This window comes from Brevibacillus sp. FIR094 (genome assembly GCF_050477165.1).
Taxonomy (GTDB): domain Bacteria; phylum Bacillota; class Bacilli; order Brevibacillales; family Brevibacillaceae; genus Brevibacillus.
The window spans coordinates 55,984-166,003 of the sequence record NZ_JBEAES010000014.1 but is presented as its reverse complement, the minus strand read 5'-3'; the positions used below and the strand labels follow the sequence as shown (position 1 = coordinate 166,003).

General features: G+C 47.0%; 118 protein-coding genes, 1 riboswitch and 3 other annotated features. Of the genes, 54 read left to right on the top strand and 64 right to left on the bottom strand.

The features are described 5' to 3' along the window. Positions 1-86: 86 nt before the first annotated feature. Positions 87-2,054, bottom strand: a complete 1,968-nt coding sequence (locus ACQ5DJ_RS15015; protein WP_429843167.1) for a methyl-accepting chemotaxis protein — start codon at positions 2,052-2,054, stop codon at positions 87-89. Between the two features lie 530 nt (positions 2,055-2,584). On the opposite strand from ACQ5DJ_RS15015, the gene ACQ5DJ_RS15010 reads away from it, so the two are divergent. The 3 genes from ACQ5DJ_RS15010 (at position 2,585) to ACQ5DJ_RS15000 (ending at position 3,934) form a co-directional block, all read left to right on the top strand. Then, positions 2,585-2,737: a hypothetical protein gene (locus ACQ5DJ_RS15010; protein WP_017250143.1), complete on the top strand. Its 153-nt coding sequence runs from the start codon at positions 2,585-2,587 to the stop codon at positions 2,735-2,737. Positions 2,738-2,879: 142 nt separating this feature from the next. Further along, positions 2,880-3,038, top strand: coding sequence for a hypothetical protein (locus ACQ5DJ_RS15005; protein WP_007729792.1), 159 nt, complete (start codon positions 2,880-2,882; stop codon positions 3,036-3,038). 119 nt (positions 3,039-3,157) lie between these two features. Continuing rightward, on the top strand, positions 3,158-3,934 hold the full coding sequence (locus tag ACQ5DJ_RS15000) for a Cof-type HAD-IIB family hydrolase (protein WP_429843166.1): 777 nt from the start codon (positions 3,158-3,160) through the stop codon (positions 3,932-3,934). 39 nt (positions 3,935-3,973) lie between these two features. On the opposite strand, the gene mutY is transcribed toward ACQ5DJ_RS15000, so the two are convergent. Next, positions 3,974-5,080 carry an A/G-specific adenine glycosylase gene (gene mutY, locus ACQ5DJ_RS14995; RefSeq protein ID WP_429843165.1) on the bottom strand — a complete coding sequence of 369 codons (1,107 nt, stop codon included), beginning with the start codon at positions 5,078-5,080 and terminating at the stop codon, positions 3,974-3,976. A 21-nt stretch (positions 5,081-5,101) separates the two neighbouring features. Beyond that, complete coding sequence (locus tag ACQ5DJ_RS14990) at positions 5,102-5,392, bottom strand: hypothetical protein (RefSeq protein ID WP_429843164.1); 291 nt, start codon at positions 5,390-5,392, stop codon at positions 5,102-5,104. A 159-nt stretch (positions 5,393-5,551) separates the two neighbouring features. On the opposite strand from ACQ5DJ_RS14990, the gene ACQ5DJ_RS14985 reads away from it, so the two are divergent. Both ACQ5DJ_RS14985 and ACQ5DJ_RS14980 read left to right on the top strand, forming a co-directional pair. After that, a complete protein-coding gene (locus ACQ5DJ_RS14985) occupies positions 5,552-6,541 on the top strand; it encodes a metal-dependent hydrolase (protein WP_429843163.1) in 990 nt (329 codons plus the stop codon). A gap of 143 nt (positions 6,542-6,684) precedes the next feature. Beyond that, positions 6,685-7,230, top strand: coding sequence for a pyridoxamine 5'-phosphate oxidase family protein (locus tag ACQ5DJ_RS14980; protein WP_429843162.1), 546 nt, complete (start codon positions 6,685-6,687; stop codon positions 7,228-7,230). Between the two features lie 60 nt (positions 7,231-7,290). Here ACQ5DJ_RS14980 and ACQ5DJ_RS14975 read toward each other — a convergent pair whose 3' ends face one another. From ACQ5DJ_RS14975 to ACQ5DJ_RS14960, 4 genes are all read right to left on the bottom strand, one after another. Next, positions 7,291-7,734 carry a carboxymuconolactone decarboxylase family protein gene (locus ACQ5DJ_RS14975; RefSeq protein ID WP_429843173.1) on the bottom strand — a complete coding sequence of 148 codons (444 nt, stop codon included), beginning with the start codon at positions 7,732-7,734 and terminating at the stop codon, positions 7,291-7,293. A 72-nt stretch (positions 7,735-7,806) separates the two neighbouring features. Then, on the bottom strand, positions 7,807-8,697 hold the full coding sequence (sigJ, locus tag ACQ5DJ_RS14970; protein WP_429843161.1) for an RNA polymerase sigma factor SigJ: 891 nt from the start codon (positions 8,695-8,697) through the stop codon (positions 7,807-7,809). After that, on the bottom strand, positions 8,697-9,491 hold the full coding sequence (locus ACQ5DJ_RS14965) for a dioxygenase family protein (protein ID WP_429843160.1): 795 nt from the start codon (positions 9,489-9,491) through the stop codon (positions 8,697-8,699). The genes sigJ and ACQ5DJ_RS14965 overlap by 1 nt, the downstream gene beginning before the upstream one ends. 172 nt (positions 9,492-9,663) lie before the next feature. Further along, positions 9,664-10,272, bottom strand: a complete 609-nt coding sequence (locus ACQ5DJ_RS14960) for a superoxide dismutase (protein ID WP_390303282.1) — start codon at positions 10,270-10,272, stop codon at positions 9,664-9,666. A 191-nt stretch (positions 10,273-10,463) separates the two neighbouring features. Here ACQ5DJ_RS14960 and ACQ5DJ_RS14955 point away from each other — a divergent pair, with 191 nt between their 5' ends. Then, a complete protein-coding gene (locus ACQ5DJ_RS14955; RefSeq protein ID WP_429843159.1) occupies positions 10,464-11,234 on the top strand; it encodes a sulfite exporter TauE/SafE family protein in 771 nt (256 codons plus the stop codon). A gap of 515 nt (positions 11,235-11,749) precedes the next feature. On the opposite strand, the gene ACQ5DJ_RS14950 is transcribed toward ACQ5DJ_RS14955, so the two are convergent. Further along, positions 11,750-13,294: a 2-isopropylmalate synthase gene (locus tag ACQ5DJ_RS14950; RefSeq protein ID WP_429843158.1), complete on the bottom strand. Its 1,545-nt coding sequence runs from the start codon at positions 13,292-13,294 to the stop codon at positions 11,750-11,752. 63 nt (positions 13,295-13,357) lie between these two features. Continuing rightward, positions 13,358-13,593: a binding site (T-box leader), on the bottom strand. 40 nt (positions 13,594-13,633) lie between these two features. After that, positions 13,634-13,902, bottom strand: a binding site (T-box leader). Positions 13,903-13,983: 81 nt separating this feature from the next. After that, positions 13,984-15,354: an MFS transporter gene (locus ACQ5DJ_RS14945; protein ID WP_429843157.1), complete on the bottom strand. Its 1,371-nt coding sequence runs from the start codon at positions 15,352-15,354 to the stop codon at positions 13,984-13,986. 149 nt (positions 15,355-15,503) lie between these two features. Here ACQ5DJ_RS14945 and ACQ5DJ_RS14940 point away from each other — a divergent pair, with 149 nt between their 5' ends. Continuing rightward, positions 15,504-16,385: a LysR family transcriptional regulator gene (locus ACQ5DJ_RS14940; protein ID WP_429843156.1), complete on the top strand. Its 882-nt coding sequence runs from the start codon at positions 15,504-15,506 to the stop codon at positions 16,383-16,385. Positions 16,386-16,435: 50 nt separating this feature from the next. Here ACQ5DJ_RS14940 and ACQ5DJ_RS14935 read toward each other — a convergent pair whose 3' ends face one another. Both ACQ5DJ_RS14935 and ACQ5DJ_RS14930 read right to left on the bottom strand, forming a co-directional pair. Next, on the bottom strand, positions 16,436-16,615 hold the full coding sequence (locus tag ACQ5DJ_RS14935; protein ID WP_012684743.1) for a hypothetical protein: 180 nt from the start codon (positions 16,613-16,615) through the stop codon (positions 16,436-16,438). Between the two features lie 21 nt (positions 16,616-16,636). Continuing rightward, a complete protein-coding gene (locus ACQ5DJ_RS14930) occupies positions 16,637-16,867 on the bottom strand; it encodes a YneF family protein (protein WP_012684742.1) in 231 nt (76 codons plus the stop codon). Positions 16,868-17,028: 161 nt separating this feature from the next. Between ACQ5DJ_RS14930 and ACQ5DJ_RS14925 the strand changes: the two genes are divergently transcribed. Beyond that, entirely contained in the window at positions 17,029-17,808 is a 780-nt protein-coding gene (locus ACQ5DJ_RS14925; RefSeq protein WP_429843155.1) for an N-acetylmuramoyl-L-alanine amidase family protein, read from the top strand. A gap of 14 nt (positions 17,809-17,822) precedes the next feature. Here ACQ5DJ_RS14925 and ACQ5DJ_RS14920 read toward each other — a convergent pair whose 3' ends face one another. The 7 genes from ACQ5DJ_RS14920 to ACQ5DJ_RS14890 form a co-directional block, all read right to left on the bottom strand. Then, entirely contained in the window at positions 17,823-18,647 is an 825-nt protein-coding gene (locus ACQ5DJ_RS14920; protein ID WP_429843154.1) for a metallophosphoesterase, read from the bottom strand. A gap of 174 nt (positions 18,648-18,821) precedes the next feature. Further along, positions 18,822-19,451, bottom strand: a complete 630-nt coding sequence (locus ACQ5DJ_RS14915) for a response regulator (RefSeq protein WP_007721557.1) — start codon at positions 19,449-19,451, stop codon at positions 18,822-18,824. Between the two features lie 7 nt (positions 19,452-19,458). Next, positions 19,459-20,607: a HAMP domain-containing sensor histidine kinase gene (locus ACQ5DJ_RS14910; protein WP_429843153.1), complete on the bottom strand. Its 1,149-nt coding sequence runs from the start codon at positions 20,605-20,607 to the stop codon at positions 19,459-19,461. A gap of 13 nt (positions 20,608-20,620) precedes the next feature. Continuing rightward, positions 20,621-21,511 (bottom strand): cell wall-active antibiotics response protein LiaF, encoded by an 891-nt coding sequence (liaF, locus tag ACQ5DJ_RS14905; RefSeq protein WP_429843152.1) that lies wholly within the window; start codon positions 21,509-21,511, stop codon positions 20,621-20,623. A 14-nt stretch (positions 21,512-21,525) separates the two neighbouring features. Beyond that, positions 21,526-22,104 (bottom strand): class I SAM-dependent methyltransferase, encoded by a 579-nt coding sequence (locus ACQ5DJ_RS14900; protein WP_429843151.1) that lies wholly within the window; start codon positions 22,102-22,104, stop codon positions 21,526-21,528. Between the two features lie 94 nt (positions 22,105-22,198). After that, a complete protein-coding gene (locus tag ACQ5DJ_RS14895) occupies positions 22,199-22,894 on the bottom strand; it encodes a PspA/IM30 family protein (protein WP_429843150.1) in 696 nt (231 codons plus the stop codon). Between the two features lie 63 nt (positions 22,895-22,957). After that, positions 22,958-23,362: a LiaF transmembrane domain-containing protein gene (locus ACQ5DJ_RS14890; protein ID WP_429843149.1), complete on the bottom strand. Its 405-nt coding sequence runs from the start codon at positions 23,360-23,362 to the stop codon at positions 22,958-22,960. A gap of 319 nt (positions 23,363-23,681) precedes the next feature. Next, positions 23,682-23,821: riboswitch (cyclic di-AMP (ydaO/yuaA leader) on the top strand. Between the two features lie 4 nt (positions 23,822-23,825). On the opposite strand from ACQ5DJ_RS14890, the gene ACQ5DJ_RS14885 reads away from it, so the two are divergent. The 3 genes from ACQ5DJ_RS14885 (at position 23,826) to ACQ5DJ_RS14875 (ending at position 26,669) form a co-directional block, all read left to right on the top strand. After that, positions 23,826-24,347: a C40 family peptidase gene (locus ACQ5DJ_RS14885; protein ID WP_429843148.1), complete on the top strand. Its 522-nt coding sequence runs from the start codon at positions 23,826-23,828 to the stop codon at positions 24,345-24,347. A gap of 216 nt (positions 24,348-24,563) precedes the next feature. Next, on the top strand, positions 24,564-25,283 hold the full coding sequence (locus tag ACQ5DJ_RS14880; RefSeq protein ID WP_007721564.1) for a response regulator transcription factor: 720 nt from the start codon (positions 24,564-24,566) through the stop codon (positions 25,281-25,283). Further along, entirely contained in the window at positions 25,284-26,669 is a 1,386-nt protein-coding gene (locus ACQ5DJ_RS14875) for a sensor histidine kinase (RefSeq protein ID WP_429843147.1), read from the top strand. Between the two features lie 190 nt (positions 26,670-26,859). Here the strand turns inward: ACQ5DJ_RS14875 and ACQ5DJ_RS14870 are convergent, their stop codons facing one another. The 3 genes from ACQ5DJ_RS14870 to ACQ5DJ_RS14860 all read right to left on the bottom strand — a co-directional run bounded on the left by ACQ5DJ_RS14870 (position 26,860) and on the right by ACQ5DJ_RS14860 (position 29,541). Beyond that, positions 26,860-28,200, bottom strand: coding sequence for a cytochrome P450 (locus tag ACQ5DJ_RS14870; protein WP_429843146.1), 1,341 nt, complete (start codon positions 28,198-28,200; stop codon positions 26,860-26,862). Between the two features lie 110 nt (positions 28,201-28,310). After that, positions 28,311-28,874 carry a biotin transporter BioY gene (locus tag ACQ5DJ_RS14865; RefSeq protein ID WP_392430498.1) on the bottom strand — a complete coding sequence of 188 codons (564 nt, stop codon included), beginning with the start codon at positions 28,872-28,874 and terminating at the stop codon, positions 28,311-28,313. Positions 28,875-28,968: 94 nt separating this feature from the next. After that, a complete protein-coding gene (locus ACQ5DJ_RS14860; protein WP_429843145.1) occupies positions 28,969-29,541 on the bottom strand; it encodes a hypothetical protein in 573 nt (190 codons plus the stop codon). 96 nt (positions 29,542-29,637) lie between these two features. On the opposite strand from ACQ5DJ_RS14860, the gene ACQ5DJ_RS14855 reads away from it, so the two are divergent. Then, the gene (locus ACQ5DJ_RS14855; RefSeq protein WP_238543286.1) at positions 29,638-30,003 is read left to right on the top strand and encodes a hypothetical protein; all 366 of its coding nucleotides are present in this window, start codon (positions 29,638-29,640) and stop codon (positions 30,001-30,003) included. Between the two features lie 117 nt (positions 30,004-30,120). Here ACQ5DJ_RS14855 and yhfH read toward each other — a convergent pair whose 3' ends face one another. The 3 genes from yhfH to ACQ5DJ_RS14840 form a co-directional block, all read right to left on the bottom strand. Then, a complete protein-coding gene (gene yhfH / locus ACQ5DJ_RS14850; RefSeq protein ID WP_012684726.1) occupies positions 30,121-30,282 on the bottom strand; it encodes a protein YhfH in 162 nt (53 codons plus the stop codon). Positions 30,283-30,463: 181 nt separating this feature from the next. Then, a complete protein-coding gene (gene ilvA, locus ACQ5DJ_RS14845; RefSeq protein ID WP_429843144.1) occupies positions 30,464-31,711 on the bottom strand; it encodes a threonine ammonia-lyase IlvA in 1,248 nt (415 codons plus the stop codon). Positions 31,712-31,813: 102 nt separating this feature from the next. Continuing rightward, positions 31,814-32,073 (bottom strand) — a binding site (T-box leader). A 151-nt stretch (positions 32,074-32,224) separates the two neighbouring features. Beyond that, positions 32,225-32,566 (bottom strand): hypothetical protein, encoded by a 342-nt coding sequence (locus ACQ5DJ_RS14840; protein WP_144617552.1) that lies wholly within the window; start codon positions 32,564-32,566, stop codon positions 32,225-32,227. 179 nt (positions 32,567-32,745) lie between these two features. Here ACQ5DJ_RS14840 and rlmD point away from each other — a divergent pair, with 179 nt between their 5' ends. After that, positions 32,746-34,128 (top strand): 23S rRNA (uracil(1939)-C(5))-methyltransferase RlmD, encoded by a 1,383-nt coding sequence (gene rlmD / locus ACQ5DJ_RS14835; protein ID WP_429843143.1) that lies wholly within the window; start codon positions 32,746-32,748, stop codon positions 34,126-34,128. A 67-nt stretch (positions 34,129-34,195) separates the two neighbouring features. Here rlmD and ACQ5DJ_RS14830 read toward each other — a convergent pair whose 3' ends face one another. Continuing rightward, positions 34,196-34,777 (bottom strand): type 1 glutamine amidotransferase family protein, encoded by a 582-nt coding sequence (locus ACQ5DJ_RS14830; RefSeq protein ID WP_429843142.1) that lies wholly within the window; start codon positions 34,775-34,777, stop codon positions 34,196-34,198. Positions 34,778-35,057: 280 nt separating this feature from the next. Here ACQ5DJ_RS14830 and ACQ5DJ_RS14825 point away from each other — a divergent pair, with 280 nt between their 5' ends. The 8 genes from ACQ5DJ_RS14825 to ACQ5DJ_RS14790 all read left to right on the top strand — a co-directional run bounded on the left by ACQ5DJ_RS14825 (position 35,058) and on the right by ACQ5DJ_RS14790 (position 42,830). Continuing rightward, positions 35,058-35,765, top strand: coding sequence for a DNA alkylation repair protein (locus ACQ5DJ_RS14825; protein ID WP_429843141.1), 708 nt, complete (start codon positions 35,058-35,060; stop codon positions 35,763-35,765). Positions 35,766-36,034: 269 nt separating this feature from the next. Then, the gene (locus ACQ5DJ_RS14820) at positions 36,035-36,739 is read left to right on the top strand and encodes an ABC transporter ATP-binding protein (RefSeq protein ID WP_429843140.1); all 705 of its coding nucleotides are present in this window, start codon (positions 36,035-36,037) and stop codon (positions 36,737-36,739) included. A 2-nt stretch (positions 36,740-36,741) separates the two neighbouring features. Beyond that, positions 36,742-39,066 carry an ABC transporter permease gene (locus tag ACQ5DJ_RS14815; RefSeq protein ID WP_429843172.1) on the top strand — a complete coding sequence of 775 codons (2,325 nt, stop codon included), beginning with the start codon at positions 36,742-36,744 and terminating at the stop codon, positions 39,064-39,066. Between the two features lie 126 nt (positions 39,067-39,192). Beyond that, positions 39,193-39,585, top strand: coding sequence for a DUF1259 domain-containing protein (locus ACQ5DJ_RS14810; protein WP_429843139.1), 393 nt, complete (start codon positions 39,193-39,195; stop codon positions 39,583-39,585). 148 nt (positions 39,586-39,733) lie between these two features. After that, a complete protein-coding gene (locus tag ACQ5DJ_RS14805) occupies positions 39,734-40,534 on the top strand; it encodes a TatD family hydrolase (RefSeq protein WP_429843138.1) in 801 nt (266 codons plus the stop codon). A gap of 177 nt (positions 40,535-40,711) precedes the next feature. Continuing rightward, the gene (locus ACQ5DJ_RS14800) at positions 40,712-41,032 is read left to right on the top strand and encodes a HAMP domain-containing protein (protein WP_429843137.1); all 321 of its coding nucleotides are present in this window, start codon (positions 40,712-40,714) and stop codon (positions 41,030-41,032) included. 204 nt (positions 41,033-41,236) lie between these two features. Next, on the top strand, positions 41,237-41,770 hold the full coding sequence (locus ACQ5DJ_RS14795) for an RNA polymerase sigma factor (RefSeq protein ID WP_429843136.1): 534 nt from the start codon (positions 41,237-41,239) through the stop codon (positions 41,768-41,770). Beyond that, complete coding sequence (locus ACQ5DJ_RS14790; RefSeq protein WP_429843135.1) at positions 41,754-42,830, top strand: hypothetical protein; 1,077 nt, start codon at positions 41,754-41,756, stop codon at positions 42,828-42,830. The genes ACQ5DJ_RS14795 and ACQ5DJ_RS14790 overlap by 17 nt, the downstream gene beginning before the upstream one ends. A 193-nt stretch (positions 42,831-43,023) precedes the next feature. Here ACQ5DJ_RS14790 and ACQ5DJ_RS14785 read toward each other — a convergent pair whose 3' ends face one another. Further along, positions 43,024-43,767, bottom strand: a complete 744-nt coding sequence (locus ACQ5DJ_RS14785; protein ID WP_429843134.1) for a suppressor of fused domain protein — start codon at positions 43,765-43,767, stop codon at positions 43,024-43,026. 590 nt (positions 43,768-44,357) lie between these two features. On the opposite strand from ACQ5DJ_RS14785, the gene ACQ5DJ_RS14780 reads away from it, so the two are divergent. Both ACQ5DJ_RS14780 and ACQ5DJ_RS14775 read left to right on the top strand, forming a co-directional pair. Further along, positions 44,358-45,149 carry an aminoglycoside adenylyltransferase domain-containing protein gene (locus ACQ5DJ_RS14780; protein ID WP_429843133.1) on the top strand — a complete coding sequence of 264 codons (792 nt, stop codon included), beginning with the start codon at positions 44,358-44,360 and terminating at the stop codon, positions 45,147-45,149. A 114-nt stretch (positions 45,150-45,263) separates the two neighbouring features. After that, positions 45,264-45,827: a hypothetical protein gene (locus ACQ5DJ_RS14775; protein WP_429843171.1), complete on the top strand. Its 564-nt coding sequence runs from the start codon at positions 45,264-45,266 to the stop codon at positions 45,825-45,827. A gap of 40 nt (positions 45,828-45,867) precedes the next feature. On the opposite strand, the gene ACQ5DJ_RS14770 is transcribed toward ACQ5DJ_RS14775, so the two are convergent. After that, a complete protein-coding gene (locus tag ACQ5DJ_RS14770) occupies positions 45,868-46,824 on the bottom strand; it encodes a helix-turn-helix transcriptional regulator (protein ID WP_429843132.1) in 957 nt (318 codons plus the stop codon). Between the two features lie 115 nt (positions 46,825-46,939). On the opposite strand from ACQ5DJ_RS14770, the gene ACQ5DJ_RS14765 reads away from it, so the two are divergent. After that, positions 46,940-47,878, top strand: a complete 939-nt coding sequence (locus tag ACQ5DJ_RS14765) for a Gfo/Idh/MocA family protein (RefSeq protein WP_429843131.1) — start codon at positions 46,940-46,942, stop codon at positions 47,876-47,878. Between the two features lie 49 nt (positions 47,879-47,927). Here the strand turns inward: ACQ5DJ_RS14765 and ACQ5DJ_RS14760 are convergent, their stop codons facing one another. The 6 genes from ACQ5DJ_RS14760 to ACQ5DJ_RS14735 all read right to left on the bottom strand — a co-directional run bounded on the left by ACQ5DJ_RS14760 (position 47,928) and on the right by ACQ5DJ_RS14735 (position 54,399). Continuing rightward, positions 47,928-48,653 (bottom strand): DsbA family oxidoreductase, encoded by a 726-nt coding sequence (locus ACQ5DJ_RS14760; protein WP_429843130.1) that lies wholly within the window; start codon positions 48,651-48,653, stop codon positions 47,928-47,930. A gap of 134 nt (positions 48,654-48,787) precedes the next feature. Further along, on the bottom strand, positions 48,788-49,429 hold the full coding sequence (locus ACQ5DJ_RS14755) for an ABC transporter ATP-binding protein (RefSeq protein ID WP_429843129.1): 642 nt from the start codon (positions 49,427-49,429) through the stop codon (positions 48,788-48,790). Further along, entirely contained in the window at positions 49,426-51,081 is a 1,656-nt protein-coding gene (locus tag ACQ5DJ_RS14750) for an ABC transporter permease (protein ID WP_429843128.1), read from the bottom strand. Before ACQ5DJ_RS14750 ends, ACQ5DJ_RS14755 begins: the two co-directional genes overlap by 4 nt. Positions 51,082-51,083: 2 nt before the next feature. Continuing rightward, on the bottom strand, positions 51,084-52,172 hold the full coding sequence (locus tag ACQ5DJ_RS14745; RefSeq protein ID WP_429843127.1) for a Fe(3+) ABC transporter substrate-binding protein: 1,089 nt from the start codon (positions 52,170-52,172) through the stop codon (positions 51,084-51,086). A gap of 149 nt (positions 52,173-52,321) precedes the next feature. Beyond that, positions 52,322-53,725 (bottom strand): sensor histidine kinase, encoded by a 1,404-nt coding sequence (locus tag ACQ5DJ_RS14740; RefSeq protein WP_429843126.1) that lies wholly within the window; start codon positions 53,723-53,725, stop codon positions 52,322-52,324. Then, on the bottom strand, positions 53,722-54,399 hold the full coding sequence (locus tag ACQ5DJ_RS14735) for a response regulator transcription factor (RefSeq protein WP_429843125.1): 678 nt from the start codon (positions 54,397-54,399) through the stop codon (positions 53,722-53,724). Before ACQ5DJ_RS14735 ends, ACQ5DJ_RS14740 begins: the two co-directional genes overlap by 4 nt. A gap of 155 nt (positions 54,400-54,554) precedes the next feature. On the opposite strand from ACQ5DJ_RS14735, the gene ACQ5DJ_RS14730 reads away from it, so the two are divergent. Next, on the top strand, positions 54,555-55,091 hold the full coding sequence (locus ACQ5DJ_RS14730) for a superoxide dismutase family protein (RefSeq protein WP_429843124.1): 537 nt from the start codon (positions 54,555-54,557) through the stop codon (positions 55,089-55,091). Positions 55,092-55,154: 63 nt separating this feature from the next. On the opposite strand, the gene ACQ5DJ_RS14725 is transcribed toward ACQ5DJ_RS14730, so the two are convergent. Together ACQ5DJ_RS14725 and ACQ5DJ_RS14720 are read right to left on the bottom strand one after the other, a co-directional pair. Further along, on the bottom strand, positions 55,155-56,000 hold the full coding sequence (locus ACQ5DJ_RS14725; protein WP_429843123.1) for a 1,4-dihydroxy-6-naphthoate synthase: 846 nt from the start codon (positions 55,998-56,000) through the stop codon (positions 55,155-55,157). After that, positions 55,997-56,659, bottom strand: coding sequence for a futalosine hydrolase (locus ACQ5DJ_RS14720; RefSeq protein WP_429843122.1), 663 nt, complete (start codon positions 56,657-56,659; stop codon positions 55,997-55,999). The genes ACQ5DJ_RS14725 and ACQ5DJ_RS14720 overlap by 4 nt, the downstream gene beginning before the upstream one ends. 149 nt (positions 56,660-56,808) lie before the next feature. Between ACQ5DJ_RS14720 and ACQ5DJ_RS14715 the strand changes: the two genes are divergently transcribed. Continuing rightward, on the top strand, positions 56,809-57,594 hold the full coding sequence (locus ACQ5DJ_RS14715; protein ID WP_429843121.1) for a class I SAM-dependent methyltransferase: 786 nt from the start codon (positions 56,809-56,811) through the stop codon (positions 57,592-57,594). Between the two features lie 53 nt (positions 57,595-57,647). On the opposite strand, the gene ACQ5DJ_RS14710 is transcribed toward ACQ5DJ_RS14715, so the two are convergent. Next, positions 57,648-58,010: a VOC family protein gene (locus tag ACQ5DJ_RS14710; RefSeq protein ID WP_088910840.1), complete on the bottom strand. Its 363-nt coding sequence runs from the start codon at positions 58,008-58,010 to the stop codon at positions 57,648-57,650. Between the two features lie 205 nt (positions 58,011-58,215). Between ACQ5DJ_RS14710 and ACQ5DJ_RS14705 the strand changes: the two genes are divergently transcribed. From ACQ5DJ_RS14705 to eutH, 3 genes are all read left to right on the top strand, one after another. Continuing rightward, positions 58,216-58,815 carry a nitroreductase family protein gene (locus tag ACQ5DJ_RS14705; RefSeq protein WP_429843120.1) on the top strand — a complete coding sequence of 200 codons (600 nt, stop codon included), beginning with the start codon at positions 58,216-58,218 and terminating at the stop codon, positions 58,813-58,815. 251 nt (positions 58,816-59,066) lie between these two features. After that, positions 59,067-59,267 (top strand): cold-shock protein, encoded by a 201-nt coding sequence (locus tag ACQ5DJ_RS14700; protein WP_007725380.1) that lies wholly within the window; start codon positions 59,067-59,069, stop codon positions 59,265-59,267. A 374-nt stretch (positions 59,268-59,641) separates the two neighbouring features. After that, a complete protein-coding gene (eutH, locus tag ACQ5DJ_RS14695) occupies positions 59,642-60,916 on the top strand; it encodes an ethanolamine utilization protein EutH (protein WP_429843119.1) in 1,275 nt (424 codons plus the stop codon). A gap of 40 nt (positions 60,917-60,956) precedes the next feature. Here the strand turns inward: eutH and ACQ5DJ_RS14690 are convergent, their stop codons facing one another. The 3 genes from ACQ5DJ_RS14690 to ACQ5DJ_RS14680 form a co-directional block, all read right to left on the bottom strand. Next, positions 60,957-61,601 carry a DUF2625 domain-containing protein gene (locus tag ACQ5DJ_RS14690; RefSeq protein ID WP_429843118.1) on the bottom strand — a complete coding sequence of 215 codons (645 nt, stop codon included), beginning with the start codon at positions 61,599-61,601 and terminating at the stop codon, positions 60,957-60,959. 19 nt (positions 61,602-61,620) lie between these two features. Continuing rightward, positions 61,621-61,947 carry a YnfA family protein gene (locus ACQ5DJ_RS14685; protein WP_106833682.1) on the bottom strand — a complete coding sequence of 109 codons (327 nt, stop codon included), beginning with the start codon at positions 61,945-61,947 and terminating at the stop codon, positions 61,621-61,623. Positions 61,948-62,072: 125 nt separating this feature from the next. Next, positions 62,073-62,558: an SRPBCC family protein gene (locus ACQ5DJ_RS14680; protein ID WP_429843117.1), complete on the bottom strand. Its 486-nt coding sequence runs from the start codon at positions 62,556-62,558 to the stop codon at positions 62,073-62,075. Between the two features lie 241 nt (positions 62,559-62,799). Between ACQ5DJ_RS14680 and ACQ5DJ_RS14675 the strand changes: the two genes are divergently transcribed. Both ACQ5DJ_RS14675 and ACQ5DJ_RS14670 read left to right on the top strand, forming a co-directional pair. Beyond that, on the top strand, positions 62,800-63,681 hold the full coding sequence (locus tag ACQ5DJ_RS14675; protein WP_429843116.1) for a YitT family protein: 882 nt from the start codon (positions 62,800-62,802) through the stop codon (positions 63,679-63,681). A gap of 160 nt (positions 63,682-63,841) precedes the next feature. After that, on the top strand, positions 63,842-64,336 hold the full coding sequence (locus tag ACQ5DJ_RS14670) for a GNAT family N-acetyltransferase (RefSeq protein ID WP_429843115.1): 495 nt from the start codon (positions 63,842-63,844) through the stop codon (positions 64,334-64,336). Between the two features lie 56 nt (positions 64,337-64,392). Here ACQ5DJ_RS14670 and ACQ5DJ_RS14665 read toward each other — a convergent pair whose 3' ends face one another. Then, complete coding sequence (locus ACQ5DJ_RS14665) at positions 64,393-66,132, bottom strand: sensor histidine kinase (protein ID WP_429843114.1); 1,740 nt, start codon at positions 66,130-66,132, stop codon at positions 64,393-64,395. Further along, positions 66,129-66,845, bottom strand: coding sequence for a response regulator transcription factor (locus ACQ5DJ_RS14660; protein WP_429843113.1), 717 nt, complete (start codon positions 66,843-66,845; stop codon positions 66,129-66,131). Before ACQ5DJ_RS14660 ends, ACQ5DJ_RS14665 begins: the two co-directional genes overlap by 4 nt. Positions 66,846-66,953: 108 nt before the next feature. Between ACQ5DJ_RS14660 and ACQ5DJ_RS14655 the strand changes: the two genes are divergently transcribed. Together ACQ5DJ_RS14655 and ACQ5DJ_RS14650 are read left to right on the top strand one after the other, a co-directional pair. Beyond that, positions 66,954-67,667: an ABC transporter permease gene (locus ACQ5DJ_RS14655; RefSeq protein ID WP_429843112.1), complete on the top strand. Its 714-nt coding sequence runs from the start codon at positions 66,954-66,956 to the stop codon at positions 67,665-67,667. Then, positions 67,667-68,587: an ATP-binding cassette domain-containing protein gene (locus ACQ5DJ_RS14650; protein ID WP_429843111.1), complete on the top strand. Its 921-nt coding sequence runs from the start codon at positions 67,667-67,669 to the stop codon at positions 68,585-68,587. The genes ACQ5DJ_RS14655 and ACQ5DJ_RS14650 overlap by 1 nt, the downstream gene beginning before the upstream one ends. Positions 68,588-68,904: 317 nt before the next feature. Here the strand turns inward: ACQ5DJ_RS14650 and ACQ5DJ_RS14645 are convergent, their stop codons facing one another. Further along, positions 68,905-69,609, bottom strand: coding sequence for an HAD family hydrolase (locus ACQ5DJ_RS14645; protein WP_429843110.1), 705 nt, complete (start codon positions 69,607-69,609; stop codon positions 68,905-68,907). A 99-nt stretch (positions 69,610-69,708) separates the two neighbouring features. Between ACQ5DJ_RS14645 and ACQ5DJ_RS14640 the strand changes: the two genes are divergently transcribed. Next, positions 69,709-70,005: a hypothetical protein gene (locus ACQ5DJ_RS14640; protein WP_429843109.1), complete on the top strand. Its 297-nt coding sequence runs from the start codon at positions 69,709-69,711 to the stop codon at positions 70,003-70,005. Positions 70,006-70,010: 5 nt separating this feature from the next. Here ACQ5DJ_RS14640 and ACQ5DJ_RS14635 read toward each other — a convergent pair whose 3' ends face one another. After that, positions 70,011-70,421, bottom strand: a complete 411-nt coding sequence (locus ACQ5DJ_RS14635) for an acyl-CoA thioesterase (protein WP_429843108.1) — start codon at positions 70,419-70,421, stop codon at positions 70,011-70,013. Positions 70,422-70,561: 140 nt separating this feature from the next. On the opposite strand from ACQ5DJ_RS14635, the gene ACQ5DJ_RS14630 reads away from it, so the two are divergent. The 3 genes from ACQ5DJ_RS14630 (at position 70,562) to ACQ5DJ_RS14620 (ending at position 72,638) form a co-directional block, all read left to right on the top strand. Continuing rightward, a complete protein-coding gene (locus tag ACQ5DJ_RS14630) occupies positions 70,562-71,017 on the top strand; it encodes a DinB family protein (RefSeq protein ID WP_429843107.1) in 456 nt (151 codons plus the stop codon). After that, a complete protein-coding gene (locus tag ACQ5DJ_RS14625; protein WP_429843106.1) occupies positions 71,014-71,532 on the top strand; it encodes a GNAT family N-acetyltransferase in 519 nt (172 codons plus the stop codon). Before ACQ5DJ_RS14630 ends, ACQ5DJ_RS14625 begins: the two co-directional genes overlap by 4 nt. A 146-nt stretch (positions 71,533-71,678) precedes the next feature. Continuing rightward, entirely contained in the window at positions 71,679-72,638 is a 960-nt protein-coding gene (locus tag ACQ5DJ_RS14620; RefSeq protein WP_429843105.1) for a DMT family transporter, read from the top strand. A 65-nt stretch (positions 72,639-72,703) separates the two neighbouring features. On the opposite strand, the gene ACQ5DJ_RS14615 is transcribed toward ACQ5DJ_RS14620, so the two are convergent. The 7 genes from ACQ5DJ_RS14615 to ACQ5DJ_RS14585 form a co-directional block, all read right to left on the bottom strand. Beyond that, a complete protein-coding gene (locus ACQ5DJ_RS14615) occupies positions 72,704-73,723 on the bottom strand; it encodes a S66 family peptidase (RefSeq protein ID WP_429843104.1) in 1,020 nt (339 codons plus the stop codon). Between the two features lie 145 nt (positions 73,724-73,868). Continuing rightward, complete coding sequence (locus ACQ5DJ_RS14610; protein WP_429843103.1) at positions 73,869-74,219, bottom strand: hypothetical protein; 351 nt, start codon at positions 74,217-74,219, stop codon at positions 73,869-73,871. A 155-nt stretch (positions 74,220-74,374) separates the two neighbouring features. Next, positions 74,375-75,811 (bottom strand): ATP-binding protein, encoded by a 1,437-nt coding sequence (locus ACQ5DJ_RS14605; RefSeq protein ID WP_429843102.1) that lies wholly within the window; start codon positions 75,809-75,811, stop codon positions 74,375-74,377. Continuing rightward, positions 75,811-76,509, bottom strand: a complete 699-nt coding sequence (locus ACQ5DJ_RS14600) for a response regulator transcription factor (RefSeq protein WP_429843101.1) — start codon at positions 76,507-76,509, stop codon at positions 75,811-75,813. Before ACQ5DJ_RS14600 ends, ACQ5DJ_RS14605 begins: the two co-directional genes overlap by 1 nt. A 195-nt stretch (positions 76,510-76,704) precedes the next feature. Next, complete coding sequence (gene brnQ / locus ACQ5DJ_RS14595; protein WP_429843100.1) at positions 76,705-78,039, bottom strand: branched-chain amino acid transport system II carrier protein; 1,335 nt, start codon at positions 78,037-78,039, stop codon at positions 76,705-76,707. Positions 78,040-78,158: 119 nt separating this feature from the next. Further along, positions 78,159-79,088: a DNA-3-methyladenine glycosylase family protein gene (locus tag ACQ5DJ_RS14590; RefSeq protein ID WP_429843099.1), complete on the bottom strand. Its 930-nt coding sequence runs from the start codon at positions 79,086-79,088 to the stop codon at positions 78,159-78,161. 74 nt (positions 79,089-79,162) lie between these two features. Then, positions 79,163-80,083, bottom strand: a complete 921-nt coding sequence (locus ACQ5DJ_RS14585; protein ID WP_429811897.1) for a proline dehydrogenase family protein — start codon at positions 80,081-80,083, stop codon at positions 79,163-79,165. Positions 80,084-80,283: 200 nt separating this feature from the next. Here ACQ5DJ_RS14585 and ACQ5DJ_RS14580 point away from each other — a divergent pair, with 200 nt between their 5' ends. The 3 genes from ACQ5DJ_RS14580 to ACQ5DJ_RS14570 are packed head-to-tail and all read left to right on the top strand — an operon-like array spanning position 80,284 to position 84,461. Next, complete coding sequence (locus ACQ5DJ_RS14580) at positions 80,284-82,014, top strand: sigma-54 interaction domain-containing protein (protein WP_429843098.1); 1,731 nt, start codon at positions 80,284-80,286, stop codon at positions 82,012-82,014. After that, positions 82,005-83,147 (top strand): winged helix-turn-helix domain-containing protein, encoded by a 1,143-nt coding sequence (locus ACQ5DJ_RS14575; protein WP_429843097.1) that lies wholly within the window; start codon positions 82,005-82,007, stop codon positions 83,145-83,147. The genes ACQ5DJ_RS14580 and ACQ5DJ_RS14575 overlap by 10 nt, the downstream gene beginning before the upstream one ends. Before the next feature lie 57 nt (positions 83,148-83,204). Then, positions 83,205-84,461 (top strand): MFS transporter, encoded by a 1,257-nt coding sequence (locus ACQ5DJ_RS14570; RefSeq protein ID WP_429843096.1) that lies wholly within the window; start codon positions 83,205-83,207, stop codon positions 84,459-84,461. Here ACQ5DJ_RS14570 and ACQ5DJ_RS14565 read toward each other — a convergent pair. Both ACQ5DJ_RS14565 and ACQ5DJ_RS14560 read right to left on the bottom strand, forming a co-directional pair. Further along, positions 84,433-85,551, bottom strand: a complete 1,119-nt coding sequence (locus ACQ5DJ_RS14565) for a PQQ-dependent sugar dehydrogenase (protein WP_429843095.1) — start codon at positions 85,549-85,551, stop codon at positions 84,433-84,435. The two genes, ACQ5DJ_RS14570 and ACQ5DJ_RS14565, sit on opposite strands and share 29 nt — an antisense overlap. Positions 85,552-85,956: 405 nt before the next feature. Next, complete coding sequence (locus ACQ5DJ_RS14560) at positions 85,957-86,577, bottom strand: PilZ domain-containing protein (protein WP_429843094.1); 621 nt, start codon at positions 86,575-86,577, stop codon at positions 85,957-85,959. A gap of 119 nt (positions 86,578-86,696) precedes the next feature. Here ACQ5DJ_RS14560 and ACQ5DJ_RS14555 point away from each other — a divergent pair, with 119 nt between their 5' ends. Next, on the top strand, positions 86,697-86,870 hold the full coding sequence (locus ACQ5DJ_RS14555; protein ID WP_007722723.1) for a YlaF family protein: 174 nt from the start codon (positions 86,697-86,699) through the stop codon (positions 86,868-86,870). An 11-nt stretch (positions 86,871-86,881) separates the two neighbouring features. On the opposite strand, the gene ACQ5DJ_RS14550 is transcribed toward ACQ5DJ_RS14555, so the two are convergent. The 3 genes from ACQ5DJ_RS14550 to ACQ5DJ_RS14540 form a co-directional block, all read right to left on the bottom strand. After that, positions 86,882-87,937 (bottom strand): tetraprenyl-beta-curcumene synthase family protein, encoded by a 1,056-nt coding sequence (locus ACQ5DJ_RS14550; protein WP_429843093.1) that lies wholly within the window; start codon positions 87,935-87,937, stop codon positions 86,882-86,884. Between the two features lie 121 nt (positions 87,938-88,058). Next, complete coding sequence (locus ACQ5DJ_RS14545; protein ID WP_429843092.1) at positions 88,059-88,997, bottom strand: response regulator; 939 nt, start codon at positions 88,995-88,997, stop codon at positions 88,059-88,061. Between the two features lie 4 nt (positions 88,998-89,001). Beyond that, positions 89,002-90,285: an ATP-binding protein gene (locus ACQ5DJ_RS14540; protein WP_429843091.1), complete on the bottom strand. Its 1,284-nt coding sequence runs from the start codon at positions 90,283-90,285 to the stop codon at positions 89,002-89,004. 166 nt (positions 90,286-90,451) lie between these two features. On the opposite strand from ACQ5DJ_RS14540, the gene ACQ5DJ_RS14535 reads away from it, so the two are divergent. From ACQ5DJ_RS14535 to ACQ5DJ_RS14525, 3 genes are read left to right on the top strand one after another with little or no spacing between them, the layout of a single operon-like run. Next, the gene (locus tag ACQ5DJ_RS14535) at positions 90,452-91,438 is read left to right on the top strand and encodes a TAXI family TRAP transporter solute-binding subunit (RefSeq protein WP_429843090.1); all 987 of its coding nucleotides are present in this window, start codon (positions 90,452-90,454) and stop codon (positions 91,436-91,438) included. 6 nt (positions 91,439-91,444) lie between these two features. Next, positions 91,445-91,978, top strand: a complete 534-nt coding sequence (locus tag ACQ5DJ_RS14530; protein WP_429843089.1) for a DUF1850 domain-containing protein — start codon at positions 91,445-91,447, stop codon at positions 91,976-91,978. Further along, a complete protein-coding gene (locus ACQ5DJ_RS14525) occupies positions 91,979-93,925 on the top strand; it encodes a TRAP transporter permease (protein WP_429843088.1) in 1,947 nt (648 codons plus the stop codon). It abuts the gene before it with no gap. A gap of 77 nt (positions 93,926-94,002) precedes the next feature. Here ACQ5DJ_RS14525 and ACQ5DJ_RS14520 read toward each other — a convergent pair whose 3' ends face one another. Beyond that, positions 94,003-94,923, bottom strand: a complete 921-nt coding sequence (locus ACQ5DJ_RS14520) for a CvfB family protein (protein ID WP_429843087.1) — start codon at positions 94,921-94,923, stop codon at positions 94,003-94,005. Positions 94,924-95,113: 190 nt separating this feature from the next. On the opposite strand from ACQ5DJ_RS14520, the gene ACQ5DJ_RS14515 reads away from it, so the two are divergent. Beyond that, the gene (locus ACQ5DJ_RS14515; protein ID WP_429843086.1) at positions 95,114-95,893 is read left to right on the top strand and encodes an undecaprenyl-diphosphate phosphatase; all 780 of its coding nucleotides are present in this window, start codon (positions 95,114-95,116) and stop codon (positions 95,891-95,893) included. 33 nt (positions 95,894-95,926) lie between these two features. On the opposite strand, the gene ACQ5DJ_RS14510 is transcribed toward ACQ5DJ_RS14515, so the two are convergent. Further along, positions 95,927-96,133, bottom strand: a complete 207-nt coding sequence (locus ACQ5DJ_RS14510) for a hypothetical protein (RefSeq protein ID WP_017250027.1) — start codon at positions 96,131-96,133, stop codon at positions 95,927-95,929. Between the two features lie 64 nt (positions 96,134-96,197). Next, positions 96,198-96,557, bottom strand: a complete 360-nt coding sequence (locus ACQ5DJ_RS14505) for a toprim domain-containing protein (RefSeq protein ID WP_429843085.1) — start codon at positions 96,555-96,557, stop codon at positions 96,198-96,200. A gap of 136 nt (positions 96,558-96,693) precedes the next feature. Between ACQ5DJ_RS14505 and ACQ5DJ_RS14500 the strand changes: the two genes are divergently transcribed. From ACQ5DJ_RS14500 to ACQ5DJ_RS14485, 4 genes are all read left to right on the top strand, one after another. Beyond that, a complete protein-coding gene (locus tag ACQ5DJ_RS14500) occupies positions 96,694-96,852 on the top strand; it encodes a hypothetical protein (protein WP_186380463.1) in 159 nt (52 codons plus the stop codon). Positions 96,853-96,905: 53 nt separating this feature from the next. Further along, complete coding sequence (locus ACQ5DJ_RS14495; RefSeq protein ID WP_429843084.1) at positions 96,906-97,196, top strand: ArsR/SmtB family transcription factor; 291 nt, start codon at positions 96,906-96,908, stop codon at positions 97,194-97,196. Positions 97,197-97,272: 76 nt separating this feature from the next. Next, positions 97,273-98,457 (top strand): MFS transporter, encoded by a 1,185-nt coding sequence (locus ACQ5DJ_RS14490; RefSeq protein ID WP_429843083.1) that lies wholly within the window; start codon positions 97,273-97,275, stop codon positions 98,455-98,457. An 80-nt stretch (positions 98,458-98,537) separates the two neighbouring features. Next, the gene (locus tag ACQ5DJ_RS14485) at positions 98,538-99,785 is read left to right on the top strand and encodes an MFS transporter (protein WP_429843082.1); all 1,248 of its coding nucleotides are present in this window, start codon (positions 98,538-98,540) and stop codon (positions 99,783-99,785) included. A gap of 68 nt (positions 99,786-99,853) precedes the next feature. Here ACQ5DJ_RS14485 and ACQ5DJ_RS14480 read toward each other — a convergent pair whose 3' ends face one another. Both ACQ5DJ_RS14480 and ACQ5DJ_RS14475 read right to left on the bottom strand, forming a co-directional pair. Beyond that, positions 99,854-100,993 (bottom strand): agmatine deiminase family protein, encoded by a 1,140-nt coding sequence (locus ACQ5DJ_RS14480; protein ID WP_429843081.1) that lies wholly within the window; start codon positions 100,991-100,993, stop codon positions 99,854-99,856. A 76-nt stretch (positions 100,994-101,069) separates the two neighbouring features. Next, a complete protein-coding gene (locus ACQ5DJ_RS14475) occupies positions 101,070-101,897 on the bottom strand; it encodes a MerR family transcriptional regulator (RefSeq protein WP_429843080.1) in 828 nt (275 codons plus the stop codon). A 215-nt stretch (positions 101,898-102,112) separates the two neighbouring features. Here ACQ5DJ_RS14475 and ACQ5DJ_RS14470 point away from each other — a divergent pair, with 215 nt between their 5' ends. The 5 genes from ACQ5DJ_RS14470 to ACQ5DJ_RS14450 all read left to right on the top strand — a co-directional run bounded on the left by ACQ5DJ_RS14470 (position 102,113) and on the right by ACQ5DJ_RS14450 (position 107,259). Next, the gene (locus ACQ5DJ_RS14470; RefSeq protein WP_429843079.1) at positions 102,113-103,447 is read left to right on the top strand and encodes an ammonium transporter; all 1,335 of its coding nucleotides are present in this window, start codon (positions 102,113-102,115) and stop codon (positions 103,445-103,447) included. Further along, positions 103,341-104,510 (top strand): DUF294 nucleotidyltransferase-like domain-containing protein, encoded by a 1,170-nt coding sequence (locus ACQ5DJ_RS14465; RefSeq protein WP_429843078.1) that lies wholly within the window; start codon positions 103,341-103,343, stop codon positions 104,508-104,510. Before ACQ5DJ_RS14470 ends, ACQ5DJ_RS14465 begins: the two co-directional genes overlap by 107 nt. An 11-nt stretch (positions 104,511-104,521) precedes the next feature. Further along, positions 104,522-105,229 carry an exonuclease domain-containing protein gene (locus ACQ5DJ_RS14460; RefSeq protein ID WP_429843077.1) on the top strand — a complete coding sequence of 236 codons (708 nt, stop codon included), beginning with the start codon at positions 104,522-104,524 and terminating at the stop codon, positions 105,227-105,229. 54 nt (positions 105,230-105,283) lie between these two features. Beyond that, positions 105,284-105,775, top strand: coding sequence for an N-acetyltransferase family protein (locus tag ACQ5DJ_RS14455; protein WP_429843076.1), 492 nt, complete (start codon positions 105,284-105,286; stop codon positions 105,773-105,775). Between the two features lie 230 nt (positions 105,776-106,005). Next, positions 106,006-107,259, top strand: coding sequence for an MDR family MFS transporter (locus ACQ5DJ_RS14450; RefSeq protein WP_429843075.1), 1,254 nt, complete (start codon positions 106,006-106,008; stop codon positions 107,257-107,259). A gap of 68 nt (positions 107,260-107,327) precedes the next feature. Here the strand turns inward: ACQ5DJ_RS14450 and ACQ5DJ_RS14445 are convergent, their stop codons facing one another. Genes ACQ5DJ_RS14445 through ACQ5DJ_RS14430 form a run of 4 tightly spaced genes read right to left on the bottom strand, consistent with a single transcriptional unit; the run spans position 107,328 to position 109,933 of the window. Beyond that, positions 107,328-107,891: a hypothetical protein gene (locus ACQ5DJ_RS14445; protein WP_429843074.1), complete on the bottom strand. Its 564-nt coding sequence runs from the start codon at positions 107,889-107,891 to the stop codon at positions 107,328-107,330. Next, positions 107,888-108,376: a YbaK/EbsC family protein gene (locus ACQ5DJ_RS14440; protein ID WP_429843073.1), complete on the bottom strand. Its 489-nt coding sequence runs from the start codon at positions 108,374-108,376 to the stop codon at positions 107,888-107,890. Before ACQ5DJ_RS14440 ends, ACQ5DJ_RS14445 begins: the two co-directional genes overlap by 4 nt. Further along, positions 108,373-109,110, bottom strand: a complete 738-nt coding sequence (locus ACQ5DJ_RS14435; RefSeq protein ID WP_429843072.1) for an MOSC domain-containing protein — start codon at positions 109,108-109,110, stop codon at positions 108,373-108,375. Before ACQ5DJ_RS14435 ends, ACQ5DJ_RS14440 begins: the two co-directional genes overlap by 4 nt. A gap of 25 nt (positions 109,111-109,135) precedes the next feature. Next, positions 109,136-109,933: an NAD kinase gene (locus tag ACQ5DJ_RS14430; RefSeq protein ID WP_429843071.1), complete on the bottom strand. Its 798-nt coding sequence runs from the start codon at positions 109,931-109,933 to the stop codon at positions 109,136-109,138. Positions 109,934-110,020: the final 87 nt, after the last annotated feature.

Below are 110,020 nucleotides of genomic sequence, written 5' to 3'. Positions count from 1 at the left end.
TGGTCGCATTCTCTTGAAGGTGTTTTGATTTGTCTTACGTTATGGGGTCAGTCCCCGTGTATGTAAACACGGCGCCGGGCTTATTTTTAGATACGGAATTTGCCGATCTGGTTTTGCAATTCCTCCGCGAGGTGTTCGAGAGAAACGGCTGAGGAAGCGATCTCTTCCATAGAGGCTAGCTGCTCCTGGGCAGCTGCGGATACACTTTGTGTTCCATCAGATGCTTGCAGTGTCACTTCGGAAATATGACCAATGATCTCAACCACTTGCTGTGCCCTTGTGGAGAAATCACGCGTTGCTTCAGATACCTGACCGATTTTCTCTGCCACTTCATTGACGGCTGATTGAATTTGTTCGAAGGACTGGCCAGCTTCGTTCACTTTTTCAATACCTTCCGTTACTTCACGCTTGCTCTGATCCATAACAATCACAGCATGGTTTGTCTCCGCTTGGATCGCGGTGATCAGCTGACTAATTTGTTGTGCCGAGCTTGCGGATTGCTCTGCCAGCTTGCGTACCTCATCAGCCACCACAGCAAAGCCTCGTCCATACTCCCCTGCTCGAGCCGCTTCGATTGCCGCATTTAGTGCGAGCAGGTTGGTTTGATTTGCGATGGCAGTAATCACATCCACGATGTTTCCGATTTCTTGGGAACGCGTCCCCAGATTATCCACGACTTTTGCCAGACCGTGAATCGATTCGCTGGATGCGTTCATTTGCAGGACAGCTGATTGAATGGCTTTGTTTCCACTCACTGCCAAGTCCGACGATTCCTGGGCTACGCTGAAGACATTTTGTGTATGCTCTACAATCTGACCGATTCTTGCCGACATTTGTTCGACGGCTGCGTTCCCCTCCTGCGTATGGGAGACTTGCTGCTCGGTTCCCTCCGCCATTTCTTGCATGGTCTCTGCGATCTGTTCTGTCGCTTTGCTTGTCTGATCTGCACTTGCAGCGAGCTGCTCTGCTGAAGAAGCCAGCTGCTGAACAGAATCATTCACAGAATGGAGCAAGGAACGGAGAGATTCCGCCATATGATTGAAGGCTTTGCCCAACGTACCCAGCTCATCGTCACTTCGTATATCTACTTGTTGTGTCACATCACCTTGACTCATTTTTTCCGCTGCTTCTGTCAACATGCGCAATGGACGTAGTAAGGAGCGCAAAATCAGGTAAATGACTCCACCAGCTACCACCAGCGCAGCAATGATAATCACGAGCATCGTGTAAAAAATCGGATTTGCTGCTTCTGCTGCTTCACTTTCATACATCACGCCGACAAGCTTCCACCCCGTATTTTTATTCGTAGTAAACACAGCTTGAACGGGATTTCCTTCATGCTGAAATTGTAAACGACCTGACTCTCCTGCATAAACAGTATCCGTCCAAGACTCTGCAACCTCATCGCCAGACTCTCCATTTGGATTGACTAGCATTTTTCGGTTTTTATCCAAAATCGCCATAAATCCTTGGGTACCGATTTTCGCTTGCTTGACCGTCGCGTCCAGCGCTTTCAGTTGAATATCAATTCCCAGAACACCGGATTTATCTGGCAAAGACATCGCTATTCCCAACACAACTTTTCCGGTTATGGCATCAATGTATGGGTCCACAATGACGCTTTTTCCTAGTTGCTTCATTGCCGCTATGTACCAATCCCTCTTTCGCGGGTCGTATCCCTCCGGAAGCTTCGAGTCAGTCGCAGTCAACATGCCACCATTTTCGTCCCCGATATACGCTTCACTCACTTCTGGGTTCATTGCGAGAAAACGTTGCAACTGCTTTTGGGTTTCCATTTTGGTCTCTTCTAAGATGTCATGGCGTACAATATCAGAAGCAATCCATTCCACATTCCTCGATTGCTCCAGCAGTGTGTGATTCAAAAGCTCATCTATCAACCGAACATTTTCAGAGGCAGTCGTTAGCAATTCATCTGACAACTCTGCCTTGGCACTCTGATAAGAGAGCAACCCGAGCAAAAGCATGGGGATCACTAATATGGTGGAAAATGTAGCGATTAGCTTAGATTTTACAGTAAGTCTGGGTGTTTTCATTCGCTAGCATCACCTTTCTGCGTGTCATAATTGTCCTATATTGATACCCGCTATATGTCTCATTGTAAACCTACATTCGCCCACTATTTTGCACATTCGTTTATTATTTATTATTTTTTATTATATTCAGAATATACTTTCTTCTATAAATAGGTAAAAAATCGCTTTACAACAAGAAAAAAATGCCATATTCTAAGAGTACGTTCCACACACTACTACTACGGAAAGAAAGGAGGCAGCACCATGATGATGATAGCAATGAATCCAAATCCAGCTCTTATTTATCGTCTTGTGGATGTTCCAACTAAATATAGCAGCGCCTCCTGGGTCGACGAATTCCAGTAGTATTCGTACTCTTCAACATTTCCATTTCGTCTATTACCGACCACAGGCGTTGTTGCTTGTGGTCTTTCTATGCCCTTCAACACGGCATGTCCGTTTGTTGATGCCAGAAGACCGCAGGCTTTCGCCCGTGGTCTTTTTCTTTCTCAACAATTAACATTTTTAACCTTGAAAGGGGGTGATTGGTAATGGTACTGAACTTTTTGCTTTTCACAGTCAAGATTGAACGCAATAAGGAACAAGCGGAGACACTTTTCGCAGAATCTGCTCGCTGTCGCTATCTCGAAGAACGCGCCGAAGAACATGCTTTTCAAGCAGCACAATTTGTGAGCCGCATTTAATGGACGAAACACGACGACTTGACTACAGGAGGGATTTTAGTATGAAAAACAAACAACGGCGTCAGATGATGAGGTTTACGGGAGTCAAAGCGATAGATGGTAGCTGACTGCACCAAATTAACGGGATGGGAGGGATACACTCATGTACATTCCAATGATTTTCTTCACAATCATTATTGAGAAACGGAAATTGACACCGAAGCAAATTGAAGCAAAATACATGCAACAACAAGCGCTGAAACGCATCGAAGAACAAAAGCATCAGATCGTCACACAATTTCCAGAGTTTTTGATTCGCTAAAAAGAAACGGTTTTACAAAGATCATGTCTGCGGGGGCATGATCTTTTTATTTTCCACTGCTCTTCCCCTCTCTCGAAGCTTTATAATGGATTCAAAAGAGAACAGTGGGGAGTGAAATCATGGAGTATCAAATCGTCTTTTTAGACATTGATGGAACACTCGTCAACGAAGAGAAAATCATACCACCGGATACTCTCGAAGCCATTCAAGAGCTGCAAAGAAACAAAATCGAGGTCGTCTTAGCAACAGGCAGAGCTCATTATTATTTTGACGAGCTTGCCCAGCAGTGCGGCATCGACTCGTATGTCAGCTGCAATGGCGCATATGTCGTCTATCAAGGAAAAACCATTTACGATCGCCCCATCCCGACCAAAACACTCGATCAATTGCAGCAGATCGCGGCCCAGCACGACCATCCCATCGTGTTTCAAGGCAGGACGGCGGGCTTTTCTACTCATAAGCAGCATCCTTATTTGGATTGGACCTTTCAGCAATTGAAGCTCGATTCCCCCGATCACAATGCGAACTTCGCCCATTCTGAAAATGTTTATCAAGCGCTGTTGTTTACACCAGATGCACACGAACAGCAGTACAGAGAAGAGATTCCCGCTCTCTCGTTTATACGCTGGCATGAGTATAGTATGGATGTTTTTGCGAAAGGCGGTTCAAAAGCCCTCGGTATTGAAGCTCTCCTCTCACATATCGGGCTTGCGCCAAGCAAAGCAGTTGCTTTTGGAGACGGTCTGAATGATAAAGAAATGCTCTCTTATGTCGGGATGGGAATCGCGATGGGCAATGCGCATGAAGCTTTGTTGCCGTATGCCAATTATGTAACGCGCCACGTTGATGATGGTGGAATATCTCACGGCTTGCGTCACATCGGTCTGATGAAATAAATAAGCTGCCGAGAAATGCTCGACAGCTTTGCCTAATCGTTATTTTTGTCCCAACAGCTCGCGAATTTTTTGATGCGCCATCGGGATGGTGTAAGCATCTAATTCCTCCCAAGCTGCGTATCTTGCATGAGCGGGGAGCTCTTCCCCTTCGATCCAGTCACAGGACCATACTTGCATGTTCCACTGCAAATGGGAGAAGACGTGCTGAACCGTACCTAGCGGCTGGATGACTTCTACATCGATTCCGAATCGTTCACGCAAACCAACTGCAAGTGCCTCCTGCTTGGCAGCATCACTTTCCTGTTCGGTTTCAACAGTAGGGAATTCCCACATGCCGGCGAGAAGCCCTTGATCGGGACGCTTGTTCATCAATACTTTGCCGTCGCGAATGATAATGCCTACTTGCAGATCAACAGGACGTGGAGGTTTGGCTTTGCCTTTGACCGGCAGTTCTTCTGCCACTCCCTCCTGACGCGCCATACAGTAGTCAAACACCGGACAGGTCAAGCATTGCGGAGTGCGCGGCACACAGACCATCGCTCCCAGCTCCATTAAAGCCTGATTGAAATCTCCCGCTCTCCCCGCTGGAATGACCTGGCGTACGAGATGCTCAATTTTGATTCTCGTGGCAGGCTTCGCGATGTCGTCAGTTAAATACAGCAGGCGTGAAAAGACACGCATAACATTTCCATCCACAGCCGGCTCTGCCTTTTCATAGGCAATGCTAAGAATGGCACCTGCTGTATAAGGCCCCACACCTTTTAGTGTAGCGATTTCTTCTGGTGTATCCGGCACAACTCCTCCATAGCGAACCGTTACCTCGCGGGCTGCGGCTTGAAGATTGCGCGCGCGGGAGTAATAACCGAGTCCTTCCCACGCTTTTAAGACATCTTCCTCGGGTGCTTTCGCTAATTCACTCACCGTCGGAAATTTTTCCATGAAATTCGCATAATAAGGTTTAACAGTCTCTACGCGTGTTTGCTGGAGCATGATCTCCGATACCCAGATTCGATATGGGTCTTTGTTGATCCGCCAAGGCAAATCCCGCTTTTGTGAGTCGTACCAGGCCAGCAAATCCTGGGCAAAGCCAAACACATGAAATTGTTCAGGAAGGGTATATTTCAAGCTTTCTTTTTTTCTTGCCATTTCCGTTTATTCTACTCCTTTTCATCCCAGTTCCGCGGGACGAAATGCCCACACATGCAGTTTCGCAGCTCCGCCGGAAATACAGTCGCAAAAGTCTTGATCTGCCAATCGGTTTGCCTTGATTTCTTCGTATACGTGAACAGTCTCGACCTCAAACGTTTCGACAAACAGACCGGGCTGATCCAAGCCCTCCATTGAGCGATACTGACGTGCACCCATCGCTTCCATTCGCTCAGACATCGAGGTGAGCAATCGCAGAGCGTGACTCCGTTTTTCAGTATCCAGCTTGTATTCAATGAAAACCGTTAGCATGCGACATGTTCCTCCTTTAACGAATCAACGCTTTCATCATACCCTTCCCACCTCGTGCGAACAAGCACACAAATATTTTCAGATCGGGCGGGAATTAACCGTAGGCAAACGCTATAATAAACAATAAAAGTGGAAGGAAGGGAGGAAGACAACGATTCCATGGATACAGCCACACATTTTGCCATGGGCTTTGGATTGGCCGGGCTCGCCTATCTTGATCCTGTCGTAGCTTCTACTCCGTCACTTGCAGTGGCCGTCATGATTGGTACGGTCATTGGCTCGCAGGCACCTGATTTGGATGGCTTAGTCCGCCTTCGTGGTACCGCTGCCTACATTCGCAACCACCGAGGCGTTTCTCACTCGGTTCCCGCTTTATTTCTCTGGACTGGAGCCATTTTCGTTCTCATCCAGGCCATAATGCCACAGCCCCATTGGTTGCATTTGCTCGGCTGGATATTCCTGGCCGTCTGTTTACACGTATTCGTTGACTTGTTCAATTCCTATGGCACAAAGGGCCTGTACCCTTTTCGCGACAAATGGGTGGCTCTTAACGCCATTTTCATTTTCGATCCGTTCATTTTCGCTGCTCATCTCGTCGGCTTTATGCTATGGGCGGCAGGTGCGCATCCAGGACACGTCTTTTTATGGATATACGTGATCATTGCCGGATACTACTACTGGCGTTGTCAGGCGCAAAGACGAACGACCGAGCTGGTTCGTCAGCGAATCGGCAAAGCTGGTACCTTTACCATCATCCCTACTCTTTCCTGGACATATTGGACCTTCGTCGCCAAAACAGACCAGCATTGGTATGTAGGTGAAGTCATTTCGGGGGACGTCGTCATCTTGGACACCTTCTCCATTAAACCGGAAAATGAGCGGATTGTGGCAGCCAAGAAAAGCTACAAAGTCCAATCCTTCCTCGCCTTTACCCATCATGTGCATGTAGAAACAAAGGAGCGCTCCTTTGGCTATGAGGTCAAATGGATTGATCTGCGCTACCGCTCCCGTTTTCAAGGGAAAAGTCATTACATGTTCGTCGCCGTGGTCTACCTCAATTTTGATCTGACCATCCGCGATTCCTTCGTCGGTTGGATCCACCACGGAGAAGAACAGCTTACCAAAAAATTAGATTCAAAACGCTCGTAATCGACGAGACTACCGCCCCTTCCAGTAGAGGGCGGTTATTTTTTTGTCATCTGACCCGTTCATTTTTACCAAAATTGCACCTGTTCTCCTAGTCAAATACCCATTACGATCAAATTAACAACGACAAGACTGGGGGACTCGACATGATACCAATTCGTTATTCCAAGCGTACCATTACTGATCAGGAACAAATTGACCAGTTTTTGAAAGTAGCAAAGGTCGGCCATCTCGGCTTGTCCAATGAAATCGAGCCGTACATCCTGCCTATGAATTTTGCTTGGTGGAATGGCTGTATTTATTTTCACGGCGCGGATTCTGGCAGAAAAATCGAGATGATTAACGGCAACAACCGTGTATGTTTCAGTGTTTGCGAGGAGTACGGCACAATCGCCTCACCTGTGCCTGCCCATATCGATACGGCTTACATGAGTGTGTTTATTGCTGGGACAATTGAGCGTGTTTCTGAACCTGAGGAGATGCGCGATGCGATGCAATCCATGATCGACAAGTACGTACCCGGCTACTATTCAGAACCTTTGCCTTTGCAGCATGTCATCAAATATCGTTCTTCGCTGGGCAGTACGACCGCCATCTTCCGGATTACGCCTACCGTGCTGACCGTCAAAGGCAATCCACTTTCCGAAGAGCAGCAGTTCTATCCAGGCAGAAAAGTCGAGATGGATGTATAGCAACGAAAAAAGACACGCTCCTTTTCCTAAGAGCGTGTCTTTTTCTTGACTGATCCTTACTTATTTATACGGAGCACTCATTCCTGTCGAAATCGCGATTCGGTTCCAGCTGTTGATCGTATTGATTGCCATAATCAAGGCAACGTACTGGTTCTCGTCAAAATGCTCGCGGACCTGCTGATAAAGCTCTTCTGAAACACCGTTAGCCGTAATCACAGTGACAGCTTCTGTCAGAGCAAGGACGGCCCGCTCTGCCTCTGTGTAAACCGCAGATTCTCTCCATAGGCTGAGTAAATAAATGCGTTGCTCTGTTTCACCGAGTTTGCGTGCATCCTGCGTATGCATATCCATGCAAAAAGCGCAGCCGTTGATTTGGGAAGCACGAATTTTGATCAGCTCAATCAGTTTTTTGTCCAAGCCGCTCTCATTCACGAAATTTTCCAGCTTGAGCATGGTTTGAAGCGCCTCAGGATTTGCTGCACGATGATTGAATCTAGCTTGCATCATTCATCTGTCCTCTCCACTCGAATTTGTTTTCAACCTCATAGACGAGTGAAGCGTCCTTCTTGTGACGAATCATCCATTTTCTTTTTGCAAATGGGCAAGCTTATCTGGATTGACCATCATGTACAAGCGTGCAATGCGATTTTCTTCTTCATTCATTGTGATCTGGATGATTATTTTTAGCTGACCTTCGGAGTAGACGGCAATTCCATCTTGGCCATTGATTGAACGAATCTGCATGGTAGCATGAGAAGCCCACCTCGGCCATACCCCCATCCAGAAGGCAGTAATCCGCTCGTCTGAGAAGATGGGATGAATAGCCGCACGGACTTTCCCGCCACCATCGCTGACAAACACAGCATCTTTTGTCAAAAGCCCGATCAACGACATCGCATCTGACTTGGAGATGGCCTGTATCAGCTGTTCTACCAAGCTCGAAGTCCGATTCGACTGAGGGACGAGCGCCTGATTTCCTGCTTCAGCCAGCTTTTTTCTCGCAAGGCTAAACTTCTTACGGCAATTTACTTCGGTCATTTCGAGCATCGCAGCAATTTCGCTGTATTCGTAGTCGAGAGCCGTTCGGAGCACAAAAACGGCACGTAGCGTCGACGGTAGATTCTCCAATAGAACAAGCAAGCCATACGAGACTGCTTCTTCGGCAATCACTGTTTGCAGGGGATCATTGGTTTCCGAAGCGTCCAGCATCGGCTCCGGCAACCATTCCCCTACATACTGCTCCCGCTTCCAACGGGCTGATTTTAATAAGTCCAGACAACGATTGGTCACAGCTTTGCACAGATAGCTTTTTACATGGTGAATGTCTTGGATGTCGGTACCTGCCAACGCAAGAAATGTATCCTGAACAATGTCCTCCGCTTCCGTTACCGAGCCAGTCATCCGGTACGCAAGGGAAAACAGTAATGATTTATACTCCCGATAAACATCCTCCATGCGCTCTGTCATTATTTCGTATCACCAAACTGCCAAAGGGTGTGACTGAGACTTCCATAACGCATACTCATATGCAGGCGCTTCGCTGTACGTTCATCGTCAGCAGCTCCCATGACGTACACAAGCGGAACAAAATGCTCAGTTCCATACGCGGGAACAGCTTTTTCAGCATGTGGAGCAAGCTCACGGTAGTTGGCGAGATCCTCGACATTCCACTCAGTCAATGTTGTTTGCAGCCAGTCTTCGAATTGTCCTGCCCACTCAAAGGTATTACTATCGGACTCTCTCAGGTTCATATAGGAAAAATTATGGACGGTTCCGCCACTGCCGAGGATCAGAACGTCTTTTTCGCGGAGTGGACTGAGTGCTTTGCCGATCTGATATTGCTCCGTCACGGTCAGATTCGGATTAACTGATAAGGCAACAACAGGAATATCTGCATCCGGATACATATGGCGCAGAATGACCCAATGTCCATGATCAAGTCCGCGTGTCGTGTTGAGAGCAACTGGCACGCCCGCTTCCTGAAGAAGGCGGACTGTTTCCTCCGCTATTTCTCGCTCCCCTTTTGCTGGATACTCAATCTCGTACAACTCCTGCGGGAATCCGCCAAAATCGTGAATCGTCGGGAAGATATCCATCGTTCCCACCATTTGCTCAAAAGCTTCCCAGTGAGCCGAAAACATGACGATCGCTCGTGGCTTACGCGGGAGCAGACTAGGCAATTGGTTCAGTGCTTCTGTATAGGCATTGTTTTCTATCGCAAGTAACGGGGCACCATGTGCAATGAAAAAAGACGGCATCATTTGCGTACACTCTCCTCTATACTTTTTAAACTTAGTTACTTTTAGTAAGTATTATATCTCATAATCATCATGGTTACAAGTGTATCCAGAATCGATGCCGTTTCTTTTCTCTGAACAAAAAAGGCTTGCCGCTCTTAAAGAACGACAAGCCTTTTGACAGGTAAAGTTACAATTATTTCGCTGCTGCGAAACGTTTGCTAACTTCATCCCAGTTTACAACGTTCCAGAACGCGCCGATGTAGTCAGGGCGTTTGTTTTGGTAGTTCAGGTAGTAAGCATGCTCCCAGACGTCCAGACCAAGGATAGGTTTTTTACCTTCCATGATTGGGCTGTCTTGGTTAGGAGTAGAGCTGATTGCTACTTTTCCGCCTTCTGCAGTCAGCCAAGCCCATCCGGAACCGAAACGAGTAGTAGCTGCTTTTGCGAATTCTGCTTTGAAGTTGTCAAAGCTTCCGAAAGCCGCGTTGATTGCGTCAGCCAGTTCACCAGTTGGTGCGCCGCCGCCATTCGGGCTCATGATTTCCCAGAACAGTGTGTGGTTAGCATGGCCTCCACCGTTGTTGCGAACAGCAGTACGGATGGACTCAGGCAGAGCATCCAGATTGCTGATCAGCTCTTCAATGCTTTTACCTTGCAGGTCAGCGTGTGCTTCCAGAGCTGCATTCAGGTTGTTAACATAAGTAGCATGGTGGCGTCCGTGATGGATCTCCATGGTTTGCGCGTCGATATGTGGTTCCAAAGCGTTGTGTGCATAAGGCAATGCAGGAAGTTGATGTGCCATTGTAACATTCCTCCTCAAATTATGTAGGTCAAGCTTACGCCTTCATTATACTGTAAGCCAAACAGTTTTTCAACAAATCGGTATGCAAAGTATATTAATCTATTTATTATTTCAAAGATTTCCATCTTGAAAACAAAAACGAGCGTGCTAGACTTGGAGTATTACAATCGAAGAGAATCAGGTGATATCTAGTGGAAATGGACTTATCAACGATCGTACTTCTTGCCGTCTTTGGATTCATTGCAGCATTCATCGACAGTACTGTTGGTGGAGGCGGACTCATCTCCCTCCCCGCCCTGCTCGGTCTAGGAATGCCACCGTACCTTGCACTTGGCACGAACAAATTGGCTGGCACGATTTCATCAGCCACCAGTTCTTACACCTTTATCAAGAACGGTAAATTTGACAAAAAGCTCATGCTGATCTTATTTCCCGTCTCCCTGATCGGCGCCTATTTCGGAGCGAAAACAGTTCTGTTCGTTCCCCAGGAGTTTTTGAAGTTCCTTGTCGTTATCATGATGGCACTCATTTTCGTTTACACCCTATTCAACAAACGTTTCGGTCAAGATTCCAACTACAAAGGGCTGACCAAATTTACGCTCGGCATCGGGATTCCTTTTACCTTTTTAATCGGATTTTACGATGGATTTTTCGGGCCCGGAACCGGTTCGTTCTTTGTTTTTCTAATGGTGCTTTTGTTTGGCTACGATTTTGTGATTGCAGCCGGCAATGGCCGAATTTTGAATTTGGCCAGTAACATTTCTGCGCTTTTTGTCTTCACACTGGAGGGCAAGGTCGTCTTCATGACTGGTCTCATCATGGGAATCGCGATGCTGTTGGGCGCTAACCTTGGTGCCAAAATGGCCATCAAAACGGGAGTACGTTATGTTCGTCCGTTGTTCTTGGTCGTATCCATTACCTTGATTGTGAAGATGGTATATGAGTTGATTTTTACTGCTTGATTTAAATAGACCCTCTTGTACGTTACTGTATTGGTGGGGAGGAAACAGGAGAAAACGCTCAGCTTCTAGGGCCACCCGCTGAGGGATTCACTGCCCGACTCCATGCAAAAAGCGAAACCGCGTCCAAAGTAGTCCATTCAGGAAGTTTTTCAGAGGTGGACGCTTACGACCGTGTTTCGCTTTTTTCATTCCGTCTCGGTCGGTGTCCCTAAGATCTTCGCTTATTTTTCCTGTTTCCTCTGCGAGCTTTCCGTACTTAACTGGGTTTTAAAGAACTTTAAAAGAACGAAGAGTATCATCAGTCACGACAGAGAAGAATATTTCCAGACGTAGCGACTTGTGGAGTCCTACCGAGCGGAGAAGGGATTAGCGGGCAGCCTTTGCCCCCAGCAGGACGGAGCCTGGAGCCTAGACTGGAAATATTCTTCTCTCCACTACAGCCACAAGCACTTAAAGAGTCAGCCTGCAAACATCTACAGGCTGACTCTTTTATGTTTGGTGCAACAAATAGATTTCTAGTTAGCCCCGGCTGTTACAACTTTGGCCTGATGATCACGCACCGCCTGATTGCTCGCCGCCATAAAAGCCTGCGCGACCGCCATCAGTACATCTCGATGCTCGGCAACTCCTTTAAAATGACTTCCGTTAGCGCTGACCGTCACAATCGCTTCGCCTGTCGCATGTTCCCCTGATGACAATGAATACAGCTCCATGTCCGTAAACTCCACGTCGAACGGCAGTGCCTGCTTGATGCCTGCCACCAATGCCTCGACAGGTCCTTCTCCGGTACCAGAGTATGCTTGTTCGTCTCCTGTCACATTGTTCGTAATGGTGCAGGAAGCCATACGACTTCCGGATGTGCCGGTGAGCACTTGCGCATTTACCAATGTGAACGGCTCCAGTACAGCGTTCACGGTATGTCCTACCAGCTCAAGCAACTGATGATCCTGGACAACTTTTTGCTTGTCAGCCAGCTCTTTAAATTGGACGTACAGTGTCTCCATCTGTTCGTCGGTCATCTGTATTCCGAACTCGTTTACGCGGTGCTTGATCGCATGGCGGCCGGAGTGTTTTCCGAGAATGATCATGTTGCGAGGTACGCCCAAGCTCTCCGGGTCCATGATTTCGTATGTGCTGCGCTCTTTTAAGAGACCGTCCTGATGAATTCCCGCTTCGTGCTGAAAAGCATTGCGACCGACAATTGGTTTGTTGAAAGCAATTGGGAAGCTCATGGCACGGCTCACCTTTTGTGAAGTGGTGTAAATGTGCTCTGGTCTGATGCCAGTCTCGGCATCTAGTGCTTCTTTGCGGGTCTCAATTGCCATCACCAGCTCTTCCAAAGAGCAGTTCCCTGCTCGCTCACCGACCCCGTTGACCGTTACTTCGACTTGGGTGACCCCAGCACGAATCGCAGCCAAACTGTTTGCAACCGCGAGTCCCAGGTCATTGTGGCAATGTGCACTGAACTCTACCTTGTCGCTGCCACGGACATTTTTCATGACACGAGTGAACATGGCACCGTACTCTTCCGGAAGCGCATATCCGACCGTATCCGGGATGTTGATAATAGTTGCCCCTTCTTCAATTGCCGCCTCGATCATCTCAAACAGAAACTCATCTCCCGTACGGGTCGCATCCATTGGCGAAAATTCAATCCGGTCTACGAACTGTTTGCCGTACGCAATCATCTCACGGGCGATCTTAATCACCTGCTCTCTCGACTTGCGGAGTTGGAAGTCCAGATGAATGCTGGAGGATGACAGGAACATGTGGAGTCTACGACGCTCTGCCGCTTGTGTAGCCCGAACAGCTGCATCGATGTCCTCTTTCACTGCACGAGCAAAGCCACAGATTTCTACACCGTGCACCTCTTGCGAAATACGTTGCACCGCCATGAAGTCACCAGGACTGGAGATCGGGAAGCCCGGTTCAATGACATCCACGCCGAGGTCTGCCAAATGCTTCGCTATCACGATTTTTTGCTCAGGAGAAAGAGACGCTCCTGGTGCTTGCTCTCCATCACGCAGTGTCGTATCGAAAATATGAATTCGTTTTGCCATGGGTATTGCCTCCTCAATTTTTTTAGTTATTTTCCCAATAAAAAAAGCCCATCGTCTCCATATACAAGAGACGACAGGCTTTTGGCTGCCGCGGTACCACTCTCGTTGATCCCCTCTTTTTTTCAAAAGAGAATCCACCTCGCTGTCCCGATGACGTGGGACGATCCGTCAAGGTCTACTGTATGTGTTCAACCTTGCCGCTCCCGGGTGAGATTCGAGCATTTCCTGACTGCGTCGCACCTACCCGCAGCTCTCTGGACAAGAAATTCGCTTTACTAGCTCCCGTTCTTCGCGTTTGCTCTATGTCGTTGTTAAATCAAAAAGGCCTGCCGTCTCTATCGAAGAGACGACAGACCTTGTCTATCGCGGTACCACTCTCGTTGACTCCCGCTATTCGCCAGAAGTCCACCTCGTGTACTGATCCCAGTCGATCAGCACAACCCGATCACGGAGGTTATCCGTCAGAACTTACTGCTCGATGCAGCGCTACATCTTGTTCAGTCCTGCCGCTCCCGGGCGAGCTTCACTGGCTTCTCTGACTGCGTTGCACCATCCCGCAGCTCTCTAAACAGATCAGACCACTTACTGTTCCCGTTCTTCGCGTTATTGTTATTATTGTTTGAAATTCTATTCGGTTTATATCTGGTTGTCAATGGAGTCTAGCAATAAAAATAATTTTATTAACCGAATCAATGGAGTTCTCTCACCGAGCAGCTGCGACCGAACTGTCTGTAATAAAGGCAAGCAAGACCCAGTATCACGAGCACTAAAGCGGAGTAAATATTGCTATAGACGGACGCTCCTGGATAGCTATTGAGCAAATTCCAGCTCACAGAAGCGCCTCCATCAATCGTCTTGCCGAACAAGGTAGCTGCCAGTGCACCTGCAATAAAGTTCAGCATTGCCAACAATCCCATACCGACGCCAATCTGTTCTTTTGGTAGCGACTGCGAGATTGCGTTTGACATCGAAATCATCATAAACGATAGTCCGACATTGCCAAAAATCAGAAAAACGGCAATGAGAAGCGGAGATACTCCCGCAAAGGAAGAGAAGAGGACAAAGCTGCTCAAAAGTAGCGCAGACGCTGTGTAAAATAAATACGAATTCCCTTTCTTATCTGCAAGAATTCCAGCCTTTTTCCCAAAGAACGCGGTCACAATTGCTCCCGGTACCATGACAAAGCCAATGAGCCCCGGTGCCAAATGATTCACATTGGCCAATAACTGTGGACTAAGGAAAGCGAACGAATAGCCACTCCCTATCATCAAAAAGGCAATCACCAGCCCGAGTGAATAGCGTTTGCTCCGAAATAAGCCAGGACGAACAAAAGGTTCTGCGGTTGTCTGAATTCTTACCAAGAACAGAAGGAATGAGAGGATGCAGCCCAGTGCAAGCAACAAGCTCTGATTCGTAATAGCCAGTAGAAGCAACGCAATCGTGATTGCAAGAAGCCCACCGCCGATCCAGTCCATTTTGACGGCTTCCCGTTCCTCCTCCTCCAAATACTTCCGGAAAAAAGGCACGGCAAAAAGTGTGAACAACGGCATGCAGAACAGCCATCTCCAATCGAGCAGACTGACCAGCAAAGAGGAAAGAACGGGACCTAATGCGCTACCGATCGCCATCCCGGTCATTGAGATCCCTAGAGCTCTCCCCCTACTCTCTGGGGGAAAATATCGCACCGGAATAATGGAAGACGTCGCCGGAACAACTGCAGCTCCTGCTGCCTGCACAATTCTCCCGAAAAGTACCGTGCCATAGTTATGGGCGAAAAATCCGATAAGGGAGCCGATGGCAAACAAAATCAGTCCGAATGTAAGCAAATGTTTGAGCTTGTAGGAATCGGCTAGCTTTCCGTACATCACGGTTCCAACCGCATAGATTAACAAAAAGGCAGACGTCACCCAGCTTACTTGGCTAAAAGATAAATGAAATTCTTCCCTGATTTGCGGTAACACGATATTGAACATCGTAGCACTCATCACCGTAATCATGAGGGTAAACACGAGTACGCGAAGAACTTTTTCAGCAGATTGTTGTTGTGGTTCAGTTTGCATATTGGAAAGACACCTCTCGTTATCACCGATTTCTTCCCGGGAAGGTGATTGTTTGACTTGCTAGCTGTAGTTTATAATGATTTTAAAATAAACGAAAATATATCTTTTGATATGAAGTTGATATACCTGAGTATATGGAGTTGAATCGAATGGAATTGTTGCAATTGCACTATTTCCGGACAGTGGCCAAGTGGCAGTATATGACGAAAGCCGCCCAAGAGCTGCGGATTGCCCAGCCTGCTCTCAGCAAGACTATTGCTCGGTTGGAAGAGAATGTCGGTGTTCCGTTATTTGACCGCGAGCGAGGACGTATACGGCTGAATACATTTGGGAAGGCATATCTGGAGCGTGTAGATAAAGCGCTGAATTTGTTGGAGGAAGGTCAAAAAGTCGTATCGGATCTGGCTGGAATGGAACATGGTCGTATTCATCTGGCAACGTCGACCTTGGACTTGTTATCAGAACCATTGGGCAAGTTTCTCGCCCTCCATCCTGATGTACACTTCCAGATCACGCAAGCCAGCATCGAAGAAATGGCAACCCTCCTGGAGTCAGGCGAAGTGGATATTTGCTTCACGCATTTGCCGATCAAGGTGCCGGATATTTTGACTACACCCGTACTGAAAGAAGATATTCATGTAGCTGTCCCTCGCACCCATCACTTAGCCAAGCAAAACAGTATTCGACTAAGTGAGCTGGCTGAAGAGTCATTTATCGGCTACAGGGAGGACTTTCCCATTCAAATGCTGTACGATCAGTTCTTTCAAAAAGCAGGGATTACCCCCAAATTCGCTTGTCGGGTAGATGATCCCAGCTCTATCCAAAAGCTGGTCCGCGCAGGTCTTGGCATCGCCCTCTATGGCTGTATCAGTCGAGAGGAAGACCCTCACCTTGTCATGGTTCCGATCGAAAACCCGATCTGCCAGCGACATTTTCAAATGATTCGGCACGAAAAAAGATATCTCTCCCTGGCAGCACGCAAATTCTGTGATTTTATCGTCCAGTATTTTGCTGAGTCTCTTGAAAAATAAGCGCCCTTCCCAACAGAAAAAAGCCTGGCATCATTCGCCAGGCTCCTCCCCTACTCTTGCTTTCTTTTTTTCATACGTAAAATAATGCCGTCAATGAGCAGTCCGATCCCCGCTCCGTAAAAAGGGGCTGCAAACCGAGTTCCTTCAGCAAGCGGCAGGTCTTTCAAATACACGATAAACACTCCGACAATAAAACCGATCATCGTGTAGCGCAGCCGGGTCGCCCCCATCAAACGACACTCCCTTTCACGCTACTTCCCGAATTTATTTGGCATTTTCATGTTTTTCATCGTACGACTCATTTGTTTGAGCTGCTTTTGGTTGAGATTCATCCCCATTGAACGGGCCATGGCTTGAAGCTGCTTGTCGTCCATTTGCATGTTGGACATTTGTTTTTTCAATAAATAAGTCCCTCCATAAAACCCACCAGCGAGACCGATTAACAATGTAACAATTGGAATTACCCAGTTGTACCAAGCCATCAATACATTACCATCCTCTATACGTAATTATGAACTCTTTTATTGTACCATAGTTGAGCTATCTTCTGTAAATTGTGATTAGAAAACTTGGAAAATGAGAACACTGCCCTCAACAATATCTTCGTCTCACGCATATTCTAATAGCAAGAGGTGAAACAACTATGACTCCAATTGTAATTCTGGACGCTGGACACGGTGGCAGCGATCCAGGTGGAGGAAACAACACGCAGTTTACCGAGAAAGATATGAATTTGCAAATATCGCTCTATCAATATAATCGCTTTTTGGCTCTAAATATTCCTGTCGCTATCACACGGACAACCGATGTGACTCTAACAAGTGAGGCTCGTACTGAGCTGGTTCGAAACAGCGGTGCTCGCTACTGCATCTCGAATCACATTAACTCAGGTGGCGGCCGAGGCTCCGAGGTCATTTACTCGATTTACGGCTCCCCAACCTTTCCCCAATTGATCCAGGATGCCCTGGCAGCAGAAGGGATGCCGAATCGACGCATTTTTACGCGGACACTGCCAGATAATCCGCGGCTCGATTACTACTTCATGCACCGGGAGACTGGCAGCGTGGAGACGGTTATCGTCGAGTATGGCTTTGCTGACAATGCCCTGGACGCCAATAAACTGCAACAGGATTGGCGAGATCTCGCGGAAGGGGTAGTCCGAGCATTTTGCACGTACGCTAAACTTCCCTACCAGCCCCCTACGACTCCTACTTCTACTCCAAAACCTACTACAGCACCGACCCTTGCTCCCACCAATTCTCCAGGAAACGGAGGAGCCGACTGGAAGCAGGAAGCCGTCAACTGGCTGTATGATCAAGGCTTATTAACCGACGAACAATGGCGTAAACAGCCTGACCAACCTCTACCGCTCTGGGCACAGGCTGTCATCCTAAAGCGTTTATTCGAAAAGCTCAAAACGTAACGTAACATCTCCGTTTAATCGTCTGCCTTAAAACGGGTCAACGGCGTATCCGTTAAGCCCGAATAATTTCTTTTTGCTGGCACATTCACCAATTCGTCCTCTGGGTAGCGGTAGGCGGTTAACATTCCGCCGAACACACATCCTTGGTCGATGTTGATGGTGCCATTTTTTCTTTTTGGTTCTGGATGCGGATCATGTCCCCATACGATTATGGGCGAAGTCACTTTTCGTTCTTTTGCCCATTCTCTGCGGATCGGGCGCCCATCTGGTCCCGTTCCTGCCACATCGCCATATCGGCAAAACGTGTAGACCGTAGGCGAATCCATCCCTATGTAATCATCACGAATCCCCGCATGAACGGCGACCGCTACTATTTTTTCATTCCGTTTGATGATCATGTGCGAAGGAGAAGAAAATAGCAATCTGCGACTCTGCTCTCGCAGCAAGGAGGCCTTCTTCGGTCCGTATTCTTGCTGATACAGCCGAATCTCCTCTTCTACCTTTTCATCTCCGTGAGCCAATGTCACTGGTCTGCCATCCAGCCAACGGGCTACTTTCCAACCGTGGTTACTATCCACCATCTCAGCCAGACCTGCCGTGACATGATGGTGAAAAAACTGCAGCATTTTGATTGAGTAAGGTCCACGACTCGTGATATCACCGAGGGAAAGGAGCTTTCGGCCGTGGGGATGGCGATAGGTACCGTCTGGGGTTTGTTCATATCCCAAGCGTTTGAGCAATTCTATAAATTCGTCGTAACAGCCGTGAACATCGCCAACGATATCCACACCATTGTCAGCCAAAAGCACCTTGGAGCGTGTTTGAGGTTTGTGCCTCATAGCCCGTCCCTCCTTTCCGTAATCTCTCATTCGTTACTTACTATCTTTACCACATCTACGAAAAAAACTCACGGTTTGTATACAAGAAAACTGTTTAAACAAGTAAACGCGCGAAAGAGCCCCTGTTTACTGAGGAGCTTTTTGGCGCGTTTACCTATACATGATGCTATGTGATTAGCCTAAGCTATGCGTATGCACGTAAATGGCCGCTTGCGTGCGATCCTCCACATTCAGCTTGGCAAGAATGTTGCTCACATGAGTCTTGACCGTCTTGATCCCGATAATCAGCTCATCTGCAATCTCCTGGTTGGACTTGCCCTGACCGATCAGCTTCAAAACCTCCAACTCACGCGGGGTCAGTTGCTCATGGGGATGGGACTCTTGACCGTGACGGAAACGGGCCATGATTTTTCCTGCTACCCTCGATTCCAAAACGGGCTCACCCGCTGCAGCAGAGCGGATTGCCTTTGCAATCTCGGCTGCACGCGAAGTCTTCAGCAAGTAGCTGAACGCCCCTGCTTCAATGACCGGATATACCTTTTCGTCATCAATAAAGCTAGTCAAGACGATAACCTTACTGGATGGGCAGCTTTCACGAATACGCCGAGTCGCTTCCACACCGCCGATGCCTTCCATAACCAAATCCATCAAAACGACATCCGGGCGCAGCTCTTGCGTCATCCGCACCCCTTCTTCTCCACTGCCGGCCTCTGCTACGACTTCAATATCGTCCTCTGTAGACAAATAAGCAGCCAGACCCATCCGAACCATTTCGTGATCATCTACCAGTAGTACCCGAATCACCGAGCATTCACCCTTCCCGTTCCGTCTGTGACATTATAGGAATACGGACCTCAATTTGCGTCCCCTTCCCAATTGCCGAGTAAATCTCCATGGAGCCTCCGACCTCTGCTACGCGCTCTTGCATGCTGCGCAAACCGTATGACGTCATTTTCTCCCCATCCGGATCAAAACCAACACCATCATCCGATACTCGCAGGCGAACCTGCTCTTGCAGCGTAAACAGCTTCACTGTAATCTGGGTAGCTCTAGCATGCCGCAATGTATTGGACAAGGACTCCTGCAAAATACGAAACAAATGATCCTCAATTCCACTCGGCAAGCCTTCGACGTCTTCGATCTCCCAAGACAGCTGCATGGTATTTTTACGCGTCAGCTCATCTAAAAGTTCCAGAATGGCTTCCTTCAATGACTTGTTTTGTAACGTAGCCGGACGAAGATGCAAGAGCAATGCCCTCATCTCCGCTTGTGCAGCTGCTGCCATCTCTTCGACCAATTCAATCTGTTGTGCTGCACGTTGCGGATTTTTTTCTACAAGCCGTTTCATCGCCGCAGTCGTCATGGCGATGGCGAACAGCTGCTGACTGACTGCATCATGCAGTTCTCTCGCCAATCTCTGTCGCTCCTCTGTTACCGCTGCATGCTTCAATTGCTCTGCGAGAGCCGCATTGTGGTTCGACAGCCGCTGCAAAGATGCCACTTGCTCTTCCCATTGTGAAGCCAAGCGATTGATCTGCCATCCTAATTCGCCGACTTCATCGACGCCCAATTCAGGAACCCGATACGACAGCATCCCACGCCCAAGCTTCATGGCAGCTTCCCACAGTACACTGAGTCTCTTTTTCAACAAATTGCCGATGATATAGGAAATGATCAATGCCACTAAGACACCTGCAGGCAAAGAGACTACAAAAGCAGCAAGCTGAATCAAGCCCTCTGGATCAGCAGGCAGATTGATACCTATATATTCTTGAAGCCACCACACGAAGTTGCGGTCGCTAATCATTTCGTTGTACCACCGATGAATCCCGGGATGATCTTTCCATAAAAAGTATAGCCAAAAGAAGCAAATAAACGCGGCAGTAACTGCACTGACGGCCAGTAACATGCCATAGCGCACGTATTGCCACTGAATACTTGCCAATCGCTGTCGACGCATCCGCCAGTACCTCCTAGATGTACTTGACTTTTATATCGCCGACAAGCAGCGAGATATGCAAGTTTACTTTTTGCAACGCTTCATCATACTGATCTGAACGAATCTTAACGCTGCGATTGATACCTCCCTGACGGTGGCTTAGCACCTCCAGGTCACCTATACTCAACCCTGCCGTTACCGATACAGGAAGATCGACAGGTACATAAATTGTCACATCGCCTACCCAGCCCTCTACGACAAGAACCGCCTCATCCCGCATCAACACTGCCCGGGAAAGATCAATCACAACATCTCCGATTCCATGCCAGACATGTAAGTGATTCAATTCAAAACGCCCCGAGGTCAGGTGATAATCTCCAATCAGAGAACTGCGGGAATCTTTTGGCAACGTGTCGTCAGGTGATGAAGACATTCTTTCGTGATGTGGAATTTTGCCACCAACATGCTTCCATTTATTCCAGCTGTCTAGCCAAGGACGTTCCTCTGTTGAAACCTTCACGTCACTCGTAACACTCGCATCACTTGTCAAAATCGTCTCCGCAGCAGATGGGGTCCCCATATCGCCCACTGGTTGATTCATACGGTGATCTCGTCTGCTGTTCTTGCCCCGAATCAACTGAAACCCAAAATAAATAAACACGATTGGCACTGCAATCTGGAACAAATCATCAACCCCGACACCAAACCACATATCCATCGCGATGATGGTCCCCAGGGAGAATAGAATCCCTCCGCCAATTCGATTTTTCTGCCCCCACAAACGAAGGCCGAAATAAATAAGCACCATCGGCCACAAATCAAACAGACCGAACGAAATGATACCCAAACTGTCTAACAAAAGACCGATTCCCGTAAAAATAATCAGGATACCAGCCAACATTTTGTGCAAACGGGACAGTTTCACAAAAGTCTCCTCTCTCACGCCCCATGCTGATCGTTTTCACTTTGACCATTACGACATGTATAGATGAATGCAGGCGGAATGTTCAACAGGGTAAAGTCGATCTTGACCCAGGGAAAACGACCCTGCAACTCAGCTTGGAGTTGTAGCGAATATTGGAATGTAATAAATAGGCCCCCTGGCTTCAGTACAGATTGAACTTCGTCCAGAATTGCTGCCCGCAGCTCTAGTGGAAAATTGGCGAATGGCAGACCTGAGATAATGACATCTGCACCTGCAAGATTCTGCTCCTCCAAGTAAGACCTAAGTTTAGTCGCTTCCTCCCTGATAGGAAGATCGGGAAAACGTGATTGAAGCATAGAGCGAAAATGGGAATCTCGTTCCACAAGCACGTAATGTGTGCCGGGACGCAAGCGCTGATAGATCGTTTGGGTAAATGCCCCTGTGCCAGGTCCCAGCTCCAGGATCACATCGGTTGAAGCCCAATCGACGCTTTTCAACATTTGCTCACATAAAAAACGAGAGCTGGGGATGATACTACCGACGCGTCCAGGCTCAGCGATAAACCGCCGCAAAAAGACCAAGAAGTCCTGCAAGAATCGTACCTCCTAGGGGAAAAGCAGCCTGATGTACACAGGCTGCCGAATTGACACAATCTATTCTACACCTAGTCCCCCAGTTCCTGTCGAATTAGGATTGTACTGGTTTGGCTACCGGTGTTTTTACTTCATTAATGGATGCTTTGATGCTGGCAAGTTCTGCATCGAGATCATCCTTTTCCAGTTCAGTCAAAGCGTTCTCCCAAGCACGGTTCGTTTCGCGCCATTGTCCACTCATTTGCGCTTCTGCTTCCATGCGCATCACTTTTTCTTCCATGCGGGCGAAGCCACGGCCTGCAGACTGATTGCCGATACCGACAACTGCTTGATTGACTTGCTTTTGTGTACGAGCTACTTGTGCACGCGCCATCAGTGTGAACCTTTTCGCACGCATTTTATAGAACTCTTCCTTCAGCTCAGCCAGCTTCTCACGCATTTGCGAAGCTGCCTCGGATGCTGACAGGTAGAGACCTTCATATTCCGCTGCACGGCCTTCGTACTGCTTCTTGTCAGCGAGTGCTCGACGAGCCAATTCGTCTTCTCCCTCACTCAAGGCGAGCTTGACTTGACGATCGCGTTTTTCGATCAGAGCATTGGCTTCGTCCAATTGCTGACGGAATTTCTTTTCCAGTGCAACCTGACGGGCAACCGCTACTTCAACTTGTCCGATTTCTACTTCCATGTCACGCATATATTGATTCAGCATTACTACCGGATCTTCCATCGAATCCAATGCATCATTCACCGAAGCTACTGTCAGGTCACGCAAACGTTTAAAGATACTCATTATTTTTTCCTCCTCATCATATCACATCATATTGTTCATCCAAAAGACTCTTGCGACGTAGTGTTATTGTGGGCGTCTTCTTACGTTTCTCTCCCAAGTGTCCAGCGTATCTTCCTTTAATACTTTTTGGGCCCATTCACGCTCCCATGTAGGTGGAGCTTGCTTAGGTTCTTGACTGGGACGCAGTAAGCGATATCCCAGATAGATTACCCCAATGGCCAGAAGCGCGTGAAACAGTAGGTCAAGCTTGCCAATCAACATCAGGAACCCGAATAGGAAGACTAGGATTCCCCAAAAGCGTGAACCGGTTTGTCCCATAATCTTTTTGGCACCGTATATCATGATCACACCGGGAATGATGAACCCGAGCAAATCTCCGATATCGATACCCACCAGATCTAGAAGAACCAATCCACCGACTAGCAGCAGAACCAGCCCGAGTAGAACTTTGCCAGACCGTTCGCTCATTACTCGCTTACCTCCATTCGTTTTGCATGTGGTGCTTGTGGAACGTTATGCCCTTATTGTAGCCCTCGGTATAGGCTTCCCATAACGGGCGTGCGGTTGGTTTTTCCCTCCGTCCTTGGACGGAGACAATTTCCTGCCCTAATCGGACGAGCTGTCGCGCAACGCAGAACAAGCCTGCGCTGAAATACAACTTGCTCTGTCGAACGAAAACGTTACAGCATTTGACGGTATTTTTGTGACGAATATGTGAACGAATAGATGAAAAAGAAGGAAAAAAAGGACTGGCGTAGAATCTTCGTAAGAGTGCGTGTAAAAAAACATCGAAAAATAGCCGAATTCCGCTTGGCGGAAACGGGGGAACCACGTTTTTGGGGTGAATGGTTGCTACTCCTAGCAGCCTAGGGCGTCCTTTCGACCGAACCCTTCAGCTAACCTCGTAGGCTCACGAAGGGAGCAGTTTCTTTTGCGCAAGGTGGTTTTATCTTTATTTATGGCTGGAATGCTTGCTATGGGGGCAGGCGCTGCACAGGCTGCTGAGGAGAATTCTCTCAATGAAGTAGTCAGCGACTTGTACGGTACCCCTTACAAATCTTCCGGCTCGTCCAAAAAGGGCTTTGACTGCTCCGGTTTCACGCGCTACGTATTTGATGCGTTAGGTGTAGACCTGCCTCACAATTCTGCTTCCCAGTACGAATTAGGTACAGAGGTAGCCAGAAAAGATTTGCAGCCAGGAGATCTCGTATTCTTCAATACGAACGGTCGCAGCATTTCTCATGTGGGTATCTACATTGGAGACGGCACATTCGTGCACTCGGAATCTGGTCGTGGAGTCGTCAACACCAAGTTGAGCGATCCATACTACTGGAGCAAGCGTTATGTAGGCGCTAAGCGTCTCAGCGTTCCTGTTCTAGCAAAAGCAGAAACTCCGAAAAAGGAAAAAGCGGTGCAAGCTGCATCGTTGCCGGAAAAACCAGCTCAAAAATAGTCGTTCGGCAAAATAATAAAAAGCCAGGGACACAATGTCTCTGGCTTTTTCTGACGAAATTTAGTACCTGGTCTAAAGAGGTACCCTTACCTATTAGAACAACTTAATAACTTACGGGGGTTTCTTCCCCTGATCAGCTCAAAGCATGTTATGATAGACAAGACCCATTCTTTGAATGGTATTCCTTATTAATAGAAGTAACTGGGGGTTGTTCCGGTGAAAGATCACATTTTAATTGTCGATGACAATCTGGAGATTATTGAACTGCTAGAAGACATTTTGGAGAACGAGGGCTTCACCGTTTCCTCCGCAGAGAGCGGAGAAGATGCTCTCTCCCTGCTCAGCCAAGGAGAGCGACCAAATCTGATCCTTTTGGATATTATGATGCCCAACATGAGTGGCTACGAGCTCTGCTCTCAGATTCGCCGTGAGTGGGATTTGCCTATACTGTTTCTCAGTGCAAAAGGAAAAGCGGTAGATAAGGTAGTCGGCTTCGAAATCGGCGCAGACGATTACATCACGAAGCCTTTTGATACAGAAGAACTGCTCGCTCGCATTCGTGCCCACCTGCGTCGCTATGAGCGCATTCGCAAGCATACGGAAGAGCAGCCTGAGAAGGAAACAGCCTCTTCACCAATTACCGTTTTGAAATTCAAGGACCTAGAAATTCATAAAGAAACGTATTCCGTTTATGTATGTAATCAAAAGATTGAGCTCTCTACAAAAGAATTTCAACTGCTTACATTCCTCGCAGAAAATGCGGGAATCGTCTTTACACGAGAGCAAATTTATGACCGTGTCTGGGGATATGGTTATGGCTCGCTCAATACAGTGACCGTCCATATCAAAAACCTCCGTGAAAAGCTGGAAACAGAGCGTCAGTTCATTAAAACACAATGGGGGACAGGCTACGTATTTATCGGGGAGAAGCTTTAAATGAGCTTACGTAATAAAATTTTTCTCTCCTTCATTGCCTTGATTACACTCAACATCTTGTTGTTTAAATTTGTTTTTCAAGACATTATTGTCGCTCAACTCAAAAATGATCGGCATAATCAGTACCAGGCTGAGAAGGAAGCCGCAGAGAAGGTCATGCTCAATCAACTGCTTCTCGTCAGTAATTTCAAGGACCCAATCGAACGTTTGGAGCTTGAGAAGCAGTTGCCAGACGACGTGATGTACCGCATGCTCGTGAAGGATGCCAATGGAAATACCATCTACAGCAAAACATCACGCGCCTATAATTTGAAAATGCCTTCTCCCTCCTCATCAAACCGTGGCGATTCTTCCAAGCAAAGTGACCTCAAAGTAGTAGCTGAGTACCATTTTCAGCAGGAGCCACCGCGTACAGGGGAGATCGTTGTTTATTTCTACACAGATGATTACGACATGATGGCTACGACAGGGGTTTCCATGATGCTTTGGTTTATTTACGGAAGCATTAGTCTGGTGGGATTGGTTCTGCTCGCTTTGTTCGTTCGCTGGATATTACGGCCCGTAAACGAATTATCGCGCGTCACCCAAGAAATCCAGGAAGGGAAACGGCTTGTGACATTTACGTACCGCTCGCATGATGAGTTTGGACAACTCTTTCGATATTTCGGGGAAATGGTTGATGAGCTTCGCTTAGCGGAAGAAAGACAGGCCGAAATGATTGCTTCGATCGCCCACGATTTCCGCACACCTCTCACCACGATCAAAGGGTATGCCTCATATATCGGCTCCGGTCGTGTGACGGATATGACCAAAATACAGAAACAGATGAGCAAAATCGAGCTAAAAACGACGGACTTGGAAAAACTGCTAGATGAGTTGCAGGACTTCACCACCCAAAGCTCCGAAGTCCGACTCAACATAAATCGTATTCATGTCAGAAGCTTCTTGAGAGGAATCATTGAGGACTATTTGCCGAGGATCAAAGAAGCAGGCCTCACCTTTCAATGGAAGCTGCGTATCTCCAATGAACTACACATTGAAGCGGATGAGACCAAGCTGCGACGTGTCATGGAAAACTTGTTGAACAACGCCATTCACTACAACAAACCGGATGGCTCCATTTACCTTACATGTGATCAGCGAGAAGGACATGTCCTTTTTACTGTGATCGACAAAGGAGAAGGAATCGCCTCTGAAGACTTGCCAAAGATTTTCACCAAGTTTTATCGAGCGGAAAAATCACGAAATCGCAACAGTGGCGGGACAGGCTTAGGCTTGACGATTTGTAAGAGCATCGTCCGGCTTCACGGCGGAGATTTGATGGTAAACAGTGAACTGGGAATGGGAAGCAGTTTCTCCTTCACCATCCCCTTCTTCCACGGGTAGCTTTTACAAGCTACCCTTTCTTTATATAGATTTATTTTCAGTTAATTATTTCTTTATATTTTACTAGTAAAATATTTTTAGTAAGCATGTTGCTTTCAGTGATAAATAACCCCCAGTTCGGTATCTGACACAATCGGCGAAACCGTAGTGCTAAGATGCCTCTTTTTTTGTCCTCTATTTCCATTTTTTTCTATCTCTTTTCCAAACGCATCGGCAATCCGTTCTTTGGACGCAAGGTGACCAACGGCTCGGGTTCCACTTCCTGATTCGATTCAGCCAGTCGTAATCGATATCGCTGTGCGATGGTTGCCAATAGCAAAGCTGCCTCCATCAAAGCAAAGTTGTTCCCGATACAAACACGTGGCCCACCGCCAAATGGGAAATAAGCATAAGCTGGATTTCTTTTTAAGAGGTCGCTGTCAAAACGCTCTGGAATAAATTGATCAGGCTGCTCATAATAGCGTGGGTTACGGTGCATGACATATTGGCTCATCATCAGTGTTTCGCCTGGCTTGTACGTATGACCGCCGATCTCAACCTCTTCTACTACTTCCCGATTAATCGTCCAGGCTGCGGGATAGAGCCTCAGCGTTTCCTGTACAATGAGATTCGTATACTTCAGCTGGGGAAGGTCCTCGACTGTCGGCAGCTTTTCACACAGCACCGTTGACAGCTCGTCATGCAGTTTTTTCTCCACCTCGGGATAAGTAGCTAGCAAATAGAAAATCCACGACATGGTATTTGCAGTCGTCTCATGACCAGCTACAAAAATAGTCATGACCTCGTCGCGCACCTGCTCATCTGTCATTCCTTGCCCATCATCTTCATCACGCGCAGCCAAAAGCATCCCCAACAAGTCCTTGTGCTCTTCTCCTTCGCTATTACGACGAGCTTCGATCAAGGAGTAGATCGTTTTGTCCAGCAGCTCACTCGACTCCAGGAACTCCCGGTTGCTTTTAGTTGGTACGGACAAAGGAATGTCGATAAAAGAGGAGCCTTTATTGGCCACGTATTTCAAACCGACATCGATGGCATGTCCAATTTGATCGGCACCTTCCTTGACGGTTTTGCCAAACATAGTCTCCGTAATGATCGCAAGGGTTACTTTCATCATGTCCGCATGAATATCGCGCAGCTCCCCGGTTTTCCAATCCGACATGAGATCAACTGCTTGCCGGACCATCACCTCTCCGTAGCTGGCGATACGTTCTCGATGAAAAGCTGGCTGCATAAGCCGCCGTTGTCGCAGATGCTTTTTTCCTTCACTGGTGAGAATCCCATCCCCTACGACAGGTCGTGCCGACTGCAACGCTTTCCCTTTTCGAAAATGCGCCTGCTTGCTGACCAAAACCTCTTTGATGTGATCCGGATTCGTTAACAGGTAAACATGGCGGGAAGGACCGAAGCGAAAATGGACGACCTCTCCATGCTCTTCTACAGCTTCACGGATGAACTGAAGCGGCGATCGGCGAAATGCCATCAAGTTCCCTGAGATCGGAAGACCTTTTGGGCCGGTGATCGTGATATTCATGCGTCTCCTCCTTTTTACATGCAAAATCCTACCGATAGTATCCGGCACGATAAGGAGATTATGCGAAAAAAAGCCACCCGAACTTCGGATGGCTTACAAAATCATTTTGTTTATCGTGTAACAGGTTGATCTGTGCGCAACAGACGAGAAGCAATCAGTCGCTCGCGTACCTTGATGCCAATCAGCGAAGCCAGAACTGCTTTGACAACCCCTACAATGAGGAAAGGCGTTGCACCAAATGCGACCGCTTTATCCCATGGAATGTCCATGACGTATTTGAGTTGTACTGTACCAAAAGCCAGTGTGACAAACATGCCTATGATATTGGCGATGATGGCGTTTTTCAGGTTGAATCTCGTTTTCTCCAAGTAGAGTCCGGTCACATAAGCGGTTGCAATAAACCCAAATATGTACCCGCCGGATTTGCCTACCAATATTTGCAATCCGCCTTTTGCCTCGCTGAATACAGGCAATCCGACTGCACCGAGCAAAACGTAAATAACCAAAGCCATTGTCCCGTATCGTCTTCCCAAAATAGTCGCTGTCAGCCCTACTGCCAACGTCTGCGCAGTAATTGGAATCAACGGCAAGGGAATAGTCACCTGCGACAATACCGCTGTCATTGCGGCAAAGATGGCAGAGAGCAACAGCCATCTCAAGCGTTCGTTTCTCATGCGTAATAGCCTCCGTTTTGTTAACTAAAAATGTTATAAGGTTAACAAAATAATAATACGCATCTGCTCTTTTGTAAATCCCCGTTCTGTCCGCTTATCTTTTTGCTTGTTGATCCATGTTTAGCTGCAGCTTTTGAAGGGACTGAACCGTATAATCAATTAATTCGTTTAGGTCATCGATATTGCCTTCATCAATTTTCCGATGAAAGTCTAGCGTCACCTGGTTGGTTATTTGCTTCGGTGGCCAATCGATTCGATGCTCCTCTAGTTTAGCCGATACTTTCTGTGTAATATACGGACGCTGCCCCCAGATGTCATTGAGAATCGATGTGATTTCTCTCGCTTCTCCGGGCACATCTCTGTAATTTTCCATCTGCAAGTAAAAATGGATGCAAATCGTACATCCGATATGATCTGTCAACGGCTGTTCTAGCTGCTCGGCTGCAATATCAGCTAACTGGGTACGAAGCTGCATCTCAGCACGGACAGCTGCGGTATGATCAGGTTGATCAGCCAGCTTGAACTGGATCTGAAACAGTCGATGGAATGTAGCCATATCCATGACATCCGAACGGTTCGTAATCGTAATTGCCCCTTCGAAGTCCCTGTCGTATACCGCACCTTCCAACACAACCCTGATATTATCAAAAACAAGCGGATGAAACATCTCGCGCCCTCCTTATCCCAAGCAATCGGGCCCTTTCTATTTACAGTATATAGCATGCCTGCTTTCTACTTGTTTTGCAAGCAGACCGACTTCCCCATGGCGGCGCCTTCAGGAGAGTGGTACCATGAGAGTGATCCAACCTTTGAGGTGACAGCCATGTTTTTAATCGGAATTCTAATCGTTGTTGCAATCCTTGGTGAAATTATTCATCGTTTGAATCCATGGAAAAAGCCGGAGCCGGCCTATGAGGATCTCGTCGCCCAAATCAAACAGACAGACTGGTACCAAGAGTTGTCTCGTGATCAGGCGTGTCGTTACGTTTTGGACAACGATCCGCATGTCCAAGCCTACTATGCGAGTACGTATGAAGCCAAACGTCTCCTTACACAGGAAGGCTTTCAATTGGGGCTGATTGATTACGTCAAGCAGGAAGCTGCAAAGCACGCCGATAAACCGCGCTGACATGCGAAAAAGCCGTTGTCATGGAACAGCGGCTTTTTCTTTGAATCAAAAAACAGGTATACCTGCCATGGCTCATGCCCTGTGGTACACCTGTTTTATCCAGTATTCATGTTCGACTTAGCGTTTTTGATGATAGTACTTGTAAGCGTCAAAGGATGCTTGCTCTTGACATGGTGCGCATTCTGTTGCATACGATTCAGCTTGCTCGTGGATCATCTGGCCGCAAGCAGCACAGCATTTTGCTTCGAGATTGCGAAAGAAAGAAGTGATCGGCGTCATGATTAAAACCCCCCGTGTGTTATTATCTGTATTGTATTACAACAGCATCTGTTTTATAAAAGATTGTTATAATACATTACGCCGATTTATCTTTCTCTCTCGCTCATTCTCTCTTCATTGCTCCTTTTTTCGCTGTATTCATACATTTTTGTAAATTCCGCATCTGTTGTAACACAAGGACCTAAATCAGCAGATTGAACAAATACGGATCATGTGTAATCTCTACATAGCGGATACCATGCTGCTTCATCCGACTGACTAACGGGTGATAGTCATCTTTGCATTTCATTTCAATCCCAACCAGCGCTGGACCATTTTCTTTGTTGTTCTTTTTTGTATACTCAAAGCGTGTGATATCATCGTGAGGACCCAGTACTTTTTCCATAAACTCTCGTAAGGCTCCGGCCCGCTGTGGGAAATTGATAACAAAATAGTGCTTCAATCCCTCATGCAGCAGGGAGCGTTCCTTGATCTCTTGCATCCGGTCAATGTCGTTGTTTCCACCGCTGATGACACACACTACGTTTTTCCCAGCGATTTGATCCCGGTAGTAATCGAGAGCCGCAATCGACAGGGCACCTGCAGGTTCTACAACGATGGCATTGCTGTTATACAACTCCAAAATGGTTGTGCACACCTTGCCTTCTGGCACCAGCACGATGTCATCCAGCAGCTCCTGACAAATACTCATCGTTAGCTGCCCCACTTGCTTGACGGCAGCACCATCGACGAACTTGTCAATTTCATCTAAGGTGACAACATCTTTTTGCTCCAGAGCAGCTTGCATCGAAGCTGCTCCTGCTGGCTCCACACCGATGATCTGTGTATTCGGGCTGATGCCTTTAACGTACGTTCCCACACCCGCTGCCAATCCACCTCCACCGATACTCATAAAGACGAAATCAGCTGGTTCTTCCATGTCATTCATAATCTCCAGACCGACCGTTCCTTGTCCCGCTACCACCAATGGATCGTCAAACGGATGGACAAAGGTTCGATCTTCCTGAATGCAATACTTCATCGCCTCTGCGAAGGAATCATCGAAGGTGTCACCGATCAATACAACTTCTACATAGGAACCACCAAACAGCTTGACCTGCGATATTTTTTGACGTGGGGTAGTCGCTGGCATAAAGATCGTGCCCTTGATTTGCAAATGGTTACATGAGTAGGCTACACCCTGCGCATGATTGCCCGCACTTGCACAAACGACACCACGCTCTCGTTCCATTGTCGAAAGATTCCGCATAAAATGATAAGCACCGCGAATTTTGAAGGAACGAACGATCTGCAAGTCTTCTCTTTTCAAATACACGTTGCAGCCGTAGCGCTCAGACAAAACTTTGTTTTTTTGCAAGGGCGTCTTCTCCACCACGTCTTTCAATGCATGATTGGCTACTACGATGTCTTCCACTCTGACCGTATGCATATATATGTTCCTCCTAAGTACCTTCTCTATTGTGGTAGGGACCAGACCACCAAATCAAAAAGCCCCCGCCCCAAACCAGCAACGCACAATTTGCGCACGGCTGGCTGAGGCGAGGGCATCGCGGTACCACTCAGCATCTCTGTCTTCCTCACGAAAAACAGACTTAGGAAGTTCACTATGAAACTCCCGTCCGATAACGAGGACGAATTCGTTGTCCTATACTCACTGGCTAGACAAGCTGATTTTCCAGGACAATGCTCCAAGGTGATTTTCAAAACAGGCTGGCGGCCATTCTTTCAGCACGGGGAACGGCTCTCTGCACGCTGCTTATTGTTTCTACTCTTCCTTTTCAACGCTCATACATACGAACTATTCGAATTAGTTAAACATTCTACGCCGAAACCCACAAGTTGTCAATCTTCTTGTTATTTGACAGGAAAACCACGACAAAAAAACGGGTTCCTTTCGAGCTATTGCACTCACAACGGTACCCGTTTTTCTATTGGCTACATCCTATACTGCTTCGTAAATCGCTTCGTAACGCTTGCCGATTTCTTCATCAGTCAAACCAGCTTCACGCAGACGGCCGATCAGTGCATTTGCCCAAATCTCAGTGCGCTGCGCCATTTTTGCGTATTTTTTCGCTTCCTTGGTTTTGCGCTTGGAACGATCTTCACCGTTCGACTTGAGGTTGTCGAGGATGAACAGCATGTGCATGGTATCTTCCTCGTTCAACGTTTCCCAGCTATCGTTTAGAAACGCAGTTACCTTTTTGTAGTAGCCATCAAACTCGTCAAAAGAAATCTCAGTATCCATGTTGAGATATTCTTTCATTTTTTCAAATAGATCTTGCATCTAGCGTCACAACTCCCTCATTATTCTCCGCACTATTATAACAAAAACAAAGCTAGACAGGAAGTTGCCATTATCTGTGATGCTTTGAGAAGCACTCTAGACCTTCTTGCATACATGCAACGTCTCTCGTAATGCTCTATAATAGGGAAATACTGAATTGCTTGAGGAGAACGGAACAGATGACAATGCATAAAAAAGAACAAGACGCCAGCATCCGTGTCGGCCAGCAAATGACGCTCACAATCAAGAGCTTGGGCATTAATGGCGAAGGGATCGGCTATTTTAAAAGAAAAATCGTTTTCGTAGAGGGTGCTCTCCCTGGCGAGGTCGTCCATGCAGAGGTGACCGAGGCAAGAGAAAAATACGCGACCGCGCGTCTTTTACGAGTCGTTGAAAAATCAGCATCTCGTACAAAGCCCCCCTGTCCAGTCTATGCGGAGTGTGGCGGATGCAGCTTGCAGCACATGGACTATGCCGCACAGCTCGCGAGCAAGCAGGAAATTGTCATCGAGTCACTGCGCAAGTACGCTCGAATGAATCAGCCACCAGTCTCCCCTACGATTGGTATGGACAACCCGTGGTCGTATCGAAATAAAGCACAGTTTCAGGTGGGCAAGGAAAATGGCAAGCTCATCGCTGGACTGTATCAAACAGGTAGCCACAAACTCGTCAATTTGGAAGGCTGTCAGGTGCAGCATGAAGCGACAACGAAAATCGTCCAAACAGCGAAACAAATCATCGAAGAGCTCGGAATTCCGATCTACGACGAGAAAAAACGGACGGGCGTCATTCGCACGATCGTCGCTCGTGTCGCTTTTGCTACGGGTGAAACGCAATTAACACTAGTAACGGCCACCCCAGAAATCCCACGGGTGAAGGAGCTACTTTTGGAGCTCCGTACGAGACTGCCTGAACTGGTAGGAATCGCGCAAAACGTAAACACGCAAAAAACGTCACTCGTTTTTGGTGACAAGACAGTATCCTTATGGGGCAGGGCTTCCATTGCTGAAAAGTTGGGTGAGCTTTCCTTCGACTTGTCTGCTCGTGCCTTCTTCCAATTAAATCCCGAACAGACGCAAAAGCTGTACAATCAGGTCAAAACGGCTGCTGGACTGACCGGAAAAGAGCTTGTCCTCGATTTGTATTGTGGTACAGGGACGATTGGCTTGTGGCTCGCTCCTTATGCCCGCGAGGTACGTGGGATCGAGCTGATTCCCGAGGCTGTCGAGGATGCCAATCGCAATGCAGAGCGTAACCAAGCGTCGAATGCCAGCTTTCACGTGGGTCGTGCCGAGGTCTTGATGCCGAAATGGGCCAAACAAGGGACTCGACCAGATGTCGTCGTAGTCGACCCGCCGCGGACTGGGCTGGATGATGCGCTGATTCGTTCCTTGCTGGATGTGCAGCCGAAGAAGATTGTGTATGTGTCTTGTAATCCTTCTACGCTGGCGAAGGATGTTGGGAAGCTGATGCAGCGTTATGAATTGAAGAGTGTGCAGCCGGTGGATATGTTTCCGCATACGGCGCATGTGGAGAGTGTGACGTTGCTTCAACTTAAATGAGTATCTGAATAAAATAGGAAAGCACCCAAGCATGTATGCTTTCGTGCTTTCCTATCAACCCAAACTATTAGGAGGGAAAATAGCCCTTTTTAAATAATTCGTACCATTGATTCAATTCTTCGCCTTCTAATACGCCCAATCTCTCCAAAATATGTCTTGAAAACTCCAATGCACCGCTTCCATTCGCAGTGATGAGATTCTCGTCACGGATTGACTGACCGTCTACATAATGTTGATCTCCTCTGTAGTTCGGAGCTCCTTCCTTCAAATAAGATAATGTATTGCCTGTATGTCTATGATTGTCCAAAAACCCGTGATTCCCTAGAAAAGTCGTAGCATCACAGATGGCAGCGACAGGAATATCCTTGCTCACACAATACTCAACCACTACTTTTGCTTGCTGATTCTTTTCTTCTCTCCATCCCGTTCCGCCAGGTATGATTAACATGGCGATATCCACATTCGGATCGAATTCGCTTACGCTATAATCGGGAAGGACCGTTAAACCACCCATCGAAACTTTCGGTTCCTGATCAATGGCGATTGTCTTTACCCGATATCCTGTTCCTGGCTTGTTTACCTCAGAACTGACGTAACTTGCCTCCCAATCAGCAAAACCATCCGTAATAAAAATGAACACTTCCTTCAAAGTGATTCCCTCCTTGTCATGTTTTGTACAAATGAATTGTAAAACAACTTCACTGACAGTTATGGTCAGGAAAGAATGGTTGAGAGTAATTGGCGAAAATGAGCAAGCATGCCTTAACAGTTCGTCACAGATAAATATGTTCCTGTTCTGAAGTAAAGTAATCCAATATGAAAAAACTCGAGTTCCTTTGCGAGAGAAAACAACGAAAGAATAACATGAGTCATGGATTGGTTGGTTATAATCTTAAGGGAAAACCCGCCAATGAAAGAAGTGATATACGATGGATTTAGAAACGGTCATGCAAGAGCTGGAAGCTCTCGGCAAGGAACGAACCAAGAAAATTTATCTATCCAATGGTGCTCACGAACCACTTTTTGGCGTGGCTACAGGCGCTATGAAGCCCATGGCGAGAAAAATCAAGATCAATCAACCCTTGGCTGAGCAGCTTTACGCTACCCGGAACTACGACGCCATGTACTTTGCCGGTGTGATCGCAGACCCAAAGGCAATGAACAAAGCGGATTTTGATTGGTGGATGGATTCAGCTTATTTTTATATGCTGTCCGATTATGTGGTTGCAGTAACCCTATCTGAAGCAGATATTGCCCAAGAAGTTGCCGATCACTGGATCACAAGCGGCGAAGAGCTCAGAATGTCTGCGGGCTGGAGTTGTTACTGCTGGCTTTTGGGTAATCGCCCAGATCGTGAATTTTCCGAAAGCAAAATTGCCAATATGCTAGAAACTGTGAAAAATACGATTCACGATTCTCCCGAACGAACAAAATACGCTATGAATCATTTTATTTACACGGTGGGGACTTCCTATTTACCCCTCCACGAAAAGGCGATCGAAATCGCAAAGACAGTAGGTCCGGTAGAAGTCCAAAAAAACAAAGCAAAAAGCAAGTTCCTAAACGCTTTCGAACATATTCAAAAGGCAGTAAGCAAAGGTCAGCTTGGCTTCAAACGGAAACATGTGCGGTGTTAATCTCGTTGGATTAGGAATGACTCAAACGGAGTAGCCTTTTAGAGGTTGCTCCGTTTGATTTTTTTGCGAGCAAGCCGAAGCCCTTCTATTTGTAATAGTAGGGGAATGTGAAGGCGATACTGGTCGTGTAGAGGCTTTTTTCTTACAAGCGAGATCAAACTCCTTCTCGAGACCGATATCAAAATACATCGACTGCGGGATGTAACTACTCCCTATTGGTATATTATGGTATCTAAGTCTCGAAAATACGGTACGAGGAGATGTATTCAGTGAAGACGTTAATCGAATTCAAAAAAGTAACGAAAGAATACAAAATCGGAGAAGTGCCAATCAGGGCACTGAATGGTGTTGATTTTTCCATTGCAGAAGGAGAATTCGTCGTTATTTTGGGTGCAAGTGGCGCTGGTAAAAGTACGATTTTGAATTTGCTTGGCGGAATGGATACGGCTTCCTCCGGTCAAGTATTTGTTGGCGATCAAGAAATCACCAGGTTCAACGAAAAGAAATTAACGCAATACCGCGGTGAGAAAGTTGGCTTTGTCTTTCAATTCTATAACTTAATTCCGAATTTAAACGCTCTCGAAAATGTTGAGTTTGCCACGGAAGTATGTAAAAACCATCTGGATGCGAAAGAGATTTTATATAAGGTCGGATTACAAAATCGTATGAAAAACTTCCCTTCTCAGCTCTCTGGTGGTGAACAACAAAGAGTTGCAATCGCGAGAGCTGTTGCCAAAAATCCTTTGCTTTTACTATGTGACGAACCAACCGGAGCTTTGGATTATGTGACAGGTAAGTCCGTCTTAAAGCTTCTCCAGGATTTGAACAAAGAAACGAAAAAGTGCGTCGTATTGGTCACACATAATTCCGCCATTGCTCCTATGGCTGACAAAATTATTAAGGTAAAAAGCGGAATGATTGAAAGCGTTACCATGAATCGTGAAAAGCAAAGTGTGGAAGGAATTGAGTGGTGATCATGAAATTATTTTTAAAATTAATAAGGGATATCAAACAATCGATCGGGCAATTTATCGCCTTTGTTTTGGTTATCGCCGTAGGAGCCTTTTTCTATGGGGGGCTAGTAACTTATAGCAATAATCTTAGTGCTTATACAGAAGGTTATTTTCAAGAACATAACTTAAGCGACCTACATGTATTTTACAAGCAAATTTCCAAAAATGATGTCGCTGTTTTAAGTGAAATAGAAGGCATTAAAAAAATGGAAGGACGTTATACCTTTGATGCCACGCAAGCCTTTGAAGGTGAGAAAGCTTCTTTGAAAATTCATTCCATCCCTGTCAAAAACGAAATAAACACGATTGCTATGATTGAGGGCAGAATCCCGTCAAAAAAGAATGAGATAGTAGTAGATTCTCGTTATGCGAAAGCACATCTTTTTCAAGTCGGTGATGAAATCCGTATTCGTGCGAATGAAAGAAATCTTACCTTTACCATTAGCGGCTTGGGTGAGAATGTCGAACATGCAAAAAAGAACGAAATACAAGACCATAAAACCTACGGAGTCGCTTATATTGCCGAAGAGACAATCTCTGAAATCTTAGGTGGCACCTCCTATAATGAAATCATGATCGATGCTACAGAAGGTTACGATATTGATAAATTAGGTCAATCCATTGAAGCACAATCCAAACACCTTACGTATGTAAACCAAGTAAGTAAAGAACGGACTTTCAGCTATTCGAAAATAAATGAAACGATCCATAATAATAAATTGATGAGTATGGTCATCCCTTTCGTTCTCTTTTTGATTGTAGCGATTATCCTGTTTCTTACCATGTCGAGAATGATTGATTCTCAAAGAAACCAAGTAGGGATTATGAAGGCTTTAGGTGTCAAAAACAGAAACATCATGCTTCATTACATGGGATACCCTGTGCTGGCAGGTATCATAGGTTCAATCATAGGTTGTGCTATTGCCGCTCTCGTATTTATTCCATTCGTAACTGCATCGAGTGCAAGAGCCTACTCTCTGCCTGGCATTACATACTCCCTTTCTTTTTATTCTTTCATTCCTCCCATTATTTTCTCCAGTGCTTTTGGAATCCTAGCGTGTTACCTGAGTGGTAGAACCATATTAAAAGAACGTGCAGCTCATGCTATGCGTCCTAAACCGCCAAAGAAGATGAAATCGCTATTAATAGAAAGAATTCCGGGTATTTGGAGTCATCTTTCTTATAGCTACAAACTCATTTTGAGAAATATTTTCCTAAATAAACAAAAAGCCTTAGCGAGCTCAATTGGTGTTGTTGTAAGCACGGTCTTATTAATAACGGCTTTTGGCACTCAATCTGCCTTGCAACAAGTAGCTAGCCAAATCGAAGATGTTTATATGTATGATTTACGAGTAGATTATGCGATGGAAACATCTACGGATACGATAAAGCTCCCCTCCGGTATAAAAAATCGTTATTACTTATCCACCTTTCCTGTTGAATTTATAAAAGGTGATGAAAAAGATAATGCCACTCTCATTGTTACTGAGAAAGAAAACTCTCTCATTCATTTCTTTGACGAAAATGATAAACGGATCACTTTAGAAAATAATGGTGTGCTCGTACCAAAATCTTACGCAGACAAATATCATATTTCACCAGGAGATATCATCCATCTAACTTTCAAAGCACCAGAGCTTAAAAACAAATCTGTAGAGATGAAAGTTTTACATATATCTACGCAGTATTCGAATCCTTCGTTTTATATCACACCAGACTATTTAGAGAGCTTTGGCATAGACTACAATCCAACCTCGCTTTTCGTTCAAGCAAATAGCTCTGTAAATCTTAATAGTGTTCGTAACTTCTTTGAACAAGATCCTCATGTAGAAAGCATCTCAGATAGAAATGATCTAAAGAAAACCGCTGAGTATATTTTGAAACAAAACAATTTTGTCTTTATCATGTTTATTGTTTGCGCCGTCATCCTCTCTTTTGGCGCGATATACACTATCTCTTCTATCAACATATATGAAAGGAATCGCGAGCTTGCAACCCTTAAGGTATTAGGCTATCAAAAACATAAAATAAACAGACTTATCTTTTTTGAAAACATGATACTCACTACATTTGCGATCCTTGTAGCTATACCGATAAGTGGTTACGTTTATTCCATGATTGTCAAAGCACTGTCTAGTACCCATCAACAAATCCCGGATCAATTAAATATTCCTATCCTGTTCGTTTCTGTTATTCTTGCCTACTTGCTTACGATTCTGTCCAGCTTGCTACTTCGGAGAAAAGTAACCAACATAGATATGATTGAATCATTAAAAGGAGTAGACTAAAACCTTGGAAAGGCTAAGTGTTTGCGTACAAACCAACGCCAGAGGAAGAAGCACAATGGGCCACCATCCGTTTCCATCCCTTACCTGTCTACATAGGATAAACAAAAACCTGGGAGGAAACGAGGAATGCCCAAAAAAGTCTCGCTTTGTGAGCAGTTCTCCAGAATTATCAGGGGGCAATCTGGCTTTGCTGGGGGAAAATGTGTCTCGACCATTAATCGAAATCAAGTAAAAGCGACCATTTTGGGAAAAAGATTTCGTGTAACGTCTTCTTTTTCATTCGAATCCTTCAATCAAAAAACGGGTAAAGCCCTTTGTTTAGGGAGAGCCGCATTCCTACAGAAAGAGGTCAATCCGTTCATTACAGCCATTCGGAATCAAGGCATAAAAGTCTCGTCTATCCATAATGAATGGTTATTTGATCGTCCCCGCTTGATATATGTAAATATTGAAGCAGTTGATAGACCTCTTGCTTTCGCAAGAAAAGTAAGGCGAGCATTAGATGCCATTCCTTCATGAGAATAGGAAGAAACGAGTCCTCTCTGTCACCGCAGGGAGGATTTTTTCGTCTATAGAACATAACAACTCGATCCGCTATAATGAAAAAAACCAAAAATAGGTATTATAGTGAAATTTAGTTCGTACTCACACCTCTTACTAGAAAGGATTGATTCTCTTGGATACACAGATCATCGATATAGGCGTAAACCTGATGCACCGCTCCTTTCACCAGGATCGCGATGAGGTCGTTGCCAGAGCAGAGAAACAAGGAATTTACCCATTAATTTTGACAGGGACAAGCTTGAGAAACAGTATGGATGCCTCTCGATATGCGAGTCGCTCCAAAGGAAAGCTATACGCTACGGCAGGTATTCATCCTCACGATGCCAAAAGCTGTGATGAATCCACAATCAAGAAATTAAGAGAACTGGCTTCTCTTCCCCATGTGGTAGCAATTGGAGAGTGCGGGTTGGATTATAACCGTGACTTCTCCCCTCGTGATATTCAAAGAAAGTGGTTCATTGAACAAATTTCCCTAGCTACAGAACTTCAACTGCCGTTGTTTTTGCATGAACGCGATGCTCATCTTGATTTTGTCTCGATTTTGAAAGAGCATCGTCAAAATATCAATCGTGCGGTTGTACACTGTTTTACTGGAACCTCCAAGGAATTGGATACTTATTTAGAATTGGACTTTCATATCGGGATTACGGGATGGATTTGTGATGAACGGCGTGGGAAACATCTTCGGGAGCTTGTCAAAAAGATTCCCTTGAATCGTTTGATGATTGAAACGGACGCGCCATTTTTAACCCCTCGTGATTTGAAAGAAAAGCCTGTGGATGGTCGGAATGAGCCAATGTATTTGAGACATATATTGCACGCGGTCGCACAATGTATGGGGTTGAGCCCAGAGGAAGTGGCCAGCGCTACTACCAAGACTGCGAAAGAATTTTTTCATGTATAGGTAGTTTTCACAAGAGGGACTCGTGCCCTCTTTTTCATTTTGTGACAAGGCAATGAATATAGAGCATTTCACAAAAACGTCGCTGTCCTCGTTTCAGGAAAGCTGCCTGCTCCCTATGATGTATATACAATGGTGTAGCTATACGAGATAACAGATGGGATTGCTGCCTGGAAGCAAATGAAAAACATGCTGTTTTTCGCTGGCTTGATGGTATCTGTTTTGTTTGCTTTTGGTCTTCACTTATTGCTCTATCAATTATTTAAGCCACTCTCACAGATATCACTAACATCCCGTCAAATCGCGGCTGGTGCATATGATACCCGTCTTCCCGTGTCTGGACAAGACGAGCTGACCGAAATGGCGGAAAGCTTTAATCACATGGCAAAGGAAATTCAGAGTCAAATCCAGCAGTTAGCGACAGCCGCTCAGCAGAAACAGCAGTTTATCGACAACTTTGCATCTGGATCATGGACAAAAAGTAATTATGGTCGAAGATAATGGAAAAGGAATTTCGGCAGAACTGAGCTTTTCCTCTGAACCGGGGAAAGGGACCATAGCCAAACTGCTATTCCCCGCCTACTAGATCTATACGAGAGAACAACGACACCTGACTGATCTTCCGGGGTGTCTCATTTTTTTCATGAAAGTGAAAGATTGTCAGCAGCTTTTCCGTCTATACAGTGACAAGGAGGTGTAACACCAGTGGAGGATCATACTGGCGCACGAATCGAGCAATGGTTTCACTCATACAGCCAGGATGTATATCGATTTCTCGTCTATTACACGGGACGAACCGATATCGACGATCTTGTTCAAGAGACCTTTATTCGTGCCCTCAAAGCCATACACGACACAGAGGTTGAGAATCCCAAAACGTGGCTGTTTGCCATAGCACGAAACGTAGCCATAGATGAAAGGCGCAAAACAAAGCTAATCAGCTGGTTGCCGGATATCTTCTTGCAGCATCTCGTATCGCACGACAAAACACCGGAAGAGTCGCTTATGTTAAGTGAAAACAAGCGTCTGCTCTATGAAATGATCAATCAGTTAAAGTCTTCTTATCGGGACGTGTTGATACTCAGAGGGATCAAGGGATTATCAAGCAAGGAGACTGCGGAGGTTTTGGGATGGAGCGAAGCCAAGGTCAATCTCACAATGCATCGAGCGATAAAGTCGATTCAAAACAAACGAAATGTTTCGATTGCGGAGGTGATGAACGATGCCATCACGAGATGAGCAGGTCGTTCTGGAAGAATTGAATCAATTCCCTGAGCAAATCCTTTCCCGAGAACGAAGCCAAGCAATATTAGAGGGGGTGCGAGAAGAAGGAGGTAGACTTCAAAAAGTGAACAAACGAAAAATGTACTATGGATGGATGGCAAAAGGGCTAATCACCTGCGGCCTGTTGCTCGGTTTTTTCTGGATGAAACCATTTTCTACCCCGGCAGAATCAACGAGCAGTGCAGCCTTGACTCCTGAAGAACAAACGTATTTTGCGGCTGCTCAAAAAGCCGTACAAGAAGCGAGTGGCATTCAGAAGACCTTCCCATTTGGGGAGATCGAGAAAGACAATGAATCCTATATGGTACAGACAAAGAATAAAGAAGCCAGAGAAGCCCTCGTAACTTTTAAGCCTGGTACCACAGAGGTTCTTACCGTCTTTGCGCGGTTTGCGATCAACGAATTACCCAAGCCCTATCATCAATATGTAGAGACTGCACAAGAAGCATTTAAGGATACGAAACAACAGGTTACCTTCCAAAAAACCAATTTTTTCAAGAGCAAGAAGGAAGCGTATTTTTCCTTTTGGACAGAAGATAGACAGAACGTCAAAGTCGATTTCCTAACAAATAAAGTGACTGGTTTCACATTGTATTACAACCTAGAAGACGTCGATCAAAAGATCATCTCTATCGCGCAAACAGCCTTGATGCGTTTATCCAATGAAAAAAATCTTTCCTTTACCAACGCCCAAAAACGTTCAGACGAAAGTGAAGATAAATGGTTGCTCATTAATGAACAAAAGAAATATGAAGTAATGATCGGAGCAAAAACAGGTCAAGTGTATCTTGTGAACCATGTAACAAATAACTATAAGATCAAAGCACTGAATGAAGTTATTCCCGTAACTAAGCCGCTTATTCAAGACATTTTTGGCATAGACATCTCTGGGTATACGGCTTACGGCGGCCGGGACTGGGGCGGCTACATTTTGAGAAGTCCGGGGAAACCAAGTTTCTCCATTCAGCTTGCCAATGTGGATATTGGCAATATTTATCGAATTGAAATCGAATAAGGGGCAACGGGTTCTATATTCGTATATGGAACCCGTTTTCCTTCTCCATCTCCATCGTACTATTGTTATTCAGGTCTTTTGCTGTTGCCACTCGAAAATGAATCATCGTTTGCCTCCAATCGAATCAATTATTAGATTATTCTAACATCTTACAAGAAAACCCCTTTAGCTAAAGGGGGGGAATTCATCTATTTTACTTGCACGTATTTATTCGATTCGGATTCAAAATCAGCGCATCATCTTCCAGCTCAAACAATTTATCCAACAGTGCATCCATGCCATGCTCCAATTTATATTCCATCTCTTCTTTATACAACGGAATCAAGAAATAGGCATGAACCTTGTTCCCATCCTTGGTGGGAATGACGCTGATCTCTTCGGATAGCTGAAACAGAAGGACTCCATTTAAGCCCGTGCCATCTGCATACGGTTCATAGTCCTCATAATTCGGTATCGTATGTCCGTATCCCAACCACGTATTGTACTGGTGAGGAAAACGAGCCATTTGTTTCATCAGCCTGATCGGCCAGTAGTTGTTTTCATCCTGTAGCGATTCTTGTGTCAACTCCCAGGAAGCCGGCAAAAATATCATCATTTCTGCTCGATCGAAATTCTCTTCCATCTGCTCCTGTATTTCATCCGGGATCGTCATCGGTAAATCACTCATCCCAGTCGTATACAGAACCCAAAATGGTTCTTCTTCTGTAGGACTCATCACATTCACATCAATATGTATCATATCGGAAATAATTTCGTGAAAAACACTGCTTTCTCTTCCCGCAAAAACCGTTTCAAAGTGGGCAACAATTTCTTCTACATATTCCATGGGAGCTGGGGGTTCATAATCAGCTTGTTCGTTATATGTGTAAATTGTGGTGCCGTCCTTTGACTTTTCTCCGTTGTTCGTACCACCGAATAGCTTCTTGAAAAAATTCATCGCAAATCCTCACCTTCTCATCATTTAGACGCTGGTTCCTCTCTATTGTATCGGCATGAGATACACCCAACATTTACCTTATCTTTGTAACTCTTGCAAGAGAATTTCGAATCAACTTACACAAAAAAAGAGGGGCACCTCTCTAGCGCTCCTCCCATGTCCTTCTTATTTCAGCACAATATAATACCTAATCTCTTCTTTATCTACCTCGAATCCAACCGATTTGTATAGAGACAAAGCAGATTCATTCGTCGTTTCCAGGTTGATAATTGACTCACAGTCATACCCCTTTCAAAGTCGGGGAATATCACGGGTTGGCGGGCTACTTACGCGAGTTCCCCATCAAAAATTTGCCCTTTGTTAGCATTTGTCCAATCACAATAAACGCCTTCCTTAACAATTGTGACCATCTGAATTATCATATCGTGCACCTTCTCGGCTATCAACGATTTTCCCATCAGGCAGGAATTCATCTTGCGAGAAAATCAAAAACCAAGTAAACTTTACCTCATTTACTGGAGGTATGAAAATTATGGAAATGATCAATTTCACAGGTGACTTCGAAAAAGTTGGGGAGAAGGAGTTTCTTTATGGACACGAGAATCCCGGAAAGTGTTAGACCTTTCTTACACGACTATACGCAACGACTCATGGCAGAACTGCCTGATGTCATCTGCGGTGTCTATTTGTATGGCTCGATTGCTCTGTCAGGCTTCGAGGAAAATAACAGCGATATTGATTTTGTAACGCTCTTGCATAGAGGGTTAACGAATGCAGAAATCGAAACGCTCAAGAACATCCATCATACTCTCCATAACGCCAACCCACTCGCTAAAAGAATGGACGGCATGTATATCAAGCTGGATGACATCGGAAAAACCAATCTATCCTTGGAGCCTTATCCTTACGTTGACAGTGGGACATTCAAATCATCCGGCCACTATGATGTCAATCATGTGACGTGGTGGATCCTCAAGCATCAGGGCATTACCGTTATGGGGGAAAGTGTTGAAGTATTACACATCCCTACCCAATGGTTTGATGTCGGGGAAACGATGAAATACAATGTACATGATTATTGGTCACCAAAAGGAAAAAGTATGGTGAAATTCATGATCGATGAGTGGGTAGAATTCGCCGTTTTCACCTTATGCCGAATCTATTACTCCCTCATCCATGAGAATATTATTCCGAAGAGAAAAGCCGTAGAACAGGCTCTGCAAGAACTCCCAAATGAATGGCATCTTTTACTGAAAGAATCCTTGCGAATACGCTACCAACCAAACGAACCATCTTTATTTTCGAACAGATTCAAGCGGGCAAAGGAAACCCAGCGATTTATTCGCTATATTTGCGAGCTGTCGACTAGTAAGACGGAATAATACCCTAATGGATCATCCCAAAACACCACCTTGGACCAAAGAAAGCGTACAGCGAGCCGAAGCTCTACGGCAAAGCCGCTTTACATAAGGAAGGAGATTTGCTTTGTGAAGATCATGGAGCATTTGCACCTCGATCATTTTAGACAAATGGAACAACTCGAGCTTCAATACTATGATGCTGAATTTATTACACCTTATGAAGAGAGCTACAATTGGTATTTGTTTCGTCCCGATTCGGTCGTTGCGATTGAAGAGAATGGGCACATCATCGCTTTTATGAACCTGCTTCCCGTCAAGCCGCATATCTACCAGCAAATTGCGCAAGGGACGTTTAAAGACAGCCTGATGACGACTGCGGATATCGAAGATTTAACTACTTCTCCCGCGCAAGTCTATTATTTTCTGTCCTGTGTCGTTGTCGATCAATCTTATCGGAAAAGCCCTGCCTTACGCATGATGCTGCATCATTATCTCGATGTACTAGCTCATGTTGAGCAAAGTGGCTGCCGCATCCAATCGATCATCATGGACAATATCACAGAAGCAGGTAATCGGTTCGCTCAGCGCCTTTGCATGAAGCATGTCTGTATAAGCGACCACGACTCTCATATACATGCCTCGGACTATGAAAGCTTCAAACAGCATGTGCATGTGAGTTACCCCATGCTTTCCCGCTAAAGGCTTCGCATCGACTTGATGCGAAGCCTTTTCGCGTATGCTACGTATAAAGTGCCATCATTTCTCGCAGTCTCTCTTTTGCAAAAGCTCTTAATTCCGCTGGCTCTACTACCTCCATATGTCCGATCATATCCAAAATATCGCGACATGCTCTTTCATAACTATACAAATTAATCGTCAATTGCTCGTACTCTCCCTGCTGCTCAGCGGAAATCACCTCCAGCTTCTCTCGCATGGCCAGCTTTTCAGCATGCAATCTGATCACTACAGGAAAATATTCGACTTCACGACAAGCCTGCTTGAACGCCGCCTCCTGATTCGTCCAATAACCTGCCAACGAAAAGCTCTCCGGAATCTCGAATGCCTCCTCCCTTACATGAACAGAAGGAATCCGCTCGCACTTGAATGTTCGAACCGCCTGCGCATTTTCGCAGTAAGCAACGAGATACCACTCCGTTTTTTTCACGACGAGACCATAGGGACATACCGTACGTGATGAGCTACTCCCATCCATTTTGCGGTAGGCAATGACGACTTTGCTTGATCGCCAAACTGCTGTCCGCAAAACCTCCTGATGCGGTATGACTACTCTCTCTTCCCACCACAGCGTCTCATCGAAATAGAAACGCTTCTTCGCTTTCTCGATATCCGGCCGATAAGTCTGCGGCAATGTCTTTTCCAATTTGAGCAAAGCGGACCTTAATCGGTGTCCAGTCTCGGTATCCTGCCCGACATGAATCCCCATCCCGGTCAAATACAAGTGCACGACATCATCGACGTACAGCTGTTTCAGATTGACCGTATATCCTTCCATCAAATAAATTCCACCGCTAGGTCCCGAAGTTGCCGCGATCGGAATCCCTGCCTGGGACAGTGCGTCAATATCCCGATAAATCGAGCGAACAGACGTCTCCAGTGCTATAGCGAGTTCTTTTGCTTTCATTTTTCCTCTTGATTCGATCAGCAGCAAGATCGCAATCAATCGATGCAGTCTCATCTCCAGCCTCCACGAAAAAACGACCACTCTATTTTTCAACGCGGTCAAATTGATGACACGATGCTGTCAACAATACAAAGATATCATAGAGCTATCATTATGGGAGGGATGCAAGATGAATATCGCAGTATTAGGAACCGGATTTGGTGCGTACCATGCGCATCTGCTGAAAAAAATGAATGGTATAGATAGATTGGTAGTATTCGGTCGAAATGAATCCAAGCTACAAAAGCTACAGGAAGAGCTGAATGTGGAGATTACGAAGCATATGGACGAGATCATGCGAGATCCTACTATCGATGTCGTGGATATTTGCTTGCCTTCGCAGCTGCATCGGCAATTCGCAGTAGAAGCTCTCGAAAACGGAAAGCAAGTATTCTGCGAAACACCGGTTTGCTATACGCTAGACGATGCACAAGCCATGAAACACGCAAGGGACCGATCGGGGAAAATGCTGTTGGTGAATCAGTTTATCAAATTTGACCCGGCGTACGCCTACCTTCGCAGCGCTCAGACAGAGAACAAGTACGGACAGCTCCTCTCCCTCTCGCTCAAACGAGAAACAGCTCCTTTATGGGGGGATCTAGGCTTGTCCTCCATTACAACCAATCTGATGATCCACGAGCTGGACTTCGTCACGTGGCTGTTCGGTCGCAATGCCAGTATGAGCGCATGGGGGACAGAATCATCGGATAAAAAACAGTCCATCGTCCACTCGCACTTTCATTACCCTGATGCCCATGCTGAAATAGTCTCCTCCTCGCAGATGCCGACCTCGTACCCATTCACTGTCGGTTACGAGGCGTACTTTGAGAAGGCAAAGCTCGTCTTTCAGGAAGCTGACAACCAAGGTAAGACGGAATCTTTCTTAGTAGAATACACGTCCTCAGGCAAGAATGAGCTCGTTCTCGAACCCTTCAATCCGTATGAAAAAAGCTTGCGTCATGCCATTCAATGCTTTACGAACCATACAAAATCGATTATCGATGTTGATCATGCAATTGTGTCTTTGGAGCTCGCGCTTGCACTACAGAAACAGCTTGCACGCCAGTAAAGAAAAAAACCGACTCCTTATTAGGAATCGGTTTTAGCCTAACTAAACCTTATATTTTGCAGGAGCCATCTGCGCAATTGTCGCCAGATTGCTCGTCTTTTTTCTCGTCATTCTGCACGAATTTCAGAGCAGGAGCGGCGCTTTCTTCTTCCCATACCTGGTTCAATGCGCCTAAAAAGACTTCTCCTGGCTGCGCGCCAGAAACGGCATATTTGTTATTAATGACAAAGAACGGTACACCTGTGACACCCAAATCGTTGCCTCTTTGTTTGTCCTCTTGTACTTGCTCTCTGTATTCGTCTCCCGCCAGCATGGCGAGCGTCGCTTCCTTGTCCAAGCCTACCTCAGAAGCAAGCTGTGCCAGCACCTCGTGGTCACCGAGATGGAGCGATTCCGTAAAGTACGCCTTCAGCATTCGCTCCTTCATTTCCTTCATTTTTCCATGGGCATGCGCAAAGTGCGTCAAGCGATGCGCATCGAATGTATTGGTCGGAATCATCGTGTCAAAATGATAGTCGAGACCGACGCCTTTTGCCATTTGGGTTACTTGGTCATTCATCCCCTTGGCTTGTTCGAGCGGAATGCTATACTTGGCTGCCAGTACTTCATGCATGTCCATATCAGTATCGCGTTCCATCTGCGGGTCGAGCTGGAAGCTGCGATATACGACCTCTACTTGATCCTTATTCGGAAATTGAGACAGCGCTCCTTCCAGACGGCGCTTTCCGATATAGCAAAACGGGCAGGCAAAATCAGACCAGATTTCAATTTTCATGTTCCATCCTCCTCTATTTGAACGGTGCTGACCAAAGACGGCAGACCGCACACTACAAAATTCGTCGTATGCACATTATACAACAACGTACGGTACGACTATGCACTTTGGAGGCTGAAAGCTGCACTTTGCCCTTAGCGAGTCATTCGAATGATGCGATCACATATTGTTTCCGCATCTGCTTTGTCATGCGTGACCAGGATCGAAGTCATCTTGGCAGCTCGGAGCATTCGCTTCAAGTCATCGCGTATTTTCGTTTTCAGCTCGGCATCCAGATTACTGAACGGCTCATCCATCAACAAGATAGCCGGTCTAGGTGCCAGTGCACGCGCAAATGCGACACGCTGCTGCTGCCCACCACTCAGCTCATGCGGATATCGCTTGCCGTAGCCTTCGAGCTGTATGAGCGCCAACATCTCTTGCAAACGAACCAGACGCTCTGCTTTGGATAAGCGATGCAGACCGAACAAGATGTTTTGCTCGACAGTTAAATGAGGAAACAGCGCATAATCCTGAAAAATCATACCGATCCCGCGTTGCTCTGGTTCCACAAACTGCCCCTGATCGACCAACACTTTCTCATCGATCTGGATACGTCCGCTCTTGGGCGACTCCAGTCCGGCTATCAATCGAAGCAATGTACTTTTTCCGCAACCGCTATTCCCGAGCAGCCCGACAACTTCCCCCTGCTCCATCTGCAAGGAAAAATCCCGGATGACGCTGCCGTTCCCGCTTGCATAACCAAACGTCAGGTTTTTCACTTCAAAAAAAGTCATTTTGCCTGTCTCTCTCCTAACCAGTGATAGAAAATAACGGAGACGATCCCCACCGCAATAATACAGAGCGACGGAATCGCGGCCTGATGAATTTGTTCATCGCTTGCATATTGGTACGCCTTTGTTGCCAGCGTCTCGAAGTTATAGGGACGAAGGAGCAAGGTAAGCGGCAATTCCTTCACGATTTCCATGAACACCAAGATAAAACCAGTGAGCACAGCCCCTTTGATTAGTGGCAAATCCACCTTGAAAAAGGTTCGTGTCATACTCATTCCGAGCATACGTGACGCTTCTGAATAGCGGTTTCCCGTCTTCTCAAACCCTGCCTCGACTGCATTGAATCCAACTGCAAGAAAGCGGATGATGTAGGCAAACGTCAGCATGAACAAGGACATGCTGAGTACCAGCTTGTTTGCGCCCAAGCCCAACCAGCTATAGAAGGAACTCAGTTCTTTATCTACAGACATCACCACCGCCATCACACCGATGGACAAGACTGCGCCCGGAATGGAATAGCCCATGGAAATCAAGCGCGTCAATGCCACAGCGAATATCGAGCCTCGGGAGAATCGGATGACATTCGCTACGATTACCGCAAGCAGCATCAAGATGGTGATGGAGATACAGGAGATGAACAGCGTATTGCTCAAGAGCTTCCAGAAGGTCTCGTTCAACACTTCCCCATACGTCCACGTCGCCCAGACACTCAACTGCACAACAGGGATCACAAATGAAAACGAAACAATAACCAATCCGAAGATGATGGCAGCGTACATCGGGATTCCGCGCAATTTTCTGCGTGTGAGCGGCGTGCTCCTGTTCGTAGGCGAGCTGTATTTTTTCCGCTTACGCACGAGTCGTTCGACGATAAAGATTCCGATGATCAACGTCATGAGCCAGGCGGCCAAACGGATGGCCGATTCTACGTCATACATGCCAAACCACGTCTTGAAAATCGCCGCTGTAAAAGACTGAATCCCAAAATGCTTCGTCACTCCAAAATCATTGAGCACTTCAAATGCCACAAGACTGGCTCCACCGACGATGGCTGCCTGTGACATAGGCAGGACGATGCGAAAAAAGATATGCGTTTGGTTTTTCCCGAGCAATCTGGCATTTTCAATGAACACAGCACTCTGCTTTTCAAGAAAGGTTTTCGTGATCAAATAGACGTACGGGAACAAAAACAGAGTGAAAATAAAAATAGCGCCCTTCATCGACAGAATGTCAAAGTAGCGTTGATCGAGCGTCAGCCCGAATGTATCACGCAAAATCGTCTGAATGCTCCCCGTGTAGCTGAGCATGGAGCCGTACGTGTATGCTGCGATATACGGAGGAATCGCCAGCGGCAGTACAAAAGCAAATGAAAAAAAGCGACGTAATGGAAAATCGTAGGCAGCGACCAGCCAGGCTAGCGTCACACCTACGATGATCGTACAGGCTCCGGTACCGAGCACGAGCCATAACGATTGCAACGCGTAATCCAACAGCATGTACTCTTGGATATGCTGCCAGTTTTCATTCTGTTTTTGAAAGAGTCCGAAAAAAATATAAAGAGACGGGAGAAGGGCCAAAAAGGCCCCTATCACGCTCAGCGTTACCCACCCGTTCAGTTTTCGTCTCAGGCTTCTACGCAAAAGTGCTCCCGTCATGCTTATTTCCAACCTGCTTGATTCAGCAGTTCTACCGCTTTTTTGTTATGCTCGCCGAGCTTCGCAAAATCGAGCTTTTGCGTTTTGAATTCTCCCCACTCTTTCAAGAGAGCAGGCTTGTCAGCCTCTGCATTGACAGGGAACTCGTAGCTTCCGTTTGTCAGCATCGTTTGAGCGTCTTTCCCTGTGACGAACTCAATCAATTTCACGGCATTGTCCTTGTTTTTCGCGTGCTTGGTCAAACCAATACCGCTGATGTTCAAGTGTGTGCCTGTCGTTTCTTGGTTCGGGAAGAAAACGCCGATGTTTTGCGCGACTTTTACTTCCTCTGCATCTTTGGAGTTCAGCATTTGTCCAACATAGTAGGTGTTCATGATCGAAACGTCACCGACTTTGGCAACGATAGCTTTTGCCTGATCACGGTCTCCACCTTCAGGCTTGCGCGCGAAATTGTTTACCAGACCCTTTGCCCAATCCAAGGCAGCCTGCTCGCCATTCAACTCAATAAAAGAAGCAACGAGTGACTGGTTGTACAGGTTGGAAGAAGAGCGTACCAATACTTTGCCTTTCCATTTATCTGTAGCCAAATCTTCATACGTAGACAACTGCTCAGGCTTCACGCGATCCTTCGCATAGACGATTACACGCGCACGGGTAGCCATACCGATCCATTGGTTGTCAGGATCACGCAGTTCTTTCGGTACGTTTTTCTCTACTTCAGCAGATTGAATCGGTTGCAGAACGTCATTTTGCTTCGCGTAGTTCAGAACACCACCGTCAACCGTGATGAACAAATCCGCTTCGGAGCTCTCTCCTTCACGCTTCAAGCGCTCAACCAGCTCTTCTGCTGTACCCTTCACTTCGTTTACCTTGATGCCTGTTTGCTTCGTGAATTCTGCGAACAGTTTGTTATCAATATCGTAATGACGCGCAGTAAATACGTTAACGACTTGCTCTGTAGTGGCTGGCTCCTGTGCCTTTGGTGCTTCTGTTTGCGGCTGGGCAGTATTCGCGCCGTTTCCGCATGCAGCAAGTAAAGGCAACGTCAGCATTGTGCTCAGCATGACTGCCAGCATCGATTTTTTTCTCATTTTGACTCTCCCTCTCTATCGCACTGATTATTGATAATGAATATCATTGCCAATTGACAAGGCTTATTGTAACGAACAAAAATGAGAAAATGCTGTGAAAATAAAAAAACATCCCTAATTATTTTTAGCAATATGTGATCGGGTGATATTCATTGACGAAGCGGTACAAAAACAGTCACTGTTGTCCCTTTCTGCTCCAGACTCTGAATCGTTATGCTGCCGTTGTAACGCGCAAGCAATCGTTTGGCAATCGCCAATCCGAGTCCGTACCCGCTCTCCCCGCTATTTCTCGCTTTGTCTACCCGATACAATCGGTCCAAGACATACGGCAAATCCTGCTCGGGTATGCCGATTCCTTCATCTATGATTTCCATACAGGCTACATTTTCTTGCACCTTGGCCCTCACGCAGATTCTTCTGCTCTCCCCGGAATACTTGACCGCATTATCCAAAAGGATCAGTAGCACTTGCTCCAGGTGTTCTTCTGATATGGCAAGGATTTCTCCAGCCAAAGGCGCAAGTTCTTGCTCGATCGTAAATGTCGGCTGAATCATGGCGAATTTCTTGATCATGTGACAGACAGCCCGATCCGGATCTCGGAGCTCGACATTCTCTTCTATCTCCACATGCTCTGCTCTCGTCAAAACGAGCAGCTCCTGCACCAGTCCTTTTAATCTGGCGAGCTCTGAAATCGATGTCTGCAAGGATTCCTCCAAAACAGCTGGTTCATTTTTGCCCCAGCGCCGCAGCATTCCCAGATGCCCTTCGATAATCGCGATCGGCGTGCGCAGCTCATGTGAGGCATCTTCGACGAATTGTCTCTGCTGCAAAAAGGACCGCTCCACCTGATCCATCATTTTATTGAACATTTTCATCAAGGTCGCAATCTCATCCTGATTATCGTGAAACTGCACACGTTCATGGAATCCTTTTTGCCGGACGTTGCTCATCGTTTCATTCATCGATTGCAGGGGCTTAAGCAACTGCCGCGCAAGCAATCTGCCACCCAGACCGCTTATGATCACAGCGGTCAAGCACCCAATTGCCATGACCTGAAAAAGCGCACCACTCAACTGCTCAAACTCTTTCATATTCTTCAGAATCATGACTGTCCCGTTAAATTGAAAGATCGTAAGCGGACTGCTCATGATCAACAGGTCGTCACGCACTTCTTGGGTCTGGGTGCGAATCGACTGAACAGGCGGAAGCGGTGGCAGTGTGATATCTTGAAAGTTTTCCGAGACCACGACAATCGGATTACCCACTTCGTCCAGAATGCGAATCATCTGGTTTCGTTGATTGATTTTCTCCAAGAAGCTGCGCAGCTCTGCGAGGTCCTCCCCCTCAAAAGATTGCTCTTTTTCCAGCGCGTAGTTCAGGAACTCTCGCATCGTCTGTTGCACAACCTGCTGCTCTTTATTAAACATCCACTTCTCAACAAAAAAATATTGAAAGCTATTATAGCCAATGAATACGAGAAAAAGCAGAAGTGACGACCAGAGTGTCAGCTTCCATTTGATCGGGAGCTGCAAGAATCTCGATGGGCCTCTCATTTTCGCATCACGTAGCCAATCCCGCGTACAGTCGAGATATAGCTGTCCTCATTGGGAGAATCAATTTTATTGCGCAAATACCGAACGTACACATCGACAACATTGGTCTCGACAGCCGCCTCGAATCCCCATACGGTATCGAGTAGCACATCGCGAGGCAGGACTCGATTGATGTTTTTCATGAACGTCACGAGCAAATCGTACTCTCTTTTGGTCAACTCAACAGGTTGATTATTTTTGGTGACGATACGTCCCTCCATTTGGACCACCAGCCCTCGGTGCGCAAGCAAGGTTTGGGGGACATTCTCCTTCTCTTCCTGGCGGCGAAACACAACACGTATGCGTGCCAACAACTCCTCGATCGCGAATGGTTTCGGTATATAATCATCGGCACCACTGTCCAAGCCTGAGACGCGATCCGTAATACTGTCTCTGGCTGTCAGCATAATAATCGGCGTTTTTTTCACGCTGCGTATTTTTTGACAAACCGCTATACCATCGAGCCCCGGAAGCATAACGTCCAATAGTATGACATCCCATTCTTCCTGTAAAGCGAGCTCGAGTCCTTTATGTCCATCATGCGCGACTGTAATCGCAAACGATTCATAGCGCAGCTCCAGTTCAATAAATCGGGCCATATTGATCTCATCTTCTATCAGCAGCACTCTTTTCACGTTTTGCCCACCCTTTTGCCCATGCCGGGGAATTCCACCTGATTGTAGATGAAAATAATTATCAGCGTCAATGTTCTCCTGCGCAGCCTAGTAACCATGCGCCCACCACTTACATAAGATATGTCAAACTGGATTATGAACTAAGGTGGTGTAACATGTACGGATATCAGCCTTACGAATACCCCTATGAATATGACTTACGAGCCGTGTCTTCACAACATGGACGGAGAACAGGACAATCTTTTGCCGAAATCCAGGGTGGTCCACTGGCACCGAACCTGCATGGTTACGTCGTATTTACCGATGTCCCCTACGGAACTGAAGTTTTCGTGGAAGTCAGTGGTCTCCCCAATTTCCGGCCTGCTTCCGGCAATCACCTGCAAATCGGGCCCTTCGGATTTCATGTGCATGAGCATGGCGTCTGTACGGTAGGAAATCCGGAAGATCCCTTTACCGCAGCAGGCAGTCACTGGAACCCCACGCACCAGCCACATGGCAATCACGTGGGCGATTTCCCCGTGCTTTTTTCCAATGACGGCTATGCACGAATGACTTTTTTCACAAACAAAATCAGTGCAGCCGATGTGGTCGGCAGAAGCGTGATCATCCATCAAAGTCCCGATGACTTCCATTCGCAGCCGGCAGGAAATAGCGGAAAACGACTGGCATGTGGATTGATCTACGCTGGATAACGCTTCACTCGAACAGGAAAAGGGGGCAACTTATTGAGCTGCCCCCTCCCATTATTGAATCAACTATCGCCGTAATGTCGACAAATCAAATGCTGGTACAAGCCCTTCCTCGGCTGCACGACCGAGCAACGCCTCGACAGCTGCATAACCATCGTTACCCAAATTTCTTGTAAACTCATTCACGTACAAGTTAATATGCGCTTGCGCTACCTCCAAGGACAGCTCTTGGGCATGGGACATGACATATTCTTGTGATGCGGTCGGATTCGCCCATGCATATTCCACAGAGGAGCGCGTCCAATTGGTCAGTGCCTCGATGTCCATTGATTTTTTCGCGATGATGGCCCCCAGCGGAATCGGCAAATTCGTATCAGACTCCCACCAGTTGCCCAAGTCAGTCATAAGAGACAGCCCGTAGTTTTGATACGTGAAACGCGCCTCATGGATCACGAGTCCCGCATCGATCTTGCCGTCACGTACAGCAGGCATAATCTCATGAAACGGCATGACGACGATCTCCCCTACACCACCTGGGACATTTTGTGCAGCCCAGAGCCGGAACAGTAAATAAGCTGTGGAGCGCTCACTTGGAACTGCTACACGTTTGTTGGACAGGCGTGCCGAATCGTTCGCACTCTCGCCAGAATTTCCTTGGGTCAAAACGAGTGGCCCGCATCCTCTGCCCAGTGCACCGCCGCAAGGGAGCAACGAGTAATTGTCCATCACCCAAGGCAATGCCGCGTAGGAGATTTTCATAACTTCAGGGCCTTCCCCTTGTGCAGCAAGCGTATTCGTAATATCGATATCTGCGTACATAATATCGAGCTTTGGCGCTCCCGGAATCAAATCATGTGCCCAGGCATGAAAAACAAAAGTGTCATTCGGACATGGTGAAAACGCAATTTTCATGATAGTACCTCCCGTAGTACAGAGCTTCCCTTTTCCAGAGATTCCAACGCATCTTTTATCCGCCAAGCAGATTTATCCCGCGGTCCAATTGCATTCGATACCGTACGAATTTCCAGAACAGGTCGTCTGGCAGCCTGGGCGGCAGTCGCAACGCCATACCCCTCCATCGCTTCAGCTAGCGCGTCTGGCATCCGCTGTGCCAAAGCCGCCGCTGTTTCCGCTGTTCCCGTCACGGTTGATAGTGTGAGTACAACGCCTTTTTTGGCGACCAAGCCTGCCGCCTTCATTGCTTCGGTGGCCCGTTCGACCATCTCTTGATCGACACTTACCCGAGCTGATCCAAATCCGAGCTCGTCCACACTGCAAAAGCCCTCAGGCGTTTCTGCCCCCAAATCCGCACAAATAATTTCTGTCGCGACAACCAGCGACCCAATCTCTGCTTGTCCCACGAATCCACCGCATATTCCTGCACAAATGACCAGATCGTAGTCCGCGCAAGCAAGTGCTCTGGCTGTACTCGCTGCGGCTGCTGCTGGCCCTACTCCCCCAGCGATGACTGTGAAACGTTCATCCCCTTGAATGCCGCGCATTACTGCCTCCCGTTCTGCATCAACGGAGGTCACGATCAGAATGCTTCTATATTGTTGTGACATAATCATTTGCCCTAGCTCCTTTCAACCACTTTCCCTCTTCCACGTTATCGCTACTTTTCGTTCATGTAAAGCCGTTTAAAGAGTTTGTCAAAAGACAGGTAAATTATTACAATGATACCTGTTGTGCATTTTCGTTAGATGAGAGGTGACCGATCATGCTTCATCCACCGAATCCAAACACCCATCCCGACTGGCTGGCCCCCCACTCTTTGGCCTGGTACACTCAGTTGGGCGCAATGACTGGTGAATACGTATACCCGTGGCGCTCTACCATTACGGAACCGAATGGCGAGTCGCTTTTTATGGAAGAAATTAGTCGCATGGTTCCAAATCAATCCGTTCTCGACATCGGCTGCGGACACGGTGCATTCACACTGCACTGGAGCCGTTCTGCCAAAGAAATTGTCGGCTTGGATGTGACAGAAAACTTTGTGCAAAAGGCCCGCACGCAAACACCTGAAAACGTCTCCTTCGTTGTCACCAATACGAAATATAGCCTCCCCTTCCATGACGATACGTTTGATTGCGCCTACAATCGCAAGGGACCTACCTCCGCCTATCCAGACATAACACGCGTCGTCAAAAAAGGAGGCTCATTCATCGGATTACATCCAGGCGATCAGTTGTCCGCCGAATTATTCGAATGGTTTCCTCATTTATTTGGTTCACGTCCAGCTGACACCCCGATCCTGCAAAATCTACAAGAGAGACTCAAACAAGCTGCTTTTCAGCGAGTGGATATTCAGACGGTGATCGCCACCGAGTATTTTCAGACCCCACTCGATGTCATTCGCATGCGTTGCTTCGGGCAAAGTCCCGCAATTCTCACGTCCGCCATCGAACAGCACATGGACAGTGTTATGCCGATTTTTGACCACTATGCGACTTCTGGTGGTCTGCCAACTACGCATATGTATTACCTCGTTCGCGTGATTGTTTGATTCTTCCTATTAAAAAACCTCCAGCCGCATTTGGCCAGAGGTCTTCACTACGCTTATCCTTTTAGCAAATAGCTGTTGCCATCTTCATCCTGAAAAGTCGCATAGGTCCCCCACTGCATCTTGTTCAGTTCTCCTTGAAAAACAACACCGTTCGCTCGCATCGTTTCGTACGTCTTTTCAATTTCTGTACATTCAAAAACGATTGAGGCTTTTTGTTCCTGCCAGTTGCTCATCATACTTTTCGGATAGAGTACCAAAGCAGTCTGTGCACCTGCTGGTCCAACCTCCAGCCAACTGCTGTTTGGTCCCATCGGGTGCTCTTGCTTGACTTCAAATCCGACCTTTTCTGTCCAGAACACTTTTGCGCGTTGCTGATCTTCTACATAAACAGCTACCGTTGCCATTTTGGTAATCATCGTATCCTCCTTACTAGCTCGAACCTTTTCATCCCATTGTAACCGAAAAAAAGTTAACTTATCGCCATCAGCACACCCAAATGTTGACAGTAGTTGCACAGGAATTTATATTTAATTACGAAATGTAAGAAGAGGAGCATTGAATAAGCTTCTCCCTTTCAATGCATCATGTTAGTGTAAAAACAAGTTGCAGGAGGAATGCAGAGTGGGTAAGGATTTTATTGCAGCTGTAAAAGACAGAAGAACGTACTATGGGATCAGCAAGGAAACTGTTGCATCTGATGAACGTATTAAAGAAATCGTTCAGGAAGCAGTAAAGTACACACCATCCGCATTCAACTCCCAAAGCGCTCGCGTTGTTGTCCTCTTGGGTGCGGAGCACGATAAACTGTGGAACATTACGAAAGAAACGCTACGTAAAATCGTTCCCGCTGAAAATTTCGGGGCCACGGAAGAAAAAATGAACGCCTTCGGTAGCGGCTACGGCACTGTTCTTTTCTTTGAAGACCAGAGTGTTGTCGAAAACCTTATGCAGCAATTCGCAGCGTACAAAGATAATTTCCCGATTTGGTCCGAGCAATCTTCCGGAATGCTTCAATATGTTGTGTGGACTGCGTTGGAAACCGAGGGCTTCGGTGCTTCCTTGCAGCATTACAATCCACTTATTGATGAAGAAGTCCAACAAACGTGGAACCTCCCTAGCGAGTGGAAGCTGCGAGCACAAATGCCTTTTGGCAAACCAACCGCTCAACCAGGTGAAAAACAATTCCAATCGTTGGATGAGAGAGTGAAGTTCTTTTCCTAAGTAACATTTTGTTCAAAGTTCGTAATGGACGGCTCTGATTATTTCGTATTCGGGCCGTCCTTTCGTTTATTGAGCGATTGCTTTCCTCTTGCTTCTGTGATAGTATTATCTTAAACAAAAGATTCCTATTTAAAGCGTTCACATATTGTAAAGGGTTTACACTTATGTTTGAACCTTTTACAATGTGTGAATTTTATTTTATCCAAAAATAAAAGTTACATATTCATTTTATTTTGTTGGAGGTAACACCCATGCAAACAGGTACAGTTAAATGGTTCAACGCAGAAAAAGGTTATGGCTTCATCGCAGTTGAAGGCGGAAACGATGTATTCGTTCACTTCAGCGCAATCCAAGGCGACGGTTTCAAAACCCTCGAAGAAGGCCAACGCGTTGAATTCAACGTGGTTGAAGGCAACCGTGGACCACAAGCTGAGAACGTAACAAAACTGTAAATTACACATAAAGCTGCCCTTGCAAATAACAAGGGCGGCTTTTTTTTCCGGCTTTTTTCTCCGCAATAATTCGTTCTTTGTTCCTAAAGAGCAGTTGACATTAGCCATGCCTCCCCATATAATCACTTTATAATGCAGAGTAAAGCAACGGCGCTTTCTAGCATAATTTTCCAAAATGATACAATAAAATAAACGCAATTTGTGTTTTTCGTTTATTTTTAGCGAGCTATGAAAGCGGTTCCAGCTGGTTGTTATTGCCATTACCTGTCAACAAGTTCATACAAAGTAAGCAACGGCGCTTAGGATCTATCTCATTCATTGATGAGATCCTAAGTGCTTTTATTGTTTACATCCGCAAAAAGGTGGGATAATCCATGGAGCACATTGGAAGCGTCATTATTTACATCATCATGTTATGTGCAGTAATTGGTGCCATTGCCGCGATCCGCAACAGCGATGAGGGTCTCGGTAAGGAGTTCATGGAAGGGATTCACTCAACAGGTTACATCTTCGTTCCTGCTGCCGGTATTATGGCGTCCCTCCCGTACATCTCTTGGTTCGTAGAAAAAGCGGTATCACCCATCTTCAACAAAATTGGAGCAGATCCTGCGATTGCGGCAACTGCGATTCTCGCATCTGACATGGGTGGCTATCAGTTGGCAAACCTCCTGAAGACCACTACAGAAGGCTGGGTTATGGCTATGATCGTCGGTCTGATGGCCGGTGCTACGATCGTGTTCTCCATCCCAATGGGACTTGCTATGTTGGACAAGCGTGACCATAAATACATGGCGCTTGGTGTAATGTCCGGTATTTTGACTGTTCCGATTGGTGCTTTTATCTCTAGTGCCATTCTTGTTTTGACAAATGCAGAGGTTCGTGCTGAAATCTCGACGAACGCTGAATCGACTTATGCTTTTGCCATTGGCTTCGGACAGGTACTTCTGAACCTTTCACCTATTTTGTTCTTCGTACTAGCGATTGCTGCTGGTCTGCGCTTCCTGCCAGACTTGATGATTAAAAGCTTCATGATTTTCGGAAAGACAATGGATGCAGGTATCAAGCTCGTTCTCGTATTCTCGATCGTGCAACACTTTACTGGCATCTTTACAAAGATTTTCGGAGTTTGGGGCTTCGATCCGATCATCGCCGATCCAACCGATCAATATCGTGCGTTGGAGACCGCTGGTTACATCGGTATCATGCTCGCAGGTGCGTTCCCAATGGTTTACATGCTGCGTAAATATGCAGCGAAGCCACTCGAGGTATTAGGCAATAAGCTGGGCATGAGCCCTTCTGGTAGTGCAGGCTTGCTCGCAACTAGCGCGAACATCCTGGCTATGTTCCGTCTCATTCGTTCCATGCCGCCGAAAGACAAGGTTATCAACATTTCCTTCGCGGTTTGTTCAGCTTTCTTGCTGGGTGACCACCTGTCCTTCTCGGCTAACTTCCAACCAAACATTATCTTGCCGGTCATGATTGGTAAATTGGGTGCAGGTATTATCGGGATTGCGTTTGCTTACTGGCTCTCCGTTCCAAAAGCACTTGAACTGGAAAAACAAGATCGTGCTGCGGGAATTATCGGTCCAGATGAGTACTTGGATCATCATAATAGCGCGCAAGCCGAAGTTGCAGCAACCAAACAATAAAACCAAAAGAGCGGTCCTTCATGGGCCGCTCTTTTTTCCTTTACACAATCGTCTGGCTCATCTCCCAAATTTCCCATGCAGGTACCGGCTTTTTTGAGCACCCCTCCATCGTTAATTCACGCGCTTCTTTTGACCACAGAAAAGGATAGATCGCGAACATTTCATCGCCTTTTAGCTTGGAAACATCCTTCTCCCAATCCTTCCAGAAAAATGTCGCATAAAACGTATGGATATCCCCCGTCATTGCCCAGTGCAAAAAGTCGGTATAGCCAATTTCAAGATCCTCCCACGCGAGACTGTCCGGAGCGAAATACCATATACCGCCTATCGAATCTGGAAACATTCCACCATTGATCGCAAAGAATCCCCCTATGACATCGTCTGCTACTAACAGCATCTGGTTCATAGCACATTGCTGATTCCAAGAAGTGATGGAACGAGGTAAATGAGGATGGCCTGACCCTAGAATCCGTAGCCAGCCTTGGTGAATTAGAATCCCGCCTGTTTCAAAAGCAACAGAACCTAGAGTTGACCTCGTCGTTACTTGTAAATCAACAAGCTGTTTTTTCCCTGTCTCCTGTTCAGACGGAAGAAGGGTAATCTTTCGGTCTGATGCTGACTGCCACTTTTTTATCTCTTCGATCGCTGAATCCTCTTCGCAGTACAATTCCTCGAAGCTTTTCATTTCGGCCTCCACTCCAAAGTTATTGACGCGGCGCCCATAAGATGACGCTCACTCCGATCAGACAGATGATAGCGCCTACCCAGTCATACAAATCGGGTGTCTTTTTATCCACCAGCCATCCCCAAAAAACAGCAAGAATGATAAAGACCCCTCCATAAGCGGCATATACCCGCCCGAAGGAAGGGAAGCTTTGAAGCGTAGGAATGATTCCGTACAACACCAGGATCAATGCACCAACGATACCGTACCAGTATGGCTTAGACTCCTTTAGCCATAGCCATACCAAATATCCCCCGCCGATTTCTGCTAATCCCGCCAAAATAAACAATAGTATCGATACTGTCATCTATGTTTCCTCTTTTCCTATCAAAACGAGTACGTGCAAAGATCACGTCTATTATCTGATGGTCCCTCATAGTCTGTATATGTAATCATCACATTAGCTCGCCATGACGGACGAATCCCCTAAATCTACCCTTGATGGGCAGCCTGTGGAGAGCAGCACAGATCTCCTTTGCCCGATTCAAGTGCAGAATTCAGGCTCCCCAAAACATGAGACCAAGCCATTTCGTGCCAGCCTCGAGCCTTTTCCCACTCCTCTCCCTCTTTCCAACCAAAATGCTCGACCAATACTTGTGTTTTCCCCTCAGCTTCAGACAAGGTGACAAGCACGTAAGTCAAGGCCTCCTCGTGATTCATGGTATCTGCGAATTCATCCGGTCCCTTCCATGTAAAGCCCAGGCGCTCCTTCGGTTCAAAGTGGGTAATGATGCACCCTTTCGTCCCCATCTGGTCGCGATTGGCTGGATTGAAGTACAATTCGTACGCTCCGCCCAGATACGGCTCAATCGTTGCATCAGGCGCAAACCACTGAACAAGCCGTTCCTTTCGTGTCCATGCCCACCAAACCAGCTCTATAGATGATGATACTTCTATCTCCGTTTTGAAGAAACCCATTGAACTTCCCCCTAACTATTTTCCTAACAGTTTGAAAATAGCAATTTCTGTATAACCAGTCAATACAGAACACTCGCTATCTTCATTCTCACGTCTGAATGAGATTTCAAGCGTATAAATGAGTCTGAACAAGTCTGAATGGAATATTTTTTACTAAAAAGTGTAATTGTGCAGTAATCGCATAAGAATGAATGCTATAATAGCTAAGTAAGTAAAAAATTTCACAATGGGGAGAGGAACGATGGAACAACCACTTGCAAAATCGACTCATCAGAAATTACCCATTGGAAAATTGCTCAAGAGGGTCTTCGGTATCCTGATTGGTGCTTCTCTGTTCTCGGTAGCACTCGAAATTTTTCTCGTACCGAACAATATTATCGACGGTGGAATCGTAGGTATCTCGATTATTAGCTCGCATCTGTCTGGATTGCCTCTTGGCGTTTTCCTTTTCGTGCTTAACTTGCCCTTCTTAATTATAGGGTACAAGCAAATCGGAAAAACGTTTGCACTCTCAACCCTCTTTGGGGTTACGATCATGTCAATTGGAACAACACTCCTTCACCCTGTCCCAGGGCTAACGGATGATCCCCTCCTTGCAGCTGTATTCGGAGGTATCCTACTGGGGATTGGTGTAGGACTCGTTCTCCGTTATGGAGGCTCTCTGGACGGTACAGAGATCGTCGCTGTACTACTTAACAAGAAATCCCCGTTCTCCGTTGGTGAGATCGTAATGTTCATGAACTTATTCATTTTGAGCAGTGCCGGATTTGTATTCGGTTGGGATCGTGCGATGTACTCGCTGATCGCCTATTACATTGCATTCAAAATGATCGATCTGACCATCGAAGGCTTCCAGGAGTCGAAAGCGGTATGGATCATTAGCGACAATCACAAGGATTTGGGAGATGCGATTGTTGCTCGTCTGGGCCGTGGTGTTACCTATTTGAATGGTGAAGGCGGCTATACTGGAGACGACAAGAAAGTAATTTTCTGCATCATTACACGATTAGAAGAAGCCAAGCTGAAGCTGATCGTGGAAGAAGTTGACGAGAATGCCTTCTTGGCTGTCGGCAACATTCACGATGTACGCGGCGGGCAATTTAAGAAGAATGCGATTCATTAAAGTGGAAAAAGTGTACCCTATAGAGCAGACTTTTGAAAAAGTCGTTCTATAGGGTATTTTTGTAATTACGTTTTGTAAAGAAGTGTCTACCATTCGTTTCCATAATCAGGTAAATAGAGTACGATATTCGTATCACGTATGGATGAAGGAGGTTTTCTCAGTGAATCCAGCATTCTCGATAGAACGAGTTCCTTTTGAACAGAAGCACGCTCTCAAGCAACTGTTGGAGCTGTATACGTACGACTTCACTGAGTTTGAGCCTTTCGAAGTAGATGACGACGGCTTGTTCGGCTATGACTACTTTGAGAAGTATTGGGTAGAACCAGAACGCCATCCCTTTTTTATCAAGGTAAATGGTAAGCTGGCCGGGTTTGTCCTCGTTCGTATGCTCACAAGCTCTGATCCTGATTTGCCATCCATCCACTCGATTGCTGAGTTTTTTATCATGAAACGCTACCGTCGGCTAGGGATCGGGAAAGCGGCCTCCCATCAAATCTTCAAAATGTTCCCGGGTGCCTGGGAAGTCTTTCAATTGGAAAACAACATGCCTGCCATCGGCTTTTGGCGTATCAGCATTCGCGATTACACGGCCAATCACTATCAAGAGCGTCAAGAGGATGGCAAAGTCATACAAACCTTCATTTCGAAACCGTAATACTAGAAAAAGCCAAGGGACAATGCAAATCCCTTGGCTTTCCTCCTAGAAACCAACTAGCTGGTGACCGCAGGAAACGTCATCACGACAACTGTTCCGCTACCTAGCTTGCTGTCCACCGTAATCTCTCCCCCGTGAGCCAAGACGAGCTGCTTGGCTATCGCCATGCCCAGCCCCGTTCCACTGGTATTCTCTCCTGTATGCCCACCTCGGTAGTATCTTTCGAACAGATTGGCCAGTGTCGTCTCATCCATGCCCGGCCCATTGTCCGCAATTTTGACCACAAATTGATCGGCTGCAATCGACTGCACCTCTACGAGCACGTGTGTACCTGCCGGGGTATACTTGATCGCGTTTGTCAAAATGTTGACGATGATGCGGCGAAACCAGATTGGATCGACCTCGGCTGTTATCGATTGGACATTCGCCGAAAATTCGATGTCATGCAAAGAAGAGCTCGGATCGTTCACCATATCCACCACAATCCTGCGAATGGTTTCTATGATCGCGACAGGTTGTTTGACCATCGGTAAAGCTTGGTTCTTCAGTCGATAGGTCAAATTCAAATCCTCAATCAGCCCATTCATGTAGTCTGACTTTTCCCGTATCGTTTTCCCAAATTCGCTGACTTCTTTTCTGTCCCACTCATACTGTTCCGACTCCAAAAAGGTAGCATAACCGTAAATCGAGCTCAGCGGTGTCTTAAGATCATGAGACAGCCCCGTAATCCATTCCTCTCGCGTCTGCTCGATCTCTTTCTGAAGCTTTTCATTGGAACGCAAGGTTTCACTCAGATGCCGGAGTGCGTCAAACACATCCTTGAATACACGAAATGACTTCTTTTCTTTCCCTCGCCAATTCCTTCCGATCGGTTTCCCTTTTTTCCCGATGGGCTCCTCATAGCGACCTTGGGCCAGTCTTTCCAGCCAATTCACCATGTGCAAGAGAGGCTTGCCTACTCGCCACGCATACCAGCTGCCTGCGAATAGAACGACCAGGATCAAAAGAATACCGATCTGGAGAAACGTTTCCTTGACCATAGCATCCTCAGACGTCTCTTGGACACCAGACTGATAGGTTGGATTCGGAGTGCCCACTACATATGTCAAATCGCTATTTTTGTCATATCTACTAGTGATATGAACAGGAACATTTTTGGCTGTCTCACCATTCTGAAGAACTTCCGCCATGTCTAATTGGGCGGAAGCGTTCGGGTGATTCCATTGATGGATGAGTTTCCCCGCACGATCGTATACCAAGTACCATGCCTTTTCCCGGGAAAAGCTTTTGTTCAACTCATCCCATGTCTCCTTGCTCGTTCCCGATTTTGCTGCGATCAGGCGCTTCATCATTTCTTTTTCGGGAGCGGGTGTTCCATAAAGGATGATAATGTTCTCGTCAGATTGGTTAATGACCCAATATGTGATGTGATAACGAGAAGCATCACGATTTTCTACATAAGCGATCCACTCCCCTGGCCCAAATTGACTGGGAACATCAGTAGGTGTCCGATAGTTGTACAGAATTTTACCGTGCTTGTCGATGATCTGCAACCAGCCTTGATGTCTCGCCACACTCTTCTCGATTTCCGGATTGACGTGAATACGCCCCCCCTCATAATCGATCTTCAACGTCAAATCAGACGCATCCAGCCTGGACAAATCGATGGACAGTTGCTCGTTCATGATCCGCCAGCCTAACCCCAGCATCGCGATTATCAGAAATAGGAGCAAGACGAGGAGAAATCCGAACAGCTGCCGGACATATTGAAAGATCAGCTTGTTACGCAAATTCATGACTGTCTTGCCGGGCTAACCAGCTTGTAGCCCAGCCCTCTCACCGTGACTAGGAGCTTTGGCTGTCCCGGATTTTCTTCTATGCGCTGGCGCAGCTTGTGAATGTGCACCATGACTGTGTTTTCATCAAACATCCCGTACTCATCTTTCCATACATGATCGTATATTTGTTCTTTCGTAAATACCCGGTTCGGATTTTGGCAGAAGAAGACGAGCAAGGAAAATACTTGCGCCGGGCAGTCTACTCGCTCTCCGTTCACGAACAGCTCGGCTGCCTCCACATTTACTTGGAAACGGCCAAAATCAAAGCGCTTTTCTTCCAGGGCTGGCGTAGCTCCCCCCAAGGTTCTGCGCAGATGAGCTTTCATCCGGGCAACGACCTCTAGTGGATGAAACGGCTTCGTTATGTAATCATCCGCTCCATAAGCAAATCCGCTTAATTTATCAAAATCCGTGCCTTTTGCTGTCAAAAAAAAGATCGGTGCCTTCGTTCGCTGGCGCACTGCTCCGCACAACTCAAATCCATTTTTATCAGGCAGCATGACATCCAGAATCAACAAGTCGTATGTCTTCTCCTCCACGAGACGAATCGCCTCAGCTGCTGTCGTACATGTATCGATCTGGACAAAGCCTTCCTTTTTCAGCACTGTTTGGAGCATCTGCAAAATCGCTTCTTCATCATCTACCAGCAAGATTCTTGCTTCTTTCTCCATATCCGTTCCCTCCCTTGCTGTCATTCATTCTACCATGAGAAGCGACGCCAACAAAAAAGATAAGGAAATGGTAAGGTAGCGTTTTAGTAGGGGAAAGGTCTGGCCATTATGATGAAGGAGAAAGGAGCGGATTCACTTATGTGGGCTATTTGCCAACACGAATTTTTTCGGTTGTTTAAAAGTATCAAATCGTTAATTACCGTTGCCTTTATCGTAGGCATCTCTTACTTGGTTTCTGACCTCGTCAATCAGGCAGCAAGCTTTCTGCCACAAAAGGAGCTGGCGCAGGGACATGCGCTTGGTATCTTTGCACTCATCATGCTGTTTGGGCCGTTGTTTGTATTCAGCCTGTCTCATGATGTCATAAATCGCGAGCTAGCGGGCAGGACGATTCGCTTTCTCGTCACCCGGACTTCACGCAATCAGATCATTTTAGGGAAATTTCTCGGAGTGGCGTTCTTCTGGCTAACCTGCATGATTATTACGTTTGGCGTAGTTTTCGCCACCGTGCAAACGTTTGACGCCAAGACCTTTTACCTTTGCGTATCCCTGCTTATCTATTGCATCTCGCTGGCACTGCTGCTCTCGCTCGTGATACCTCGCCCCAGCTACACGATGTTTTTGGGAATTGTGATCGCACTGATCTTGCCTGGTCTCGGTCTGTGGAGCACCTTCTCCAGTCACCCAGCAGCACCATGGATTAAATATTTGACGCCCTTTTCCTTTATGGAAAAAGGCGGCGCCTGGACCGGCTTCATATGGCTCTATGCAGCAGCTTTCCTGATCGCTTCTATGTACTTATTCCGACGGAGGGATTGTTAATGGCAATGATCGAAACCATACAGTTGAACAAGCGCTTTGGCAATCGCACGGTCGTGAATGACGTCAGTCTTACTGTGCACAGCGGGGAGATTTTCGGATTCCTTGGTCGAAACGGCGCAGGAAAATCGACCTTTATCAATATGCTGACAGGCATTCTGATTCCGACAGCGGGCAGCATTCGCATGTTTGGAGAAGATCCCCATACAGAGGGATGGAAAAAACGAATTGGCGTACTGCCGGATTACTCCACCTTCTACGACCATTTATCTCCTGCTGAGCACTTGCACTATTTCGCTCAGGTAAAAGGCGTCACACTGACAAAGGAAGAATGCATGCGCATCCTGACAGCCGTTGAGCTTGAGGAGCATGCATCCCGCAAAGCCAAAACCTTTTCCTTCGGGATGAAAAAGAAGCTGGGTATTGCCCAAGCATTAGTCGGAGACCCAGAGCTCATCTTCCTTGATGAACCTACTTCTGGCGTAGACGTCGAATCAGCCCTGCATATTCAAAATTTGCTGCGCAAGCTCCATCAACAAGGAAAAACGATCTTCATGACCTCGCACAATTTGAATGAAGTCGAGAAAATCTGTACCCGCATCGCCATCATGAAAAGCGGAAAAATCAGTTCACTCGGCACTCTCAACGAGCTGCAAGCTGCCCATCAAGCATGGCGATCTGTACATGTGCGTCACTCAGCTTTTTCTACGGAGGATTCTGGAAACCTGCGCACCTTTATTGAGTCCCTCGGGCGCAATACGATTTGGGAAGACGGGCGTCTCTCGATTCAGGTCGATGATGATCAAAAAGTGGCAACCCTCGTTCGTGCTCTTGTTCAGGCACGCGTGGACATTTATGGCGTGAACGTTGAAGTACCTTCACTCGAACGAATTTTTATGGGGGAAGAGTCTCATGATGCTTAATCTCGTTTTTGCCCTGCTTCTATCCGGGATGCTGCTTTTCAACATCTCGATAGGAAAAAGCGTGACCACCGGAAGCATGTCAATCACAATTGGCCTGATTGTCCTCAATCTCATCTTTTTCATCACAAAGTACAGGAAGAGTCAGCATGAAAAAATGAAAGATCAGGTTAGTAGATACCAACGATAATCAGGCTCAGGTAAGGTACGCAAAACGCGAGGAACAAAAGAAACAAGAAAATATTTAGAAAAAAGCAGCTTGATTGCCACCGAAAACAGCCTGCAAGTTATGCGGCTATGGGGCAACGGGCTGCTTTTTTCTACAAGATTGCGAGAAGTTGATCCAGTCTCTCGATGACCGCCAATGGTTGATGCTCAGTGGTAGGCTGCTTCCCCCTCGGGTTGATCCAGACAGCTGAAAAACCAGCGTCCATCGCTCCCGATACATCTGCCTCCCATGTATCACCGACGAACAGCACCTGCTTGCTCTCGACGCCGAGCTGTTCGCGAACGTGTTCATAAATCCGCGGATCAGGCTTATGATGTCCGATGATTTCGGAGATAAATACCCGCTTCTGAGGAAAATACGCAGACAATCCCAACCGCTCCAGCTTGATAAATACCATATCGACAGGACCATTGGTGACAATCCCTAGTGTATGCTCTTCTGCCAACCTCGCAATGGTAGACTGAACAGTAGCATCTGGCTGGACTGCATCCATACAGGCCGCCTGATAGACGCGTTGAAAATCGTCGACCTGCTCCGCTTCAATCTGTCGGTTACAATCAGCCATGGCTCGCTGAAAACGCAACCTTCTGTATTGCGTAAAATCGTAGCGTTTGGTGATCACATCGACCCACAAATCATCTCCGTGGCGCCGCAGATCCTCAAGGAATTTCACTTGGTCTATTTCTGCTGTAAGTGCATGAGTCGCAATCGTCTGCTGCATCCCTTTCTCCCAGCAAGCTGAAAAATCAAAGAGAGTATCGTCAAGATCAAATAGGATTGTCGTAAATTTGGTCATGGCTGGATTGCTTCCCCTTCCTTTTTTCTTGCTGTTTTCATTGTGTATATGACTCTGTCTTTTGTTATGATCATTGTAACGGAAAAAGGAGGCGGAAACATGTCGAACGAAAAACTGGATATTTTGATAGAGGGTATGAATGAGTTGCGTCTGGTTGCTCATGCTCTTATGGATCGGCAGGACGAATTGGATGGCAAGATGGACGCTTTGACTATGGACGTTCACCTGTTAAAAGCCGAAGTTGCAGAACTAAAGCAGGATGTCGCCATGTTGAAGCAAGATGTTGCTGAGTTAAAGGAAGGTCAGGATCGCCATGAGCGTATCTTGGAGACATTGGCGCTGCGTGCTCTCGAATGGAACAATTTCCGCCTCGATTTCATTCGCAAATCATCCTGAAGCCTTTAGCTTTTAGGCAATTCCATTAGCAGTGTCTCTTTCAACTCAACTGGCAAAGAAATAGATTGGCGTGTGTTCGCATCGATCATGACCATTGTCACATCGGCGTCCGCCACTAATACATCTGCGGCGTTGTACAGCTCCTGGCGGATGACGAAGCTTTTTTCACCCACCTTGACCACCGTAGTAATCGCCGTTACCTCTTCACGCATCTTCAACTCTTTGCGGTAGTTAATGTTTATGTTGACCACTACCGGCATGATGGCCCGTCGCCTCAATTCATCCAGTGTAAATCCTTGCTCCCATATCCACTCAAAACGCGCCCACTCCATGTACTCTAAATACTTAGCATTGTTCACATGTCCGATTACATCAATATCAGTAGAACGCACAGTTAGATTATAGCGATGAGCCATCGTTCTCACTCCTTGTTTTTCTTCAGTATAACGAATCCAGCTAGCTGAGTGAACATTCATTCAAAATATTCCGAATGATCATGCTGTTCTTTTCTGATCTTTTTCCTATAATAAAAATAAACACCAGAAAGGAAGATTGGATGTTCGAACAAGAACTATTGCCGACCTTGCAAACAGCTCGCTCCCGGTATCAGGATGCACTCGTCCATTTAGATGAAGCCGAGCTTGGCTGGAAGCTGGCTCCGGGCTCCAATTCCATCGGATTTTTGATTCATCACATCGCGGAAGTTGAATATCGATTCTGTATGATGTTTTTCGGCAGAGCAATCCCGACCGAGATCACCCTCACTACAATTGGCCCTGTAAAGGATGAAGGAAACTTTACCGACTTGTCTGCCTTGCTTGCTTTCAAAGAGGCTGCCTACCATCACTTACTGGACTCTCTGGCTGCCCTACCAAAAGACGCGTGGGATACCCCCTGTGAAGCACCGATTGCCACACTGACTCCTCGTCAGGCACTTGGTCGTCTGATCTATCACATGGGCTACCACGGCGGGCAGATTGGACTTATCCGCAAATCCGGAGGACCTCAATGAGTCTCATTCTGACAGGTGAGCGGCTCATCATTCGCGAATTGCTGCGCGAGGACTTACCCGACTTACTCGCCACCTACAACAGTAATCCAGAGTACAATCAGCTTCGAAACGGCATGAGCACAGTAAGTATTGCTGATCTGGAAGCCGAATATGACGCCACCATACGCATACCTTCTGGGCATTGGCTCGCCATTACTCGTGAAGGTACGATCATTGGAGTCATCCATATCGTCCTCTCCAGTGAAAACGATCCGAAAAGCTGGATTAGTCTCTTGCTTCTGCATGCCGATTATCAGCAGCAGGGCTTTGGAAAAGAGGCAGTGACACTCATGGAAGCCTACTGCATCCAGCATGGCAGTCAGCATGTTCATCACGGTGTCATTGCACATAATGAACCCGCTCTTCTTTTCTGGGGACGGCTTGGCTATGAGCAGTATCGTCAGGTGGAGGCTCCAGTCGGTCGTCTGACACAACCTGTGCTGCTGATAGCCAAGTGGCTAACCCCTACAAAGTAAGGAGGTGAAATATATGAACCGTCGCCTTTTTGAAAATGATGTGCCCACCCTCCTCTCCTAGTCGGTGAGGAAGCGGTTTTCTTACTGCCTCCCGGCTACGGAATAACGCTCGAATGATTGATTCATTATTCCGGGAGGGACTTGTTATGTCACAATCACAATGGAAACAAATGTTTTTGGGGGCTATCTGCCTGACTCTTGCCGCAGCGATCTGGGGCGGTGTTTATGTAGTCAGCAAGGTCGTGTTGGAAGTGATTCCACCGTTCACGCTATTGATTTTGCGCTTTTGCATTGCTTTAGTCGTGTTGGGGGCATTTACCGTTGCTCGCAAGGAGCGTGTCGCGAAAAAGGATTATCCTCTGCTAATGGTCATCGCCTTCGTCGGGGTCACGATCTCAATCGCCGCGCAATTTCTTGGTACCAAGCTGTCTACTGCCCACATGGGTGCATTGATTACCTCCGCATCGCCTGCCTTTATTGCCATTTTTGCAGTCTGGCTATTAAAGGAGCGCATCCATCTGAAGCAGGCAACGGGTATTTTGTTAGCGACGATTGGTGTAATTATCGTCATCGGTGTTCCAGATCAAGCTGACGCCCAGTCTTCCCTGACAGGCAACCTGATTTTGTTCGTAGCAGCGATTAGCTGGGGATTGTACACCGTTCTCAGCAAGAAGGCAACGCAGCGCTATTCGTCCCTGCTAGTCACTACCTACGTAGCATTGTTTGGCATCATCTTTACGAGTCCCCTCATGTTTTGGGAGCTGTCTGTCACGCCTGTCTCCTGGCAATTTGGTTGGGACATCTGGGCAGGCGTCCTCTATATCGGGATGATTTCTACTGCAGGTGCTTTTTATTTGTGGAACAAGGGCTTCGAGCTGTTGCCCGCAGGGAGTGGGGCTGGGTTCTTTTTTGTTCAGCCCATTGTTGGTGCTTGTTTAGGCTGGCTGTTGCTGCATGAGCATTTGGGTGTCGGCTTTTTCGCTGGAGGCGCATTTATTTTCCTCGGGGTCGCCTTGTCCACTCTGCGTACACGTGAATCGGCCAAAACTAAACGTGAAACGACGGAGGAACATTCTCTCCCCCATTACAACGAGAAGCAAGGCTAATAACCCTGTATGCTTACATGCTACGAGGACTTCCCATTCATTGGGAAGCCCTCATTTTTTTATGCTTATGGACGAAAATATTGCCGGACGCTTCCTTTTTCCAAAGACAGCTCCACTTCAGCAAATGCGCCATTAATAAAAGTGATTTGTGGCGGCATATGCCCACAATCTACATCGTAGAGGACAGGGACTTGCAGCTCAGCAGCCAGCTCCTGATAGACATCTTCCACGTTGTAGCCTTCGACCGCCTGATTCGCTGGACTGCGCCCAAACATGATCCCCGCACAATGATCGAACCATCCGGCTAGCTTCATTTGTACCAAGGATCTACGCAGATCAGTCGTAGAAAGCTCACAGTTTTCCAAATACCAGATGATCGCTTCATTCCCGATCTGTTCTTTTTGAAACGTATGCACGTCCCCATATGGTGTGCCGATCACATGCCGAATGGTATCGAAACAGCCGCCAAGTAGCCGTCCCTGCATGTTTACGTGGGGAGTGGTCTCTGTGGTTTTCCATACAGTCGGTTCCGTCAGGTGAAAGATATACGGTGAAGGATTCGTATGCTGCCATTCCTTTTGATACATCGTGGAAGAGTACTGCAACACAGATTCGCCCTCGTTCGTTGACAGAACCGTTTCCCACATGGCGGTCGTCTCATCCATATCTACTCCACGCAATTCCATCAGATTCGTCCCATGGGCCGTAGCCATCCCCGTTTTTAATGTAATCGCGAGCAACAGCACGCTCACATCTGAATAGCCTAACACCCACTTTGGTTGCATGGACTGAAAATCAAGCTTGTCTAAAATCTCAATCAGCAGCTCGCCACCCCAGGGAGGGATGATGATATCGACGTCTTTATCTTGCATCAGGGAGTTGAATTCGGTTGCGCGGTTTGTGGAAGGAGCTGACTTGGCTTTTTCCTGTGTCCAGACTGTATCTTTGCAAACGATGGAGTACCCCCTGCTCTCCATACGACTGCATGCCAGTCTGATTAGTTCATGCAAATACGCTGGTACGCCTGATGATGGCGCAGTTACCCCGATAGTAGCACCCTTTTTCAACGATGGATACGTGATCATGCTGCTCCCTCCCGTTATGTATGAATTTGGATAATCATACCATGAAATTGAACAAAAAAAAGACGACCTATGGCCGTCATCAAGGTATATAAAACGGGAGGGAAGTAGAGGAGTTCAAACGAACGTGTTTCGAGTTCGTGAATGATTACTTCTTGCTGGCGTCAGTCGTTGTAGACTGTCCAGTGGAACCGCTGTTTTCAGTTCCTGCAGCACTAGGCGATCCAGTGCTGGTACCTGCATCAGACTTGGCATCTGTCGCAGGTGCTTCCGTAGACGAACCTGAGTCCGCAGAGGCGTCCGTTGTAGACTGATCTTGCGAAACCGAGCTATCGGTCGATTGTCCGCTATCAGTAGTGGAGGACCCCGGAGCGGTTTCGCTAGTCGTGCCCTCTGATTGTGTCGCCGGTTCAGGTGTTCCTGTTGTGTTAGAGCAGGCAACCAAGCTGCCAGACAGGAGTAATGCGACAGTGGCAATGGAGAACCATTTTTTGTTCATGTTCATTCCCCTTTCATTCCTTGGCTTCGTGACCTTCTCGCTGTCACACCTATATCGTAACGGGCAAAGATAACCATTCTGTAAGGAAAGTGGGAAAAAACGATGATCAAAATATGAAAAAAGTATGACCATGATCATTTTGATTGGATCATGATTTAGTTCTCCGCTTTAATCCTTGGAAGCCATATCGTAAAAGTACTGCCCTTCCCAGGCGTGCTCTCTACTCTGCATTTACCATCATGCAACTCTACCAGCTCTTTTACAATGGCGAGTCCAAGCCCTGTCCCTTTATTGTTCTTGGAACGTCCCCGATCCACTTTGAAAAAACGTTCCCAGATGCGATCCAGATCATCTGCTGCAATCCCCAGCCCAGTATCGATCACTTGAATCTGTACATATTCCTCTTCCAGCGAAGCACGCATGCGAACTTCACCTGTAGCCGTAAACTTGAGCGCATTCTTCACCAGATTTTTCAGAATTTGCGCGATCCGATCCTTGTCGGCATAAATTCGCGGAAGCTCGTCCTCTACCTCTACTCCCATGCGAAGCCCTTTTTCCTCTGCTTCTTGATGGAAGGAAAACGCAACCCGATTCATGACATCTGCCACATCGACAGGGAACTTGGCCAGATTTACTTCGTTGTTCTCCAGCTTCATCAAGTCCATCAGGTCATCCACCAAGCGATTCACTTGCATCGTTTCGGTGTACATCACAGCGTAATACTTCTGTCGCGCCTCTTCTTCTTCTACCAAGCCATCCTGCAACGCCTCGAGAAAACCTTGGATCGCGGTGAGAGGCGTACGCAATTCATGGGAGACATTCGCCAAAAAATCATTGCGCACTTGCTCCAGATGATGACGCTCCTGCTCTACCTTCTCCAGCTTCTGTGCCATTGTATTGATCGTTTGCGCCAAGTCGCTGATCTCATCAGACGTATCGACCTGGACGCGCTCTGCATAATTCCCTCGACCAATTTCAGCCGCTGTTCTCTCAATGGTTCGCAATGGACGGGAGATTGACCATGACAAATACGAAACCATGATCGTAGAAAGAAGCACCCCAAATAATGTCGCCCACAGAATCGATTCGCGCATTTGACCAAAGGTTTTCTCAATTCCTTCAATCGGCGCGTGCAAAATAATTCCGCCATAGACGTTTTCGCCCTCGCCCCACGGGACAGAGACCGACAACATCGGGTCATCCAGACCTTCGATTTGCAGTTCAGTTACCGCGCTTTTTCCGTTTAGCACGTTACCCGCGATGGAAACTGCCACGGACTTGCCCGTAAGCATTTCATCCTTCATCGAAGTCGCGACGATTTTTCCATCCGTATCAAATAACCAGATGCGGGTATCAAATGACTCGTCCAGCATCGCCAGCTTGTCCAAGAGCTGTTTGTTTACTTCATTACTGTTATGGATAGCGGCATTCACTTTTTTCGCCATCCGCAAAAGCTCTTCTTCCTTGGCATTGTAGATGTACTCCTTCGTAAAAAAGGAGAGAGCGATACCGGTAATCCCCAGCCCCACCAAAACGGTAGCCAAAAAGCTGACCAGCAGTCTGCGGTAGATACTTTTCGACATGCCTAGCATCAGTTATCCACCCCAAACTTGTAGCCGATCCCCCAAACTGTTTGAATGCATTCATAAGGGAGCTTATCTAAACGCTGTCTGATCTTTTTAATATGAACATCGATTGTTCGAACTTCGCCAAAATAATCAAAGCCCCACACTTGTTCCAACAATTGCTCACGCGACCATACACTTCCAGGAGATTTGACAAGTTGAACAAGCAGATCAAACTCCTTCGGGCGAAAGCTCACTTTTTCCCCAGAAACGATCACTTCCCGTTTATCCAGATCAATCGTCAATTGATCAAAAACAAAGGTCCGAAGCACTGCCTCATCTTCTACTTTTGGCTTTGGCTGCAATCTGCGCATAATCGCGCGAATACGAGCAACGATCTCACGTGGACTAAACGGCTTCGTTACGTAATCATCCGCTCCGAGTTCCAAGCCGAGTACACGATCAAACTCCTCATCCTTTGCCGTCAGCATAATAATCGGCGTATCCCACTTCTTGCGGATTTCCCGACATGCTTCAAAGCCGTCCAACTGCGGCATCATGACATCGAGAATGACCACATCCGGCTGTTCCTTTTCCATCATCTCAAGAGCTTCTCTCCCATCTGTTGCTGAGATGAGCTCGATTTGCTGTTTTTCAAAATAAAGGCGAATAATTTCGCGTACGTTTGGATCGTCATCGGCAACCAAGACTTTCATCGTGGACATAGCCAATAACCTCCCTTCTTTCAAAACGACATAGAATGAAACATGCCGTTCAGACAATTTACGTTTTTCCATGGTAACATAGATCACCCATGTTGTGGACGGATAGAAGTCCTATCCAGCTGGTAAAAGCAGGACAAAAATTGTTTGCGACATGAAAAAAGCGAGTGGACCTAAAGCCCACTCGCTCTTCATACTTTACTTCGTTTCTCTTACAATCGGGACACTGCGTGTGAGGCTAGCCCACAACACCCCTAACAGTGCGCCTGCTAAGGCCGGCACCAGCCAACCAATTCCTACTTTGTACAGTGGCAATTGTTCCAGGATTGGTGTCAGCGAGTCGATAGACAATCCAAGCTGGGAAGCTCCATCCAACAGACTGATGACAGCCGTTGCCGTGATCGCGCCTACGTATACAGCACGATGTCCATTGAACATTCGATCACAAAACGTCAGTAGCATCAGCACGATCGCAAGTGGATAAATCGCCATCAAGACAGGCACAGAGAAGGTAATCAGCTGTGTCAAGCCTACGTTTGCTACCGCAGCGCTGAACACACACAGGATCACAGCCATTTTCTTGTAGGAGATGCTAGGAATACGACTCGAGAAAAATTGACTGCACGCTGTGACGAGCCCAACAGAAGTGGTGAGGCAAGCAAGCGTAACAGCTGCTCCCAGCAGGAGTGAGCCTAATGGACCGAACAGTTGCAGCACAACCCCAGTTAAGATCTGACCGCCGTTTTCCGACTTCGCAATCAAAATACTCGTCGCTCCCAAATAGCTGAGGGCAAGATATACAAGTCCAAGTCCGGTAGCGGCGAGGATTCCGGCTTTGATCGTGGACCACATCACTTTTTTGCGATCGATGATACCTCTATCCTGAACAGCCGCTGTTACTACCAGACCAAATACCATCGCAGCCAGCGCATCTAGCGTCAGATAGCCTTCGATAAATCCTTTGAAGAATGCTGTATCCTGATAGGCGCCTGTCGGCTCTCCTACCTCACCCAAAGGCGAAATGAGTGATTTGACAAACATCAGACCAATGATGATCAAAAGGGCAGGTGTTAAGATTTTGCCGATTCGATCCACCAGCTTGCTCGGGTTCAGACTCAACCAGAAGGTGATACCAAAATAGACGATCGTGGTCACAAATAGTGGTACCCAACTGCCTTTCATGGATTCAGACAGATACGGCAATACGCCCATCTCAAAGGTTACTGTACCTGTCCGCGGAATCGCCATGAATGGACCAATCGACAGATACACAATAAAGGTGAACACGACTGCAAACATCGGATGGACTCTTGACGCCATCGTCTGCAAATTACCACCAGCCAAGCCTACCGCGATGATTCCCAGTAAAGGCAGACCTACACCGGTAATCAAAAAGCCGGCCATCGCGACCCAAACATTATCTCCTGCAGCTTGTCCTAGAGCTGGCGGAAAAATCATGTTCCCTGCTCCAAAGAATAGGGCAAACAGCATCAAACCAATTGTAATTGTTTCTTTCGTTGAAAGTTCTTTCATATGAATCCTCTCAATATTGTTTAATAAAATAAAATTTTCATTAGTATAACTTAAAATTAACTCACTATTCAACCTTTAATTTTTTAAAATTATTGAACTTTTGTTAAAAATGAATGTTTTTACAGGTCAAATACCTCTTTTCTCTTGATCGCCCCCACTGCTTCCCATACGTATAGACAATAGATGCTGCGCCAAGGAGCCCACTTTTCCCCTATCTTGCGAATATCGTTTTCATTTGGCTTCGAATTCATTCCATAGAGGTGAACAATTCCATTTCGTAAACCGATGTCAGCAGCCGGCAACAAGTCTGGACGCCCCATCCCAAACATGAGTAAGCACTCTACTGTCCACCGCCCAATTCCTCGCAGCGAAGTGAGGTAAGTAATGATTTCCTCATCACCCATTGTCCATAGTCTTTCCAAATCTACCGTTTCATTCACAATGGCACGGGCGAAATCGATAATATACTCTGCTTTTCGCTGACTAAATTGCAGCGTACGCAAATCCTCTACAGTCAATCTCGCTACCGCGTCAGGAGTCGGAAAAGCGATGATGCTCTCGCCGTTTGGGTTTTCTACTGGGTCACCTGCCAGTGTCACCAGCCTCTCGGTCAAATTGGCTGCAAAGGTCAAATTGATCTGCTGCCCGATAATCGTCTTGACCATGCATTGAAACAAATCGGCATCCAGCGTAAGACGAAGACCGCGAAACCGCTCGGTCAGAATGGCGAGCTCCTTTTCCTCCCTCATCTGCTCGTAAATAACGGATAAATCCAAATCGGCACTAAAAGTGCGGCGAATCATTTTTTCTAGTATCTGCTGGTCTGTCGTGGACAAAATCGCCTGTGTCTTGTAGCGCAATGCGGGTTCTTCCAAGCCACCCACAAATTGCATATGGACCAGAACAGGCCGTAAGCCGATACGAAAGACGCGCTCTAGGCTATTTTTTTCTTTATTCACTCGTATCTGCGTATCTAGATGTGTCTCAAGACGCCGAAGCAGCCGGTCAAAAGAAAACGGAGGAGTAAGCGAAATAATCCAACAATTCACAAGACTCTCACCTTTCCAGATAAAATAAAAACCTCCGGAGAATCTCCGAAGGTGTCAAGTATACTTCGCAAAACTTATTTCGTAAACATCCCTTTGAGAACAAATTTTACGTTTGCCGGACTTTCTGCCAAACGGCGCATGAAATATCCGTACCAGTCGTTTCCATACGGTACATAAACACGCATTTTATAGCCTTCGCGAGCCAAGTCAATTTGGGACTGTGTGCGAATGCCATACAACATTTGGAATTCAAACTGTGTGCGCGGGATATTGTGTTCCTTTTCCAGCTTTTTCACAAAATCAATGATGCTGTCATCATGCGTTGCCACAGCAGCGTACCCGCCGTTCAACAGATGCTGCTTGATGATTTTTTTGTAGTTCTCATCTACATCTGGCTTGTTCGGGTAAGCGACTTCAGGAGACTCCTTGTAAGCTCCTTTTACGAGACGGAAGTTCACTTTTTTGTCCTTCAGACTATCGATATCGTCCGATGCTTTGTAGAGATACGCCTGAATAACGGTTCCAACGTTGTCGTACTCTTGCAGTAATTCGTTCAGAATCTCCATGGTCACGTGATTGTGTGCATAGTCCTCCATGTCGATACGCACGAAAATGTTTCCGTTTTTCTTAGCCGAATCCAAAATGCGTCTCATGTTGTCCATGCAGAGCTCACGGCTGATGTCCAGACCAAGTGAAGTCATTTTCAACGAGAGATTACAATCGACACTAGATTGGTGAATCGCTTCCAACGTTTTGATGCAATAGTCAGCAGACTCGTTTGCTTCCTCGACGCTGAACACGAATTCGCCCAGATGATCCAGCGTGCACACAAGGCCTTGCTGGTTCAGCTTACGTACGGCGCTAATTGCCTCCGCAATGGTTTGACCGGATACAAAGCGACTCGCTCCAAAGCGCAGACCCCACTTTTTCGCGGCAGAATTTAAGGTTTTGTTTTTGGATAAAAATAGAAAGAAATCCTTCATAGCTTGTTCCATCGTTGACTGTCTCCTCCTCAACGTACTCTGCCACTTCTACTAGCATGAACCGTGCCAACTTATTCTCGTAAGCGCTATCGTGATGTCTAAACGACATTTTCAACACATATGTACATTGCGTGTCTATTCTTGTACACTTCTGATTAGATGTACAACAGGGACGATCGCTTTTCCTGTTAGTTTGGATAAGAGGTGACAATTTGAAACCGTTATTTTCGCTGGACAGTACACTCTCTTCCTTTGCGATTCCGATTCCACCGGATATTGTCAAAATACGCACAGGTGAATCTGTAGGTGAATGGGTTGATAAGGAACGAAAAGGCAGAGTCGTCATCGTCTCTCCTACAACTACGCTCGAACAATCTATCAGCCACATTCTCGCTGGCCCAGGCGTTTCCGATCTGCCGACACTCGTCATCGTGGATGAACAAGGGACTGCGACGGGAATGGTTGAGCCATACCAGCTCATGACTGCCTTTGTCGTGTTGACCCAAAACCAGTCTGCCCTGCTCAGTACCTTGATGGATACGATGAGTGAGGCCGTCACTATCGTGGACTCCCGCAACGTTGTCCAACACTGGAATCGGGCAGCAGAAACTATCTATGAAATCAATCGCGAGCAAGTCGTCGGAACTTCTCTCGATGAACACTTCGCTAGTGAATCGATCCGCCTGCTCGATGCGCTGCGTCAAGGGACATCTGTTCAACGTGTCTATCATATTCCTCGTCCTGATAGTCATGTACTCATTAATGCGGCACCGATTCGCCGCGAGGGTGAAATTATCGGCGCGATTTCCATTGAACAGGATATTACTGAGCTGGTTCGTCTCAATGAAGAATTAGCACATACGACCGCCCATCTCCACAATTTGCAGCAAGAGATGAGTCGGTTTCAGGCAGCAGACGATCCTTTTTATGCGATCAAGGGGCATTCCGCCTCGATTCAATCCGCTATTGGTTCCGCAAAGAAAGTGGCGCAGACGGATGCGACTGTGCTGATTTATGGGGAAAGCGGCGTTGGGAAAGAACTGTTTGCCAAAGCGATTCATCAGGCAAGTCGCCGACATGAGAAACCTTTTATCGCGATCAACTGCGGTGCCATTCCTGCTGCTCTGTTCGAAAGTGAGCTGTTTGGTTATCAGGGCGGTGCTTTTACTGGAGCCGAGAAAAAAGGCAAGCCTGGCAAGCTGGAGCTGGCCCATGGTGGGACGCTTTTCCTCGATGAAATTGGGGAGCTGCCGCTAGAGTTGCAGGTCAAGCTTCTTCGTGCCTTACAGGAACGGCAGTTTTACCGCGTTGGCGGAACAGAGCCGATCACCGTCAACACACGGATCGTAGCGGCGACAAACAGACAGCTGGAGCAAATGGTTACAGACGGTCGTTTTCGCGAGGATTTGTATTATCGGCTGAACGTCTTTTCTCTGGAAATTCCGCCGCTGCGCGAGCGACGCGAAGATTTGCCAGAACTCGTGCAAATTTTCATTCATGAGTATTCCGTGGCCCATGACCACTCTGTACCACGCATCTCTCCAGAGGTCATGCAAGCGTTGTACGAATACAACTGGCCTGGGAACATCCGACAGCTTCGCAACGTCATCGAACGTCTGTCGATCCTGCAAGAAAACGGCGTTATTTTGCCTGAGCATCTGCCGTCTGTCATTCGCAGCCACGCAGAACCCACACACGTCTCTGTGCACACACCGATTGGGGGAACGTATGCACCGCCGACTCCAACACCACCGTCAATCATACGTCCGTCGATTGCGTACACTTCTCCCCCTGCGAACGAAAAAGAACGCATTCTGGCAGCGTTGGAGCGCACATACGGCAACAAAAAGGCAGCAGCCGAGCTTCTCGGCGTATCTCGCGGCACCCTTTACAATAAAATGAAGAAGTTCAATATAAACGAGGAGTCTTTCAAATGGGATTGATCACATGGTCGGATGATACGTATCAAATCCATTATGCCGGGGAAACGATTGTCCTTTTGCCGAAGGAATACGCTTTGTTTCAATTTCTGTACACGTGGAAAAACCGGGCCTTTTCACGGAGTGATCTCCTGGATCGCGTCTGGCCGCTGGAAGAGCCTACTGACCGTACTGTCGACGATCACATTTACCGCTTGCGGAAAAAATTACAAAAGTGGTCTCATCTGCTCACGATTGATACGGTCCGAGGAGTAGGCTATCGGGTTACGCTAAAAGAGCAACAATTACCGAGTCCGGCGGCTTTAAACAGCGATTTCTCCGCGAACATCCAGAAGATGCTAACCACTTACCACGGCATGGGTATGGGGGCCGCTTTGCAAACACTCTATGCGAATCAGCAAGTGCTTGGCTTCCAGATGGACTCTTTTTACGCTACCTATCTGCGGTTTGTTGTCGGTGACTTCAGCTGGTTTATCGAGGATCAAGCTACACCTAAGTCAGACAAACTGTTCTATTGGTACCATTTGTACTATATGACACAATTGGACGCACAAAAGACACTCGAAGTTTTTGAATGGGCAATGAAAAATTTGGATAGCATGCCTACTTCTTTTCAGGATGAGATGAAAATCAATGCAGTCGGTGTATACACTCACGCAAAGCAATGGGAGCGAGCCAAAAAACAGCTGTTACCCGCTAGAGAGGTTGTCGAACGAGTCAATTCACCTGGTTTCCAACTCTTTCTTCAAGCGGAAGAAGCCTTCCTGTATCTACTGATGGGTCAGGTAAATGAAGCGGAGGAAGTGATTCAACGCTCAAATGACATCTTGCAGACACTCCCCATGCAGCGTGAGCTCGGCAGCTTCACCATTACACGCGGGCTTTGCTTGTACCATCGCCAGGAGATTACCAAAGCTCGCCGCGTGGTCGACGAAGGCATCGAAGTCGTCCGTGCCACCAAGTTCGTCCCTCACCTGATTTATGCTATACAAAGTATTTTGTTGTTCTTCAGGAACTTCGGCTATGATGCAGAATGGGAGCGCAAATACCAGAAAATCTGGACGGAATTATCCGAAGAGTATAAGTTCGAATACTTGCAGAAAAAAATTCGTGCCATCATCTCATCGACTATCTGATATTCCTCTGACAAATCCCTTTTATCATCGAGTTAACAGATCGATGGAGGGATTTCTTTGTTAAAGGAAAATAGAACGTTTCGCACACTGTTCATCTCTTACGGACTGTCCACGCTTGGCGATTGGTTTGATTTTATTGCGGTATCCATCCTGTTGGGATTTGTGTGGAAGGTTGATCCGATGACGATGGCCCTCCTGCCGGTTGCCTATGCGGCTCCAAGCATTTTGCTCGGGCAGTTTGCCGGGGTGCTTGCAGACCGCGTGAACAAGGTACGTATGATCATGACCATGAATATCATTCAGGCTGCTCTTACTCTGCTCCTGCTTGCCATGCCTACTCCGCTCTGGTTCCTAGTGGTCATTGCCCTGCGATCAGGTGCCTCTGTCTTCAATGATCCGGCGCAACAGACCTTGACGCGTCAAATCGTACCTGAGAATCAATTATTACAAGCCTCTGCCTTGAATGGAGCCGTATACCAGATGGGGAAATTGATCGGTCCACTTGCCGGAGGATTGGTAGCGGCCGTTTTTGCACCTGCGATTTGTCTGATGATTAATGCTTCGACATTCCTTCTCTCTACTGGATTTCTGTTCACGATTCGTAAAGTGGAGAATAGGTTGTCACGTACTTCCGTAGAAGAGCAGCCTCTCCCTTACCGTCTAGCATGGCAAGAGGGCTGGCGGATCTTTTTGCAAAACCGTGTCCTATTGTTCAGCACGATCTTCGCAACTATTACTTCATTGGCGATTCAATTGGCGGATACACAATTTCCTGTGATCTTCCGCGAGAAGCTGCCTGACAATCCGGAAATGCTCGGGTTTACAGTCAGTGTCATTGGATTAGGCGCACTTGTTACAGTCACCTGGCTACATCGCTTAAAAGAAATTCGTTCCTACGGGTGGGTGCTGGGCGGTGGCGTTTTGCTCATCGGAATTAGTTTTTCGTGGATTGGATTTTTCCAGCCGGGTGATGGCATGTATTGGCTGCTGATTCCCGCTATATTGGCTGGAATCGGAACTGGTCTGACTTCGGTCGGCGCCAATTATCTAGTCCAAAAAGAAAGCCCCCCACAAGCACTGGGCCGCGTGAGGGGAATTATCGATTCATTGACGAGCGCCACTTTCATTATTGCTCCGTTGCTCGGTGGCGTCATTATGACCATCTGGGGTCCAAACACTGCTTTTTTATGGGTCGGAATGTTAATCGCTTCGATTGGCGGAGGCGCTGTTCTCTTACAACAATGGATTTGGGGGAAAAGAACAAAAGACGTGGCTGTTGTTACCGCTAATGCTGGATCGGAACGAGTCGGATAATTTTATCGTCCCCTTCTCTCGGATTTCCACGACCATCGCGGTTGTTAGTCAACATATAGAGTGTGCCGTCTTTTCCTTCGACCACATCGCGCAACCGTCCGAACTCGTCTTGGAACAAAGTAGTAGCCTTCAATACCGTATCAGGTCGAGTAGCGTCTAAGGTAATTTTCTGAAGCTGCTCACCCCTGAGGTTCGCTACGAGCAGTTGTCCTTTCCAAGGCCCTTTGGATACAAACGTCATACCAGAAGGAGCCCATGTCGTATCACCGCTTTGCAGGAGGGGGGTTTTCATCCCCTCTTTTTGCTGTTCACCGAAAATGACCGGCCAGCCGTAATTTGCGCCTGGCTCGATCCGATTGATCTCATCATGTGCAGTCTGGCCGTGCTCCGAGCTATAGAGTATCCCTGTATCCGGATACCATGCGATGCCTTGCGGATTGCGATGTCCATAGCTGTATACAGGTGAGCCGGAAAAAGGATTGTCGGCAGGAATCGTTCCATCCAGATTGATGCGCAAAATTTTTCCTGCGAGACTTGCCCGATCTTGTGCAATCATCGGCTCATGCGCATCGCCTGTCGTAATATAAAGATGCTGATCCGGACCGATTTTGATCCGTCCTCCGTTGTGGATCGAGCTTCCCGGGATTTTGTCGAGGAGTACCTTGTCAATCTGTGCGGTATTGTTTGCTTCTCGCAGTCGCAGGACACGATTGAAAGTAGCCTCTCCCTCTTTGTAAGTATGGTAAACGTACAAGTAGTGGTTATTCGCAAAATCAGGATCGAGCACAAGGCCCAACAGCCCGCCCTCTCCCTCGCTTATGAACGGGGCAGGGAATGAGATGAGCGGCTCCGGCAGCAGCTTGCCTGACTGGATCACTCTCACTCTTCCTGGTCGCTCTGTGAAAAAGATTCGACCATCCGAGGCTATATCTATCGCCCAAGGCACATCCAATTGATCAACTAATACCTCCATCCGATATGGAAGTGTTTGTTGAGCTGGCTGCGACTCTGGAGCAGGATTCGCCTCGCAGGCCACAACCGGCATACTCAAGATCAAGGTAAGCACACATAGCATCCATTTTTTCCACATCTCACGTTTTCCTCCCTGTGCGATTTGTCCAGTAGGAACCAGGCAGCATTTTAGACAGTGTTTCGCGAATGTACGCTTATGTTCCTTTTTTATGCCTTTTCAAATGTTGACTGAAGCCGCGTAGGAAGAAGCGGATTTCCAGTCCAAGCGCCTCTGGAGCCCAACCCAGCGAAGGAATGAATGTCGGGGGTTTTCAGCTTCACTTATGATATACTCCCTTGAAACTTCAACGTTTGAAGCGCTCCCGACATTCATTCCGTAGTGGACAGTCCCCGCCTCCCCGCAGGGCGTAGGCCGAAGTGCAGACTGGAAATCCGCTTCTTCCCTCCCCTACAGCCACTCCAATCTCACCAGCCAAAAAGGCAAAAAAAAATTGGTCCCCATTGAACCAATTCACGAAAAGACCTACTCGATTTTCACTTGTCTTCGTTCCTCGATTTGTCGATGCAAAATGTACTTTCGCAAATTATGAAAATGACGTGCATTGATTCCTTTGATCGTACAGCCGTAAAAATAGTTCGGACCCTCTATTCGTTCATGAATGATAACCAGGTCAGTTTTTACTACCCCATCTGGGCGATTGCGACCATACAATTCAAAGGAAAAAACAATTTGCTGATCCGCAGGAATATGTTTGTCTGAGCGGAATGCCAAGCCTCCCAGGCTCAAATTCACCAAGTACACCATTTGACTATAAACGGAAAAAAATGAGTCTGGCTCCTGCGTCGGATACTGAATCCAACCCTTAACCTCCATGTCGAAACGGGGATAGCGTCTGCGCTGTTCCCGAAACTCAGTAGCTGTTGGAGAGTGGAACAAAAACAAGCGATTTTTGTCTTTAGCCACGACTACGGCTTCAAACGTATTGATCGTTTCATAATCAGCCGTCAATAGACAAGGGATCTGATCCCCTACAGTGACATCCAATGGGCTGGGAAATACGGCTTCGATCAAGTCCCCTTCTTCATAGGTAACATGACCTTCTATCACTCGATTTCCTTTTCTAATTTGTATTATGCTTTCCATCTGCGTTCTCCACCACTTCGCACAAATATATTACCGGGATTTCCGAAATCTTTACCTGGATGCTTTTCGCGGAAAATAAGGTATAATGGGAACATTGACAGATAGGAGGTTACAGACCGATGAATCGTTATCAATTGGTAACACTGGCTTTGGCATTTTTGGTAACCGCCTGTCTCATCGGAGTTGGCATTGCCATTGGGGAAAAAAGCCCCCTCGGTATCCTTGGCTGTATCGTTGTTGCCTTCTCGTTGATGGGATTTGGCTTTTCGTACAAGCGCAAGCATATGCGCTAACCTCTTCTCCGTTATCGCCGTACAAGTAAACTGTTCACATAAAACAGGACAGAGGGCAAGCCCTTCGCCTGCTTCAGCAGTTGTCTAGCGATAGTATAAATGTGTGGCTGGCTCCGATTCACCTTGCGATCCGCGAGATAAAACGCGACTAGCCCGTCCACGATCATACGGTGAAATGCAGGATTTGGCAAGCGTTTAACGCTTGCCTTTGCTTGTTCTATGAAAAGCTTCAAGCGTTCAGTCGCTATCCGTTCCGAATCGTAATAGCTCACAAAATTTAAATCTCCACCCATTTTATCTTCTTCCAGGTCAATTAAATAGTCTAATAAAATATGTAACCCGCACAGCCATGGAAAGTAAGCTTCACTTACCGTTTGAATTTGCTCTTCCCCTACATCTGGATCAGTCGCCAAGCAAAAAAGAGCGAATATCCCGATAGTCGAGCCTGTGACAGCCGCAAATTCTTGCCAGTGCAAATCGTGATAGCGTTCCTTATACTGATCCCACCACGTCAACAAGTGATCCTCGCGCAAATGGTGAGCAATGTGCTTGTATACTTGCAAATCGCTATACAAACAAGAAAACTCGAGTACCTTTGCCTGGATTTTTTCATAGGCTGGCAATTGTGCGACATGCTGTTGACATGTCTGAACCAGCCCAGCCAAAAAGCCGCCGTCATCTTTATCCTCGCGGTACAAATAATAGTCTCGCAACGGAGCGCCCGGCGTCAGTGCATCCTGCATCGACACGTGAAGCTGACGGAAGTCTTGCGGATCTAATGACGTGCTGCGATCACACAGATTATCCAAGTAGTCACTGATCGTTTGGTAGGCGACAATCAGCGGGACAATTGTTTCTACATACGGGATGACCTGTGCTGCATAAACACATCCCCCTTGGCAGTGAAACTTTTTGGAATCCATACTGTCTTGTGCCTGTTTTCTCAACTCGGGATTGGGAATCGCCTGTGCTTTTTTGTACCAGGCCGCAAACTCTCGCTCCAGAACAGGTTGTACATGACGATAAACTCGGTAAAGTAGCTGCCATGGATTACGTAGTTCGCTCACTTATTTCCCTCCCAAAACAAATGTAAACGGAGGCATTCCCAAGCTTTTATCAGCTTACATCGAAGCCCTCGCTCATGACCAATAAAAATATCTTATCACATTTGGATGCCCACTCCAAAAGTCAGCCCTGAAATACACCAATTCGTCTTTTTGACTCCATATAGAGTACAAAAATAAACTTTTTGGTATTGATACGAGTAGAAGAGATCGTCATTTCCATCTGATTCTCCAGCTCTAGCATGCGTTTTCGCACCTCGGTAAAATCAAAGAATGTGGTCGCGTAGCTCTCGAATTTGGGATTGCTGTAATCGGTTAGCCCGAGGGAAGCCAGATGGGTTAATGCCTGATAAATGGCTCTGCGAACCCGTTGCTCAGCGGCCTTCGTTTCCTTTTGGATCAGGACAGTCACTCCCTTCCCCAGCTTGCGGGCAGCAATCGCCCCAAAAATATCGCGTAAAGGTGGGAGATTCACTTCCTTATCCCTTTCCTTCTCCCAGTGATACAACCACTCCATCATGTCGAGTAAATCTTTGCTGCCTTTTTCGCTAATCATCCCCAGATCGGTTAAGAGAAACCGTGCGGAAGACAAGATGCCTTTTTCAGGATACGTTGCTTCTTTTGGAAGAGCTGCCGTCACGTTCATACTGCCGGACAAGACGGAAAGTGACTGCTGAATACCCTCGATGGATTGCTGCAGCAATATGCGTTCCCGTACCTTTTGCAGAACACTGATGACCTCCCGCCGATTCACAGGTTTGGTCACGTAGTATTCGATCCCTGTCGCATACGCCTCAGCGATTATCTCCTTCGTTTCGATTTGCGAGATCATGACAATCTTGCCTGTAAAACGCCTCAGTTGGCGCACTGTTTCAATGCCATCTCGATTCGGCATCAAAAGATCAATCAACAAAATGTCTACTTGCTTCCAATTCAAAAAATCGTGGTCAATCTGTGAGCCATCCTCTGCTTCCCCGCATATCTCTCCCAAATCAGCATCCTCAATGATCTGAGCGAGCATGAATCGAATCGCCGGATCGTCGTCCACGATGAAGTAGCGCATTAGGTCACCCTTTCTGAATCAGAGTTGCGATTGGCAGGCGAATGCAAAATTGTGTGGTTTGTCCGCACGAGACCTCGGCTATATCAATCTTTCCTTGGAGACTGTCTGTCACTTCCTTTACGTATGAAAGTCCTATCCCCGTGGAAGGCCTGCCTGATACGTCGTATTTGGTCGTGAATCCAGGCATGAACAAGAGCTCCTTGTCCTCCACTACAATGCCTGGCCCATCATCGGTCACATCAAAATGAATCCACTCCTGACTCTCGTCAATCGAAGCAACGATCGAGACCATCCCCCGGTCGCGGATTGCTTCAACACTGTTGCCGACCAGATTGTTGATGAGTGAGAGTGTCGTGTAAATGTGGCAAGCGAGATAGGGCATCTCCACATTCGTTTCAAACTGAATGTCCTTCTCCAACAGTCTCGCGTACTTTCGTTGTGCCTGCACGATAATGGCAATCAATTCTCCCAGGGGCATATAATCTCGTTCGTTCTCGTCAGAAATCAGCTTGGAAAGGCCTGCATATATTCGTTGATTGTCCTTTTTCACTTCATGCACTTGTCCGGCAAGGGACAGCAGCCGCTTCGCATATCGCTTACTGGTCCCATCCTTGTGCTCCACCTCGTTCATCTCGCGATACAGCTCATAGCTGCTGCGCGTGATTTCCTCAACTTGATGCAATGTCTTCTTTAGATGAACAGATTCCTCGTACAAATTGGAAATGAGCATCAACATCTGCTCGTTTCGATTGCGCTGTTGTTTTTCCATCCATTTCGCCTGACGCAGCTGAATCATATTGAAAAAACTAAGGACAAAAAAACTGCGTATCAAAGCAATGACGGCAATCGGCCCTATGACCTTCAGCTGATAGACTCCTTCCCAGGATACAGCACGAAAGGACAGCTCTACCAAGTTAGCAGCTATTTCTGAGACCGTCCCCAACAGTCCCACCCAAAGCGGCCGATGATGTAGTGTATTAACGCGAAAGAGCGAGAATAGACAAGCAAAGGTAGCATAATAGCAAAAGGCGGGGAAATGCATCTGAAGAGAAGGCAGAAACGAAAAGACATCTCCATACAAGAAATCTAAGACTATTCTAAATAGAACAACAATTAATCCAGTTACTATCCCTGCCAAGAAAGAAGGACGCAGCCACAATAAAAAAAAGAAAAAAGCCGTTGTACCAAAGCTAATGCGGAAATCATCTTGAAACGGGTGGAATTTGAGCTCCCCGGCAATCGGGACAGCAATGAGCATAAGCAGCAGGATCGAAATGGTCTCTCTCATAAAATGTTGCCCGCACTTCCTCATAAGAAGTTGTTCAAAAAATTCGTTACGTTTATTTCTTAGTTTACTATATTTTTCTATAGATTTTTGTAGTTTTTTATAGACCTCCCCTTACAATGCCGAAGAAAGCTACAAAAACAGAACATTCGGACTAGGGGGAATTATCTTGAGTAATCGTCATTTTCTTCTCTCGCTCACACTGCTTCTGTCCATGTCGCTCATGACGGCATGTGGTGGCGGCAACTCTTCACAAGGAAGTACAGGTGGAGGAGGCGCCGATCCCGCCCAATTAATTATTGCAACAGGCGGTACAGGCGGCACTTATTTCCCACTCGGTGGCGGCATGGCTGACCATATAACGAAAAACGCTGGCATCACTGCTACAGCACAAGCCACAGGCGCTTCAGCAGAAAACATTCGCCTCCTTCGTGATAAAAAGGCGGACATCGCCTTCACACAAAACGACATTGCCGAGTATGCGTCAAAGGGAACGAACATGTTCCAGCAAGATGGTAAAATGGATTCCTTCCAAGCCTTGGGCGCTCTCTACGATGAGACCATCCAAATCGTCGTCTCTGCCGACAGCAATATTAAAAGCGTTGCCGATTTGAAAGATAAACGCGTATCCGTAGGCGCTCCGGGAAGCGGCACAGAAGTGAACGCTCAGCAAATTCTAGAAGCATACGGCATGACCTTTGAAGACACCAAGCTCCAGCGCCTCTCCTTCGCTGACTCAGCCAAAGCCATTCAGGACGGTCAATTGGATGCTGCCTTCCAAACTGCCGGTACGCCTACCGCAGCAATTACGGAGCTGGCAGCGACAACTGGCGTAAAAATCATTCCCATTGATGCCGACAAAATCGATGCAATTATCGCCAAATACCCTTACTACGTGAAAACAACCGTCCCCGCCAATACGTACCAAACCGTTCCAGATGAAGTGACCACCGTCTCCGTCAAATCGATGCTTTTGATTCGCTCCGATCTTAGTGAAGGCCTCGTGTACAAAGTAACAAAGGCGATCTTTGAGAACAGCGACAAGCTCGGTCACGCCAAAGCCAAGGAAATCAAGCTGGAGAACGTGAAGAACGGCGTCAGCATCCCTGTTCACCCGGGTGCCCAAAAGTACTTTGACGAAAAAGGCGTGAAGTAAAGCCAGATGGTTTTTATCCAGGCAGTAACAAAGGGAAGAGGGCGGACGTTGTTCCGCCTTTTCTCCTTCTTTCTTCTCGTCATTGTCATTTATACGGGCATCTCCACTCCGCTGATTCCCACTCTGGTTATCCGGGATACACAGTCGAATCAGGTAGTTTGGAGTGCAAACATACAGAATGAAGCAGCTTTTGGCATCCGCTGGACTCATTCCATTCATCGCTCCACAATCGAAGAGCAATACCGGATTGTAGACGGTCAAATTATTTTGTCAGAGATGAGCTTTCACGACTACGGTATCGGTATGGAAAATGAATTGGCTCCTGGCGAGGAGCTAATTCTGGCCGATGGACGATTCCACATTCGCAATATGCAGCGCTCTTTTCCTGCCCTATGGCTATTTATCGGGCAAGTACGGGCTAATCATACGTTGCTTTTCGCTGGACAGGATATTCCGTTGAGCTTAATCGACAAGCCGGGAGGAGCCATCACGATTCAGGCAGAAAAGCGATCCATTCTGAGCGAGTTAGGAGGTTACTAGATGAGTACAACAACGAATATGAACCAGCAAGAGATGGATAAGCTGATCGCGCAATACGACAAGGAATCAGCCACACGCCAGCTCGCGGGTCCCATGAAGTGGATCTCTTTTGGTCTACTTGTCCTCTTCTCCCTGTACCAATTATCCAGCACGCTTTTCTTCACGCTGCCTCCCCAGATTCATCGTCCGATCCACTTGGCCTTCGGACTAGCACTTGTCTATTTGTTATATGCGGGGACATCCAAAGGCAACCATAACAAAATTGGAATCGCGAACATGATTCTCGCCTTGTTAGGGGTCTTCGTATCTCTGTATTGGGTCATTGACTACGAAGGACTCGTGACCCGAACAGGTAACTATACCACGATGGATATGGTAGTCGGCGGTATTGCCATCGTGCTCGTCCTAGAGGCTGCACGACGAGTGGTCGGAATTCCAATCGCTCTCATCGCCACTATTTTTCTTTTGTACACCTACTTCGGTCCTTACATGCCAGGCTTCTTAGAGCATCGCGGTAGTGATGTCGAGCGGATTATTGGGCACAGCTACTACACACTAGAAGGTATTCTCGGTACTCCGCTCGCCGTTTCCTCTACCTTCATCTTTTTGTTTGTGCTGTTTGGCGCGTTTCTCGAAAAAACAGGGGTCGGTGAGTACTTTAACGATTTGTCGCTGGTCATTGCAGGCAGACGAATCGGCGGCCCTGCCAAGGTGGCCGTTTTTTCCAGCGCCCTGCAAGGGACGATTAGCGGCAGCTCCGTTGCCAATGTCGTTACCTCCGGCGCCTTTACCATCCCAATGATGAAACGGCTCGGCTATCGTTCCGAATTTGCCGCGGCAGTGGAAGCCTCTTCCTCTACAGGTGGACAAATCATGCCGCCTGTCATGGGGGCTGCGGCCTTTTTGATGGCGGAGTTCATCGGCGTTCCTTATTTGGAAATCGCCAAATCAGCGATTCTTCCTGCGATTTTATTTTTCGTAGGCATCTGGATTATGACGCATTTCGAAGCAAAGCGACTCGGGTTACGCGGACTCTCCAAGGAAGAACTGCCGAACAAAAAAGAAGTTTTGAAAAAAATGTACTTGCTCCTCCCCATCGTGATCATTATTACCGCTTTGATGATGAACATATCAGCCGAGCGCTCCGCGATTATCGGCATCGTCTCCACCATTATCGTAGGCGCCTTCCGCAAAGAAACCCGCATGTCTATTGCTGATATTTTAGAAGCACTTGCCTCAGGTGCTAGAATGGCTCTCGGTGTCGTGGCCGCAACTGCGTGTGCCGGAATTATCGTCGGTACGATTACATTGACTGGGATCGGATTGAAGCTGGCAAACGGTTTGATTGATCTGGCTGGCGGTCAGCTTTTCCTTACGATGTTTTTCACGATGATCGCATCGCTTATCTTGGGCATGGGAACACCTACGACAGCGAACTACATCATCACTTCCACCATCGCTGCCCCTGCGCTTATTCAATTGGGTGTACCAGCTATCGCTGCGCACATGTTTACTTTCTACTTCGGCATCGTTGCAGACATCACGCCGCCGGTTGCGCTTGCTGCCTTTGCCGCATCAGGCATTGCCAAGTCAAAGCCGATTAAAACAGGTGTAGAATCCACGCGGTTATCGATTGCCGCCTTTATGGCTCCCTATATCTTCGTCGTTTCACCAGCATTACTACTGATTAATACCACCTTGCTGGAATCGATTTGGGTTATGCTTACTTCAACGCTTGGGATGATCGGGGTGGGAGCAGGGTTAATCGGCTACTGGATGTCCAAGCTAAACATCTTGGAGCGTATCCTCGCAGTTGCAGGTGGCGTGCTCGCGGTCATCCCTGGGATCGAAACGGATATCGCCGGTTTTATTTTGCTGGGGCTCGTTTTTTCCTTGTCGTATTACAAAGCTCGCAAGCAAAAACAATCTGTGCAAACGACGATGTAAGAAAACAAACAAAAACCCTCCCAAGCATTCGTTTCCTGTTGCCAGGAAGCTCTTTTGCCTAGGAGGGTTTTCTTCGTTTATTCTTCTTGTTCGCTTCGAATCATTTTGGTCCAGCCGTCTACTTGCTCCACGCGGCGTTCCTTCATCAGTTTGCCGAGTGCCCGCTTGAAGCTGGACTTGCTCATTTGGAATTTTTCTCGGATGACTTCTGCTTCTGTCGAATCGGTATAAGGCATGGCCCCATCACGATTGATCATATAGCGCAGCAGCTTGTCCGCATCTTCGCCATACTGCACTTCTTTGCGCTCTTTCATAGAACCGTTCAGACGGCCATCCTCACGTACAAAGCTAATTCGGCAGCGCACAGTTTGTCCGAGGCGCAGACGTCCTACCATTTCATCACGATGTATGAAAAGGATATGCTCGTCCTCCGTCAACAGGAATGCACCTGCTTGAATCACTTTGTATACCGTACCTTCGACAGCCTTGTTTTTCATACTCTGATCTGCCATTGCTGCGATCTTGACGATTTCGTTTTCAGTGACCGGCTTTGCCAAGAGTCTGCCGAGCTTGTCTTGCTTCAGCGCTACTAGCATTTGATCCTTGGGACGCGGCCATTCATCAGTATGCTTGGGCAGGTCATCGATGAACAAGAGCAGATCTTTGTTAATGCCGTTGTCCAGGAATACACCCATACGCGGAGAAATGTCTACGACTTCCAACCAGCCGTATTCACCCATGCCGACATGAGGCATGTCCATGGTCGCTGCCAGTCGGTTCTCGTGATCATGGTACAAAAACACTTCGACCTCATCATCGATATGTAAACGCTCGTGCGCTTCATTGGCATGGAGAAACACTTCATCTTTTCCATCGCTCAAAAAATAGCCGATTTCCGTTTTTCGCGCTACCGTCATGGTAAGCGTCATCCCTGCCGCCAAATTGCCGTTCTGAATGATTTGGGGCTCACGCTTTTCACGCATTTGTCTTTTGTACATATTTATTTTTTCCTCGCTCTCTACCATTGTGCACACTAACTATACCCATCCCCCGCAAGAAAATACCACAACTTTTTTCTAACAAAATAACGCTGCGTAACGAAATAGGCAAGTCTTCCATTCACGGACATACATATGACAGTAAGACTGGCTTGGCCCTACTTTTTCAAGACTGGAGTGACTCTTGCCTATGTTGTTGTTGCTTGAACATATTTTTCTCGGCATTGTACAAGGCTTGACTGAATTTTTACCGATATCAAGCACGGGTCATCTCGTCCTGTTTCGCAAAATGTTTGGCATGCAGGAGGTAGGCCTTTTATTTGACACGATGCTTCATTTCGGTACGCTGATCGCTGTCGTTATCGTCTTTTGGCCACAGGTTCGCTTTATCATCATGAATCCGATGAGCAAGCTGACAAAGCTTTTGGTCGTAGGCACGATCCCTACCGCATTGATCGGCCTCGCCTTTGAAGATTATTTTGAGGAAATCTCCCAGACAGGCATTACGATCGGGTGGGAATTTCTTGCGACAGGTGCGATCCTCTGGGCAGTGGAGTCCATGCGCCGTGGAAATCGGAGATTCGAGGAAATCAACTACACGGACGCCCTCATCATCGGAACATTGCAAGGTGCAGCGATCCTGCCTGCTATTTCCCGCTCAGGCCTGACGATTGCCGGTGCTCTCCTGCGCGGAATCGACCGTGCTGACGCTGCGCGCTTTTCATTTTTAATATCCTTGCCCGCGATTCTGGGTGCTTGTGTCTTGCAAACAGCCAAGCTCGTAGAAACACCGCTTGAAACAGCCTTATTGATCCCGATGCTCGTGGGCACCATGTTTGCCGGACTAGCTGGATATGTAGCCATTCGCTGGATGCTTACCATCATCAGTACAGGCTCGATGAAGGGCTTCGCTATCTACGTCTGGGTTTTGGGTGGGTTAATTTTACTCATGCAGCTCTTGGGCTGGTAATGCGAAAAAAGCCGGCTGCTTGCTCGCCGGCTTTCATCTGCTTTCTTCCTTGTCTGGATAACGGCTGGCAATTAATTTGCCTACCAATAAAATAATGCCGTAGAACGCTGTTGCCAAAAGAGAAGTAGCCAGCCACGTCGCCGTCCCCAGCACCAGATAGAGTGCGGCATGAGCAACAAAGATACCTACCAGCCACACCATAATGTTCATTCGATTAAAAAATGTCATCAAACTACGCAATTGCTTCGCACCTCCACCATTCCATTTACTACTGTTATAGCCGATGAAACGGTGTTTTATCCCCTTATCGCTCTCCAAGATCAGGATGAGGCACAATAACCGCAAAGCCTGCTCGCTCCAGAATTTCTGCCAGTACGAAAAGAGGCGTGTCGGCAACCTCTCTGTACATTTTAGGCGTATGCAGATGGATCGCATCAGGAAAGTCTTCACTTAAATGCGTTCGCAATTTTTTCCCGCTATCATCTTCATCGGTAAATAGGTATACCTCATCTGCATCTGCTTCTTCTACTTGGGCGAGCAACTTCTCCCCTTTTTCCAAGCTGTAGGAACCGTATGTACAAAGAATGGTGCAAGGCTCAGCCAGCACCCGAAGCAAGCGTTCTTTGTCTGTCTTCCCCTCCACGATCATGACACACTCTGCCATCCGCTCCCATCCTTCCTGACAAACGCACGTTTTTTATAGTATACCTCAACATTCAGTTAGGAAAATGAGGATGACTACTCCCTTTCGAAACAAGACATCTTAAGGAAGCATCCATTATCGAACAGGGGGTTGTACCATGTCCAAATTCAAAAGCGCCAAAAACTTGAATCAAAAAGGCCTGGCGGTTGCAGGCCTTACCAGCAGTACAGTTGCGGATGATACGCATATTGAAGACAACCAGGGATCATCCCAGCAGCACCAACAAAATAACCAGGACATGCAAAATCAGAAATAAAAAAAGCGGATGAAATAGTTGCTTGGATAAACCTTCCTTAGTATTATAGTTCTATGAATATTGAACAACCCGAACTCACCGAAAAGCGAATCAAGATTTTTAAAGCGTTGGCAGACGAGACAAGGCTTGCTATTTTAAAGACCTTGTATCATTCCGGCAACGAGCTGAATTGTACAGCAGTAGGCTTTACCTGCGATACTTCCAAGTCCAATGCCTCCTATCATTTCAAAACACTTCGAGAGGCAGGACTGATCAAAGTCAGAAAGGATGGACAAGCACGGTACATGAGCATCTATACAGAAACCTTCGATCAAATATTGCCTGGCTTTTTAGATACCTTGTGATTGGTATCCTTTTTTTGGTCGTTAGTTCAAAAGTTATTTAACTATAGAATTATAAAACAATGAGGAGAGATTTTTTATGGAGCGCCTTTTTTTGATGATCTTTTTCTTTACCATGTTTTTGATCGGTACGAATACATTTATCATTAGCCCACTACTGCCAACCTTGCGCGAGTTATATCACGTATCCACTCATCAGGCAGCCTGGCTGATCGGCACTTATGCTCTCGGATTTGCTTTGGCCGCTTTAGTCGCCGGTCCGCTATCTGATAATCGAAACAGGAAACATGTGATGGCATTCGGCATGCTCGGATTTGCACTTTCCACACTTGCCTGCGCCTTTGCACCTGGTTTCACCGCGATGCTCTTCTTTCGCTTTCTTGCCGGGACCTTCTCTGCCTTTATCGGTCCTCAAGTGTGGGCTGCCATTCCTGTTTTGTTTCCACCTGCTCGTATCGGAAAAGCGATGGGGATTGTCATGGCAGGTCTTTCGGTTTCCCAAGTGATCGGTGTACCTATAGGCAGTTTTTTGTCCGCTTACCATTGGTCGTTTCCTTTTTTGGCTGTAGGAATTGCTTCTCTCGGAGCTTTTGTACTCATAATCCGAAAACTTCCTGATTTATTGCCTCCTACATCCATAGGCGGACTTGGAACAAACAACGCCCGGGTGGCTATTTTTGCACGGTACATGGATCTGTTGCGACTGCCTCAAGCTTCACGTAGCTTTATCGGCTATTTCGTTTTCATGACGGGTGTCTATGCAGTCTTTTCCTTCTATGGCGTATGGCTTGCCGATCAATATCAACAATCCGTTACCCAAATCGGCTTGATTACTTTAGTTATCGGGCTTGGCAACACCGTTGGCAGCTTACTCAGCGGTTGGTTACTCGAACGTTGGAAGAAAAATACGATTTTGACCGTTGGCTTTATGGGCAGCGCCCTGCTCTATCTTGTTTTGCCTTACATACCGGGAGTCGGCTTTTTGCAGGTTGTCCTCTTCTTCATGTACTGCTTCGGCGGTATACTCGTGCCTGTCCTGATGGGGTACTTGCAATCATTGTCCGACACCTCGCGCGGTACCATATCGAGCTTGGCCAACGCCTGTATGTACATCGGAACTTTCATTGGCTCTTCATTAGCAGGTAGTTTGTATCCTGTTTTTGGATTCGCGGGGGTCAGCACCTTTGCCACCTTCACTTTTCTTATCGCCTATCTTCTCTTTGTATTGAGGACTGGTAAATTAAATGTAACCTCTCAAGCTTGAGTTCTTTACTTTCCCTCTTCGCCTTGCTACGCTATGGTCACATTCATTCTATCGCAGTCAGCAGGACGGAGAGGGTCAACTTGGATTCATCCCCATCTTTATGGAAAAATAGTTCGTTCCTCAAGCTTTGGCTTGCGCAAATGACGGCAAGCATCGGAGATCATTGCTACAGCTTCGCTTTACTATGGTATTTGCTCCAAGCAACCAAATCGGGTACGGTGCTCAGCCTGCTCGCAATCCCGGAAATGGTGGCGGGTCTCATGTTTTACCTCGTTGGCGGGGTTATGGCTGACCGATACAGCCCACGAATGCTCATGGTAGGTGCGGATATTGCGCGTATTCTTGTCGCGATCACGGTTGGCATCCTGGTCTACATGGGTGTGGAAGAGTTTGCTTTTTTTCTGGCGGCCCAATTCTTGTTGGGGTTGTTCTCTAGTCTGTTTCAGCCTGCGCGAACCGTTGCACTCAAATCAGTGGTTCCTCCAGAGCAGCTAGGGCGAGCAAATGCTATCTTGGATACAACTTTCCGAACGATTCGGATTATTGCGCCAATGTCGATTGGACTGGTCGCTTCGATTATGCCGCTGTCTACTTTGTTTTTTGTGAACGCAGGCAGCTATTTGATTTCCGTCTTGTTCCTTTACGCCATCCGTATTTCGTTGACCGATCAACAACAAGTATCTACTACGAAAATGACACCCAGTCAGTACGCCCGGGATATTGCCTCAGGTTTACAGGAGCTAAAACAAAATCGTGCTCTGTTCTTGATTCTTCTCTTTAGCAATATGGGCTTTCTCGTCTGGCAGGTTACTTACACGGTGGGCTTCCCGTTTATGGCCGAACTCATGGAGCAAGGAAACGGAAGTACATTGGCTGTCTTGTTGGGCTTTTACGGGATCGGGAACTTGCTAGGAAGTCTGTACATGGCTCGCTCGTTCTACACTCGCTATTTGTTTGTGATTATAATTGGTTGGGTGTTTCAGGCTATCGGATTCCTGTTGCTTACGGCAGGAGGCACCGCTCACTGGATTGCCTTCCTCGGAGCAGCCGTTGCAGGGATTGGAGGCCCTCTCATTGGTATCCCAACTGTGACTGCCATTCAAATCAAAGCATCCAGCAACAGTACAGGCAAAATTTTTGCGATTAACATGCTCATGTTCACTTTCTTTTGTACATTATCCAGTAGCCTCGGTGCACTCTGGATGGGCAAATGGCCCGTCGAGAAGCTTTTCCTCGTCAGTGGACTATTCCTTGCTGTCATGAGCTTCGCAGGCTTCCTGATTGAAAAACGAAAAGCAACGGAACATCACCAATCCTCTTCTGTTTGAGTAATGCGAAGGAACTTTTTGATACCAAAAAGCCGGTTTTTCCTCCATCAAGGAATCACCGGCTTTTTTTACTGCACTTCAACTGGCTGTTGTTGTGTCACACAATGAATCATCCCACCATGTTTATAAAGCTCTCTGACATCAATGCCAATCACTTCACGATCAGGGTATAGCTTTTGGATGATCTCGTTTGCGATTTTATCATTCGGATCATGATAATTCGGCACTAGGACAACGGTATTCCCAATATAGAAATTCACATAGGAGCCTTTGTATCCCAAGTCCTTTCCATTCTCTAAAATGACATTGTGCTTACTGATTGGTAAATTTACGTACTTATACGGCTTGCCCAAGGCATTCTTCGCATTCAGCAATGTTTGGATATCCTTATTAGGGACACCCCATTCTTCTAAATCATTTTCATTCATCGTAATAATCGTTGATTTATCATGAAATTTGGCAAAACCATCAATATGAAAATCTGTAATATCCAGGCCTGGCACACCATCAAGCCAGATAAAATTCGTCGCCCCAAGATATTCTTTCATATACCTTTCAATATCTGCCTCTGAAAATTGGGGATTTCTATTCTTATTCGTAACAGCACTGCGTGTCGATAAAAATGTACCATTCCCATCCAATTCAAACGCTCCACCTTCAAGTACAAGCTCATTCAAATCAATTCGTTCCATTCCTGATTGCTTGCTTAGCTTGCTTGAAAGTAATGCATCTTTTTTATACGGCGTTTTCTTCCCCCATCCATTAAATCCCCAGTCCATCATTTTCAAGTTCTTATCCTTGTCATATACAAAGATCGGTGCAATATCTCTTGCCCATACATCGTCCGTAGGAGCAATGTAGAAGTCGATTTTATCCATATGGATACCTTCATCGTACAGAAGATCATAAATATAGTTTTTCTCGTATTCATCATAGGCGACAATATGGACATTTTCCCCTTCACTTAAGGCAGCTGTCATCTCGATCCAAATGGACTCAACCTCTTCTTGATAACCTTTCCCATACGCAAAGTTATGCGGCCATATTAACCACGTACCTTCATGCTTGCTTTTTTCATCTGGCATGGTGTATTTGCCTATGTATTGTTTTTTCATGTTTTGACTCTCCTCGGCCTTACTTGGCATACACCCCATTAAGATCCCAGCTGTTAAGACAACCCCTGAGCACTGTACCATTATCTTCTTCATTTCATTATCCCCTCATGTTCTGGTAGCTTTCCCGCAGAAGTAGAGTAAGCCTTGACATAGTGTCAAGGTCAAGCAGTTATTGTCTAGCTTTTTTCATGATAGGAAAACTGACCTGTGTCACATACTCACGGGCAGGGCTGTCACATTCTGGGCCTTTCAAGTAGGTTTCGTAAGGCAGACCATTCAGACTGTAGCCGTTGCTATCTGCCCACTCTTCAAGTGCCATATGCGCGTATCCGATATCGTCATAACTTCCAAAATGCAAAGTAGTAGCAACAAACTGCTCGGGTAGCTGTTTGATTTGCCATTCGCTTGATGTACCGCAGCCGTTCTCATGAAGTATCGGGATCATCAACTCAATATTACTGTTGTCAGGATTGAATTCTTCATCTAAAAACAAGACAGACGGAGCACCAAGTAACTGAATTTGATTTTCTTCCGCCTTCGCGTATATAGAATCAATGTACTTGTCCATGTCCGCCATATGAATTTGCAAGCTTTGACTGATGATACTTATTTCATTTCTCATTCCGAGCAATATATCGTACGTTCTTCTCTTTCCTCTAACGATATCTTCCTTTTTTTCAATCATCTCCTGCATTTCTGCAATGATCTGTCTATAACGATTCACCTCATTGGACAATTCATTTATTTTCGAGTGGATGAATTCGATAAAAAATTTCCTGTCTGATTTCTGAAGGATGGCTTTAATCTCCGGCAGAGAAAATCTATATTCTTTCAACTTATTGATGAGTAATGCGGTTTCTAATTGACTCTTTTCATAGTATCTGTATCCATTCGTTTCATCGACATGCAAGGGCTTCAAAAGTTCTTCCTTGTCATAGTGTCGCAACATGCGCGGACTCATTTTGCAAAGCTGAGAAAATCTGCTGATTGTGTACATATGTCTCCTTTCGTTGTGTAAGGTAAATGATTCGATCGCATTTCCCCTTCATCAGAAGTTATTGTATCATTCCGTATCGAAGCTCTGGTGATGCATGTAATCGATATTTTCTCATTATTTGCAAAAAAACAATTGCAACCGAAATTTCTATGTCATATAATCTGACATAAATAAAATTAGTGTCAGTTTATCTAACACAAAAAAGAGGTGGATGGATGGAACCTACTGTCGCAAGTCTCTCGTCTGCCATTGACGCTACATGGGTCATGGTCTCGGCCATTCTGGTCATTCTCATGCAGGTTGGATTTGCCCTACTGGAAGCTGGCTCTACTCGCATGAAAAACGCTGGTCACGTCGCAGGCAAAACAGTCCTTACCTTCGGCATCTGCTCGATTGCCTTTTGGGCGTTTGGCTTTGGTCTGACGTTTGGAGACGGCAACTCTTTCGTTGGACTTTCTGGATTCTTTTTTGACGGCATGCAAAAAGACGCTTTCTCCGCTTTTTCCGCTGCAACTGTTCCTATCTCGATTCTCTTCCTCTTTCAGCTCGCTTTTGCAGCCGTTTCACTCGCAATCGCCTGGGGCGGTTTTGCCGAACGTGCCAAGCTATCCATTTATTTTATTTTCAGCGTACTGTTTACTGTCCTCATCTATCCTGTCGTCGGTCACTGGGTTTGGGGCGGCGGTTGGTTGGCACAGCTCGGTATGCAAGACTTCGCTGGTTCTACGGTTGTCCATCTCCAAGGTGCCATCGTTGCACTCGTCGCCACGATCCTTTTGAAGCCTCGCATTGGGAAATACAATCGCGACGGTAGCTCCAATCTGATTCCTGGTCACAACCAAGTCTACTCTGTCTTAGGTGTCCTGTTTCTTTGGATCGGCTGGTTCGGCTTTAACGCCGGTTCCACACTTGGCAGTACATCTGGATTTTTCGGCTATATCGCCGTCACAACCAATCTCGCTACCGCAGCAGGCGCTGTCGCCGCTCTCGCTATCTCCTGGATCGTCATGGGAAAAGCAGATATTCCAAGCATGCTCAACGGTGTCCTCGCTGCTCTCGTCGCGATTACAGCCTCCTGCGCCTTCGTCGATCCGTGGGCAGCTGTTGTGATTGGCGCTGTGTCAGGTATTCTTACATTTTATACATCCATTTGGTTTGATCGCATAGGGATTGATGATCCTGTCTTCGCTTTTTCCGTGCATGGGGTGGCTGGTATTTGGGGAACGTTGTCCACTGGGTTATTCGCTACCCCGGAGCTTGCCGAAAAGGTCGGCGTAGGCGGTCCTGGGCTGTTTTATGGCGGCGGCCTGCACCAGTTAGGGGTTCAGGCATTGGGCTTGGCTGGCTCCGCGCTCTACGTTTTCGTAGTAGCCTTCATCATTTTGTATGTGTTAAAAGTAACCATTGGCCTGCGAGTCACTGAAGAGGAAGAGGTGGTTGGTCTTGACCTTAGCGAACATGGGGGATACGGCTATCCCGAACTACTCCAGCCCGAACGCGTACGACCGGCTACATCTACCCAAAGCAGCACCTCTCACTCTCTCACCTGAACAAGTGGAAAAAATACGGAATGTTGACTCCTTTGGCGAGCTGGCTTTATTGCGACGAGAATTGTTGGACCCTTCTCCGTTGCGCCCATTGAATCGCGCAGGCGAATTGGCCCCTTTTTCCATCGTCGTTAATCTGATTCACGACAATCTTATCCGACAAGGGGTACTCCTCGCAGTGAATGACCTTGCCAAAAGGGGCTTGGGTACCCCTCCAGTCCCCTTTGCCTTTCTGCAATTCGGCAGTGGAGGCCGATCAGAGCAAGCACTCATCAGCGATCAGGATAACGGCCTCGTCTATCAACTGCCAGATCATCTGTGCGAACAGGAAACAGAAAAGATACATGGCTACTTTCAATTGCTGGGGGCGACAATCGTTGCTGGTCTGGAGGTAGCCGGCTATCCTCCCTGCCAAGGGAATGTCACTTGCCTCTCCCCAAAATGGCGAGGCAGCACCGAACAATGGCTGGACCAAATAGACAGATGGGTCTCTCACCCCACCTGGGAAAACGCTCGTTATTTACTGCTCACAAGTGATGTGCGTGTCTTATGGGGCGAATCGGCCATTTTTACTCCCGTCCATGACCGCTTCCGTCAATTGCTTGCAGGGAACGTCTTTTTACTGAATCGACTAGTGAGCAATACGTTGCATTATCGGGTGCCACTCGGAATATTCGGCAGAGTTTTACCCGAAGTCCATGGACGCTTCCGGGGCGCCATTAATGTGAAGTACGGCATCTATTTACCACTGGTGAATTGCATACGGCATTTCGCTTTGGCGCATGGCATCTTTGCCAGTTCTACCTTGGAGCGACTCGACCAACTCGGTGAAAAAGGGGTCTGGAGCAAAAGCTTTTGTGACGAAGTAGCCGCGTACTTCCGGCAAATTCAAGGTTTGCGACTGATCGCTCCTCTCCATTGGGAAGATGGGCAATACACAAGCAATAGCTATATCAAACTAGGGGAGCTTTCTCCTGACACCCAAGTGATGGTACGACAATCAATGAAGTTGGCGATCCGCCTGCAAAAAATGACAGAAAAGCTCCCGTCCGTCTTTGGGGGATAGGAGGAGATTGCGTGGCAAAATGGGACTTATTCGGTCGCATTTGGCATATGAGCCGGGCTATACCAAATACAGCAGATGAAAAACAGCACATCGCCTATTTGCGCTCCATCTCCAAAACGAATAAACCAGTCGATTCCAGTGCCGATATTCCTCTGCATGATTTGGAGGTTGTCGTCGTCGATCTGGAAACGACCGGTTTTTATCCCGATCACGGAGACGCGATTATATCGATAGGAGCAGTCGCCATGCAAGGAGAACACCTCCTCCTCGGCGATTCTTTTTATACGCTGGTCAATCCCGGTCGGGCGATTCCTCCTCACATCCGTTCTCTCACCGGGATTACCGATAACATGGTTGGCGATGCCCCTGAGCTGTTAGAGGCTTTGTCCCGTTTTTTTCAATTCGTCGGAGATCGTCCGCTCGTCGCCCATCACTCTCGCCATGAGCGTGAATTTTTACGATCTGGACTTTGGAAAACGAGCCGGCGTCCGTTTACCCATCGCATGCTGGATACGATGCTGCTCATCCGATTGTTGAGCAATCCGATTGGCAACGGCTCGTTGGACGCCCTCTGTGCGGCACACGATATCCCGATTTCACGCAGGCATCACGCTTACTGTGACGCTGTTGCCGCTGGTACGCTCTGGGCGAAGTATTTGGTGAAAGCAGAATCCCAAGGATTTACAAACCTACGGCAGGTTTACGAGGCCGCACGCTAGAAGTAGTTCGAATCGTTCAACAAGTCCTATCAACCAACATGAGGAGAGAATATCATGCTACAAATCAGAGACGCAGTTCTGGGTGACCTACCTGCAATGCTCGCTATTTACAACTACGCGGTTGAAAATCTGGTTGCGACATTTGACTTGGAGCCACAGACCTTGGCCCAGCGCGAAGTGTGGTTTCACAAGCACGGCGACAGACATCCGATCATCGTCGCCGAATACGAAGGGAACGTGATCGGATATTGCAGTCTGTCCGTTTTCCGTGAGAAGCCCGCCTATCAAAATTCAACGGAACTGTCTATTTATATCGCCCCCGATCAAAGCGGGAAAGGTGTCGGCACTACCTTGATGAGGACGATTCTGGAACGTGCCAGACAACTCGAATACCACACGATCGTGAGCGGAATCGTAGGGGGCAATGACGCCAGTGTGAAGCTGCACGAGAAATTCGGGTTTACATTGGCAGGGAAGTTTCAAGAGGTGGGATTTAAATTCGGAGAGTGGCACGACGTTCATTTTTATCAATGGATGGTCAAGTAACAAGTAACAACATACGAAAAGCCGACACCCTTTCCACAAGGAAGTGTCGGCTTATTAGTTATGTAGGAAGCAAATACCTAAAAGTGGCACATCTTAAGCCAGGGTCTAATCCCTTAGCCCTTATGATATTAGTGTAACCGACGGATGATTATAAGTCTATATCTTTTTGAAAATTCGCACTAAAGTAGGTGTACCTGGCCAGGGAATCAAAAACAGGAGGTAACCCTGCTGTGCAATGGCTGTCATGGGATCTGAACCTGAAGACCAGATTGATCGGCGAGACGCTTTTCAACCTATTGTTTTGGATGTACTTTCCCTTTCTTACTCTCCACTTTAGTGATACCTTTGGCAAAAATGTTGCCGGGTTACTTATGACAGTGCCACCAATTATGAGTATGATCGGCAATCTTTTTGGCGGCTATTTGGCTGACCGATTTGGTCGTCGAGTTGTCATGCTGTCAGGAGCGTTTTTGCAGGCAGGCATGTTTGTCCTGTTTGCCTTCTCCCTCTCTTCTTGGATCGATTATCTTGCGTTTATTGGAGTCGGTCTTGGCAAAGCGGTATACAGCCCGGCGAGTTCTGCGATGGTCGCTGATCTCACCTCCGAAAAAGACAGACGCAGAATATTCGCTACCTTCGTTACAGCCATGAACATTGGCGCCGTATTGGGACCCGCTCTAGGGGCCATCTTCTTCTTTCAATACCGCAGTGAGCTGCTGTGGACTTGTGCGCTTGTCACTTTCTTGTATTCGATTGCGATCTGGCTCAATGTGCGAGAGACACTGCCACAGTCCGTAAAAAGCTCTGTCGCCTCCATCCATTTCCCTTCCGTTATGAAGGAGCAATGGCAGAGCTACACCGTCATTCTACGCGACAAAGCCTTTGCCATCTATATTTTCGCAGGCATGCTGATTACGATCGCAATCGTGCAGCTCGATTTATTTTTGGCAGTCTATGTAAAAGAATTCGTCCCAGCGCAGACACTGCTCTCATGGAAAGCATGGTCACTCTCCCTTTCCAGTACGGAGATTTTCGGATGGATGCTGGGAATTAGCGGTCTTCTGTTTGTTCTGTGCGCCCTGCCTGTTACCAAATGGTTTGAGAACTGGACCGACCGGAATGTCTTCCTCTTGTCCTCCTTGCTGTTTGGCTTAGGCATGTTTTTGGTGGGATTCACGACAAATGCATGGCTGTTGTTCGGATGCGTGGTCATTTTTACAGTAGGGGAAGTGATGCGAACGCCGGTCGAACAGAGCTTCGTCAGCAAATACGCACCAGAACATGCACGAGGACAGTACATGGGCGCTGCTAACCTACAGTACTCACTCGGACGTTTCCTCGCTCCCGTGACCGTCATTCTTTCCGAGTGGATCATGCCTATTGGTATTTTCGCGCTCATCCTGCTATGCTCTCTGTTGAGTGCCGTCCTTTACATGAAGCTATTCCAAATCGTTCAGAAACGCGAGTCAGTTCATTACGGATAAGCTATAGCCGAAAACAAAAAGTGGTTGAGCAGCGATAACCTCCTGCCAACCACTTTTTCCGTTCAAGATTATAATTTTTTCGGAGCTTCTAATTTCACGGGGTCAACCATTACTTTTATTTGAGCTGGCGTTCCTTCGATCGTTACTTTCACACCGGAAACAACCATTTCTTTTGGCGTTTTTGCAACGTTGGTAACCGCAATGAACTGATCCAACTCCGGAGTCCAGGTAAGTCCAGTCGCTTGAATCATCGCCTTCACTGTATGAACGTCAGGAACCCCTTCATACATGATACCGTCGATTGTTTTTTGATCACTGCTCAGCATAACGCTTACCCATATCGCTTTTTCGTTTGCTGAATTTTCTTGTTTTGGATAATAAAAACGGTAGTAATTCGTTTGCTTGTCTAGCTCAAGCTGAAAAGGAAGGGTATGAATTCCTTTCACAGCTAATTCTTCTTTGATTTTGTTGTAATGACTCAGGTACGTGTCCGTTGTCATCTCTTTAAACGAGGAAGCAGAATGAGAGATGTTGTTTTCAATTGCAGTCGTCTGGTTAGACATTCCGAGTATGGCAAGACCAGCGACTACGACTATGGCTACTACTGCGATGGAAGCTACAAATTTTTTCATGATATATCCCCTTCTGCGGAAGCCGCATTGATTTCCTTCGCTCCTGTCATCTCCAACAAGGCCTCATAAGTGACTGGCAAAAGTGATTCTGCGATACCAGCCGCCGTATAAACCACAGAAAAGCGCTTCAAGGAGCGATCCACATAGACAGGCACTTCCTCCTGTAAAGCAAACGGACAAACTGCTCCGACACGGAAGCCCGTCATTTTTTCTACCTCTTCCGGCGTAGCCATCTTTGGCTTTCCTTGTCCAAACGCTGCCTTCACTTGCTTGGGATGGACACGTACATCGCCTGCTGCAACAAACAAGGCGAACTGCTCATCCACCCGAAACAAGATCGACTTTGCGATTTGGCCAATCTCGACACCTAATGCCTGTGCAGCGACTTCGGATGTAGGCAACGGCTGTTCAAACAAAATCGGCTCGATGCTCGAATCATAGCGTTGTACGTAGCTACGAACCTTTTCCAAAGGGCTTGCAATCATTCCCCTTCACTCCCAATCTCAACTAAAAAAACGTCATCGCCTTGCGACACACTACCTGTCTTGACAACCGAAGCATAGACGCCGAAGTGATTATTGTGACGCTTGACGCATGCCTTCAATACGGCAGGAGTCATCGCCAACGTATCCGGGTCGATATTAACATATACACAGCGCTCGCAGTGTTTGTTGACTTGCAAGGTTACATCATTGATTTTGATCTGTTTGCCCAGCCATTTGTCTTCCGCGAACGGCTCATCATCCTCCAGGACAACGACCAAATTCCCCCGAAAGCGTCGTGGATCTACCTGTTCTGCGCCAATCTGCCGCGCAATCTCCCTAAGAGACGCATCCGTAACCAGGAGAATGTGGTCTTCCCAGTTTACGCCGCCTTCTTGCGGACTACTAATCATAGGCGTAATGGAGCGCTTCGCCGTCTCCGCGACATGGGCAAATAAAGCATCATCCCACGTATGTACACTGCCATCCCGAGCTTCGATCCGAATCGGCGGATACGCTTCTTTTCCTGTCCCTTCGCTCATGCTGGCACGATACCCAATAAGAGCGGGCACAACATCCGCACTGAGATACTTACCTTCCCGGGCATTGTCCCAAAAATAATAGGCACGGTCTCCATACAAGCCAAATTCATCGACCGTACTTGATGCTAGCTCTTCCCCCCGCATTGCTTTGACAGGATGACGGAAAATAGTTTGCAGCGTTCCTACTTTTTTCATTTGGTTCCCCTCCCCAATGCTGTCCTTATCCGGAAATAAACGAATCGCGAACCCGCCCCCAAAACGTCAGTCGTTTGTAGCGAGCGAATTTTACTTTATCTGGACCCACTCGGCACCGAATGGAACGCACATCTCTCCATACCGCCTGCTCGCGGTCCAATCCGATCATAATTTCGGGATTCATGACAATCAGCTCTACTTCATGATGCTTCGGCAATACGAGCGAGCTGTTGATGGTCCGATACGCTTGGTTGTTGATCGAAGCGATCTCGGACAATTGAATCGCCTCAATGGACGGATGAACAATCGCTCCATCCACTGCTTTGTTATAAGCTGTACTACCTGACGGTGACGATACAATCAAGCCATCACCACGAAATGTCTCCAGCTCATCGCCGTTTATATAGACACATGTCACCAATGTAGACAGATTCGCGTTGCGCAAAACCATTTCATTCAGCGCCCACTTTTCGTACTGCTTACCTTCCCTTGTGCTGATCCTGCATTGGACCGTCGGGTATTCCGCAATCAGAGGCTCTTCGTTTATCAGACGCTCGACGAATTCGTCCAGCTCCTCGGGACGCCAGTCCGCATAAAAGCCGAGATGTCCTGTGTGAATCCCCACATAGGACGGCTCGATTCCGTATTGATGTACGGCCTCCAAAAGCGTCCCATCTCCCCCGATGGACAACACCATATCCGGTTGTTCAGCCGGTCCCTTGACGAAGGTAAACGGGCTATTGGCTGCTTGTAGCTTTTCTTTCAAGGCTTGTTCCACTTCTCGTGTATAATCATCATTTCGCAGTACAGTCGCAATCTTCATGCTGGTCTGCCCTCACTTTTATCCTTACAAGCGGTCTTGCACGCTCTGTTGTTTGTCTTCACTATACCATAGGAAAAATCGACTTGC

Bases quoted from the DNA above. Each gene is read 5' to 3' on its own strand.
- ACQ5DJ_RS14855 (WP_238543286.1), top strand. From the start codon at position 29,638: ATGGCGGCGCCTTCAGGAGAGTGGTACCATGAGAGTGATCCAACCTTT.
- ACQ5DJ_RS14500 (WP_186380463.1), top strand. From the start codon at position 96,694: ATGTCCAAATTCAAAAGCGCCAAAAACTTGAATCAAAAAGGCCTGGCG.
- ACQ5DJ_RS14635 (WP_429843108.1), bottom strand. From the start codon at position 70,421: ATGGCTCATCGCTATAATCTAACTGTGCGTTCTACTGATATTGATGTA.
- ACQ5DJ_RS14945 (WP_429843157.1), bottom strand. From the start codon at position 15,354: ATGCAAACTGAACCACAACAACAATCTGCTGAAAAAGTTCTTCGCGTA.
- ACQ5DJ_RS14925 (WP_429843155.1), top strand. From the start codon at position 17,029: ATGACTCCAATTGTAATTCTGGACGCTGGACACGGTGGCAGCGATCCA.
- ACQ5DJ_RS14520 (WP_429843087.1), bottom strand. From the start codon at position 94,923: ATGTACAAAAGACAAATGCGTGAAAAGCGTGAGCCCCAAATCATTCAG.
- ACQ5DJ_RS14610 (WP_429843103.1), bottom strand. From the start codon at position 74,219: ATGAACAAAAAATGGTTCTCCATTGCCACTGTCGCATTACTCCTGTCT.
- ACQ5DJ_RS14785 (WP_429843134.1), bottom strand. From the start codon at position 43,767: ATGAATTTTTTCAAGAAGCTATTCGGTGGTACGAACAACGGAGAAAAG.
- ACQ5DJ_RS14565 (WP_429843095.1), bottom strand. From the start codon at position 85,551: ATGTGGAAAAAATGGATGCTATGTGTGCTTACCTTGATCTTGAGTATG.
- ACQ5DJ_RS14890 (WP_429843149.1), bottom strand. From the start codon at position 23,362: ATGAGCGAACGGTCTGGCAAAGTTCTACTCGGGCTGGTTCTGCTGCTA.
- ACQ5DJ_RS14585 (WP_429811897.1), bottom strand. From the start codon at position 80,083: ATGGAACAAGCTATGAAGGATTTCTTTCTATTTTTATCCAAAAACAAA.
- ACQ5DJ_RS14760 (WP_429843130.1), bottom strand. From the start codon at position 48,653: ATGAAAATTGAAATCTGGTCTGATTTTGCCTGCCCGTTTTGCTATATC.
- sigJ (WP_429843161.1), bottom strand. From the start codon at position 8,697: ATGACAGAGCGCATGGAGGATGTTTATCGGGAGTATAAATCATTACTG.
- ACQ5DJ_RS14990 (WP_429843164.1), bottom strand. From the start codon at position 5,392: ATGCTAACGGTTTTCATTGAATACAAGCTGGATACTGAAAAACGGAGT.
- ACQ5DJ_RS15010 (WP_017250143.1), top strand. From the start codon at position 2,585: ATGGTACTGAACTTTTTGCTTTTCACAGTCAAGATTGAACGCAATAAG.
- ACQ5DJ_RS14800 (WP_429843137.1), top strand. From the start codon at position 40,712: ATGAAAAACATGCTGTTTTTCGCTGGCTTGATGGTATCTGTTTTGTTT.
- ACQ5DJ_RS14725 (WP_429843123.1), bottom strand. From the start codon at position 56,000: ATGAAAATTGCGTTTTCACCATGTCCGAATGACACTTTTGTTTTTCAT.
- brnQ (WP_429843100.1), bottom strand. From the start codon at position 78,039: ATGAAAGAACTTTCAACGAAAGAAACAATTACAATTGGTTTGATGCTG.
- yhfH (WP_012684726.1), bottom strand. From the start codon at position 30,282: ATGACGCCGATCACTTCTTTCTTTCGCAATCTCGAAGCAAAATGCTGT.
- ACQ5DJ_RS14740 (WP_429843126.1), bottom strand. From the start codon at position 53,725: ATGAGAGGCCCATCGAGATTCTTGCAGCTCCCGATCAAATGGAAGCTG.
- rlmD (WP_429843143.1), top strand. From the start codon at position 32,746: ATGACAATGCATAAAAAAGAACAAGACGCCAGCATCCGTGTCGGCCAG.
- ACQ5DJ_RS14895 (WP_429843150.1), bottom strand. From the start codon at position 22,894: ATGAGTATCTTTAAACGTTTGCGTGACCTGACAGTAGCTTCGGTGAAT.
- ACQ5DJ_RS14730 (WP_429843124.1), top strand. From the start codon at position 54,555: ATGTACGGATATCAGCCTTACGAATACCCCTATGAATATGACTTACGA.
- ACQ5DJ_RS14715 (WP_429843121.1), top strand. From the start codon at position 56,809: ATGCTTCATCCACCGAATCCAAACACCCATCCCGACTGGCTGGCCCCC.
- ACQ5DJ_RS14765 (WP_429843131.1), top strand. From the start codon at position 46,940: ATGAATATCGCAGTATTAGGAACCGGATTTGGTGCGTACCATGCGCAT.
- ACQ5DJ_RS14950 (WP_429843158.1), bottom strand. From the start codon at position 13,294: ATGGCAAAACGAATTCATATTTTCGATACGACACTGCGTGATGGAGAG.
- ACQ5DJ_RS14645 (WP_429843110.1), bottom strand. From the start codon at position 69,609: ATGACCAAATTTACGACAATCCTATTTGATCTTGACGATACTCTCTTT.
- ACQ5DJ_RS14470 (WP_429843079.1), top strand. From the start codon at position 102,113: ATGGAACCTACTGTCGCAAGTCTCTCGTCTGCCATTGACGCTACATGG.
- ACQ5DJ_RS14605 (WP_429843102.1), bottom strand. From the start codon at position 75,811: ATGCTAGGCATGTCGAAAAGTATCTACCGCAGACTGCTGGTCAGCTTT.
- ACQ5DJ_RS14825 (WP_429843141.1), top strand. From the start codon at position 35,058: ATGGATTTAGAAACGGTCATGCAAGAGCTGGAAGCTCTCGGCAAGGAA.
- ACQ5DJ_RS14875 (WP_429843147.1), top strand. From the start codon at position 25,284: ATGAGCTTACGTAATAAAATTTTTCTCTCCTTCATTGCCTTGATTACA.
- ACQ5DJ_RS15000 (WP_429843166.1), top strand. From the start codon at position 3,158: ATGGAGTATCAAATCGTCTTTTTAGACATTGATGGAACACTCGTCAAC.
- ACQ5DJ_RS15015 (WP_429843167.1), bottom strand. From the start codon at position 2,054: ATGAAAACACCCAGACTTACTGTAAAATCTAAGCTAATCGCTACATTT.
- ACQ5DJ_RS14640 (WP_429843109.1), top strand. From the start codon at position 69,709: ATGTCGAACGAAAAACTGGATATTTTGATAGAGGGTATGAATGAGTTG.
- ACQ5DJ_RS14770 (WP_429843132.1), bottom strand. From the start codon at position 46,824: ATGAGACTGCATCGATTGATTGCGATCTTGCTGCTGATCGAATCAAGA.
- ACQ5DJ_RS14475 (WP_429843080.1), bottom strand. From the start codon at position 101,897: ATGTACACAATCAGCAGATTTTCTCAGCTTTGCAAAATGAGTCCGCGC.
- ACQ5DJ_RS14600 (WP_429843101.1), bottom strand. From the start codon at position 76,509: ATGTCCACGATGAAAGTCTTGGTTGCCGATGACGATCCAAACGTACGC.
- ACQ5DJ_RS14690 (WP_429843118.1), bottom strand. From the start codon at position 61,601: ATGAAAAGCTTCGAGGAATTGTACTGCGAAGAGGATTCAGCGATCGAA.
- ACQ5DJ_RS14710 (WP_088910840.1), bottom strand. From the start codon at position 58,010: ATGATTACCAAAATGGCAACGGTAGCTGTTTATGTAGAAGATCAGCAA.
- ACQ5DJ_RS14960 (WP_390303282.1), bottom strand. From the start codon at position 10,272: ATGGCACATCAACTTCCTGCATTGCCTTATGCACACAACGCTTTGGAA.
- ACQ5DJ_RS14985 (WP_429843163.1), top strand. From the start codon at position 5,552: ATGGATACAGCCACACATTTTGCCATGGGCTTTGGATTGGCCGGGCTC.
- ACQ5DJ_RS14480 (WP_429843081.1), bottom strand. From the start codon at position 100,993: ATGAAGAAGATAATGGTACAGTGCTCAGGGGTTGTCTTAACAGCTGGG.
- eutH (WP_429843119.1), top strand. From the start codon at position 59,642: ATGGAGCACATTGGAAGCGTCATTATTTACATCATCATGTTATGTGCA.
- ACQ5DJ_RS14430 (WP_429843071.1), bottom strand. From the start codon at position 109,933: ATGAAGATTGCGACTGTACTGCGAAATGATGATTATACACGAGAAGTG.
- ACQ5DJ_RS14495 (WP_429843084.1), top strand. From the start codon at position 96,906: ATGAATATTGAACAACCCGAACTCACCGAAAAGCGAATCAAGATTTTT.
- ACQ5DJ_RS14655 (WP_429843112.1), top strand. From the start codon at position 66,954: ATGATGAAGGAGAAAGGAGCGGATTCACTTATGTGGGCTATTTGCCAA.
- ACQ5DJ_RS14840 (WP_144617552.1), bottom strand. From the start codon at position 32,566: ATGCAAGATCTATTTGAAAAAATGAAAGAATATCTCAACATGGATACT.
- ACQ5DJ_RS14940 (WP_429843156.1), top strand. From the start codon at position 15,504: ATGGAATTGTTGCAATTGCACTATTTCCGGACAGTGGCCAAGTGGCAG.
- ACQ5DJ_RS14700 (WP_007725380.1), top strand. From the start codon at position 59,067: ATGCAAACAGGTACAGTTAAATGGTTCAACGCAGAAAAAGGTTATGGC.
- ACQ5DJ_RS14865 (WP_392430498.1), bottom strand. From the start codon at position 28,874: ATGAGAAACGAACGCTTGAGATGGCTGTTGCTCTCTGCCATCTTTGCC.
- ACQ5DJ_RS14455 (WP_429843076.1), top strand. From the start codon at position 105,284: ATGCTACAAATCAGAGACGCAGTTCTGGGTGACCTACCTGCAATGCTC.
- ACQ5DJ_RS14620 (WP_429843105.1), top strand. From the start codon at position 71,679: ATGTCACAATCACAATGGAAACAAATGTTTTTGGGGGCTATCTGCCTG.
- ACQ5DJ_RS15005 (WP_007729792.1), top strand. From the start codon at position 2,880: ATGTACATTCCAATGATTTTCTTCACAATCATTATTGAGAAACGGAAA.
- ACQ5DJ_RS14920 (WP_429843154.1), bottom strand. From the start codon at position 18,647: ATGAGGCACAAACCTCAAACACGCTCCAAGGTGCTTTTGGCTGACAAT.
- ACQ5DJ_RS14505 (WP_429843085.1), bottom strand. From the start codon at position 96,557: ATGGCAGAGTGTGTCATGATCGTGGAGGGGAAGACAGACAAAGAACGC.
- ACQ5DJ_RS14815 (WP_429843172.1), top strand. From the start codon at position 36,742: ATGAAATTATTTTTAAAATTAATAAGGGATATCAAACAATCGATCGGG.
- ACQ5DJ_RS14445 (WP_429843074.1), bottom strand. From the start codon at position 107,891: ATGAAAAAATTTGTAGCTTCCATCGCAGTAGTAGCCATAGTCGTAGTC.
- ACQ5DJ_RS14490 (WP_429843083.1), top strand. From the start codon at position 97,273: ATGGAGCGCCTTTTTTTGATGATCTTTTTCTTTACCATGTTTTTGATC.
- ACQ5DJ_RS14435 (WP_429843072.1), bottom strand. From the start codon at position 109,110: ATGAAAAAAGTAGGAACGCTGCAAACTATTTTCCGTCATCCTGTCAAA.
- ACQ5DJ_RS14965 (WP_429843160.1), bottom strand. From the start codon at position 9,491: ATGATGCCGTCTTTTTTCATTGCACATGGTGCCCCGTTACTTGCGATA.
- ACQ5DJ_RS14660 (WP_429843113.1), bottom strand. From the start codon at position 66,845: ATGGAGAAAGAAGCAAGAATCTTGCTGGTAGATGATGAAGAAGCGATT.
- ACQ5DJ_RS14780 (WP_429843133.1), top strand. From the start codon at position 44,358: ATGGACACGAGAATCCCGGAAAGTGTTAGACCTTTCTTACACGACTAT.
- ACQ5DJ_RS14665 (WP_429843114.1), bottom strand. From the start codon at position 66,132: ATGAATTTGCGTAACAAGCTGATCTTTCAATATGTCCGGCAGCTGTTC.
- ACQ5DJ_RS14775 (WP_429843171.1), top strand. From the start codon at position 45,264: ATGGAGCATTTGCACCTCGATCATTTTAGACAAATGGAACAACTCGAG.
- ACQ5DJ_RS14745 (WP_429843127.1), bottom strand. From the start codon at position 52,172: ATGAGAAAAAAATCGATGCTGGCAGTCATGCTGAGCACAATGCTGACG.
- ACQ5DJ_RS14540 (WP_429843091.1), bottom strand. From the start codon at position 90,285: ATGAGAGAGACCATTTCGATCCTGCTGCTTATGCTCATTGCTGTCCCG.
- ACQ5DJ_RS14720 (WP_429843122.1), bottom strand. From the start codon at position 56,659: ATGATTATGTCACAACAATATAGAAGCATTCTGATCGTGACCTCCGTT.
- ACQ5DJ_RS14525 (WP_429843088.1), top strand. From the start codon at position 91,979: ATGAGTACAACAACGAATATGAACCAGCAAGAGATGGATAAGCTGATC.
- ACQ5DJ_RS14860 (WP_429843145.1), bottom strand. From the start codon at position 29,541: ATGTTTCATCCGCTTGTTTTTGATAATATCAGGGTTGTGTTGGAAGGT.
- ACQ5DJ_RS14810 (WP_429843139.1), top strand. From the start codon at position 39,193: ATGCCCAAAAAAGTCTCGCTTTGTGAGCAGTTCTCCAGAATTATCAGG.
- ACQ5DJ_RS14930 (WP_012684742.1), bottom strand. From the start codon at position 16,867: ATGGCTTGGTACAACTGGGTAATTCCAATTGTTACATTGTTAATCGGT.
- ACQ5DJ_RS14530 (WP_429843089.1), top strand. From the start codon at position 91,445: ATGGTTTTTATCCAGGCAGTAACAAAGGGAAGAGGGCGGACGTTGTTC.
- ACQ5DJ_RS14575 (WP_429843097.1), top strand. From the start codon at position 82,005: ATGGGATTGATCACATGGTCGGATGATACGTATCAAATCCATTATGCC.
- ACQ5DJ_RS14545 (WP_429843092.1), bottom strand. From the start codon at position 88,997: ATGCGCTACTTCATCGTGGACGACGATCCGGCGATTCGATTCATGCTC.
- ACQ5DJ_RS14910 (WP_429843153.1), bottom strand. From the start codon at position 20,607: ATGCGTCGACAGCGATTGGCAAGTATTCAGTGGCAATACGTGCGCTAT.
- ACQ5DJ_RS14560 (WP_429843094.1), bottom strand. From the start codon at position 86,577: ATGGAAAGCATAATACAAATTAGAAAAGGAAATCGAGTGATAGAAGGT.
- ACQ5DJ_RS14555 (WP_007722723.1), top strand. From the start codon at position 86,697: ATGAATCGTTATCAATTGGTAACACTGGCTTTGGCATTTTTGGTAACC.
- ACQ5DJ_RS14625 (WP_429843106.1), top strand. From the start codon at position 71,014: ATGAGTCTCATTCTGACAGGTGAGCGGCTCATCATTCGCGAATTGCTG.
- ACQ5DJ_RS14615 (WP_429843104.1), bottom strand. From the start codon at position 73,723: ATGATCACGTATCCATCGTTGAAAAAGGGTGCTACTATCGGGGTAACT.
- ilvA (WP_429843144.1), bottom strand. From the start codon at position 31,711: ATGCATACGGTCAGAGTGGAAGACATCGTAGTAGCCAATCATGCATTG.
- ACQ5DJ_RS14515 (WP_429843086.1), top strand. From the start codon at position 95,114: ATGTTGTTGTTGCTTGAACATATTTTTCTCGGCATTGTACAAGGCTTG.
- ACQ5DJ_RS14630 (WP_429843107.1), top strand. From the start codon at position 70,562: ATGTTCGAACAAGAACTATTGCCGACCTTGCAAACAGCTCGCTCCCGG.
- mutY (WP_429843165.1), bottom strand. From the start codon at position 5,080: ATGGCAAGAAAAAAAGAAAGCTTGAAATATACCCTTCCTGAACAATTT.
- ACQ5DJ_RS14440 (WP_429843073.1), bottom strand. From the start codon at position 108,376: ATGATTGCAAGCCCTTTGGAAAAGGTTCGTAGCTACGTACAACGCTAT.
- ACQ5DJ_RS14980 (WP_429843162.1), top strand. From the start codon at position 6,685: ATGATACCAATTCGTTATTCCAAGCGTACCATTACTGATCAGGAACAA.
- ACQ5DJ_RS14675 (WP_429843116.1), top strand. From the start codon at position 62,800: ATGGAACAACCACTTGCAAAATCGACTCATCAGAAATTACCCATTGGA.
- ACQ5DJ_RS14935 (WP_012684743.1), bottom strand. From the start codon at position 16,615: ATGGGGGCGACCCGGCTGCGCTACACGATGATCGGTTTTATTGTCGGA.
- ACQ5DJ_RS14975 (WP_429843173.1), bottom strand. From the start codon at position 7,734: ATGCAAGCTAGATTCAATCATCGTGCAGCAAATCCTGAGGCGCTTCAA.
- ACQ5DJ_RS14680 (WP_429843117.1), bottom strand. From the start codon at position 62,558: ATGGGTTTCTTCAAAACGGAGATAGAAGTATCATCATCTATAGAGCTG.
- ACQ5DJ_RS14685 (WP_106833682.1), bottom strand. From the start codon at position 61,947: ATGACAGTATCGATACTATTGTTTATTTTGGCGGGATTAGCAGAAATC.
- ACQ5DJ_RS14750 (WP_429843128.1), bottom strand. From the start codon at position 51,081: ATGACGGGAGCACTTTTGCGTAGAAGCCTGAGACGAAAACTGAACGGG.
- ACQ5DJ_RS14650 (WP_429843111.1), top strand. From the start codon at position 67,667: ATGGCAATGATCGAAACCATACAGTTGAACAAGCGCTTTGGCAATCGC.
- ACQ5DJ_RS14870 (WP_429843146.1), bottom strand. From the start codon at position 28,200: ATGAATATCACGATCACCGGCCCAAAAGGTCTTCCGATCTCAGGGAAC.
- ACQ5DJ_RS14755 (WP_429843129.1), bottom strand. From the start codon at position 49,429: ATGACTTTTTTTGAAGTGAAAAACCTGACGTTTGGTTATGCAAGCGGG.
- ACQ5DJ_RS14790 (WP_429843135.1), top strand. From the start codon at position 41,754: ATGCCATCACGAGATGAGCAGGTCGTTCTGGAAGAATTGAATCAATTC.